Below are 95700 nucleotides of genomic sequence, written 5' to 3'. Positions count from 1 at the left end.
ACAAAAAATGCGGCATCAAGATCGAGGACATGGTCAAGAGCCGCTGGGTGTATCGCAAGCTGCGCAACTTCCGTGCCGGCATCGAAGCTGGCATCTCTTGCCTCAAACGCGCTTACGGCTTGGCACGCTGCACCTGGCGCGGACTTGACCACTTCAAGACCTACGTCTGGTCCTCGGTCGTGGCTTACAACCTCTTCACTCGCCTCCAACAAACCTGATCCCAACTCGGCATTGCTGCTGTCTCAGCCGGCAAACGCCGTCCGCGGTGGCCTGTGCTTGATCGTGCCGATGACACCATCCTGTCGACAATTAGTGCTCTTGATCCTGTCCTTGCCGTCAAAGGCGCCTTTCAGGTCCAGCACAAAATCTTGTAAACGCTGTGAAATACGCACGTTTATGGACGGAAACTAGTCTAGAAAACCCTCGGCAAACAGGCAGCGTACCAATCGGTTGAGCGCATTGCGCGATGCATCCTCCCAAAGCTGCGCCTCACGGGCCTGAGTTTCCGCCATTTGCCGCGGCAGGCATTCTCTTGTCCATTAGGCTTCCTCTCTGGCCAAGTGCTTTGCAAACACGCGGGGCGCTTTCTGCCACCCAATGCCGGCAGCTTCTGCTGCCTCGCTACAAGGAAGGTTCAAAAGTCGTGCCAACAAAGCAGAAGGAGCGTCAGAAAGAATGTTCCGCCTTATATTCAGAGACTTAAATGAGAGTGCATCAGCAACGAAGCCCACCGCCACCGTGTCGCGGACTCGACAAAAACGACAATTGGCGTCGGCGCCCAGCGTTTTCCCGGAACTAGATGCCGCTATTCCTCCTGTAGCCGGCGCGCTGCCGGAGGGATCAGTTGCCGCACGGTAGACGTTCCATTCGGAGATGAGCACGGTCAAACCGGCGCCCTCGCACCGCGTCAAAGGCATCATCGCGGTCCTCGGAAACCGGGCTGACGGTCAGGGCACACGACCCGGCGGCTATGGAAGCTGCGAAGGTGCTTTCGAGGGTCGGATGGTGCCGTCCGGCGCCTGCACCTCGCTGATATCGCCTGCCTTGGGCTTGAAGGCCACGCCGAGCACGGCGACGGTGCCCCCTGCCTCAACAGGTGCGACCGCATTCATCTTCGGACTACAGAACCCCGGAACCAGATGCAATCCTGTGGCCGGCTGCCCAACCCGGACCAGCTTCGCCAGCCACCCCAGCCGTAGGGCAAAGATCAAGCATGCACTAACGTTGAACATGGATCACTCGATGGGGGTCGGCCAGCCGATGGGCTGCTCACGGCGAAATCGTGCTCTTTGAAACAACAATGTCGCGCAGGTTTTACGATAACAACACACTCGATCGACTGTTTCTGGTCCAAACTCCGCTCGTGAAAGTGCGCCAAGCGGGAGTTTTGTGATGTTGCACGGCCGACCGCTTGCCTCGACGGAACTTCGCCTTAACCGGACCGGAAAACCCCTTTGTCCAGCTTTCGGCCGCGATCGGCATAAAAAAATAAAGTGAGCTATCAACAGCCCTAGAGCGAGGTAGGATAATGGACCCTGAGACCATCGGCTTTATGCCGGCCGTCGAGCTGGCACAGCTAATCCGCACCAAAGAGATTTCGCCGGTCGAGTACATGCGCGCCCTGCTGTCCCGCATTACCGAGCTGGAGCCCAAGGTGAACGCCTTCGCCTACCTTGCCGCAGATCGCGCGATGAATGATGCGAAAAAGGCGGAAACCGCCCTGATGAGCGGTGCGCGAATCGGACGGTTGCACGGCGTGCCCGTCACGATCAAAGATTCGATCACCAAGGACATGCCGACACGGAACGGCAGCAAGATAGTCGTCCGCGATCAGCCGATCGAGGATGCGCCGCTCGTGTTGCGTCTGCGAGACGAGGGCGCAATCGTCATCGGCAAAACCACCATGCCTGAGTTCGGCTGGACCGGTGTCTCGCGCAGCCCACTCACGGGCATCACCAGCAATCCGTGGAAGCTCGGCTACAACGCCGGCGGGTCCTCGGCCGGCGCAGGCGCCGCTGCAGCGGCGGGCTATGGGCCTCTGCACCAGGGCAGTGACGGCGCCGGATCGATCCGCATGCCCGCGCATTTCAGCGGTGTGTTTGGACTGAAGCCCAGTTTCGGGCGCGTGCCGAATTATTCACTGCCCGGAAGTGACATGACGAACCACAAAGGGCCGATGACACGCACCGTCGCTGACAGCGCACTGATGCTCGAGGTCATGGCCGGTCAGCATTTCCTCGACCACACTTCGCTCGAGGTCGGGCCCGCCAACTATCTCGCGCGGCTGCGCGACGGCGTGAAGGGCAGGCGCATCGCCTACAGCCCCGATCTGGGTGTCGCTCGCGTCGATCCGCAAGTCGCGGAGTTGGTGAAGGCCGCCGTCGCACGATTTACGGAACTTGGCGCAATTGTTGAGGAAGTACCCATCCCGTGGGCGAAGGACGGACCGGAACTGATCCGGTTCTTCTGGTCCGCCCACGCGACCGGCCTTGCACCGTACCTGCCGAGATGGGAGGCAGAGATGGACCCTGGGCTTGTCGCCTGCATCAAGCATTCAGAGAACGTCTCCGTCGCGCGCTATCAAGAGATGCGCGCGCGGAAGATGGTATACGTTGCCAACATCCACCGCTGGTTCCGCGATTGGGACTTTTTATTGACACCGTCCGCTTCAGTCGCCGCTTTCCCAGCCGAGAAGCTGATGCCCGATCATTGGCCAACGCATGCTTGGGACTGGATCATGTGGGCGGAGTTCTCCTACCCGTTCAACATGTCCTGGAACCCGGCTGCAAGCGTACCATGCGGCTTTACTCCGGCGGGGCTGCCAGTCGGACTGCAGATTGTCGGCAAACGCTTCGATGATCTCGGCGTGCTGCGGGCCTCGGCGGCATTCGAACAGTTGCAGCCATGGGCGAACAAGCGCCCGCGGCTCTGACTAGGCCCATCTGGTAGTGTCGTAATGGCGACATACCTCATGAAAGAAACTGGTGCGACCGATCTCGGAAGAGTTGCACCATAAGCGAGCGGCTTCGGTCGCCCTCATAGCCAAAGCCGGACGCGGTGAGCTGGCGACAGAGCAATATTCCTGCCAGAGGAGGGATCGGGAATTCAGCAATTCATGCATTATCGATGACGATGCGGAGAGAGGAGATGCTTCAGGCGGAGGAGGTGGCGGCGATGCTGCGGCTGCATGAGCTTGGCAGGGGAGCCAAGCGCCTGGCGAAGGCACTCGGGTGCGCGCGACACGGTGTTCTCGCAAACCCGTACGACGGACTGCATTTGACCGTTGGACGACTGGTCGGGGGGCGTTTCAGTCAGGGTTCAGAGGCTATGGGGCCTTTTTTAAAGGCCCGCGATCGCGCTGTCGAAGGCCTTATCGACCGGATTGCCGTACCATTTGGTGAGGATGCGGTTAGACCTTGCCAAAAAGCTTCGTTCCATGCGGATGTTGGCGCCGCGTCAACCAGGTCGGGATTCAGCTCCGAGGCATTGGTGACACCGACCATCCGGATACTGTGACGCCGACGCGCACGACGGCCTGGCCGATATGCTGCCGGACAAGAGCCATGGCATCATCAGGCGTGCTTGGCCGGGGAACAGCACGGCCCGATCGCCGGATCGAACGGTGACGGCAAGTGGATCGGGCGAACCTCGTGCTGGCGTTCTGGATGGCGACGATGGAGATCTCGGTGGTCCACCACCCATTGCCGACGGCGATTATGGCGTCGCCATCCGCCGCGCCGTGGTGACGGTTGCGAAGACAAGCCACAGCCTCGGCGGCAATGCGTAATGGTTCGACGGCGGCATGCTGGCGCCATGGTGCGAGCGTGAAAGCGCCGAGCAGCCGGTGCTGGATCTCGGACGCGACGCCGCCGACTGGTGGGATGCGGCGGTGCACGGAACGCTATTAAGGTTGTGTCGATCGGTGGGTAATATCACAAACCAGGTGGTCTTGCCTGATGTTCTTTCAAACACAATGCCAATCGCCGTCACCGAATACCAAAGATGAAATACAAGGTAGAGCTTGATCGACAGCGTGCCGCCCATGACCACGGTTCCCTCGTGCCTCGTTCCAAGCACGGATGAGCTGCGTCCCCCATCCCGCGGTCATCATGCTCGCGACCCGCTCGGTGGCGTGTCATGCAAGCCGGCCCAAGCGAATTGCCATCGAGATAGACCCGATTAGACATTCCGAATGAACCCGGTCACATTCGCGTTGGGCGGCAGTTAACAGCCGACCCCCGGTTTGCCGGGCAGCCCCCGAACGAACTTGGAGCGCATCGCCGGCGCGGCACGAACGTCGCAATCCGCCCAGCGTTAGCCGTTGCGAAAGGTGTAGCCGTACCCGCTGATCGCCGGCGCGCCGCCGAGATGCGCGTAGAGGATCCTCGTCCCCTCCGGAAAGAAGCCTTTCTGGACGAGGTCGATCATCCCTTGCATCGATTTGCCCTCGTAAACGGGATCGGTAATCATTCCCTCGAGCCGCGCACACAGGCGGATGGCCTCCTTGGTTCCCTCGGACGGAATGCCATAACGCGGGTACGCGTAGTCCTCGAGCAACAACACGTCATCCTCGACAAGTTCCGTTCCGAGCTCGACGAGCATGGCTGTATGTTGGGCAATGCTAAGCACCTGCGCCTTGGTTTGGGTGGGGGTGGCAGAGGCATCGATACCGATCACGTTGCGCTGTCGACCGTCCTTGGCAAATCCGACGAGCATGCCGGCGTGCGTGGAACCCGTGACCGTGCAAACGACGATGTAGTCGAAGGCAAACCCAAGCTGTTTCTCCTGGGCCCGCACCTCCTCCGCGAACCCGACATAGCCGAGACCGCCATTTTGGTGAACAGACGCCCCGGCTGGTATCGCATAAGGTTTGCCGCCCCTTGACTTGACTTCATCGAGCGCCTGTTCCCAACTGCGGCGGATGCCGATATCGAAGCCCTTGTCGACAACGCGCACTTCTGCTCCCATGATCCGGCTCAAGAGAATGTTGCCGACCCGGTCGTAGACGGCGTCCTCATGTGGTACCCAGCTCTCCTGAACCAGGAGACATTTCATGCCGATCTTGGCGGCGACCGCGGCGACCATCCGCGTGTGGTTGGACTGCACGCCGCCGATGGAGACAAGCGTATCGGCATTTGACGCGATCGCGTCGGGGATGATGTATTCGAGCTTGCGGAGCTTGTTTCCGCCGAACGCGAGACCGGAGTTGCAGTCCTCGCGTTTGGCGTAGATTTCCACCTTTCCCCCCAGATGCTTGCTGAGGCGGTCGAGCTTCTCGATGGGCGTGGGTCCAAAGGTGAGCGGGTAGCGTTCGAAATTTTGCAGCATGTTTTTCCAGCAACACGTGATCGAGTTGAATTGAGCTATGCACCCAGCCAGTCCAAGAGGCGTGTTTGATTTGACGACAGCTGCGCTATGAGATGTTGGAGAAGAGCCTCATCATCATTTCCAGCGCGTCGCACGGCGACGAAGCAGCCCGCATCCCGGCGTGCTGCGACGGCTCTCATGCCTACGGAGCCCAAATAGCTGCATCTCGCGCCATTAGACGTCCCGGAATGCGATCACCTCTGCCCATGTCAAGCACACCTATTCTTCAACGATCAGCCCAAGGTCCGTGGTTCATCGAAAGTGGCGGGAATCCGAGCTCTGATCTTGTCACGATCGCGCCTCAAGGGAGCAGCAGCGATATAGCTAGCATTTGATTTGGGAGCGAATCTGCCGAGTCACTCGTCACCTCATAGTGGTCTGGCGATTGGCATCCAACGTCCTCGCAACTGCCGAAATGCTCAGCCCTTTGCCCAGCTTCGCGAGCGAAACCCGACCGCCAGGTCAGAAAGAGCACGCTACCGAAATACGCCAGCTGAAGGAGCAGCGAACAAGCCAGCGTCGTGACGACTACTGTGCCGATGGAATGAGAAGCGAAGTAGACAGTCAGTGCGGTGCTGCACAGCACCAGCCCCAGGACGCGGCAAAACATTCTAAAGGCCAACGCCGTTCTCCTGGTTTGTCTCCTCAGATCATGCTGCGACCTGGTCGGCCGCAACATGGGTCTGGCAGTTCTTCGGGCAGACGCGGGCGCAGGCTCCGCAGCCAATGCAGCGGCCGGCATGATCGACGACCATGATCATGCGATTGAGCTCGCCATCGAAATCGTCATCCTCGTCGCAGGCGCCGAGGATTTCACCCGCGTCATCGACGCCGTAAAGATGCATGACCTCGCGCGAGCAGACTTTGAAACAGCGGCCGCAGCCGATGCAGGTCGCGCCGTCTATCGCCGTGAGATATTCCGGCATCCATCCGGAGCCGTCGCGGGTGGTGAATGTGCTCCTCATGGTAACTTCTTCATTGCAGCGAGCTCTCTCCTGGCACCATCCAACTCGGCAAAAACGGCCGACGCTCCCTCGGCAACTTCCTCTATCTCCGTCCATTTTCCCGGGAGATCCTCTGCAAGGTCGCGCAATTTCATCTTGGCAATTGCCGCGCGCAGTTGAAGCTTTCGGACTTTCGTTCCCATCTCATCCAGCTTTGACATAGATCCTTCCTCGAAATCGGTGTCTTCACGCCCGTGCCACGTCGCGATAGGCTTCGGTGGCTGCAGTCGCATCGTCGACCAGTTTCGTACCGGCCTCCGCGAGCTTCCTGAACGTCTCGAAGCCGAACCGGTGGATGTCTCGACAGAGCGACCAACCGCCCGCCAGTGAAGAGCAATCGCCCGAAGCCCCATGGGTCTCATCTCCATCGTTGGCGATGTCATCAGGCCGGAGCGCTCCTCGATCGTTGAGCCCGACGGCCGTGTAGAATATATCGACCTCCACAGCACGTCCGGATCGGGATCGCCGATAATGGGATCGCACGGCGCTGTTTTCTGGTGATGCTGAGGTCGCCCAGCAGTTCGGCGTCCGATTTGCCTTCCCGTGACGCGGAGGCAGCCTGAGCACGGATCAGCCGCACGAGGCATCTGACAAACGGGGTGGCAATGGCCCTCGTCCCCATTGACAGCAGGGCTGACCGCGGCTTCAGGCATTTCATATTCTCCTTATTTCAGTCCTCTTCCTCGAAGGACGATGTCTGTTTTCTGGGACGCCTACTTCGGGCACACTTGCGCAGCCGACGCATGGCTCGGCGCCGCTGATTCCACGCAATTGATGTCCCTCGGGCCGACCTTGAACACGTCCTCGACTGCGAAGTCTTCCACGCGAATTCGCGTCGAACATCGCTTCCGCCGCAATGCGGGAGGCCATGAAGATTCGAGCCTCGATCCTGCTGCAAACGATCGACCAAGTGCTGCATGGACCTCCTTGCTGCGGTCACGCCAGGGAAATGGACGAATTGGCCAGTAAGCAATTTCGACCAATTACCCTTTTTTATCTTTCTTCCTCGGCCGACCGCGCTTTGGCACCTTCGGGAAACTGTTTTGCGCAGCGGCAAAGAGAGCGCCGCAACAAGCCTTCGCACCCCTGTACTTGGCGAGGGCCTGCAGCAAATCCGGCAGATGCTGCTCTTTCAATTCGGCCGGGATAGGCTCCGGACCGTCCAGCGACGTCAGTGCCAGTTCGACCAACTCGATCGCGCGATCATTGTTGCCGTTCTCGTGATAGTACCGGGCGACCGCGGGATAGGATCCGAACTTAGGGCTGTCGCCTTGCGGGGGATTCAGCGCCAGGATCTGTTCGGACAGCTCCTTGCCCATCGCGAAGCGCTCAGCAGGGGGAAGGCGCGAATGGTCATTGGCCGGATGGAAAAGTTGGTCTAGCGCCGAAACTATCCAATCCTCGGAATTTTTGTCGATCGCGTCGCGAACCAACTGGCGCATCACGGGCAAGCCGGTCCACATGTCTTGAATTTTGTGAAGCAACAGATGTGCATGGGCTAGGCGGAAACTGAGGTCGTCCGGCATCAAGGCGATCCCCTCTTCGATCGCCCAGAGCGCCGTCTTCCAATCTTCCAGCTTCACCGCCGCCCAGAACCTGTCATCGATCGGCTTCTTCAGCGCTTGTTCGCGCGCCAGGGGTTCGCTTGTGGTGATCCGCTGCTGATCGGCGGCTTTCGCTTTGTTGCTGGTAGGCCAGCTGCCGTTGAACACTTTGGGCAAAACCTCACCGAGTTGGCTCGGATGACCGATAAAGGCGATGCAGCCGTCTCGGTCGACCACGAACGAAGTCGGAATCCCAACAGAAAAGCTGAGTTTCATCCAAAGCTTGTTCATTTCACCTGTGTGGTCGAACGCGATCCGATAGTTCAGATGCGAGCACTTTTCGGTCAACCAAGCTTTTAACTTGGTGCGAGCCTCAACGGCCGTTGGAGCGTCTTCATCAGCCACGACTGCGACGACCTCAAGTCCGCTGTCCCTGTATTTCTCCTGTAGCCGCATCAGATCGAGCATCTCCGCTGCACATAGTTCGGACCAAGTTGCCCAAAATTCGAGGATATAGACTTTGCCGGGCTGGAAGTTCGCAAGGGGCTCGCCACGCAGCCAGTCCTCCACTTTGATCGAAGGAGCCGGTGACCCCATCCGCAACATCATCTTGCCCTCCAAAGCTATTGCCAAAGGTTGCGTGACCTTATGCGCAAGCTTGTTCCCCTTTGAGACGGGGCACGAGGGTTCAACGAAGGGAGAGCATTGTTCGTCTTGCGCATCTGCGTGCAGTCAGCCTTCATTCAGTGTTGCTGAATATCAATTCGCAAAGGCCGTGCCAACGCGCAGCCGTGCGGTAAACGCTTGATCATGCTTAAAAAAGCTTCCAGGGCGCCCAGATAGCCGGTTGTATTAGTCGCGACATGTTTTCTGCCATTGTCAGGTCTTGGACACGCATCACATCACCCGCTTCGCGTCGGCACAGAAGCGTGGCCACGGACGTCTCGACATAGGGACGAACAGATGGACATCATGACTGCGTTGGCTAGCGCCAGCCACGTCATCATCGTCCGCCTCAAGGCTTGCTTGAGCTTCTTGCCGTTCCGGTCGCTCAGCGGAACGCCATTGCGATTGCAGGGGCCGCTCCCTCCGAGCATCGCCTCTGCCCTACCTCTTCCGCTTTGCGCTTGAATTCCTGGCCGCAACGCCAGAGTTTCACGATGAGGCCGGTCATGTCCGGCTGCGGGTCGCGAATAACGCCAGATTGACGTTGATTATCGTGGCTAAGAGGGCCAGGATGAGTGCCGGCCTGTGCCGGGCCGGTGAACTCTCCCAGCTTCCTGCTTTTGTTGTTCTGTATCCCTGTGCACAGGTCCTATAGGGACCGCCTGGTGCGAATGTGAGCGTGTGGGAATTGACCGGCCTCAAGGCCGCTCGGTCGCCACGCGGTGGGCCGGGCAGACTGAAAACGCCGAAGATGCGGCCGCCCTCGCCGCTGACCCGGCTACCATCCCAGACCATGGCAACGTGATTTATGCGATCGGTTCCCGCCGACCGCGGCAGGAGCCCGACCGTTCGACTCGAAGTTGAGGGCGTCGGCCACGGCACGGTCGTTGCGTTGTTAAGCTCCGGCCAGTAATGAGGAGATCATGATGGCGCGCATACGATGCCGCTACGGGTCCGAACTCGGCCTGCCGCGCTGAAACGACTCTCTTTCTCGACCTGACGCCGACCCGAGATCGGTGTTTTGAGCGCATTGAGGGCGCCTGGGCTTCTGCCCGGCCGTTTGTCTGGGTGTTACGTTGTCTCGGCGAGCAGACACCGAGCGCGTTAGAGGCGTCCGGGCAATGTTCTTCGCGACGGCGCTTGCAAGTTGCTTATGAGCTTCGCGAAACTTGCGCCTTTGCCGCGACCTTTCTCCGACTTGGCATCAGGATAGGTGACCCAGGGGAGTAGAGCTTCGAACAGCATCGGTGCTACTTCAAGCCCGTCAGCGAGCCAAAACAGCGGCAATGGCGGCTTCCGAACTATCCATCTCGTCACGCCACCGAAGAGCCGCTCGCGCAGCCGGCGGCTGCCATAAGCACCCATGACTATCATTTCTGCAGACGTGTTCGATTGCGTGCTGCGCGAGCACCGTGGCTGCCGATTTTCCGGCGCTCGCCAGCAGGTCAACGGACACCCGAGCACCGTGCCGAGTGAGATAGGCAGCGATGTCGGCTCTCGGCTCAGCGCCGTTTCCGGCGCAGGTCGTCTCCGGATCGACGAGTGCGACACGAACTTCCTCAGCACCGGCTAGCAGATTCAGCGCTTCCCGAACCGAACGGGACGCCTCCACTCGCGAATCCCAGCCGACCAGCACGCGCCGTGGAGACAGAGTTGCCTCAGCGCCCTCCGGCACGACAAGCACCGGCTTTCCGGTGTCGAACAGGCTGCCGTTGATAGCAAGGGGACCGACGTTAATGTCGTTGAGAAGTGCGGGGCCGACGATTGTCAGGTCGTTGCAGAGCGCCCGCGCTCGCACTGCGTTACCGACGCTGGCCTGATCGCAGTTGGCAACATCGACATCATAGCACCGCCACGTGGCTCTCAGCAGTTTGTGAATTTGCCTAGATGTTTTTTCCAGACTGGCCGCGTCCTGTGAAAATCTCTCAATTGGCCTGTACGGTTTTTCCCGTGCGGCAATGGCGTGTGCGCGTTGTCTAGGCCACTCGGGGATGCCATCGCCTAGCAGCGGAGGCGACACAACGAGCGGCGGAGGCGACATGATCAGGACGGACAAATGTGCGCCGACTTCGGCGCACAAGCTTGCAGCTGTTCTGACGGCACGATCGGAGTGGTCAGCTCCCGCTACACTGAGTAGGCTTTTGAAGGCCATCTGACTGCTCCCCCTGAGTATGTCGCGCCCGTAGCGCGTTTCGAAGCCGCAAGACTTGCGTTCCAACGAAGATGGACAGTGGCACACCATCCGTTCGCTATTCAGTCGTCCGGCTTCTCGAGCGAGTAGCCGGCAGACCTGACAGTACGAATGACGCTACCTGGCGAGGCCGCCTTCAGCGCCTTTCTGATCCGGCTGATATGGACGTCGACAGTGCGTTCACCGATATGGATATTGTCCGGCCAAGCCGCGTCGATCAGCTCGTCTCGGCTGAAGACCTTGCCGGGAGCCTCAAGAAATTGCCGCAGCAGGTTGAATTCGAGAGGTCCGAGATGGATGTCGTGGCCATTACCTCGAACCCGGTGAGCATCGAGCTTCATCTCAAGGCTGCCGCAACAGAGCCAGCTGCCGTTTTTTATCCCGTTTGAACCCGGCTGTGGCAGCGCCAGCTTCGTGCGTAGACAGTCAAGCAGCTTGGCCGGTGCGAAGGGCCGCACAAAGCTCTCGTCAATACCTGCCTTCAAGAGATCGAGGTGCTGGTTCTCGGCGCCGGGCGCGATCAACGCAATGACGGGCAGGCGGCCGGTCCGGGGCTCCCCCTTGAACCGGGCGCAGATTGTGGAGCCTGCCGCGCTTGATGGCCCGCAGTCCAGCACGACCGCCTGGAGCTCCCGTTGATCGGCCAATGCAAGTGCTTCCTTGACGCCGCCTGCCGGCTCACTCGTGAAGCCGTCCACCCCCAGAATGTGGCTGAGGAACAGATACAACTCCGCATCTTGCGAACAGATCAGTACCACTGGCTTCATCAGCGCTACCCCAAGAACCACATCGGCCTCGACCGCCTCGATTGAGAGGGCTGGCCATCGCATGTCCTCAAGACCTGACATGATCCCCGCGATCGAAAATCGGTTCCATCACGCCCGCGCCACCTCGGGATGAGCCTCAATGGCTGCGGTCGCATCGCCGGCCAGTTTGGTACCGGCCGCGGCCAGTTTCCAGAACGTCTCGAAGCCGAACCGGTGGACGTCGCGCAGGGTCTTTGACAGAACCACCAACCGCCCGGCCGTGAAGAGCACGCGCCCGAAGCCCTCATGGCTCATCTCCATCATCGGCGATGCCATCAGGCCCGTGCGCTCCTCAATCGCAAGCCCGACGGCGGTGTAGAACTTATCGAGCCTCCACAGCACGTCCGGATCGGGATCGCCGATGATTGGAATTGCACGGCGCTGTTTCCTGCTGATGATGAAGTCGCCCAGCAGCTCGGCGTCGGATTTGCCTTCCCATGACCCGTGGGAATCATTGGCACGGATCAGCCGCACGAGGCATTTGACGAACGGGGTGGCAAGGGCCGCCTCGTCCTCGGTGGCGGCAGGGCTAACCTCGGCGTCAGACATTTCGCCTTCTCCTCATTTCAGTCCTCGTCCTCGAAGGAGGCTTTCTGTTTAGCGACACCTGCCTGCGCCAGCACCTTGCGCAGCCAAGGGGGAGGACACGTCCTGAGCATCATCTGCGTGCGCAACAGCACCTCCTGGATGGTCTGGGGCTGCGGCACTTTGATCGGATGGATCTTTGCGGAAACAAGTTTGGCTGCCGAAGGTCCGCCGATCGCCAGACAAAACAGCAGATGACAGCCCTTCAGCGCCTCCACCTTCGGGGTGATGCGGTCATCGCCCTCAGTTCGGTGCTTCCCGCTCTCGTCGGAAACGTCATCGAAGGCCACGGCTTCGACGAGATTCCACTCCTCGCGCATCACGTCGTAGACAGCAAAGCGCCTGGCCGACCCGAAATGGGCGTTGAGGTTCTTCATGTCCTGCGTGGCGATTGCCACGCGCAATGCGCCGGCTTGGCGTTCCGGCTTCGGTGCGTGAACCTCGTCAGTGACGAGCGAGAGGCGACGAACGGAGCTCATCTGGCATTTCTCGCGTAAGGATTGGATCAAACGCCTCAGGCGTCGGCGCGCGCCGGTTGGCTTCAAAAATGTTGGCAACCTCGAAGATCAGGTCGCGGGTCCCCTGGTAGAGGATTGTGAGCTTGTTCTGGGCCCCGAGCCGGTCGAAGATCGGGAAGCCGACCCGCATGAGCGGAATGCCGAGACGCTGCGCCGCCTGGCGACCGTGGGAATGAGTAACGAGAAGATCAGCGCCGGCACCGAGAGCTTCCAAATCGCCGAGGTCGCCGATTTGAACCGACTGCGCCGGTACTTCCTCCAGAATTTTCGACATAGCGGCCGTTGTGACCGCCGCCGCGATTTCGGAGCCCATGGCGATGAAGAAGCTCGCGAGTTGGTAGAGTTGGTCTGGTTCAGCAGCGATCGCAATTTTCTTGCCTCCAAAGTGGAAATGTCCGTCGAGCAACGCGTCCTGCAACTGCGCCCGGCGACGGCGCACGCCAGCCGGCGCCGCCCTGCCCGAAACCGCGGACAGCAGCGAGACAAACCCGTCGGCGCCCTTCAATCCAGTCAGCGACTGGAACAGCACGTAAGGCACGCCGGTCAACCTCTGCAGCAGCTCGGCCGGGCGGCGCATATGCTCCCCGATCGCGACGCATTGCACAGCCGTGCCGAGTTCGCGGATGTCTTCGACGCTGGTGCCGCCATAGGTGGTCGTGACCCAGCGCTCGGGCACCGTTCCGTCGAGCGAGCCGGAGACGTCCGGCAGAATTACCGGCTTGAGCCCAAAGCTTTCAACCATCTCACGCAAATGCTCGATATCAGCCACAGTGAGGTTCCAGCCAGGCAGGATCACGATCTTCTTCGACTGCCGCGCCTGCTCGCCGGGCCGCGTAATCCTTTCGATCATCGCGGTGACAGCCTTGGCCCAGCCCTCTTCGATCGCGCCATCGAAATCCGGTGTGTTGGCTAGCACCACCTCCGTACCCGCGAGTTCTTCCCTGCGCTTCAGCCTGATATTGGCGATATCGCCTGCGCAGTCTTCGCCCCGGGTTTCCACCAGCGCCGTCGTGCAGACCCCGATCAGTGTGGGCTTTGTGCGGGCCTTCAGGTTGAGGATCGCCTCTTCCAGATGGTCTGCCCCGCCGAGGATCGTCGCCACCTCGTCCATCGCCGTTGTCTGCAGGGGGATGGCTTCCTTGAAATGCCGCACGAAGAGCACGAGCGCGAAACTGGTGCAGCCCTGGCTGCCGTGGAACAACGGCATCGCGCCGTCGACGCCAAGAAAGGCCAAGGCGGCACCCAAGGGCTGCGATGACTTCAGCGGATTGACCGCCGCCGCTTTGGTCTGGGGAAGGATGCGGACCATCGGCTCTCCTCAACACTCGCGGAAATCACCGGCCGTCGTGCCGGCGAATTCCTGGACAGCATGCAAGGTCGCGGTCTCGCTTTTCGTGCGCGGCAGTTCCTGCCTCACCGCAGGCTGGCAATCCCATGGTGCCGGTTCCCGCACCTGGCGCCAGATCGGGTTATGAATAGCGAGGTCGATCTGGCGTACGAGTTCCACCATGCCGTGATAGCCGGCGTACGGGTGTTGGCGCTCCTGGTTGATATCGAGCCAGGGTGTCTTGGCCTTCAGCGCGACGAATTGCGTACGCCCGCCTGATAGCAGGATATCGGCGTTGCGTTCGGAGAGCATGGCGTAAAGCTCGCGCGCTGCCATCTGCTCGAATATGTGGTTGTCGTCCTTGAGGATCTGCTTGATGCGCTCCTTGTCTTCGATGGTCGACTTCTTGACAGCGGTGCCGACGATCTCGATCCCGATCTCCATCAGTGCATGGACGACCGACCAGGACTTCACGCCGCCGGTGTTGAGCAGCACGCGCTTGCCTTCGAGCCTCGGCCGGTAGGCCGTGAGCTTCTTCCAAGCGATCGCCTCCTCCTCTGCAATCAATGCCTCGGTGCGGCCGAGGATCTCCGGATCGGCACCCTTCTTCACGAGCAGCTGAGAGATCTGTCGGAGCGCTTCCGAGGTGTCGCTGATGCCGTAGAAGGAGCCCTCGAAAAACGGGATGCCCCAGCGCTGCTCCATCTTGCGGGCGAGATTGATGAGCGCGGTCGAGCACACCATCATAGCCGCCCGGGCGCGGTGCGCGCCGCCAATGTCGACGTAACGTGCGTCACCCGGAATGCAGGCGCGCACCCGGATCCCGAGCCGATCCAGCAGCGGCTTCACCATCCAGAATTCGCCCGAGAGGTTGAATTCGCCAAGAATGTTGATGTCGTAAGGGCCGGCATCGTCGGGCTCGACCGTGCCGATGACATGCTCGAGCAACGCCTCGCCGGCAAGCTTGTTGCCGAGATTCTTGGAGCCGACGAAGCCCGGCGCATTGACCGGTACAACGGCCAAGCCGAACTTTTCCGCCGCGCGCTTGCAGACGGCCTCGATGTCGTCGCCGATCAGCGCCGTCACGCAGGTCGGATAGACGAAGATCGCCGGCGGCCCATACGCTTCCTTGATCTCGCGGATCGCTTTGAAAAGCTTCCGCTCGCCCTGGCCCATCACAACATCGAGTTCGGTGAGGTCGGTCGTGAAGCTTGTGCGCCACAGGGTTGGCCCGGACGAAGCCGCACCGCGGTTGTCCCAGGAATTGCCCTCGCAGGCGAGCGGCCCATGGACCAAGTGTGCGACATCGGTGATCGGCTGCAGCACGATCTTGGCGCCATCGAAGGCACAGCCGCCGGCCGCCGCGCCAGGGGTCAGTGGCTTCGAACAGCCCTTTTTGCGCGCCTTGGCATCCTTGCCGCGGTTTTTCTCGCAGGCAGGCTCGTTGAAGACATCCTGGATTTTGGCTCTGAGCAAGGACATTGCGTCGGTCTCCAAAGTCCCTCGGGAAGACGACCGGCCAAAGCCGACCGTCACGCTTAGCGGGTGAGGTCATACGAATAGTCCGTCACGCCCGTCTCGCTTGTCTCGCGATCGAGCTTGTCGAAGATCTTGTCGAGGATCGTCGTCAGTAGGCGCAACCCGCCTTGGTAGCCCATCAGCGCAAACCGATGGTGATGGTGGCGATCGAAGATCGGAAACGTCAGCCGGATCAGCGGCGTGCCCGTGTCGCGCTCCAGATACTTGCCATAGGAGTTGCCGATCAGCAGGTCCACCGGCTCGGTGAAGAGCAGCGAGCGCATCGCCCAGAGGTCCTTGCCCGCCCAGACTTGAGCATCCTTGCCGAAGGGCGATGATGCAAGCAGTTCCTTCAACTCCGCTTCCCATGCCGACGTGCCGTTGGTGGCGAGGCAATGGGTCGGCTCGCCGCCCGTCTCCATGATGAAGCGGGCCATGGCGTAGACAAAGTCCGGATCGCCGTAGATGGCGTATTTCTTACCGTGCAGCCAGGATTGGCTGTCGGCCATGGCGTCAACAAGTCGGCCGCGCTCCAGGCGGATTGCCTTGGGGATTTGCTTGCCGGAAATCGCGGAGACCTCCATCAGGAACTCGTCGGTCGCCTGAACTCCGAGCGGGTAATGGAACGAGGCCGTCGCCTGCCCCACCCCCTCGCAATACTCCAGTGTTTTTCGGGTGTTGTAATGCTGTAGCGACAGCGTCGCCTCGGCGTTGAGTGCCTTCCTCACGTCTGCGATCTTCGTGCCGCCGTCGTACATGCGGTATTCGCCGTCGGACGGCGTGTCGAACTGGTCAGAGGCGTCTTGGATGAAAGTATAGGACACGCCTATCAGATCGAGCAGGCGCTTGAGTTCCCGGTTGTTGCCAACACAGAAGCCGTCGAAACCCGGAATGACGTTGATGGTCCCCTCGGCTTCCGTTCGCTCCTCGCCTTTCCAGAAATGCTCCAAAATGCCCTTGACCGCAACGTCATAGCCGTCGACATGGCTGCCGACAAAGGCCGGCGTGTGGGCGAAGGGCACGTCGAAGTCGCGCGGGACCGAGCCTTCGTCCTTGGCGTTCTCGATGAAGCTGTGCAGGTCGTCGCCAATGACCTCCGCCATACAAGTGGTCGAGACGGCGATCATCTTCGGGTCGTAGAGTTGGTACGTGTTGGCGAGCCCGTCGACCATGTTCTTCAGGCCACCGAACACTGCCGCGTCCTCGGTCATCGAGGAGGAAACTGCCGAAGCAGGCTCCTTGAAATGGCGCGACAGGTGCGAGCGGTAATAGGCGACGCAGCCCTGGCTGCCGTGGACGAAGGACATGGTTCGCTCGAAGCCTGCGGCCGCGAACACCGCGCCGAGCGGCTGGCAGGCCTTGGCGGGGTTCACGACAAGCGCTTCGCGAGCAAGGTTCTTTTCGCGGTATTCCCACGTCTTGGTGAATTCGCCTTGGTCGGTAACGATCTGGTCCGGGTGAGGACATTCGAAATTCAGCCTCTTCTCGGCGAGCATCTGCCTGTATTCCGGCTCGCGGAACAGGGGCGCGTGGTCGAGAACTTTTTCAGCCGACTGCGGCATGGGTGGTTACCTCTTTTCCACCTGGCCCGCCATACGGCGGCACAGGGACGTCGAAACGTTTTCAGGTCTCCCGCGGACAAAGGCCACAGGGGTTCAACGGCCTCCCGGCTTCCGGGAGGCCAAGCTTCTCATTCGGCTGCGATCGCCGCCGACGGCTCGGCTTTTTTCTTCCAGGGGGCGTCGTAGAGGTTCCAGACCGGGTTGTTGATGGCCAGATCCATGTCGCGGGCGAAGATGGCGAAGCCGTCGTAGCCGTGATACGGGCCGGAATAATCCCAGGAATGCATTTGACGGAACGGTATGCCCATCTTCTGGACCGGGTACTTTTCTTTGATGCCGGAGCCCACGAGATCAGGACGGATCCCTTCGATGAACTTCTCCAGCTCGTAACCAGTCACGTCGTCATAGATCAGTGTGCCCTTCTTCACGTAGTGGCCGGTGCGCTGATAGTCGTCGTTATGGCCAAATTCGTAGCCAGTGCCGACGATCACCATGCCCAGGTCCTCATATGCCGTGACGACGTGACGGGGGCGCAGCCCGCCCACATAGAGCATCACCGTCCTGCCTTCGAGGCGCGGCCGGTACTTGGCTATGACCGCCTCGACCAGCGGCCGGTATTTGGCTATGACCGCCTCGGCCTTGGCCTCGATTTCCGGCCCGAAGTGCTTGGCTATCTTGCGCAGAGAGGCTTCGGTCTGGGAGGGGCCGAAGAAATTGTACTCCATCCAGGCGATGCCATACTTTTCCTCCATGTGCCGGCAGATGTAGTTCATCGACCTGTAGCAATGGATGAGATTGAGTTTCGCCTTTGGCGCTCGCTCTATTTCGGCCAGCGTAGCGTCGCCCGACCAGTTGCCGACCACGCGCAGACCCATCTCTTCGAGCAGGATGCGCGAAGCCCAGGCGTCGCCGCCGATATTGTAGTCGCCGACCACATTGACATCGTACGGGCCGGCCTCGAACTCGAGGTCCTTCTTCTCGAACACCCAGTCGCGGATCGCGTCGTTGGCGATGTGGTGGCCAAGGGATTGCGAGACGCCGCGGAAGCCCTCGCAGCGCACCGGCACGATTGTCTTTCCGTGCTCCTTGGCCTTGTTGCGGGACACAGCTTCGGTGTCGTCGCCAATCAGCCCGATCGGGCATTCGGATTGCACAGTCATGCCCTTGTTCAGCGGAAACAGTTCCTCGATCTCGTCGATGATCCGTTCCAGCTTCTTGTCGCCGCCGAAAACAATGTCCTTCTCCTGGAAATCGGAGGTGAACTGCATGGTGACGAACGTGTCGATGCCGGTCGTGCCGACGTAGTAGTTTCGGCGTTGAGACCAGGAATATTGCCCGCAGCCGACCGGGCCGTGCGAGATATGGACCATATCCTTGACCGGACCCCACACCACGCCTTTCGAGCCGGCATAGGCGCAGCCGCGAATCGTCATCACGCCGGGGATGGACTTGATGTTCGATTTGACCTCGCATTCGGAAAGGACCTCGCTTTCCTCGCCAGCCTCGTCGCCGCTCTTTGCCACGCTGAGGTGCTTTCTGCGCCGCTTCGCCGATTTGTCAGGATATTGCGACAGCACTTCCTCGATAAGCCTCGCATGGAGGCCACCGTCATTCTCGTATTCCAGGCTCATGGGACCCCCTTCAAGGTTCAGGGTGACGCCTCACCGACGAGGCGCCGTTCTTTGAAAGACGCACCAGGTCAGGCGGCGCCTCATGTCGGCAGTGGTCGCTACTGTGCGGCCGCCTTAGCCGCTTCCTTGACCTGAAGCTCGGCGAGCATCTGCTCGTCCGTTTTCATGATGCCGAAGTCGAGCAGCATGTCCTCGAGCTCCTCCATGGTGATCGGGGTCGGGATGGTGCCCTGGCCCGAATTCCCATGGATCTTCTCGGCCAGCGCCCTGTATTCGCCGGCCTGCTTGGAGTCCGGCGCATACTGGATCACAGACATCTTCCTGAGCTCGGCGTGCTGGACGATGTTGTCGCGCGGCACGAAGTGGATAAGTTTGGAATTGAGCCTGGAAGCAAGCGCCTCGGCGAGGTCGAGTTCGCGGTCAGTTTGGCGCTCGTTGCAGATCAGGCCTCCGAGCCGCACGCCGCCCGAATGGGCGTATTTCAGGATGCCCTTGGCGATGTTGTTGGCGGCATAGAGCGCCATCATCTCGCCGGACATGACGATATAGATTTCCTGCGCCTTGTTCTCGCGGATCGGCATCGCGAAACCGCCACACACCACGTCCCCGAGCACGTCGTAGGAGACATAGTCGACGTCGTCGTAGGCGCCGTTCTCCTCGAGGAAGTTGATCGAGGTGATCACGCCGCGGCCGGCGCAGCCGACACCCGGCTCGGGTCCGCCCGACTCCACGCATTTGATGCCTTTGTAGCCGACCTTGAGCACGTCCGCGAGTTCCAGGTCTTCCACCGAACCTTCCTCTGCTGCGAGATGCAGGACCGTATCCTGCGCCTTCGCGTTCAGGATCAGGCGGGTGGAGTCGGCTTTGGGGTCGCAGCCGACGATGAGGATTCTCTGCCCGAGGTCGACAAGGGCGGCGAGCGTATTTTGGGACGTGGTGGACTTGCCGATGCCGCCCTTGCCGTAAAAGGCGATCTGACGCAAACCTGACATGTAGCTTTCCTTCCTTCGTTCCATTCATCGCGGCTGCCGCGACATGAATGCCGGTCGGGCAGCTGTAGCCGCCTCGCACCTAAGGATCTCAAGACTCGTGCCAACTTGGCTGATCCAACCGAAGAATAGTTTCATGGTTGCTTTTCAGGGATTTAGCTTGAGGCCAAAGAAAGGATCGTCGGAACAAGCCGTGTAGCGGACCCGACAATGGCGACACAAAGCGTCGGATCGCGATCCTCAGCCACCGCATTCGTTCGAACCGCATCGTTGTGTTGAGGTGGGGGAACAGCATCTCGACCCTCTAGCGTTAATTGCGGGATGCGAACTCTTCTGTTTCGGCGAGCTGACGTGCTTGGTCTGGCGTGTCCTCATCGACACTGCGCGGAATCTTGCGCGCCACGCTGGCATACCATCGGATCCACGGCCATCTATCCGGGGCCACGGCGGATAATTCGGCCATATCACCAACCCAAGTGGACTCGGCTCACTTGTCGGCGCAGGAGTTCAGTATCGGCGTCATCGCCTTCACATGTTGGTCGATCCGCTCGAGCACTTTCGCTGCGACAACGTTGCGCTCAGGCAGATTCCACCAGTGCTCGTTGACGAGTTCGACGGTCTCGACCACGGCCTTCAGGACTGCCGGCTCCGGAAGCCTTGCACGGTTCGCAAATGCTTTCCATCGCGGTGCTGCTAGCGCCTTGAACGAGCGCTCCCCTCCAAGCGAAAGCGCCATGGCGTCGGCGGGAATATATGGCACGGTGGACAGGACGTCGTAGATTGGTGCGAGCGCCGGCTTGTCGCCGTTTCCGGGATAGATCAACGACCAGTTCTTCAGGTGCATGTCGCCATTGCCGGTGATGACGGTCAGTGCCAGGCGGCGGACGAATTCGAGAGCCGCCGTAGGGGAGACGGCCACGCCAAGGGCCGAGGCTATGTCGTGATAAGCGGCGCCCTCATATTTGCGCGAGGGATAGACGCCGAAGACCTGAGCGAAATCCTCGATGTGAATCCTCTCGCCCTCAGCGCCGCGATCGAAGCGTTTGACGAGAAGGACCTTGCCCTCTGACAGCGTGTTGAATTCTTCGGGAAAATCCTCAAAATCGGACTTCTCGACAAGTTCGCGTTCAGGAACCTCCATGCCGATTGCTGCTGCCAGCGCCAGGTTGGCGAATTCGTTCTCGGAAACGCCCGGAAACGCCGTCGAAGGGAACTTGGCGATGTACCGGCCCTGCTCGTCGTCCATCGGCAAGGTAAGGCCGCCGCCTTTTCCAGTGTTCTTCATGACCGACAGCTTCATCTGCACGCCGGCAAGTGAGAACCGTGCCTTGGGGTTATCCTTTGAAGCATCCTGCGAAACCGCTATCGCGCCGTCACTGGGCAACGCCCGTACGGCTCCCGGCGCGGCTGCGAAAGAAGGCGGCCAGAACCTTCGATTCCCTCTGCGAGGCGCTCGGCGATATCTGCCACCTGTTCGAGCCGGCCGAATGCCGAAACTTCTTCAAGGCTGCCGGATATGAGGCCAATTAATCGCGACGCGCTTTAGGCGCCCGCCGCCACGTGCGGGCGACCCCGGCCTCAACCGGCGGGCAGATGCGCCGAGGGCAACAAGCGCGCCTGACGCAACGCCGCCAGATCAGCCGAGCCGGTGCAGAAGCAGGCGACGGCCAACTGGCGAATGACGATCTCGAAATGCGCGACAACCGCCTCGGTGGATACCGTAGCCGCGCGCAGCACGCCGGCTGCCTGGCCGGCGATGTCCGCGCCCAGGCGGATGGCCTTGGCCACGTCGACGCCGTCGCGGATCCCGCCCGACGCGATCAGCTTCACCGCTGGCAGCGCCTGACGTACCGCTTGCACACTGGCCGGGGTCGCAATCCCCCAATCGGCGAACGCCATCGCCACTGCGCGGTCGGCGGCATCGGGGGCGCGCTCGCCCTCTACCGCGGCCCAACTGGTGCCGCCGGCGCCGGCGACATCGATCACCGCCACGCCCGCCTCGACGAGCGCACAGGCCACCGAGGCGGACAGGCCCGACCCGACTTCCTTGGCCACGATCGGCACGCCCACGCTGCGTGCGGCGCGAGCGATCTGCGCCAGGACGCCGCCCCAGTCGCGGTCGCCCTCCGGCTGTACCGCTTCCTGCAGCGGATTGAGATGGACGATGAGCCCATCGGCCTCCAGTGCATCCACCGCCCGGCGCGCGAGGTCCAGGCCCTCGGCCTCGCGCAGTTGCGCGGCGCCGATGTTGGCCAGCAAGGGAACGTCTGGGGCCAGGCGGCGCAGCGCGCGCGTCAGCCCCTGGGAGTTGCGGGATTGCAGGCTCACGCGCTGCGAACCGACGCACATGGCGATCCCCAAGGCTTGCGCTGCCTCGCTCAGGTGGCGGTTGATGGCCTCGGCGCGTGGCATGCCGCCGGTCATGGAGCTGATCAGCAGAGGCGCGCGCATGGTCTTGCCCAGCAGCGAGGCGCTGAGGTCGATCTGCGTCAGGTCCAACTCGGGCAATGCGCAGTGTTCGAAACGAATGCACTCCCAGCCGGCGGCCTTGGCCCACGCCGTTCGCCGATCCAGCACGATGTCCAGGTGGTCGTCCTTGCGCCGGCTCAGCTTGGTGTCGCTGATGCTCGCCCCATCCGCCGCATCGGGCGACGGCGTTGCGTCGGATCGGACCGACGGCAGCGCGCGCACGCCGCCGTTCGCGCGTTCAGGCCGGCGCACGCTCGCCTCCCCCCGCAGCGTCGCTGCGGTAGCGGCTGGTTGAGGTCTGGTAGTACTGCGCGCGGATGGCCGCCATGGCTTCCATCAACGGTCCCCACGGCGGTGGAAAGGGTTCTTGCGCCATCACCCGGTGCAGCATGCGCGTATGGCCGGCCAGCTCGTCGTTGAGGAACTCCACCACAGGCATAGCCGGATAGCGCTGCAGCAGCAGGATCGCCGCGTTAGCTCCCTCGCCGGCCGACTTATCCTTTTCGCGTCCATGCAGATCGTTCTGCAAGCGCCCTATCGCGGAGATGAGCCGCAGGACCTGGCGAAACGCCGGATGCGCGCGCAAGGTCGCCATGTCCAGCCCCCACAGCAAGGACAGGCAACAGAACACGTTCGTGTAGGCGATCGAATCCACGCCGTTCTGCAAGTACTCGGCGTAGGACCAGCGCTCTGCCCCTGCCGCCTGCGCATGTCCGGCACGCAGCGCCGCGCAGTAGCACCGGGTATGGTAGAGAAGCTGAGCATAGTCGCGACGATCGTAGGCGAGCGCGGCGAGCGAAGCGCGCAGCACAGCACAGCCCTCGAATCCGGGGAGCGCGCACGGCACGCCTTGCCCGAGCGCCTGCTCCACCGCGGCGAGCTGCTCCGGCGCGATCAGGCCAAGGTCGTTGCAATCGTCGAGCCAGAACAGCAGCGCCAGTTCGCGATAGAAGGCAACGATCAGCGTTTCGTCCAGCGGATCGCGGCCGGTGCGGGCGCTGGTGTCGCGCAGGCTCGGATGGATGCGCTGCAAGATGTACTGGCCGCCCCGGACTGCTTCCACGCCATGCTCGTCGGCGAACCCGGTCAGGGAACGCCCCCACTCCAGCACCTGCTGCAGCGCGCGATCGGTCGGGATCATGGCCCCCCTCCTGCTCCCTCGGCCGAGACGCGCCGCCCCCAACGAAGCGCCAGCCACAACCCGGCGAGTTCGGCCACGCGCACCACCCGGGTGGGGCAATACAGTTCCTTGCCGATCCACAGCGGCGTCTGGGGCAATACATGCGCCGCGTGGCGGGCGAGCATCCACTTCAGCGCACGCGCCACCGCCTGCGCGATGCGCCGGCGCCCTGCCGGCTCTTCGCTCCCGTCCATCACGTGCAACGCGAACAGCGCATAGGCGGTTTCCTCGAATGTGGACGCGCGACCGGCGCCCCAGCCGCCGTCGTCGCGCTGCGCCTGCAGCAGCGCTGCCAGCGCGCGCTCGTCGCGCCACTGGGGCTTGCCTTGCGCCAGCGCAGCGACCGCATGCGCGGTGGGATACAGCCACGAAACGTGCCATTTTTCGTTGTCCCATAGACCGTGCGGGTTGCGATTGGCCTCGACGTAGGCGCTGGTGCCGGCGGCGGGCTTTCCCAACATTCGCAACGCATGCAGGGCATGGATGTTCGTCGACACCGAGGCATTGCGCTCGCCCGGGAAGGTGACGAAGAGCTCGCCGGTTTCGAACTGGCGCAACGCGTCGGCCGCCGGGTCGCGCCCTGCAAGGCGAAGGACGCACAACGCAACGGCGGTGTCGTCCGCATCGGCCGCGAAGTGCAAGGCAGGGCCCAGACCGCGGACTCCGAGGCGGGCGTCGAGTTGCGCGATGATCACTTGCACCGCCTCGGCGAGCGCGGGATGCGCGAACAGACCGGCCAGATGCAGGGTGTACAGCGACCAGCATGGCTCGAACACATTGATTGGCCAGACGTTGGGAACGACACCTTCGATGCCGGTGCGCGTCGCCCGCGATGCCGCCTGCAGATACCCGTCGGTGCGCCAGACTTGCGCCGTTCTTCCCTGTGTCACGGCGTGCGCACGCCACGCGGCGGTGGCCGCTGGACTGATGCCGATGCTGCCGTCGTCGTCCGGGCATGCGGTGGCCGGCGACGTCCCCCAGGCTTCCCAGGAGTGCAGCAACGGATGGCCGCTCGGCAACGTCGCCACAGCCCCCAACTTGACCAGGCGTGCTTGCCGCAACGGCAACAGCGCCGGGTGGCGCGAAAACGCCAAGCCGCCCAGCAAGGATGCGGCCTCGTCGCACAACTGCGGCAGGATCAGCTCCGCGCCGATGGGCGCGTCTTCCAGCACCGCATGCGCGTAGGGATCGGGCTGGCGCTCGATGAACCGGGTTGCAGCGTGGACTGCGTCGGCAGCGCCAGGAAGAGGATCGGCACGCTGCAATGCCAGCAACGCCGCCCACGTGGGCGCATGGCGAAACAGCGGGAAGTCCGCACTTCCCCATCCGCCATCGGCCTGTTGCTGCGCGATGAGCCACGCGTATGCGTCCTGCCGACCGGTGACGTTGCCGTGGAACTGCAGAGCTCGCGCCGTGTCGTAGACGGACGGACCGACACTGCCGCCGTCGCTCATATCGCTCAGCAGGTGGCGCATTTCGGAAAGGATCTGTTCGGACAAGTTCACGCGGGATGTTCCTTCTGCAGAAGGCTAACGAGAACAGAAACGGGCAGACGCCGCGCACGTCGCCGCCGACACGGACACAGTGCAGCATGCAGCGCCCGCCGGCCGATCGCAGCAGCACAGGGGCGAGTCCTTACGGATGCGCGCGCTCATGCGTATGGCGCGGACAGATAGACGTTGGCCCGCTGCAGCATCTGCGCCAACCCTTCCGCACGCGGCCCCAGAGGGGCGATGGCCTCCCCGGCGTCGTGCAACAAGTACAGGGCGAACTGGCGCGCAGCCTGCAGCCCCATGATCGACGCGCAGGTCGGCTTCTGCGCCGCCGCGTCCTTACCGGGGGTCTTGCCAAGAGTCGCGGTATCCGCCGTCGCGTCGAGAATGTCGTCGGCCACCTGCAACGCCAGGCCGAAACAGGCGGTGTAGCGATCGAGCGCAGCATACAGCGCAGCGTGCGCGGCATCCTCCGCGATGGAGTATAGCGCGCCCATGCGAACCGACGCGCGCACTAGCGCTCCGGTTTTCATCCCATGCATCGCCAGGATCCTGTCCAGCCCGGCGTGCTTTCCGACCAACGACAGATCGATGGCCTGCCCGCCTGCGGCACCCTCGGCGGACACCGCCTGCGCCAGTTCGCGCACGAGCGCGATACGGTTGTCGCCCGGCGCATCCAGGCTCGCCAGGGTGAGGAAGGCGTGGGCCTGCAGCGCATCGCCGACCAGGATCGCAGTGGCTTCGCCGAACTTTACGTGCACGGTCGGAAGCCCGCGGCGAAGCACGTCGTCATCCATCGCGGGCAGGTCGTCGTGGACCAGGGTACAGGCGTGCATCATCTCGATGGCGGCGCCGACGTCGTCGAGCATGTGCGCCGGCGTGCCCGCCAGTGCGCCGGCAGCCAGACAGAGCAAGGCGCGGGTGCGCTTCCCGCCATGCAAGGTGGCGTAGCGCATGGCTGCCATCAGCTCTGTCTTACCGTCGTCTTCGGCGCAGAGCAGACGCCCCAGAGCCTGTTCGACCCGCTTTGCGCCGTCCTGCATCCAGATCTCCGGGAGCAGCCCGCCAGAGGCGCCGCGCGCCTGCGCGCCCAATCCCCCGAATGCGGAAACGCCAATTCGGTCGCGTGGAGTGGAACCGGTCTGCATGCTGTTGATGTCCTTGTAGCTGAGACGGCCACGGCGAGCGCAAGTCGTCACGGTGTTGCCGGCGTCACACGAGCGCGTGCGCTGAGTGCAGCAATGCCGCACCCCGCCGGGCCGCTGCCTTGCCACACAAGGCATGCGATGCCGCTCATGAGAAGCCTATTCGAATTTTCATTGACGGATGTGCGGTCGGGTAATAGCGCCGGCCTTTTGCGACGTCGCTCAGCAACTGCGGCCGCACCCCGGCCTTGTGCATGGTCAGCGCCAAGGCGATGCAGAACTGCACCATTTCCAGCCATACCAGGTGGTAGCCGATGCAGACGTGTGGGCCGGTACCGAACTGCAGCATGTCCACGGGCCGGATCGGCTCTGTGCGTAGCAGCCACCGCGCCAGGCGGAACTGATCAGGCGCCTCGTGCAGCAGCGCCGAGGTCGAGAAATGCAGCAGCGGGATGCATAGATGGGTGCCCGCGGGAATGCGCCGTTGGCCGAGTTGCAATTCCTGCAGCGCGCGACGCGGCAGGAGCGTGGTCGCCGGATGCAGGCGCAGTGTCTCGCGGAACAGCGCCTCGGCGACCGGACACTGCGCCAGGTCCGCGTGCCGGGTTGGCACCGCGCCCACGCGTTGCGCCTCCTTAACCAGGGCGTCCCACAGCACAGGCTGCCGCGCCAGCTCGATCACAATCCAGGCCATCGTCGAGGCAGTGGTGTCGTGACCGGCAAGCAGCAGCAAGCGAATATTTGCGACCAGGACGTCATCGGAGAGCGGACCGTCGCTGCTGTCAAAAGCGCTCACCATGTCGTTGATGAACCCGGTGCGCGCGGCATGCGCGCGCGCGTCGCGGACGAACCGGCGCAACTGCGCGTCGATCCAGTCGCGGGCGGCGCGGCCGCGCCGCAAAGGCAGTCCGGGCAGGTCGACCGGTGGCGCGACGATCAACTGCAGCAATTGCCGGTACTTGCGATGCCATCCCGGCAGGTCCTGCGCGGGGATTCCCATGAGGCTGAAGATGAGCTTCAGCATCAGGTCGCCGGTTTCGCGCAGGATGGTTACCTCGCCGCGGGCGCGCCACGCCTGCACCCGCGCCTGGATGACGGGCGCGAACAGGTCGCCGATCCCGGCCTGGGTCAACCCCTTGGGCAAGAACGCTGCCTTGATGGCATCGCGCGCCTGCCGGTGCGCGCCGCCGTCCAGGGCAACCAGCGTTCCGCCAAGCAATTCGGGCGCGATCTCTTCGATCAGCGCCGAGGACACGTCCTTGTGCCTGAGCAGTGAGAATGCGTCCGGATCCACACAGGTCATCAGATGTCCGGCAGGGCCGAAATCCAGCCAGAAGTGGCTGCCCAGCGTCCGTTCTGCGCGCTCCAGCAGGCGCGGCAGGTCGCAGACAATGGCGGGAAGATGCCCGACCAGGGGGAAAGCGCCAGGCATGACCGGGATGTCGCATCGCAGCCGGTGCCGACGGTTGAGTGGGTTGAGCAGCATGTCCATCAGCAGCGCGCCGCCGCCGCCGATTCGGTGTCGCCGGCAGGGCGCGCGGCGCAGCTGTTGCCACCGTCGGCGAATGTCGGCACATGCGCCAGCATGCCGCCATCGATGCACACGACCTGGCCGGTGATGAACGCAGCGTCGTCGGAGAGCAGGAACGCCACCAACGCGGCAACGTCCTCGGGGCGGCCGACGCGCGGCAGGAGCTGGTGCCGGCGCAGATGGCGTTGCATGCACTCGTCCAGCTTGGCGAGGAGACGCTCGGTCATGATAAGACCCGGGGCAACCGCGTTGCAGCGGATCTGCGAGTGACCGTACTGGGTAGCGAGCGAGGCCGACAGCATGTTCATCGCCGCCTTCGACGCGGCGTAGGACGTCTGCGCGGTATCACCGCTGAGCCCCTGGCACGACGACATGTTGACGATCGCGCCACCGCCGCGGGCGATCATCCGTGGGATGGCCTGCCGGCAGCAGAGCAGCGTGCCGCGCAGATTGGTCGCCATGGTCTGGTCCCATACTGCCAGGTCCAAGTCTAGGATGGCGCGGTCGCGCGGGGTCAGATGCATGGCGCTCGCATTGTTCACCAGCAGGTCGACTCCCCCGAAGTGCCGCTCCGCCGTCTCGAACAGCGCTGCCACCGCCTGCTCATCAGCGATATCCATGGCTATGGGCAGCGCGTGGCCTGCTTCGGCCGCGATCTGCGCGGTGCAGGCGATGGCCGCCGGGCCATCAATGTCGGCCACCACCACTCTGCCGCCTCCGCGCGCGATGGCGAGAGCGCATGCCTTGCCGATGCCGGTGCCAGCGCCGGTCACCACGGCCACCTTGCCTTCAAACCTTCCCATCGTGTCTCCTGAATTGCATTGGTCTTTCGCGGCATGCCGCTGGGCCTGCGTCGGAGAAGGCGCCGGGTCGGCGCTGGCGCACTCGTCATGGCCAGCGTCGCTTTCGATGACCCGAATGGCGGCGACCGGGCACTGGTTCGCCGCAAGCCGCACGGCGGCGTGCAGCGCCTGCGGGACCGTCGCAACGCACACTTCGGCCACGCCGTCCGGTTCGCGCTGGCGAAAGGTGCCCGGCAGCGTCAGCACGCACTGCCCGGTCGTTCCGCACAGATCCTGATCGACCAGGACGCGCATCTCAGCCCTCCTGCCCATGCAGCCGTACCGGCAGCGCGCGGAACGTCCTAAGGAACGCGGAGGGCTCCCGGGTCGGCTGCTCGGCCAATGCCAGCGTGGGGAAGCGCGCCTGGATCCGCGGCAGGCTCTCGGCCAACTGCATCCGGGCCAGTTGCGCACCAAGGCAGAAGTGGATGCCGTGGCCGAAGGTCAGCATGATCTTCCCGTCGATCGACATGCCAGGACTGGTGCCGTAGAACCGCACGGCATCGAAGCGATCGGGATCGGCGAAGGCGTCCGGGTCGCGATTGCCGGCCGCGATCAGCACGCGCACGTCCGCGTTCTTCGGGATCACCACGCCGCCCAGTTCGATGTCGCGCTGGGCGATACGCGGAATGGAGCTAAACATCGCGGGCGCGTCATAGCGCAGGGCTTCTTCGACGAAAGCCTTCACCCCCACGGCATCTCCCTTCAGCCAGTGCCGCTGTTCGGGATACGCCAGCATCGCCAGGACCGCATGGCCGATGGCCGCGGCAGTGGTGGCGAAGCCGCCCAGCAGCATGCCCCAAAGCATGCTGATCAATTCCGCATCCGACAGCGTCTCGGCATCGTCGTCGTGTGCGCCGACCAGCATTGACACGATGTCGTGGCGGGAATCGGTGCGCTTGCGCTGTATGAGGTCGCCGAAGTAGGCCTGCACCCTGGCGCTGGCCTCGTCCCCCGCGGCGAGCTGCGGATCGCTGGCGTGCGGGCTCAGGCCTTCCAGAATGGCGCTGATGCCGGTGACGAGCGCGAGAATCTCGTCCGGTGGCATGCCGAACAGTTCGCCGAAAACCAGCATGGGCAAGGCCAGCGCGAATTCCCGATGCAGGTCCACCGCCTCCCCGCGCTCCAGCGCGGGCGCCATGCCGTCCAGGCGCGCTGCGACGATGCGAGCGATGGTCGGCCTCAGCTTGTCGATCTGGCCGATGGTGAAATCGCGCGAGATCAGCCGGCGCAGGCGCGTATGCGTTGGAGGTTCCTTCATCGCCAAAGTGGACGCCAGCAGACTTAGCGACAGGCTGGTCGCCGCACGCGGGAAATAGCGCGCCAGTTCGCCTGGTGCCGGCCCCCGAAAAGCATCGCCAGTGGCTTTAAGCGCCCAGTAGATGTCGGCGTGGCGGCTCAACAGAAAGAGGCCCGACGCCGCGCGATGTACCGGATCGTGCTCGCGCAACCACCGCATGAATGGGTACGGGTCCTGAATGCACGCTGGCGACGCCAGTTCGGCGAAGGCGTCCTGGCATGCTGCCGTGGTTTCTTGCACGTCCATCTTGGTCACCTGTTGGCTGGCTGATCTGATCGGCGCGCGGAAGGCGCGCCGGCAACTCGAGAACATCGGGATTCCTGGTGGCGTCCGCGCATCACCAGAGCACCGGGAACTCCTCGAACCCGCCAGTGATGATCTCCCTGCGCAACTTCAGTTCTTCGGGCGCCACGGCCAGGCGCAGCGCGGGAAAGCGCTGGAAGATCGAACCGAACACCGCCTTGAGTTCCAGCCTGGCCAGCGCCAAGCCCACGCAGTTGTGGGACCCGTAGGAGAACGCCAGGTGCGGGTTTTCGTCACGTCCGATATCGAAGATTTCCGGGTCGTCGAAATGGCTCGGATCGAACGACGTCGCCGGCAGGCCGACCAGCACCTTGCTCTCCGCGCGAACATGCACGCCCGCGATGGTCACGTCGGTCCTCGGATAGCGCATGATGCCGTCCCAGCCGGCGCCCGGCGGGTACATGCGCAGGATTTCCTCCACCGCCTTGTCCACCAGGGATGGATCGCCGACCAGGCGTTCGCGCTGTTGCGGATGGCGGAACATGGCCAGCAGGCCGAATTCGATCTGCGCCACGGTGCTCTCGTGCCCCGCCACCAGCATGCCCGCCGCCAGGCCGATCGCCTCTTCCTCGGTCGCCTTGCCCTGGTCGACCGCCGCGAGCAGATCCGTCAGCACGTTGTCGCCCGGATCCTGGCGCTTGTCCCGCATCTTGCCGCGAATGTAGGCGCGGAGTTCTTCCCAGGCCAAGCGCGACGCGCTTCGCGGGCCGCTTTCATGCTGGTGCGTCATCACCTCGTCGGACAGCCCGGCGAAAAAGGCGTGATCCTCGTAGAGCACGCCCATCAGCGCGCCAATGACCATGGCGGGAAGCGGAAAGGAGAGGTGGCGCCGCAGATCTGCGGGCTGGGGCTGGGCCGCCAGTGTCTCGAACAGCTGCCCCGCGATCGCCTCGACCTGCTGCGCGAGCAGCTTCACCCTGCCGTTGCTGAAGGCTGGCGCCACGATCTTGCGTAACCGCGTATGTTCGCTCCCCTCGTGCGAGACCAGCCATCCTGGCGAACCGAGAATCACCGAATCCGGGGTGAATGCCGCCGGCGGCATTCCCGCGGGCCGGAACGCCGCGTCGGACAACACCGCCTTGGCCTCGTCATAGCCTGTCACCCACCAGCCTTCGTGCCCGGACGGGAAGCGCACGCGGTGGATTGGACCGTTGGCGCGTAGCGCCAACATCTCGGGCGAGGGCTCAATGTGATCGACGCGCCACGTCGGCAGCGTCGGCAAAGGTTGTTCGGACATGGGTGGCAACTTCACTCTATAGCGATGGAAGGGCGGAAGGTGACCGGCGGGCGCTGCGGTAGAGAAGACCTAAGACGGCATGTAGACGACGTCGTCGGAAGGCAGACCGATTATCAGGATCGGCTAACGCTTAACTGTCTAGGCAAACGCGCGGCGAGATGCAGAACGTTATCCTGTACCTTCGAGGTCAGGATAAAGTCGGTGTGGTGGGCCTTTGAGCCGCCGCCGGCCAAGATTTCCTGCGCAAGGGTCGACAAGGGCGGCGAGCTGTTGGGTAAGGCGGTTTCGCCGAGGGCCCCTGTCCATAGATGCTATCCGACGCGGATTTGACATTTTGCTTTTCTTTCTTCGTTCCATTCGTGTCATCCACGAAATGAAAGTCGGTCGGCGGCTCCCGGCCCGCAACGAAGGTGCTTCAAATCTCGTGCCAATTTGGCCGCAGCAGAAAAAAATTGTGGCAGCTTCTCAGCGGCTTAGCCTGAGGCCAGAGAAGAGCTAGGCGAAATAAGCCGGTGTCGCGGGCCAACAAAGGCGACGGAACAGTGTCGGACAGAACGCCTCGGGCGACCTTTAGGTCGGGCCTGCGACATTCTGGTCCAGTTTCGAACATAAGAGGGCGGTAAACAGACACGATTGGGGAATTCGATCCTCACGGCGCCAGGGCGCTTGCCCAAGACCGCGCGCTCATGTTGCTGCGACAGGCGCGTGTTCGCGATAGCCGTGCTGCGCACCCATGAACGCTAGCGGCACACGCTACGACTGGAGTGCCCGCAGCCTCAGGTAGTGCATCGGCTCGGCTTCCGGTTCTTCTTTGCCCAGCCGGGGCTGAAGCGCCGAATATCCGCACCATACAGCATCGTTGTTGCCTGTGTGACGAGGCGGCATAGCGCGCGCCCGATCTTCTAAGACACGGCCTCCGAGAAGAAGGTGCGGTCCAACAGCACCTCTATTTGAAATGGCACGCCGCTTGCTGCTCCTGGTTAGAGCACCATCAAATCACGATGAAAGCGACTTGCACCATGCCCGACGCGCGAAGCTCTAGACAGTGGCCTGAGGAGACGGTGCCCGTTCCCGCTGAACATCGGGACATCGTCTCCTCCGGAAGGCCGTTCTCGGTGGCCGCTTTGCGCATGGCTGGTCCGATGCCGGCACGCCAACACGGGCCGCTCGCGCAAATGCCGTTTACCGGTTCTGTTCAGCATGGGAGTGCCCAAGGGCCCCCTCAAAGGGTCACCCAAGCCAAGGCCGGCGGGTCACTGCCACATATCGACAACACGCTGAACCAGTCCAGTGACCCGAGTCTGCGTGAAGTGACATTTCAGGTCGCCACATGCTTGCGATATTGGCTACTGCCGGCCGCTATCCCTTTTCCCCGGGCACGATCGCGGGTGACCGATCCCGCTTCCGGCGCCATAGCCGTGGAAAGCAAGCGGCTCGACGGTCTCCAGCTCGCTCAGATCGATTGCGTTCGCGTGGCCAAGACCAGCCGCCAAGACGTTCCCATACGTCGGGATGGAAAAGGAAGTTGCGAGCCGCCGAGGCCCTCATTCCGTGCCCGAGCATACGAGCCTTTGCTCGGAATTGCGCCAGCCTATGCCAGAATTCAACGGCAGTTTTCTTCTTTAGGAGCAACTTGATGACAGTTCAAAAGAAAGTTCCCTTCGTCACCTTTCTCACGCGTGTTCACGATAAGTCGGTCGAGGGGCCAAATCCATATCGCTGGGAAGAAAAGACATCTGACGACTACTTTGCCGGCAAGCGCGTCATCCTGTTCTCGCTGCCTGGCGCCTTCACGCCGACCTGCTCGACCTACCAATTGCCCAAGTTCGAAGAGCTCTATGATGAGTTTGAGAAGGAGGGAATTGACGCGATTTACTGCCTCTCAGTCAACGACGCCTTCGTCATGAATGCGTGGGGGAAGTCCTTGGGCCTGAAGCAGGTCGAGCTCATCCCCGATGGCTCAGGCGAGTTCACACGCAAGATGGGCATGCTGGTTGCCAAGGACAATCTCGGATTCGGGATGCGCTCATGGCGTTACGCCGCCCTGATCAACAATGGCGTGGTGGAGCACTGGTTCGAGGAGGAAGGTTTCTCCGACAACTGCGAGGCCGACCCGTATGGCGTCTCATCCCCGCAAAACGTCCTTGAAACGCTGAAAGCCGCCGCATGACCTAGAAAACGTCTCACTGGCGCCATTGCAGGCCCCAAGAGGCTCCTCGACAGGATTATCGCACTCACCATGCAATCTTCAGCAAGCCTGTTTCAGCGCCAGAAGCAATCCATCGTCGCATCGCCTCAACTCATTGAGTCGATTCGCTTGCTGCAACTGGCGCATACCGAACTGCATCAGTTCGTGGAGGGGGAAATCGAGAAGAACCCGCTCTTGGAATCTGCGTCAAACGATGGCGGGCCTTTTGACGATGCTTCGATTTCGGGAGCGGATCAGCCTGTCGGCTTTGGGGCAAACGCCGTTGGAGGTCCGACCGGGGCAGGGTCGCCTGAACGGCTCGGGCAATGGAAATCACTTCGCAACACGACCAACAACCCGCCGGGCAATGGCCCTTCCCTCGACGAGTTTGCCACACTCGCCGAAACATTGCACGACCATGTCGCTCGTCAGATCGCCCTCACTGCGTTCACACCACAGGAGCGGCTGATCGCTGGCCAGCTTGCCGCCGATCTGGAAGACACTGGCTACCTTCGGGCAAACCTTTTGGAGCTGGCCGAGAGCCTAAATGTCCATGAGGCTGTTGTGGAACGGGTTCTCGGAACCTTGCAACAATTTGATCCACCGGGAGTTTTTGCGCGAAGTCTCAGAGAATGCCTCGAGATTCAGTTGCGCCAGCGAAACCGGCTCGACCCAGCAATGGCAGCTTTGGTTGCCCATCTTGAAATGCTTGCGCGACGCGATTTTGAGGCGCTGAAGCAGCATTGCGGCGTCGATGAAGAAGACCTTCTCGACATGATGCATGAGGTTCGTGCGCTCGATCCAAAGCCTGGGAACAGATTCGAATCCGGTGCCTCTGAATCAATCATACCCGACGTCTGGGTCACACCCTCGCCGCAAGGCGGGTGGCAGATCGAACTTGATCCCGCCACGCTGCCGAAGCTGCTGATCAACCAAACCTACTATGCCGAAGTCACGCGTCAGACTGCCCAAAATTCGAAAGATCAAGCATTTCTCGAAGAATGCTTGCAAAACGCGAACTGGCTAATCCGCAGCCTCGATCAGCGCGCCAAGACGATTGTTAAGGTTGCGGCTGAAATCGTGCGTCAGCAGGATGCCTTTTTGGAACATGGCGTCGCCCACCTGCGGCCTCTCAATCTTAGAACCGTCGCTGAAGCGATCGGCGTGCACGAGTCGACGGTAAGCCGGGTGACCTCGAACAAGTACATGCTTACCCCGCGCGGAGTTTTTGAACTGAAGTATTTTTTCACCGTCGCGATCGCGTCCTGCCAAGGCGGCGATGCGCACTCCGCCGAAGCTGTCCGGCATCGGATCAAAACGATCATTGCCGCAGAATCTCCCGGCGACGTGCTTTCCGACGAGGACATCGCTGTCCGGCTGAAGGAAACCGGCATTGATGTTGCGCGCCGCACCGTCACAAAGTATCGCGAAGCAATGAACATCCCCTCCTCCGTACAACGCCGCCGGGAAATGCGCTTGTGTTTTTAGATTTGGGTCAAGGCAGCCAACATCACGTTGCATTGCATCAAAGTGGAGACTTCGTTCATGACCCGATCCGCAGCAGGCGTTATGAACGCTGTTCTGCACGACCCAGAAAAGCCAGTCCCACCGTCTGGCCCGGCATGGGGTGCCGTCATTTCGCTTTCCTTGGGCACCTTCGGGCTGGTCACGGCAGAGTTTCTGCCTGTCAGCCTGCTCACGCCCCTCGCGCATGATCTCGGTATCAGCGAGGGAGCGGCTGGACAGGCGATGACGGCGACAGCTATCGTCGGGGCGATCTCGGCGCCGACGGTGGCCATCATCACAAAGCGCCTGGACCGCAGGACCGTCATGTGGACCATGACGGTCCTGCTGATCCTGTCGGACGTTCTGGCGGCCGGCGCGTGGTCGCTGGCGGTTCTCCTGACTGCACGCGTCGTGCTCGGCATAGCGCTCGGAGGCTTCTGGTCGATGTCGGCAGCACTGGCGATGCGGCTCGTTCCAAGCCACCTCCTGCCTCGCGCTATGTCGACCATCCTCACCGGCGTTTCCGTAGCTACCGTCTGCGCAGCTCCAATCGGCGCTTATGTCGGCGATATCTGGGGATGGCGAAGCGCCTTCATGCTCGCCGCAGCCGGCGGCGTCGCTACACTGCTCGTGCAGCTCATAACCATTCCGAGACTGCCTCCGATTGGAGTGACTAGCGTCCGCAGCCTGCTGGATGTGGCAAAGATTCCGATGGTCAAGGTTGCGCTTTTTGTCATCCTGCTGGTCGCTTCCGGCCACTTCGCCGGAATCACCTATATCCGCGCCTTCCTCGAAAAGATTCCCGCGCTTGACGTCGAGACGATCTCGCTTGTGTTGCTTGCTTTTGGCATCGGCGGATTCTTCGGCAATTTGGCCGGCGGGCTTCTGGCCGAGTACAGTCTCAAGGCAGTCGCGGCCCTTGCACCGCTGCTCATAGGGATAGCGGCTGTTTCGCTACTGACGGCGGGAGCATCGGCCTTCGCCTCGGGGATTGCGGTTGGCGCGTGGGGCTTTGCCTTCGGCGCGGTGCCGGTGGGATTACAGACGTGGATGGTGCGGCGGGCCGTTCCCGAGCAGGCCGAAAGCGCCGGTGTGCTGATGGTCGTAGCATTCCAAGTGGCAATCGCAGCCGGCGCGATTTTCGGCGGGCTATTGGTGGAGAATGCGGGGATCGCCAGCGCCATTGCCTACAGTGCTGTTGCCACGTTCGTCGCTGCCCTCATAGTTTTCCTGCTCGGCCCGAAGCGCGGAACCTAGACCGCCTGACAGGAGAGATCTCAGCAGCGCAGCGGGACGAGAGGTCCAATCGCATGCACGGCGCGGCGCGATCCTCCGCTTGCGGGCGATGCCCCGACGGGAGCGACTGGCTCGCCTTCGATAATGCCTTTACTCTCTTGACGAATGCTCTGGCGGATCGATCTGTCGTATCGTTCGCATACCATCAGCTTGCCTGGCCACTCCACCCTTTGACGCGGTGCCTATCCCTCCGGGGCAGCACGAATGCATTTTCGGCGAGCGTCCTAGCCCTGAACGACCTGATCTTATCCTTGTAGTGCTGGGCGGGTTACGCCCCTTGAACTGAACCCATATTGTGGGCGCACCTGCCGATCCAATTCGCCCTTAATCGTCTCGAAGCGACGTAAACGTACCCGTCGTTGGCTGCAACAAAGTTGCATTCTTCGGCGCAATAACCCTGCTTACTCGAAATGCCCCGCCACCGAGAGGCGGGCATCCGCGCTCCGCCCGGCGTAGTCGTTCATCCACGCAACATTGCAGAACAAAATAGGCATTTCTCAGCCTCTATGGGACGTCATGACGGATTCGATCGAAGGTTCCTATGTCAGACGAGTTGGTTAGTTGAACCGTTTTGACGCGAATTCTAATCGGGCCTAATCCAGCTGGTGAATGGTAGATTGTGGCACAACAGCCTTGGCGATTTCACATAGGTGCTTGTGGTGCGTGAGATAGATGACCTGACCTGTGTTCGCCATCTCCCCAAACAATCTAAAAACTTCCTCCGAGCGAATATGGTCAAAGGTTTCCATGATGTCGTCGGCGATGAAGGGAACCGAGGGCCGGAATTGGGCGAACTCGTAATAACCGGCGAGCCTCAGTGCTAGGTAGAGCTGAAAGCGCGCGCCCTTCGAAAGCGCTTCAGCGAGCTTGGATTGCCCGTCGCGCTGCACCGCGATGAGAACCTCCTCGCCTTTGACGGGCTGGGTTGTAAGGCCTGAATACTGCCCACGGGTCATTAGCTTGAATGCGTCTGATGCACGCGCCATCATCCCCGAACGGTGGTTCTCACGGTAGATCCGCAAAGCATTTCCAGCCGACATGATACCAAGTTTCAGCTCAATGTAGCGAACGGCCTTCTCCTCGATTTCCAACAGGGTTGTGCGCCGTTCGGCATCCAGGCGGGCAACCGCGCTGTCACCGCCGATGGCGTCCAACTTGTCTGCCGCGCGGGTCTGTCGGATCAGCTGTTGCTGGATAGTTTCATCGAACTGGCGAAGCCGCTGCTCGCCCTCAGCCTTCTCGACCGCGAGGCTGTCGAAATCGATCGCGTCCAGGATCGAGCGTGCCTGGTCGAATCCATCGACTGCGAGTTCCGCCACTATCCGCTCCTCAAGTTCGGCGACGGTAGTGCGCAAGCCATCGCGCTCACGCAGCAGCTCGTCGCGTTCGACTACCTCGGACAGAGTGGCGACGCCAAAGACGCCCAGCACTTCATTCTTGCGGCGTTCGTGTGCCGAAATCTCGGTGTCGAGGATTTCGCGCGCCTCCTTGAGGCGCTTCAGCTCGTTGCCGAGGCTTGCCTTCGTTTCACGTGTCCGCTCGGCACGCTCCAGGCGCTCGGCAAGGCGGGTGGCCAACTGCTCCGGCTCGCCATCCTTCGTCGGCTCGTCGGCTTCGACCGCAACGGCGATGACCTCGACCAGAAAATTGGCCCTGTCGGCCTCCATCTTGTCGATACGCAGCTGCAGATCCTCCCGTTCCTGCAGGCTTCTTGACAGTTCGGCCAATTGATCGAGCACAGCGCCAACGCCTGACGCGGACAGACCGCTTTCGAGCCACGTTCCCTTGAGCGCTTCGGTAATGCCGGCCAGCCATTCCTCCTCGCGACGCTCCGCCACCCCTACCGCAACCCGTCGGGCAGCTAGATCCTCTTCTTTGGAACTCACCATCCTGAGCGCCTCGGCATACTCGGCGTCCACCTTGCGCTGCCGGTCCAGAAACAGCTCCGCGATGGCCATGATTGCTTCGAGGGGGTCGCCGGGCTCTGATCCTATGCCGACACTTTCCAGCGCCGCTCTCATTTCCAAGTGTATCTGCTCGCCTGCGTCAGCGGCTCGCTCGGCTTTCAAGCGAGCAAGTTCGATCTGCTCCCAGGCAGCGAGCGCATCGCTGCGCGCCTCGATCTGATCCTCGATCCTTTCGATCAGGCGCTCAGACGAAGGTTCCAGGGCTTCTCCGAGGAGGTCGCTGGCGGCCACACGGATTTCCAACAATTGGGTATCCGCATCCTTGACGAGCTGTTGGCTGTGGATGCCGTTTCGTGACAGGTTGGCCGTGGCCTCGGCCAGGGCACGCGTCATTGCCCGGATCTCGGCCAGATCCGCCGCGCCGGCCAGCCGGCCTGCGCTGGCAACGTCATCGCGCGTCAGTGCCACGGCGAAATCGTCAGCGGTGTCACCAGTCAACACTGCGCGGTGCGTTGCCCACGCATCATCGCGGAGACGGCGGATGGCGGCAGCCGCTTCATCGTCGACAACGTCGACCGAGGCTCGAAGGGCATCCAATCGTGCGGCGAGCATTGCATGGTGGCCCTCGTATTCGGCGAGGCGTTCGGCAAGTACCGCGGTGTTCCTTGCCAGTACTGTCGCTACTGTCTTCCAGGCGGCAATCTGCCCCGCGCTCGGAACCGCAACGTTGACGAGAGCGAGGGCATCTCCGTTCCATGGACGCAAGCGAGCCAGCGATGCCTTCCATCGGATTGTTCCCGCATCTCCCGCCTCGCGAGCCGTCTTGATCTCTGCCTTGTGTCCGCTTGCTCGCGCTTTCGACAAAGCCGAGCCCAGCCTTGCCCTGGCGGGTTCGGGCACCGCCCTTTCCTCGCCGACCCGCTGCCTTGCCACCTGCAACGCATCGAGTGCTGCCGCCGCCTCGTCGCGGGCGGCGCGCGCGCCCGTAGCAATACCGGACCTCTGCTCGACCATAGCGCGAACGACGCCAACTGTGACGGCAGGCAGAAGCAGTGCGGCAGGATCCGGCTCGGAAGACCGGCCCAAGGCGGCAAGGCAGCTTGCCACGGTGTTGTTGAGGATTTGCAGCCCCATCCTGCGAGTGGGCAAGTCAAAGCCAGCCGCGGTATGGCGCACCTTGCCCTCCGCCAGGCTGCGAATGCGTTCGGAAATCGATAGGATCCGTTCGTCCTCGTCGACCGCAGTGACTTTTGCCGACAGCCGCTCGACCTCATCGATGTTTGCGGACAGTCGCGTTCTGAGGCTGGCATCGTCATCGATTAGTTCGGTGACACTTCCCGTCCATGTCCGGGCTGGGGAGGTGATGTCCGGCAGCTGATCCAGCCGGGCAATCTTGCGGCGCATATCCGCCAGCATCGGCGCAGCACGTACGTGACGAGCAATGGTATCCAGCCTGGCCACCAGCACCGCCCGATCGCTGATGGTTCGGCCGTACTGCTGCGATGCATCGAGACGTTCGGCCTCCAGCCCCTCATAGGTCGATGCAAGTGTGTCGATCGCATCCCTGCGCGACTTCACGTCAACAAGGCGCTTCTTCAGCAGCGCCAGTTCGGTGCCATGCGCCTGCTTCCGATACAGCGCGTCTGCTTCGGCCTCGAGGGCGTTCAACGTATCGCTTGCGTTCCCAAGACCGGCGCTGGCCGTGAAGAGGAGCTTGCCGAGGTCGCCCCGCGATTCCAGGATCGATTTTCCGCCGGCTTCCAGCGTCTCGTCATCGAGTGAAAACATAGTCGTGTAAGCGTCACGCGACAGTCCGGCGAGATGCGCCGTGATCGCCACCTCGCTCATCGATTGGCCCGTCGCGTTCAATAGCGAATTAGTACGCTGTTTCGTACGCGTGAACGTGTGCTCGGAGCCGGCCAGTTCCAGAACCCCACCGATGCGCATGGCGCTGTACTCATGCAGGAAGTTGTAGCGGCTCCGTTCCTCGATGCCGAACAGCAAATCTAGATAGGCGGAAAGCGCTGTCGATTTGCCGGCCTCATTCAGGCCAAACACGATATGCAGATCAGGTCCGGATTCCGGTTTGGGTCCGAAGTCGATCGTACCATCGGTGAACTTTCCATAGCGAATGAGGTCAAGGCGCTGCAGCCTCATGACGCTCCACCGGACTTAAGGCGGGAAGTCACCAAGTCTGCGCCCTTGGAAAGCACCTGATCGAGGAACCGTTCCAGCCCGGCTTCGTCCTTCCCAGCAAAATCCCGTCCGTCGGCCGGAAGGTCGGCGACCATCCTTTGGACGAACGCCCTCGCCTCGGCGCGGAAGGCATCCGAGGTGGCATCGGCGCGCATGGATTGCTCGAGTTCGAAAATCGGATCAGCAATATCCTCGGCCGTCTCCGCCCGAGGTGGCGCGAGGTCAAGCTCGAGCTTCTCCACCCACGTATGGCCTAGCTGTTCCGCAGCCTGTTCGGCTTCGGCAAGAAGGAGATCTCTGTCGCGGATCAGCGCCCATAACAATGGTGATGTTCCTGTTAGGCCAACGCGGGCCACAGCATGACGCGACCGGACGGCGGCCCGCATCTCTTCGAGTGCGTTTCGAACACGCGCGACGGCCTCGGACCACTCCACTGCTCCCGTAAGGTCGACGCTGACCCTTTCGAACTGCGCAACGCTGGTCAGCCTTTCCTCGATCTGCACCGAACGGTCGTCTCGCACCGTCACAAGGGTGACTGATTTCTCGCCGGCCTCGTTGATATCCCTCCCCTGCGGTATTCCCGGCATCACCACCGTGCTTGCGCCGGAATGGACTTGGCGAAGATGAATGTGGCCAAGCCCCCAATAGTCGAAACCGTGGGCGTGCAGGTCAGCGATGCTGCAGGGCGCGTAAACGTCGTGACCGGGCGATCCGGCCAGACTGGTATGCATGATGCCAATATTGACGGCTCCTTCGCGAGCAGCCGGATATTTGGGCAGCAGGCTGTCCGGCGCCTTAGGGTTCGCAAAGCTCAAACCATGGAAAACGACGTCCACACCGCCGGCTGTCTGCAATACCGACTGAGCACGACCGCCAAAAATGGGCACGGTGTCAGGAAACACCAGCTGTTTGGAAATCCGCGACAGGGCGTCATGATTGCCGCGGATCTTGAAAACCCTGATGCCGGCCTGGTGCAGGCGTGTCATCTGCGCTGCCAGGAACCGCGCCGTCTTCATCGAGGTTTGATCACCATCGTATAGGTCGCCGGCTATTACCAACGCATCCACGCGTTCCTCTAGGCAGAGATCCACTATCGAAACGAATGCCTGGCGGCTGGCGTCGCCCACGAGCCCGGCAAGATCGGGATTACGCATCGCGAGCGAACGCAGCGGCGAGTCGAGATGAATATCGGCCGTGTGTACGAATCGAAATGCCATTCGGCCTCCGCCAGCAAAAGAGGTGTTCCGAGCTTCAACAGAGATTGCAACGAGGGCTCTACAATGCCCGGTCACACTTCAGCTAATGCCTCGCTCGCGGACTCGCCGGCCACCAACAAACCGTCTTGGGGCCGCAGCAAGCCCTTGGCAATCAAATCGGCGACCCCAGCTGAAATCAACTGCCGCAATTGTGCACTTGTGGCTTTGAAGCCCAGCATTCTCGCAACGGTTATTGCGATTTCTTCCTCCGTCGCACCGAGGTTGGATTTCACGACTTCCATGGCGCCTTGGGCGACTTCGTCCTGCGCAATCATTTCGGGCTTGCGCAATCCAGCGGACACGACGCCGCTGCGATCCCTGAGACGAACAGGAGCACCTGGCTTGAAGCAGAAGCTGCCTCGACGGGCTACTGCACCACCTCTCTGCGCTAGGCCTACCCCTCGCTCGATTGCATCCTGAATCCTGCCACCGGCCCGCTGCAGACCCCACGCGCCCCGAATACGCGAAACTATTTCGTCGACATGGATTGGTGTTTCTATAGCCACCACCTGCTCGACCAGTCCGGCCATGATTCCGCTGGGCGTCTCGTGGAGTTCGAACGATCCCGGTCGGTTTAGTTCGGCCTCTTCGTAGGCTCGATTGGGTATCTCGGATCCCTTTGTGCTTTCGAGACCGATTTCCGTCACGTTGCCTCTGTCGACCGTAACAACCTGCACGGCTACAGCACGATTTCTCTGGACCCCCAATTCGGCCCGCTCATCGAGCTCTTTTCTCGCAGCCTCAATTGCTAATATGGTTCGCTCCAGCTGCTCGCGTGGCCTCTGAAACCAGTCAGCGTTCCAGATGCGATGGATTATCCAACCATGGTCTTCCAGAACAGACTGCCGTAGCCGGTCTCGATCTCGGGCCGAGCGCGATGAATGATATTCTGCGCCATCACATTCGATGCCAAGAATATAGCGGCCTGGCCTCTCCGGATCAGCAACCGCGAGATCGATGAAGAAGCCTGCAATGCCAACCTGAGCATGAACCTGGTAACCCTTTCCGATCAGCGCGTTGGCTACCTGCTCTTCAAAGATTGAATCCATTTCGCGAACCGTGGCCTGGGCAAGCGAAATTCGTCCTGTTCTCGCGTAGTGCAAGAAGAGCTTGAAGGCGAAGATGCCTTTCCCTTTGCCACGCTCCAGGTCGATGTCCTCGTCTGTGATGGACGCGAATACTTCGCAGCTGCGCTTGGCGCGGCTTATGAGGACGTTGAGCCGACGCTCGCCGCCTTCCGCACCAAGAGGGCCGAAACGCATGGCCATGTACCCCTGCGCATTCTTGGCATACCCCACTGAGATCATGATCACGTCGCGCTCATCGCCTTGAACATTTTCAAGGCTCTTGACGAAGAATGGCTCGCTGGGGTGCGCGTGAAAGAACTCCTCCGTATCGGGATTTAGTCGCCGCAGCCCTTCGAGTTCATCCTGGATCGCGCGGCGTTGGCTAACCGAAAATGTTGCAACGCCTAGAGTCTCTCGCGGGTTCACCTTCGCATGACGGATGATCGCTTCGGCTACTGCTCTCGCCTCTACCGGATTGGTTCCTGTGCCACCGGAATCGAAGACCCCCTCTGGCACATGATGAAACCGCAACCCCATGCCTGCCTCTTGGGTATAGGGGCTTGGCACGATGAAAAGCCGGTTCTCGTAGAACTGGCTGTTCGATACAGCGATCAGAGATTGGTGACGGCTACGGTAGTGCCAGCGGAGCATACGCTGCGGCAAGCCGCGGGCCGTGAACAGGCCGAGGATGCTTTCGATGTCGGCGACCTGCGCGCCCTCACCCTCGTCATCTTCAGACTGCGAGCCTGTCACCTTGGCGAAGAATGTCGTGGGTGGCAGTTGGCGTTCGTCGCCAACAACGACCACCTGATTGGCCCTGGCGATCGAGCCGAGCGCGTCCACAGGCTGTATCTGAGACGCCTCGTCCATCACAAGAAGATCGAAGGACATCCTGCCGGGCGACAGGAATTGGGCCACCGAAAGCGGGCTCATCATGAACACTGGCTTGAGTGCCTGGATGGCAGGCCCTGCCTTCTGCATCAACTGCCGGATAGGCATGTGGCCCCGTCTGCGCGCCATCTCAGAACGAAGCAGTCCGACTGGTCCAGCTCCGCCGTCTCTTGAAGGAATTTTTCGGTGATGAGCCGTCACAACTTCGATGGCACCGGCCTTGATCCTCTGTCGGTCCAGATCCGCGAAGTCACGTACAGCCCTGGAATGCAATTCCCCGTCGAACCTTGCCAGCTCCGGCTCATCGGTCGCCATCGCTAGAAACATTTGTTCGTAGTAGGCCATATCGAAGACTGATCGCGCCGATCCTGCTGTAATCTGGCCGTCGGCCAGGCCGTCTATCAACTGTCCCAGTCCAGCCTTTCGGGCTGTTTCGGATCGCTCTCCATAGGCAACCCATTTTGAGAGCTGTTCCTGATGATCAAGCCACCCCTCCAGTCGAGAAACAACCTCGACTATCGCGACGTCTGGAAAATCGTCTACTCCAAACAAGGAGGGAGCATCGGCTTTCAAATCCCCTGCAAGCGCCTTCAATTCCCGCGCTGCCGCTTGGGCCGCTTCACGCGCTGAACGCGCCAAGTTTGCGATCTCTTTTCTTTCAGGCAACCGCGCAGCCAAATGCCGGATTGAGCCATTTTCTCTCAGCCAAAGTTCGGCTTGCGCGAGAGCGGCCCAATCGGATCCTCGACCGAGCCACGACGAGCCGAATGCGAACTTGCCAAGGCTTTCCCCGTCCTCGATCTCTTGATCAAGCGCTTGTAGTCTGCCTAGTCGGCGTAGTATCTCCACCCGCTCACTGATCAGATCTGGAACGTCAGTCAGAACCTGTCGTGACGCGTCATCGGCTTGAGCTACAGTGCTTGCCTTCGCTTCCATCATTTGCAGCGAGGCCCGCTCGGCGGAAGCCACGTCACCTTGCAGGGATGACGCAAGGTGGCCTAAATCGTTCCAAAACCCCTCGATAATCGGCTGACCGATGTCGATCACCTTACGAACTCGGACCGCACGCGCGCCCGCTTCAGAGCGCTCCGCCATCCGCCCGGCTATAATTCGCGGTTCCGAGCCAAGTCCCCTCAGCGTGCGCATCCACTCCACTAGGGCCTGGAGTGGTGCCGAAGACGATCTCTCACCGCGCCAATCGGCTCCGAAGGCGGAACCGCCAAAGGCGTCGCCTTCGCGCACTTTTGCTGCGGCCGCTTGGCCCTTCATTAGAATGTCGAGGAGACCCACTATCTCCGCCGCAGGCGCGCTAGGGGCCACCAAAATAGTCCGCACAAGTGCAGTGGCACGACGGTAGTCGCCATTCAATGCTTTCAATATTCCCGTGTGCTCGGCGAGCGCTTGCCGCGCCGCGGCCACGTTGGTACTCCACGCGGCATCAACAACTTTGCCCTGAAGCTCGGCTCTAGCAGTCTCTAGCGTTGCTACGCTGTCGGCAAGGTCACCAGCCTGTTCCAGCCCGGAGTCCCAAACTGTGGCTGCGAATGCCTCAGGGCTCGCATCGGGGGCTGCCGCAACTCTCTCGCCGGTCATCACTAACCTGAGGAGTCCTGCAAGCGTGTCCGGTAAAACCGTAGACCCCAGTTCTTGATTTAGCCGCTCAGCTTCTTCTCTCAAGCGCGGGAGCAACACGGTTAGCTGGCGCGCACGAACGAAACCATCTTTCGGAAAGTCTGAAGGAAGCTTAGCAAGCTCTGTCTCGAGACCTTCAATTGGCGTGTCGATAGCCGTCGCCACCAACTGCTCCGACAGTTCCTCGGATTTGCGGTTGAAATCTGTTCCTGTCCAGAGAAGCGATGCAATGTCCTTTGGACGCTCATCCCAAACCGGCGAGACTAGCGCCTCGGCAGGAAGTCCAGGTGCGGACGCGAGAAGCTCAGCGCGATCTTCTACCTCGCCGCTGTCGCTGAGGATTTGCGGAGGCTTCGCCTCGATCCGCTCAGCAATATCGGCCAGTTTGGCGTGCAGAGCCTTTGCTTGATCCAGCGACGACGCAATGCGTGGGACGAGCCTCTCAATGGTCGTTGGTAGGACGACATCCAGGCCAACTCCCCGCCATGGGTGGTGGATCGGCAAGCCGATCTCGTTGATCCGCTGAGACACGTCATCGAGAAGTTTGCGACGTTGCGAGACACCGTCATTCGTCCAAGCGGTGGCATCCTCAAGTTCAATATCAACTGTCTTTTGCCCGTTCTGCCTTAGTCGGGTTAGCTGGCCAAGAACCTGGTATGGAGTGAGTTCGGACGTTCCAAATGGAACATGCATCCTTGTAGCATGTGCATTGAGTTTATCCCTAGCCTCCAGCAGGCGTTCAGTAAGGGAAGAAGCAAGCTGTCCGCGAGGCGATCCGAGTTGCCAGGTGCGCCGCAACTCCTCCAGCATCATGCGCTTGTTTGCCTTGTTGCTATGGAGCTCAAGGCAGGCGTCCCCCACCCCCGCAGTGTCAAGCCGTCGCTTTACGACCTCAAGTGCGGCCATTTTTTCCGCAACGAACAACACGGTCTTTCCATCGGCAACGGCCGACCCGATAATGTTTGCGATCGTCTGCGATTTTCCTGTCCCGGGAGGACCTTGGATAACGAGGTCGCGACCCTTTCTTGCATCATGGATCGCCAGCGTCTGAGAACTGTCACTGTCGACGATATGCAACATTTCGGCAGGCGCGATATGCGGATCAATCGCAATGTCGTCCGACATCAGCGGTTCGCGTGTTTCGAAACCATCTGAAAGAAGCGAGCGGATCTTCGGTTGTTCGATAATCTTTGCGCCATCCGGCCAGAGATCCGGATCCAGGTCACGGTACATCAAGAACTTAGCGAACGAGAAGAAGCCGAGCACCATATCATCGGCAAGAACCTGCCAACCCTCTTTGGTCGACACTGCTTCGGCAACGGCTTCGAGATAGGCCGAGACGTCGAAGTCGTCTCCTACTTCAAAACGCGGCAGGGCGAGCTTGTGAATGCGGTCGAGATAGAGTTCCAAGGAGAGGTTTGCGGTAAGATCTTCCGTACGAGCTCGCAGCCGAAACTTTTCTCCAGCGGCCCCTCGCTCCAGCCGTACCGGGACCAAAATGAGAGGAGCCTGACGGATGTTTTCTTTGTTGCTCGGGTCAATCCACTTCAGCATGCCAAGGGCCAGAAAGAGGATATTGACGCCCTGCTCTTCCTCAAGTGTGCGGGCATCGTGGTAGAGATCAAGGAGCCGGCGCTGCAGCCCCGTTGGGGTCATCCTCGTCTGAAGCTTGGTGTCAGAATGTCGCGCAGATACCCCTCTGTCGTCGAATCCTTCGTCCTCAGGCTGAGCAAGAGCAACGGGGGAATAGTCGATTTCCTCGTCTGGAGGGCTGCTTTCAACCTGGCCTGCCTTCGGCCGATCCGGCTTGCCGGCCAGGAAGGTAAAAGCCTTTCCTTCGCTCACCAGCAATCGATAGATCTCAGACGACCTCTCGTCGACAATATCGATCGTCTTCGCGCTCTTTGAAAACCGTGGCACATTCAAAAGTCGGTTGCGAGCAGAAAGGTCGAGCAATTCCATCCTGGCTCGCTCGAGCTTTTCCTTTAAAGGCAGATCGCTTTGGAAGACCGATTTTTCAACTTCCGACACTCACACCCCCCTGATAGGCTGGACACATAGAGCCTAGACAAGGGCTGTCCGCAACATAAAATGCTGGTTTTTCCAACCTCGAATGGCTGCCACCAACACTTCAATCGTTTAGTATTGTGAGCACTGCGGCTTGGTGGAAAAATTGCGGATGTTTGTTTAATGTTCCGGACACTTCGCATCCCCACCTTGATCTCGAGGTTCCCTTTCAGACAAAATGCCATCATACGTGTGGACGAGGTGTTGGCAGCTCTGGCATCCGCCTCGCCGGCCACGACCAACTGGCGCACAAGCCGACTTCTTTTTGAATCGGCCTCCTAATTTCATTCCGAGAAAACTTGTAGGCTCCAGCGCGGAAAGATGGTCGTGTTTACGGAAAAGGTAACTACAAAGTCGTGACTTCGGGCTGATCTGCGAAGGCACCATGGTGTTCAAAGCGCCGAACTACAAGGCAAACCAGCGCCAGCGAAAAAGGCGCCTATGAATGGTGCAGAGGCACGTTACAAATCATGCAGCTTGCGTTTCGCAAAGGATCGGAAATTGAATAACAATCGCTATTCTCATCGTCGCCGCGCGCGACCAAGGCGCGGCGCTGAACCAATCGTCCGCAGACGTTTCTCTACAGATGTGCGCTTGCCTCTGATCCTGGTGATCGTGGTGGCCTTGGCTGCTTACGCGACCCACTATTTTACAGGCTCGGGTGACCAGTTACGTGGTCTCGATATAGCAAACTCGGCCGGGTCGAGACGGGCGCCGATAGTAGGCATAGCATCGGTGATTGATGGAGACACGATAGAGATCCACGGGCAGCGCGTCCGCTTCAACGGCATCGATGCACCCGAAAGCCGCCAATACTGCAATGACGCTAGCGCACATCAATACCCCTGCGGGCGCCGGGCGGCCGAAGCATTGGCGAATTTCCTTGCGGCTTCGCAGCCTGTCCAATGCACATTTGTTTCATGGGATCGGTACCGTCGCTTCGTCGGTGATTGTCGGCGCGCGGACGGTGTCAGCGCCGCGTCCTGGATGGTCGAACATGGCCAAGCCTTGGACTGGCCCCGCTATAGCCACGGCGCCTATGCGCAACAGCAAACTAATGCTGAAACCGCAAAGGTTGGAATCTGGATTGGGACGTTTAACAACCCTTGGGATTGGCGCGAACAACATGCCGAATCTGCGAGCCCAACCAAAAGCCCCCTTGGGCTTGTCAGCCGTCGCCAAGTAGCACAGAGCTACTCATGCCAACCTCGCCGCTTGTGCACGCAGATTTCATCTTGCGAAGAAGCACGTTGGTATCTCGCCAACTGCTCATGGGGGAGCAAGTTGGATCGAGATAGCGACGGGATTCCGTGCGAAGGCGTTTGCTGACCTGGGCTCACGCTTTGAGCCCATCCCCAACCATCACTCCCTAGTGTGCGCATTTAGCGTTATGAATTGGCGGTCGGAGCTTCGATGCAATTGCGCGAGTGCCGATAGAGCCTGGCAAAAGGGCTGGCTGACGTTTGTCTTGGAAAATTCCACCAGCTCGTTAAGTCCGGACGGGCTAGAAAACCGCAACGCTTCGTAGCGGCATACAGGGATCTGCCGATTGTCTTTGAAGCGCTTGTCAGGCCCGCCGTTTTTGTTTGGGTGAGCCCAGGTGTAGCTCACGATCTCCGCATCAGATGGAACTTTGCCGGTCTCGATAAAATTACTCGGGGCGAATTGGGTCTGCAGATCGGCATATCCGACTGCGCCGTATCGGTTTCCGTCCTTCACCAGCACTAGGTCAGGCATGAAGAAGAGCACCTGCCGACCCACATGGATTGAAGGAGGAGTAACGTTGCTGCGTACAACCTTCGGCAAGGAGCTTGTAAGTGTCGTGGGCTTTTTGTCGACCAGCATGCTGGCCCCGGCATTTCGCTTCCAAGCAGTCAGATCCTCTATCTTGCCGCCGGCAGCGACATGCCATCTCCCTGCGCAGCCGGTGAGAGTTTCGAACGCGCCGACAAGTCGCCCGTAGGCGGCCTCCGCGTCTTTTTCCAGATCGTAATAGAGCACGCTCACCCGGCGGTAACTGTCAAACCATTTGCCAATGAGCATACCCGGCACAAAGGCACCGATGCCCAGCACCGGTGCGGCACCTCCGAGCTTGGTCCCCACAACGAAACCTGCAATCCCGAACAAAACCGCGAGTGCTACGGACAGCCGCGTCTGCGATTGCCTGGCATTGATTTCATCGAGCACATTGGCGAATGTCTCGTCACGCATTTCCACCACATCGCGGGACTCGATTTCTCTCATCACGACGCCGTCAGAGACGTATTCCGGGCGCGAGGATTGTGGACGGGGTTGCGGCGCAGATGGGGTCTGAGAGAGCTGAACTACCTTCTTCGCGCTGGCCTTGCCTAAAGTGCCACGATAGTAGAGCCCACCCACGCCGGCGTGGATGTAGTGACCTCTTGGCCCAGTGCCGATGCGGAGGCCCTTCACGCCAACGGAAGCGCCAACCCCACCGGACGAAAAGTTAAAGCGGAATGGTCCCGCACTGATCGATTTTCGAACGTAAAACCCCATAGCCCAATCCCCCCAACTCAACTGCCGTACCGACTAAGGCGCCAGTCTCTCGTCCCCATTCATGGCTTGGCGCCACCAACCGTCGCCAATTTTGATCGCTGCCTCACCCTAATCTCGATGCGCCTTCGAGCCCGTACATCGCCAATCTGCGCTCCGTCGGTGAGATGATCGCCGGGCAGGATGAGCTGACCACCAGACATCGGCAAAATCGTAAACCCCTTTAATGCGGGCATGTCACTGAGCACACTTGTAACTGAAATCGCGCGGGCCAGCCCAAGACCGGCATTGTCGGCGGGATGGAGTGAGCCGATTTCCACTTTCCCTGACAGGACCGGTTGGAGCCCCTTGTCCATGTTGGAGGATTCGCCCGCCATTGCCTGTTCGTCCGTGTGTCCAATTACCTCAATCACGTCGACACCGTACGAGGTCGCAGTCCCGGCGATGGTCTTCGCAAGATCGCGCAACTTTGTTTTGAAGGCATTCGAAAGCTCTGCGCTTCCGGTATCGAAATTATAGCCATCCAGTTCGCTGAGACTGATGATCGGCGGCCAATCGTGAGGTTTTGCTGCTTGCGTCGGCTCTGCAGCCTCCTTGAGCACATCAGCCAGATCCTGCAGCCCTTTGTCGGTGCCGGCGTAACCGAATTCTCTCAAGACCTTCGCCGCATCTATCATGGCCTTGGTCTGATCAATGCTTATGTCGTTGTCCGCAAGGACTTTCGCGACAGGGGCATTTCGCACGACCTCCTCCAGAGAAATACCTGCTTCCTTGACCGACTTAACAGCATCCTTGGCCAGGACCAGCTCGCGCCATTGTTCGTCGGGAACGGTTCCTCCCCTCGTGGGCTGAAACACCGCTTTTATCTGAGCCAGAAGCCGCTTGTTCTCGGCTTCGAGCCTCTGCACGTTTTCCTTGTTTGATTGAGTGGCTCGCAGTGCCTCATCGGTCTCTTTCTGCTTTTTCGTGATGATAGCACCGGCTGCTAGCAACAGGCAGAACACCAAAAGCAGCATCGTCTCGGCCATGGTCAGGCCCAGTATCAAACCGCGGCCAAAACCCTTGCGCTCGAAGGCGACCGAAGTCCCGCCAGCGTCACTCACCTGCCCCACCAACTGGTTCGCTTAGGCGGTTCCGTTCGTTCGGCGGGAGGCTCGCTTCCCAGAGTTTGGAAAGCGTCTGGTTGGGGCTCAGGCTCGACCCGAATTGGTGCGCTCTCGACGGTGTCATTTGCGGCCAGATCTGCCAGTGGCTGTTCAATCGCGATAGGAGCGTTGAGAGGGGGAACAGGCCTCGGCGCGTGAAGGGTTCTTCCTGCCAAGGTTGCGACAAGGTCTCCGGTGTCCTTGCTTTGCTTTTGCACCACTGCGGCAAGCGCCTGGGTCAAGCGTTGTTGCGCTTGGACGCTCTCCGCTGTTTGCTCTGCGGCTGCCACAGCCTTTTCCACACCTGCGGCCACTTTAGCCACAGCATCAACGATGCCCGCCATGCGGGCTTGCTGTTCCTGCGAAGCCGTCTCTGTTTTGACAGCATACTGAGCGACCGCGCTGCCAAGAAGTTTCAATCGGCGCCAGATCGTTCTTAAGGACCTCATCAGGGACGACAACCTTCTCCAACTTGGTGGCTACGCTTTCGGCCTGTTCACCCAGTCTGCCAACTGAAGAGGACATTGAGCTGTTGGCTTTGTCGAGCAGATCGGCTGCCGCCTCGACGCGCTGTGCGATCGACGAGAACTGACTTTCGATCTGCCCAAAATTGTGGCTCAAAGCATTGCTGAGCTTTCCCGAGGCCTCTTGAACTGGTCTGATCGATTCCATCGCGATTTTATCCAGGGCCGATCTTATGTGCTCTCCGTTCCGCTCCGCTTGAACGGCGATTTCGGCAAAACCCTCCTCCAACATCTGATTGCTTACGCGGCGAAAGTCAGCGAATTCCCTGGTTACACTTTCCATCTCGGCTCTTACACGCCGCGTCATATCCGCGAGTTCGTGCCTGACCGTCCGTTCGATGTCGGCAGGATCGCGGCGCATCTGATTGTAAAAGATCCGCAAAGCAATGCCCGTGATCGTCGACGTCACCGCGATACCAAAGTTCCTCACGATTGTGTCGGTGGATCCTTCGGAACCAAACTGAAACAGCGATACGCCGAGACTCGTCAACGTAAACAGGAAACCCATGTAGTAGAGATTGTCGCCTGTTTGCTCATCGTGGAGCCGTAGCTTGCCGGTGAAGACGGACGCGGCAAGATAGATGAGCATCAGGCACACCGGTGCGCTCGCCGCGATTATAGGGTCTACGCCCGACAGCTTGGCTATTGCGATGAACACGCAGCCACCCAGGGTTAGCGTCGCAAAGACGAAAAGGGGCAGGCTCGGATGTCCTAAGAACGACTCCCCTCGCTTCTTGGCCATTAGTTTAACCCCTCCAACCCTACCAGCTTCTCAAAATCACCATGATGGCTTTGAACCCACCGGGTCCAGAACTCTGCATGTTCGAAAGAGCCAAATGGCTTCTTCGCCCTATCGACGTAGAGTATCGTAAACCCGACGCCATCGAGCGATGTCCCGTAAGTCCTGTCAGCCGCGCTATCAAGGTACTTCTGATAATCGAGACCCGAACGATATTGTGAGTACAGCGCCGTATGTTCGATCATATCTGACGCGACTATTATTCGCTTAGCGGTCTTCTCTTTCGCCAAACTGCTATCGAATAGCGACAGTTTGATTTTCTGAATTCCGGCCATGATCGGAGATTGGCTCGCGGATTCTCCATTGGGAATCTGGTCGGGAAGGTTCGTCAAAGGGTCCTCGAACGCATCTTCCCATTTCTTCTGCCGCCGAGACGGATTGTTCGTCCAGCTGTCGACCGTCGAGCCGTCGCCCGGATTGCATCCATCAAACATCACAGTCAGGTCGCCGGGCCTCGCGCCCAGCGTCAATATCTTGAGATAGCCGCCAGGCTCGACGCGCCCAATGGTCTTGCGGAATTCATTCTTCAGATCCGCCATGGTTATCGGCGAAATCGGGTCGGTGGCGTCGATCAAGACCGCTGTCAGGCTCACAGGTCCGTTCAGTGGGCAATTCGTGCTGATGTCGATTTGGTCCTTCCCGGATCTCGACCACATCCAAACAAAACCGGCCAGCATCACAGCCGACAGCACGGCCAATCCGGCTGCTGCGACAATTGTGCCGCCACTGCCTTTCTTTCTTCTGCGACCCCGCCTAGCCATTCACGCTATCCGGATGAAGCTTGTCGAGATCTCGGTACTGTTCGATCCCGCGCTCGCATTCCAGCCCGATGAGCCGCACCTGAGCGTTGAGTTCTTCCTGCGCGTCACGAATTGAGGCGCCCAGGTCCTTCTCGCTCCATTCATCGTCGGACGATATCAGGGGTTTTATGCGCTCAAGTTTGTAGGGTGTGGCAAAATGTTTTGGCGCTGGCTCTGTGCGGGCCTGGAAATTGGCCTCCCTGTACTTTGAGAGAAGCTGGTTGCAGGCTCGCTCCAGCTGGTCTTGATGCTGCGCAAAGAGCGTCAGCAGCCTCGACCGATGGTCGATGATCGCTCGATGCTCCCTGCGTCTGCTCCCCAGCCGCTTGACGATGTCCTCCACCTTCTCGTTGTGCTCATCGCGCACCTCTTGCAGAGCCTCGATGAGCTCGCTCTTGCGCTCGATGTAGTCTTCCCGGCGAGCCACCAATCTGTTTTCGACACCCGCATAGCCCGGGTATGGGTCGAGAACGAACCAGCCGTCGATAAACGCAAAGATCGAAAACATGAGACCAATGCCGAACAGAAGCCAGGATTTCACGTCCATAAGGCCAGCCGGATTGGCGAGCATGCTGCGCACGACCTCGACGCCGGCTCCGTCCACAAAGGACCCGCTAACCTCGCGGTAATGCGCAAGCGCTAGGTTTATGGTCAATGCCAAGCCGATATAGGCCACTATCGACAGCGCGCCGATCAACTTCACAAAAAGCGATCTGTGAGTCACCAGGCGTGCACAGAATATTGCGAACAGCAGAGCGGCGCCGATGTTCAAAAACGAGAAAGCGGCGGCTTCGAGGAGCCCGCCAAAGAATCCCTGTTCATTTCCCTTTGCGAGGAAATTTCCGTTCATCGCCGTTTCAATGAGGAACAGGAAGATTAGCAGGGACACTCGGAAAACATGGGCCGCTCCGTGTTGAACCCTCACAGCCCGGACAAGCCCGTGCTTCTGTTTGAACCAGTCGTGTTCTTTCTCCGCATCGTTGAGCGATTTGCGCAATCCGTGAAGTTCGTCCAGGCCCACCGCGATCGAGGCCTTGAAATCGGAAACACTGGCGGCGTTCGCCTGACGGATCAGACCAAACTGCTCTTCAAAGTCGAGGCCAGCCAATCGGCCGGAGAGTAGCTGTAGGCTGTCTTCGAGTGTGTGATGTGCGGCCTTCTTTTCGTCCTCGACCCTCTCGATAACTGTGTGCTCTATATCGTCGAAATTCTTGGCCGTTTTCGGGGGCTGGTTAGCCTCGCCTCGCTGCGTTCCACGACCTTCAAGATCCATTTCGCGATCAATTTTCGCGACATCCAAGCTATTGAACAATTGGGTGCTGGCGCGGAAATCGTGATTTGCCTCTAGTAGAGACTCCCGCAGTTTATTTAGCTTTTCGAATTTTATTCCCACAGCACCGCACCCATTTTTGTACCTCTGCCCGCACAAATGGCTTCTATGCACAGTAGAAGCAAAGGGCAACTGCGTCTTCGCAACTTTGCGGTCCACTGCTCACGAGACGATCGTCTGATGTAAAAATGACAACGATAGCTGCCGTGGCAAGCGGACTTGGGCCAATGAATAGGCCAGGCAGCAAACTGCTTCTCCGCCGGGCTTTGTGGCGAAGGAACTGAAGATCACGCCAATGAGCTGCTAAAAATCGACTCCAGAGGCGTTCGCGCAGTAGCAGAAGCGCGCGCCCTCGGCGCGCACCACGCCACCAAAGTAAGCGCCGTCAATCTCGACCTCGCCTTCAAGGGTTTCGTTCTTGGTTTCAGCCGACAGGCTTCGCGCAGCTTGTGAGCCAGCACAAAGGCGGTCTTGTACTGCACGTCCAGATCGCGAGAGAACTGGACCGCCGACATGCCCTTCGCGCCGTTAACAAACAGGCAGATCGCGGCGAGCAGATCGACAAACGACAGCTTGCGCCAAGGCGAAGATCGTGCCCTCGTAACCGAGAACTGCGCCCCCGCAAGCGGCGCACTTGAACTTGCGACGGGTCGGAATGTCGTAGTGATCCAGGCACCCGCATTTCCGGCAAACAGGCTCGCCTTGAGTCGAAGCCCAGCGAAGGCGCTTGAACGCGTCGTAAGCCTTTTCCTCGCCACCCTTGTAAATCTCTTTCAGAGAAAGGGAGCGGCTTTCGGCGGAAAGGAGGAAGTGTTGGGCTATTGTCATCATATCCGGTTATATGCGGGGCTTGTATCGCCAAATACAGGGGCCTGTACCACCGACTGTGATGATATTTTTTTGAGGCGAGGCTATGGCAGGCAAGGACGACCCGCAGACCGTCGAATACCAGACGAAAGCCAAGAACCTTTTGAAGTCAGAGTTGAAGCGGAAGGGCGTTACCTATGCCCAACTCGCCGAAAACTTGGCGACTATGGAAATTCACGAAACCGAGCGTAATTTGAACAACAAAATAAGCCGGGGGGCTTTAGCGCTGCGTTCTTACTGCAATGCTTAGACGTTATCGGGGCATCCTCATTGCGGCTTTCGGAGTAGTTTTACTCGGGGCGGCTTTACCGCCAGACGAGCGCAAGAGCACTCAGCCCCAACATTCCGAACAGCATCAAGAGACCATAGGCAACCCTGTTGCGGCAAGCCCTCCGCCAGTCCAACAGGCAAATGAACCCCCAAGTTACACTAACCCGTGCCAAGCAGGTCACGATGATCGCAGTTCCGATCTGCGTGCCCAGTGGAACGCTGCCGACGCTGCCCAACAGTCGGCGAACTGGACCACCATTGGCGCTATCGTGGGTGCTTTCACGCTCGCCGCTGCTATGGCCGCTGCTTACTACGCCAAAGAGGCTGCTAGGCACACCCAGCGCAGCGCCGACATTGCCGAAAAGGCTTTGCTCGATATCGAGCGCCCGTATTTGTTCGTCACCGCCACCAAACCGTTGGTGGAGGTGACGCACGATTGGGCTGACAAGCCCGACAACAAAAGACCAATTCCGGAAGCGGCATACTCGATCAAGAATTTCGGACGCACTCCTGCCATCATAAACGAGATTCGGGCGAGCCTCCGGCTTTGCAACTTGCCGCCAACTCCGCATTACCATCCCGGAGAAATCAATGACGTTGAACGGGTGCTCGGGGCAGACGATGCTCTTAGCCCTGCAGCTTTTGATCGCGGCGGCCCTATCACAAACAATGTGCTGAATGAGCTTTTCCTGTCCGATACTCACATAGGGGCGGGTTCCGTTCCATATGTATCTGTATGGCGAGATCACTTATACGAGCGTCAACGGGACCACCGACCAATTCGGATTTATCTACCGCTACTCGCCTCCCGGCAATACGTTCCATTTGCAGGACATTCCCGGCTACACCTACCGCCACCGTGACGTGAAGAAACATAAGCAAAACCGATGACTTATCGGTCTTAGACTTGCTCCGAACGCGTAAAAGCGGCCTCGGGCGGTTGCAAGATCGCTACAATGTTTATTTTTGATATCCGCTCGGTAAGGCGCTTTTCGCTTAAGCAACTAGGCGTTCTCACATTTTTTGTTCAAGAACAAGGCGTTACACAACTTGCCTACGAGGCGAAAGCGCCTTAAGTGTCAACGTTTACATACGCGAAAGTGCCTAAACATCCTGCCTGCTGCGGATGGAAAAACGCTGACTGTAAAAGCCCGCCAACCTTTCGGCGGGCGGGCTTCCACTGCCGGAACTGGAGAGTGTCATGTCGACAGCCCCGACAGGTCGGAAAGGGGTCGCTGGTTAGCGGCGCGAGATCAGCAAGCAGAGCCGGCGCAGCTCACGATCATAGGTATCTTCGTTGCTAAGCACTCCGACGCAGCGCTTCTTCATCCGAGTGACCTGGGCGTTCGACATATCGCCGACAACGCTAGCCAGATTCGGGTTGCTCGAAGCGGTCGGGTTGCTGGGGTTGGCGGCTGGATTGGTTCCAACGCCGACATTTACGTCGGTACCGACCCCGGTGACGACACCGACATTGGCGCCGCCGGTGCCGATGGAAGCAGTCGCTCCGCCAGTGCCGCCGACGGAGGCTGCGGCATTTGCCCCAGAACCGCCTAGGGATACGCTAGCCGTAGCGCCGCTGTTGCCGCCCACATTAGCGCTGGCGCCTCCGCTGCCGACGGATACCCCGCCGACGCCTCCGACATTAATTCCAGCTGCAGTCGCTGGCATGCAAAGAATTACGAGAACAGATCCGGCAGTCAGACTGCCCGTAAGAATTTCAAAATTTCTTGCCATAGTACGCCTCCTTGTTGCCCTGCAAAGGATGGGACATTTTTTGGGACCTACGGACCCCATAGTGACGCACTAGAGTTGAAAAACAACTTAACGGCCCGCGAAAGATTCGTTCTTGGATCATTACTTGGTAATTCTCAGGAGACAGATATAATAAAATTTTACTTTGGCTCCTACGTGATTTTTCCATTTGTCAGATAATATCATTCCCTAAGCACTCCAGGTGCGGTGCAACAAGGTTCAGGGATGACCGTCCGGCGATCAGTAAGCGGCTACTACCGCCGATCGGACATACAACGCTATATTATCACCTTTTGACGAACCCGACCGGCGGGCCGAGCCAGAATCCCGTCAGCGCAAAACCTGCAAAATCGCTTCCGATGCTCGCCATTGACTAGCACGGAGGAAGTTCTGAGCGCCAAACACGGTGACCATCAACCTACGGCCGCTGGTAACTGTCGACGTCGAGCATTTCGCCTGGTTGAAAGCTATGTGGCGCCGAAGCGGAAGAAAACACTGCAGACCCCGTTTCCTAAAATCGTATCAGGGCATTAGCAGTGACGCCGAGCGGCCGCCGACCTATCGATTAACTCGGTCCGGAGCCAGAGCGTTATAAAGGAGCAAACACGCCAGAAGTGAGATGACGCTGCCTAGCAGTTGGTCTGCCGTCAGGCCGGAAAAATAAACGAGATCGAACGCCAGTACAGCCATCGCTCTAGCCACTCATGAATTGGAAAACCTAACGAGCTGGTCACCAAGTCCGGCCTGCTCAAGATCGCGCAACGTGTCCTTCAACTCCTTGCGCTTGTAGCGATTGATGATGCCGGCTTAGGTTGTGGCGGCATCTAACAAACATTCGACTCGCGCCTGCCATGACGACGACCCGCCGAAGCGAGCATCGCGAGCGCACAGTATTCAAATCCCCCAAGGCGTCCGTCGAGATTTGACAACAGACAGATGGCGCGGCGCGAGCTCTGACGCTGTACGACTGACGCAAGCGGCTCTCAATCCTGGGCGTTGTCCTTGGTCCGTGTGAGGCGGCTTTCGCCTTCCTCCGGGCCGAAGCAGCTTTCGAAATCATTGCAGTCCCGGCAACTGGGGGAGCTGCACAGCGAAAAGCCTTCGGCCTCGCAGAGCTTTCGGTAAAAGTATTTTTTCCATTTCATGTTTTGGGTGTTGCCGGCCGCCAGCGTCGGAAAATGCGAGGCGAGCAGGCGGCCGAGGTCGCTTCGACTAAAAAGGCCAAGGTCTTGCCAGAGGTGGTCATTGCGCATGGCACGCCGGGCGATGATCTTGGCGAAGCGGGCGCTTGCCTTGTCGTCGGGCCGGGCATGCGCCAGCAGCAGTCCGCGCAGAAGTTCTTCTTCCAGATCCGGCTCAGGCTCGCTCCCCTCTTCCAAGGCAAACGCGTTGATAGGAAAAGCAGGGAAACAGCGGGACAGGACATCGCGCAACTCGGCGCGCGAAAGTCCGGTTGCCTCCGTCGCCGTCGCCTCGCCGGCCTCTATCTCCTCGAGCGCACGTGAAAGCACACAGGCAAGCACATGCTGGTCGAACCTTCTCTCCAGCTGCGGCCATTGGCCGGTGCTGAGCCGGGCATAATGTTGGGCAAATATGGTGCGTTCTCCTGGTTTCGCCCTATCAAATCATGCAGAGACCCGGCCTGCCGCAAAATGGGTCGGGCAGTTCTTCGGTACGGCACTCCGGGTCGCCTCGCGTCGAGTAGTTCGGCAATTCTCGTCTGGTCCATCGGCTCTGGCGCAAATTCTGTGATTCGAAGAGGTTCGCGAACCCCGGCCCTGCCGTTTGCGCCTCACGGGGAACACTGGCGCCGGATTTTGCCCCGCAGAGTTGGACGTGAACCGTGCGGGACAGAGGTCGCGTGCTGAGTGCGGCCACATGGTTCAAGCCGCCAGACTCACGGTTGAATGCCGTCTCATCCAGAGCGTCAGCGAGTGAGTTCCAGCGCACGTTCAGGACAGGATCGCGCGCCTCGTGATGCAGGCAGTTCCTCCCCTTCCGCAACTTCAATGTCACCAGGCAGGATGTAACCGTCATTATCGAGTTTAAAGATGTCCGGCGCTTGCGCCGCGCATCGCGCGTGGCCCTGGCATTTGGCCTTTTGGACGATGATGCGCATGGCGCTGCCTCCATTGTCTGTGCCCGGGCTCGGGGCGGGCCTAAGACCAGTCCAGGATCAAATTTTCGATCCCGAACACATGGCCGCCAGAAGTTATCGGCGCCGTACCCTGCTTGATCCTGAAAGCCGGGATGCGCGCCAGCCACTCCTCCAGGCCAATGACAATCTCCCGCCGGGCAAGGTGTGAGCCAAGGCAACGGTGGGGACCATAGCCAAACGCTGCGTGGCGGTTGTCCTCCCGCTCCAAATCAATCGTGTTGGGGCATTCGAATTCCGCCGGGTCACGATTGGCAATCATCGTGGCGCAGGAAACATAGTCCCCCTTCCGGATCGGCGCGCCTTCGAAGTCGATATCTTTCGTGGCCACGCGGATCAACTGAATGGGCGGATAGGCCCGCAGCAATTCTTCGGTTGCGAGCGGGATGCGGTCCGGTTCGCTCCGCAGCAATTGCTGATCTTTGAGGTTGCGTGCGAGGTACGCCAAGTCAAAGCCTATAGCTGCTGCGACCGTGTCGAGCCCAGCGACGAAGACAAGCACGCCGATGCCGCGGACTTGGGTGTCAGTCAGCCGGCGGCCCTCGACCTGTGCCTGCACTATAAAGGTCATGAAATCGTCAACCGCCTCATCGCGGCGCATGGCTGCAAGTTCGTCGATGAATGCCACGATCGTCCGGGCAGCCACAGGTCGTTCCTTATCGTCGCCGTGGAGCAGCTCTTTCCCCCAGCCGACGAATGTATCGAGTCGGTCATCAGGCAACCCCAGAAAGCGAAGAAAGGTGCTCACCGCGAAAGGAAAGGCAAAATCCTTCATCACGTCGCAGCTTGTGCGCGACGCGGCGATCCTTTCGATCAGCTCGACCGCCCGTTCGCGGACAGCCGGTTCCAAAGCCAACACCCGCTTTGGCGAAAGCAGCGGATTAAGCAGTGAGCGAAAGACGCCATGGGCCGGTGGATCGAGCTCAAGCGGGATCGTCGGCCAGTTCTCACCCAGTATGGAGGAGAAGATGCTGCGATGGCTGGAAAAAGTCTCTGCGTCCTGCAGCACCTTCCGCTGGTCCGCGGCACGGGTGATGACCCAGGTACCCCGGCCATCTTGCGTGTTGTAGCGGGAGTAAAAGATCGGAGGCCCCTCATGTACGCAAGCGACAGCTGCGTGTGGATCCCCGTTGGGTGTTGGTGGCATCCCTGGCGATGTAAACAGGCTGAAGTCCCTCACCATTTCGGGCGGGACATGATCTGGAACGGGGTTGGTCGCCATTTTGTTTTCTCTACATTGGCGTTCATGGCTCAATTGAGATTGCACCGCTGTTCATAAAGTCGATTCCAGCATGGGCACGTCTCTTGTCGGGCGCCTTCTAGATCTGATACAGCCCACCTGCACCCGCGGATGAGATGGGTTGCGAAGTCGATCAGAGGGGCATCACCGCCGCGCTCCGGTCATGAAGCAAAGCGGCCGCTTATCCCCGTTAGGGTTGAGGGACTGGTCAATCACCTCTGCCCTGCTGATCAAATTGTCGAAGCAAGTCGCGTGCCGGATAGGGGTAGCCATGGCGCTGCACCAAGCAATGCCAGCCTGCGCTGGGCCCGCCGCTGATGATCACCTGTCCATCATTCTTGTGACAACGTCCGACAACCGACATCCGTGGTCGGTTTTGTCGAGCCCGCGACATCGGGCTGTTCGGCTTGGCTGTTGCTGCACAGCCTGCCGGTCGACGAGCGAGTAGATCGCCCGCACGGCCCGGATTGAGCAACGACGCGATCCAGCGCAAGGATCGGGTGCGGTCCGAGAAGACCCGACGGCGCTTGCGCGAGTATCAAAAAGGTCAAGCCGCGCTTCGGTTCGGCGCTGATGGCGTATGCGTTTTATCGCTCGCAGGCGCTGCAAGGCTTTTCCGGCAGACGGCGATGCACTCGTGCGCACCGGTGCCGACCCCGGCGACCAGCTTGACTGTATAGATGCGGTCCATTCCGGCGTGCATCACCTGACCATGCGCATGCGCTACGACGGCATCCTTTCCGCTCATGGACCTAGATTTGCTCGCGAGCTGCTGTCGGAACGTGGTGCTGAGTCCTATCGCGGCCAATTCAATCCGAGGACCTGTCGGCAGTCAACACACCCCTGGAGGTCGGACCGGGAACGCGTGGCAGACTCTCGGCCAGAAACCGCCAGTCGCTGCCCTCGCGTTCGCCTTCCTTGCGCGTGCCGAAGAACTGGATGATCATCTTGCCGTCCGCGCCATAGGCTTCAATGGACGTAACGTGACCATCCCTCGTCGGCTTGCGCACGGCCCAGACCTCGCGGATGCGATGGGTCCTAAGATGCAGATGGAAGGTCTCTTCGAGCACATTGATCCGCGGCCCGATCTGCTTGACCGACCTGATCGGGCCGGAATGGATCTGAATGCAACCACGATTGCCGACAAAGCACATGATCGGCATCTCGTCTTCGGCCGCCTGTTGGAACAGGGCGCCAATGGCATCATTGTCGAGTAGCCAGGCGTCATCCTCGTCGGCCATACGCATCGCCTGGCAGCGGCTGAGCTTCAGTGTCTTCAACATATGGTAGAACTGATGCACGTCGCTTAGCCGGCCCCAGTGCTCGCGTAGGTCGTCGACCGTGGTGGCGTGGTCTGGACTCACTGCGTTATCGCGCGCCCCGCTCGCCTCGAGCGATATGATCGGCTCCTGGTCGGGGGATACAAGCTCTGCCGTCAGATCCTGATAGGCCTGCAGGTTCGAGGCGGGCGTGAGATGAGCTTTGTGCATCGCCTCGCCGGTGGCATCAAAGAATTGCAGGCTGCGGCGGATCTCGGCCCCCTCGCGCTTCTCGACGGCGAAGCCATACGCCCACGCTTTCGGGAAGATGAGCAGGTCGATCTCGTCGCCGAGCAGTATGGCATGCTGGTTGCCGGTGACCACTTTGCCGTAGACGCCAATCTTTTGGTGCACGGCACTTTCGTTGCTGGTGACCGCCATCACCTCGCCGACCGCTTCGAGGCCGGTCAGCAGATCATCGACGCGCGGCTCGATGCGCACCGCGCCGTGACCACAATGCGCCGCGACCAACTCGGCTTCCGAAATGCCCAATCGAGCGGCGAGATCATGCTCCCGGATCTTCGGATTGTCTTTGCACGCCCGCCGGATTTCGTCGGGCGACGGTTTCTCGCGTTGGTCCATGCTTACCCCTGTTTCTACGACGTGTGAGGATCATCTGCCCTGCCCGGGAACCTTCAGCCGATAAGGCGCGCCGAAATGCTCGATCCTGATCTGCTGCTGGCCCATGAACAAGGTGTCGCTGGACAGCGTGCGCACGGCGTCGCACCAATGCGAAAACCGGCGAGCAGCCACATGCCGATGGCATCCCATCGAGCCGGTCGGCGGCTACTGGGCGGTGGTGAGCCAGTATGGATGTTGTCGCAATCGGCCAAGGGGGCATTCGGATGCCACGAGCGGCGCTGCTTTGCCAACAACGCGTATCTGACCACGGTCCTGACATGTTACTCCCTTGCTTCGCCCCATCCATCGCGATGGCACCCACGGCATGGTTGTGGATCGGCATGCTCTTGCCGCCTCGCCAAACGGAGCTTCAAAAACCGTGCCAATTGCGCCGAGGCAAGCTCAGAAGAAGTTCTGTCCTTGGTGATGTGAGTTCACCCAAGAACTCAGGCCAACATCCCTCGTGCCGGACCCGACAAACCCGACAGCACGTGTCGATTGGCCGACACCTTATCAGCAATCAAGAGGCACCAGTGCGAGAGATGCCGCGCTGTGTTGAAACGTTTTTTGGCTTTGGCACGGTGCATGCAACGTGATGGGCAAGCAGGTCGCGGACTGAGGAGAATGGAGCCATGATTACGCTCACCGACAACGCTGTTGCCGCCTTCAAGACTGCTCTTTGCCGTGCCAGCGAGCCGGCGGAAGGCTTTCGCATTATGGTCGAGGCCGGCGGCTGCGCAGGCTTCAAATACTTAATGGGCCTGGAGAGCGTGTCGCGCGAGGGCGACGCGATCACTGACACAGATGGGGTCAAGCTGTTCGTGGACGCGGGCTCCCAACCCCATGTAGCCGGCATGACCGTCGACTTCCTCACCGGGCTCCAATCTTCCGGTTTTGTCTTCGATAACCCCAATGCGCGCGAAAAGTGCGGCTGCGGCAAGTCCTTCAGTTAAACGCCCGAAGCGTCTGTGCGGCCGACAGAGTGATTTTGCGGCAGAGGAGACTTATATGGCCGGCACAACAGATGTCCCCGTCCTAAAAAACAAGACAAGGTCAAAGCCGATCTCGGGACCGCCATTCGCTCCCAGTAGGATTCAAAGAACGTCGCCTCCCGAAGCAGCTCGGTTCCTGGTGGCACCCGAGCTGCTTGCGGACAAATCGCGCCGCTGCGCCAAATTCGGCTCATCGGTAGCGTTATCGCGTTCGGGCGTCCTTACCTGCGGGCTGACCTACGGCCACTGCGAACATGTCCATATCGACGGAGATCCGGTTTACGTCAAACACTCCGGGCGCCTGCGCGCGCTGCCAGTTCAAATGATCATCAACGGCATGCGCCAGAGGCTCAACGAGTCGGTCTAGCGCTCGCGTCATTCTGTTTAACTGAGGATCGCACCTATGAAGCCTGTCTACCTCGACAACAACGCAACCACACGGGTCGATCCTGAGGTCGTGCAAGCGATGTTGCCGTTCTTTAGGGATCAATTCGGCAACCCTTCGTCGGCACACGCTCTTGGCGCCTCAGTCAGTGCGGCGGTGAGAAAGGCGCGGAGGCAGTTGCAAGCTCTGATCGGCGCGGAGTTCGAGGATGAGATCACTTTCACCTCGGGTGGGACAGAAAGCGACAATGCAGCGCTTCTTTCAGCGCTCGATGCGGCGCCCAACCGAACCGAGATCGTGACGTCCGCGGTCGAGCATCCCGCCGTGCTGACGCTCTGCGCGCATCTTGAGAAGACCCGCCGCCTCAAGGTGCACAGGATCCCGGTGGATTGCCGTGGTCGGCTCGATCTCGACGCCTATATGGCCGCCCTCACCCCACAGGTTGCAATCGTGTCAATAATGTGGGCGAACAACGAGACTGGTGTGATCTTCCCCGTGGCAAGGCTTTCCGAGTTGGCCAAGGAAGTGGGCGCCCTATTCCATACCGATGCTGTGCAGGCGGTCGGCAAGCTTCCGATGGACCTGAAGTCGACCGCAATCGACATGCTGTCGCTCTCCGGCCACAAGCTGCACGGGCCGAAAGGGATCGGTGCGCTTTTCGTAAAACGTGGCGTCGATTTCCATTCGCTGATCAAGGGGGGTCACCAAGAGCACAACCGGCGTGCTGGAACCGAGAATACGCCCGGCATAGCCGGGCTCGGCACGGCGGCCGAACTCGCCTTGAAATTCATGGACGACGAGACCACACGGGTAAAGTCGCTCCGCGATCGCCTGGAGGGCGGGATCCTCCAGCGCATCCCAAGCACCTGTGTCACTGGTGATCCCTTGCAACGGTTGCCCAACACCGCAAACATCTCCTTCGAACATGTCGAAAGTGATGGAATTCCACTTCTCCTCAGCCGCATTGGCATCGCGTGTTCCTCTGGCTCGGCCTGCACCTCCGGCTCTCTGGAACCAAGCCATGTCCTAAGCGCGATGAAAACGCCACACGCGGCAGTCCGCTTCTCCTTGGCGCGGGACAACAGCGAAGAGGACATCGACCGGGTGCTCGAGGTCATGCCGGGAATCGTGGGGAAGCTGCGCAGCTTTTCCGGTTCTGGGCCGGGTAGTCCGGTCTATGCGTGAGCCGCAGAAGAACAGGCTGCCTGTCATGACCGGTCATGTCTCCCTCAACGATACGACCTTGCGCGATGGCGAGCAGGCGCCGGGCGTCGCCTTCACCACGACGGAAAAGCTGGAGATCGCTGAGTCTCTTGCGGCGGCTGGCGTGACAGAGATCGAGATCGGCACGCCGGTCATGGGCGTCGACGAGATGGAAACAATTCGCGCCGTGGTAGCGCGGCGTCTTCCGGTTCGGCTCATGGCCTGGTGCCGGATGACGTCGTTGGATCTCGATGCAGCGATCGAGAGCGGCGTCCAAGCGGTCAATTTGTCGCTGCCTGCGTCGGACATCCAACTTGCCGCCAAGCTCGGCCTCGACAAGGCGGGAGCGCTCCAGGTCATCGATCATATGGTCAGGCGCGCCGCCGATGCCGGCTTCTTCGTCGCGGTGGGCTGCGAGGATGCCTCGCGGGCCAATCGGGATCATCTCGCCCGCGTCATCGAGACGGCCGCACGCGCCGGCGCAAGCCGCGTGAGGCTGGCCGACACAATCGGTGTTCTCGACCCGTTTTCGACCTTCGAACTTGTCGCCCAGCTCGTGGTGCAGTCTCCAATCGACCTTGAATTTCATGCGCACAACGATCTCGGACTTGCTGGCGCCAACACGCTGGCGGCGATCCGCGCAGGCGCGCGCCATGCCTCCGTCACCGTCCTGGGGCTCGGCGAGCGTGCGGGCAATGCCGCGCTGGAGGAGGTGGCCGCCGCAATGGCAGTCTTCGACGGCGCAGACACCGGCATTGAGCTGACCGCATTGCCCGGCCTCGCCGCCCAGGTGGCTTGGGCCGCCCGCCGGCAGACCGCAGCCACTAAGCCGGTCGTCGGCGCCCATGTTTTCACCCACGAATCCGGCATTCACGTCGCAGGGCTGCTGAAGGACTCGCGTACTTATCAGGGGCTCGATCCGACTCTCGTGGGCCGCTGCCGGCGGATCGTCATCGGCAAGCATTCCGGCGCCACTGCGATTGCCCATGTGCTGAGCGAAAGCGGTCGCGATCTCGACCCGGATCTGGCAGCCGCGATGGTGGCCCGCGTCCGACGCGAGGCGGCCGAGACCAAATCGACCGTCACTGCAACTCGACTGGTCGAGCTCTACGATGGAATGTGCAGCGAGGCATCCCTCATCGAGCTGTGCGGGTCCAAGTCAGCCGTGCGCGAGCGCACAGAGGCCACAGTTTTGCGACCAGGAAGAATGCAATGAATTGTTCCGCTGACAGCCGCCCCATGGATGTCACCGACATCCTCGCACGACTGAAGCGCTTGTCGGCTGCAGAGGAATTCTTCTCAGTCCTAGGCGTCGCCTATGACCCGAAGGTACTGAATGTCTCGCGGCTCCATATCATGAAGCGTGTGGGCCAATACCTCGCCGAAGAAGATTTCTCCGGTCTGCCCGACCAGGTGATTGCCGCGAGGGTGCGCGCGACGCTCGAACGAGCTTACGAGGACTTTGCGATTTCCTCGCCGCTCACGCATCGGATTTTCAAGGTGCTCAAGGACCACGATCCGAACAAACCTGCCGCGCCGGGTCACACCTTTGTTCCGTTCGACTCGGTACTGAAGCGGTTCGGACGGGAATGATCGGCGACAAGGGTGCGACGCGACAATGTCGAGCAGCCGCCAAATGCGGTCATCACCACAGCGCCGTCAGAAGCAACCAGCCGAAGTTGTAGGAAAGGGGGAGCGCAAGAGACTTGGCACGAATAATGCGGACAAAGGAGATAACCGCAATGCCGGACCCGGACAGGAGCCTAGAGAAACCGCCAATGCACATCGTAATCTGCATCAAGCAGGTGCCGGACTCGGCACAGATAAGGGTCCATCCGGTCACGAACACGATCATGCGCCAGGGTGTTCCGACCATCATCAACCCTTACGACCTGTTCGCCCTCGAAGAAGCGCTCAGACTGCGCGACGCACATGGCGGCGAAGTCACTGTGCTCACCATGGGTCCGCCCATGGCAGAGGACGCGCTGCGCAAGGCGCTCGGTTACGGCGCCGACCGAGCGGTGCTCTTGACCGACCGCTATTTTGCCGGCTCCGACACGCTGGCAACCTCGTTCGCCCTTTCCCAGGCAATCGCGAAGATTGGCGAGACGTTCGGCACGCCAGACCTCGTCTTCACCGGCAAGCAGACGATCGATGGCGACACCGCCCAGGTCGGGCCCGGCATCGCCAAGCGCCTCGGACTCCTGCAACTGACCTATGTCGCGAAGATCCCTTCTGTCGACCTTGCTGCACGCGAGATCAAGGTCGAGCGCCGTTCCGAAGGCGGCACACAGATGCTGAAGAGCAGGCTCCCTTGCCTCATCACCATGCTGGAAGGCACAAACGAGATCCGCCGGGGCTCGATCCAGGACGCCTTGTGCGCCGCGCGCAGCCAGGTCTTGAAATGGAGCGCGGCCGACGCCGGCATTGAGGATCTCACCAAATGCGGCCTGCGCGGTTCACCGACGGTCGTCAAACGTGTTTTCGCCCCTCCTGCTCGAGCTGAAAAGGCGGCACAAATCGACACCGCCGAGAAGGCCTTGCGCGATGTCGCTGACGAACTCATCACCGCAATCTTCACCCGCCAGCCGGCGCTGGAACATGAGCTCGCCTTTAACGGCGGCGCGTGACGGCAAGGAGCAAAACGATGTCGACCGCGAACGGAGAAACCCCTCGCCCTGCCGCCGGCCGCGCCGGCATAAAGAAGGAATTGCCCGCCCATTTCAAGGACTATCGGCACGTTTGGGTTTTCATCGAGCTCGAACGTGGCGAGGTCCATCCGGTATCATTCGAACTGCTCGGCGAAGGCCGCAACTTAGCAGACAAGCTTCAGGTCCAGCTTGCAGGCGTCGTGCTTGGACCGCCGGGAGAGGCCGTCGGGAACGCCGTTGCCGAAGCATTCGCGTATGGCGCTGACCTTGTCTACATCGCCGAGGCGCCCCTGCTCGCCGACTATCGGAATGAACCTTTCACCAAGGCGCTGACGGATCTGGTCGATACCCACAAACCCGAAATCCTTCTTCTCGGTGCCACCACACTGGGCAGGGATCTTGCCGGCTCCGTGGCGACGACCTTGCAGACGGGGCTCACGGCCGACTGCACCGAACTCGATGTGGATACCGACAGTTCGCTCGCCGCCACGCGTCCGACTTTCGGCGGTTCCTTGTTGTGCACGATCTATACGCTCAATTTCCGCCCGCAGATGGCGACCGTGCGGCCGAGGGTCATGCCCATGCCGCAGCGGACGGATAAACCGGTCGGGCGTGTCATCCGGCACAAGCTTTCGCTTGCCGAGGACGAGATCGCTACCAAAGTCCTCGGCTTCCTGCCGGACAATCAGTCGGCGAAGGCAAACCTTGCCTATGCCGACGTCGTGGTTGCGGGAGGCCTTGGTCTTGGCGCGGCGGAGAACCTGCAGCTTGTGAAGAACCTCGCACGAGCAATCGGCGCCGAGCACGGCTGTTCGCGTCCGTTGGTCCAGAAGAGCTGGATGCCAGCTGATCGGCAGATCGGCCAAACTGGCAAGACGATCCGGCCGAAGCTTTACATAGCGGCCGGGATTTCCGGCGCCGTCCAGCATCGGGTTGGCGTCGAGGGGGCGGATCTCATCGTGGCCATCAACACCGACCCGAACGCGCCGATTTTCGATTTCGCTCACCTCGGAATCGTCACCGACGCGATCCGCTTCCTGCCCGCACTGACGGAAGCCTTCACCCGGCGGCTGTCGCCCCACAGTCGCGATAAGCTTTCGAGCTAAGGGGATGGACATGATCGAGGAAAACTTCGACGCCATTGTTGTTGGGGCAGGCATGTCCGGAAACGCAGCTGCTTACACCATGGCCAGCCATGGCCTGAAGGTGCTGCAGTTGGAGCGGGGTGAATACCCGGGCTCCAAGAATGTCCAGGGTGCCATCATGTACGCGAACATGCTGGAGAAGATCATCCCGGATTTCCGGGATGATGCGCCTCTCGAGCGGCATTTGGTTGAACAGCGGCTTTGGGTGATGGACGACACATCCCATACCGGGATTCACTATAGGTCGGACGACTTCAATGAGGCGAAGCCCAACCGATACACGATCATCCGTGCCCAGTTCGATAAATGGTTTTCGCGTAAGGTGCGCGCGGCCGGCGCGACCGTTCTGTGCGAGACGACCGTGACGGAACTCATCCGTGATGCCAAGGACAGGGTGATCGGCGTCCGCACAGACCGGGCGGGCGGGGCCATCTACGCGGACGTGGTCGTTCTCGCAGAAGGTGTCTGCGGACTGCTTGGCACTCGAGCCGGCCTGCGCGAGATGCCAAAGCCGCAAACCGTGGCCCTCGCCGTCAAGGAAATGCATTTCTTGCCCGAAGAGGTCATTGAGCAGCGGTTCGGCGTAAAGGGCGATGAGGGCTGCGTGATCGAGGCGGTGGGCACGACCTCCCGCAGCATGGCCGGGCTCGGCTTCCTCTATACCAACAAGGAGTCCATCTCACTGGGCATTGGCTGCCTCGTCTCCGATTTTGCCGCGATGGTCGAGAGCCCCTACGTTCTCCTTGATGCCTTGAAGAGCCATCCTTCGATCCGGCCGCTGATCGCCGGCTCGGAAGTGAAAGAATATTCCGCACACCTCATTCCCGAAGGCGGCTACAAGGCTATTCCGCAGCTCTTTGGCGATGGTTGGGTCGTGGTCGGCGATGCCGCGCAACTGAACAACGCGATTCACCGCGAGGGTTCGAACCTCGCCATGACCTCCGGCCGCATTGCGGCTGAGGCAATCGTCGAGGTCAAGAGCCGCAACGGTCCGATGAACAAACGGAATCTCGCCCTTTACAAAGCCATGCTGGACAAGTCCTTCGTGGTCAAGGACCTGAGGAAATACAAAGACATGCCGGCCTTGCTCCACACCAATTCCAGCAATTATTTCACGACTTATCCGCGGTTGATGTCGCAAGCTGCGCAGAACTTCATGCGTGTCGACGGCACGCCGAAGATCGAGAAGGAAAAGGCGACCACGGCGGCCTTCATCAAGGCGCGCTCGCGCTGGGGGCTGGTCAGCGACGCGGTCCGCCTTGCATTGGCGTGGCGCTGAGGGGAGACGATATGACCAGCGCAGCGACGAAGTCACGTGTCGAGGACAAGCTTTACCAGAACCGCTACTTGGTGGATTCCGGCCGCCCGCACATCAAAGTGCGACCGCACCAGAAGCCGAGCGCGAATTTGCTCGCGCTGACCCACGTCTGCCCGGCGAAATGTTATGAGTTGAACGACAAGGGTCAAGTGGAGATCACTGCCGACGGCTGCATGGAGTGCGGCACCTGCCGGATTTTGTGCGAGACGAGTGGTGAGATCGAGTGGAACTATCCACGCGGCGGTTTCGGAATCCTCTTTAAATTCGGATGACCGGCGCACGCACACTTAAGGCGGCGATCATCCAGTACAGCTGAGTCTCGGCCATGCCATTTTTTGCTTTAATCGCCAATAAATGAAGAGAAATTGCACGAATACTGTTCTTGCATAATTCAGCCTCAGATAAAAAATGCAGGTTCACTCTGGACGACAACCGCTGAAGTCGTCTCTATGAGCCACCGGGCCGCAGATCGGGTCGACGAGGCCCTGAACCGCCCATCGAGCATGCCCTAAGCAGATACCCGCTCAGGGACTCTACGATATGTGAAGGTGCTGACCGCCCCGAGCGAGCTGGAGATTACGCTCGCCATACGCTGGCCAATTGTCGTGAACGACCTGCCGACGTTTCTGCAGACGGGTAATTGAGCGATCGTCGTCCTGGACGCTGAAGGAGAGCCGGAGATTGCCGCCACTGCCGGCAATACCCACGCACCTCAACAGGCACTCGCCGCCTCATATCACAGGCCGTAACAGATCAAGCGAATTGCGGCTGCCGGCCAGTCGCATCGGCGCCTCCGCAGCAAGGTATCTCCTCTTACGGCCGCATCCGAACCATGCCGCTTGTCGCCCGCATCTGACGGCACGCAACCGGCTGATCGACGCGATTGACTAGGCCGGTTGGGTTCTTCCAGGGCGGCTCGTATCCTCGGCCTCACGCCATGGCAAATCGGCTACGCCCTGGGCCGGCATGGTATCAAGGTGAAGAAATTCCAGACGTCGCGATGACGTCAAGCGTAAGCAGCCCGGAGTGGTCTCGCTCACACTATGCGCGCCCGAGGCTGCTAGCCTCGCGACCCTATTTGCTTGTCCACTGTCGTAAGCCCGACAAAGGTGTGTCGGAGCAATCCTAATGAATCTGACACGAGAAGCCTATTCGTGAACCGAAACAGCTCTTTGAGCTGGCATAGCTCTTGCGCTTTGAACTGCGACATCACGCAGCAACGGAGCCGTTCATGTCTGCACCGGCAATTTCGCTTGAGAGCCTCAGCACGACATTCGGTGACCAGTTGCTTGGCACCATGAAACCCGGTGGCTGCGCGTCTTCGTCCTGCGGCTCGTCGACAAAGCCCGACGACACGGATCCGGCTGTCTGGGAGAAGATCAAGGATCACCCCTGCTTTTCAGAAGAGGCGCATCACTATTTCGCGCGTATGCACGTCGCGGTCGCGCCGGGCTGCAACATCCAGTGCAACTACTGCAATCGCAAATATGACTGCGCCAACGAAAGCCGGCCTGGGGTAGCCTCTGAAAAGCTGACGCCCGATCAGGCGCTACGCAAGGTGATCGCGGTCGCCAACGAGGTGCCGCAGCTTTCCGTGCTCGGCATCGCCGGACCGGGCGACGCCTGCTACGACTGGAAGAAGACGAAGGCGACCTTCGCCAGGGTCGCCAGGGAAATCCCAGACATCAAGTTTTGCATATCCACGAATGGGCTGGCGCTGCCCGACCATGTCGATGAGCTTGCTGACATGAATGTCGATCACGTGACGATCACGATCAACATGGTCGACCCTGAGGTCGGCTCAAAGATCTATCCTTGGATCTTTCACGATCATCGCCGCTACATCGGCATTGAAGCCACCCGGATCCTGCACCAGCGGCAGATGTTGGGCCTGGAGATGCTGACCGCGCGGGGCATCCTCACCAAAATCAACTCGGTGGTGATCCCGGGCGTGAATGATGAGCATCTGATCGAGGTGAATAGATGGATTAAGGAGCGAGGCGCGTTCCTGCACAACCTTATGCCGCTGATTTCGGACCCGGCCCACGGCACGCACTACGGTCTGAGCGGGCAGCGCGGCCCAAACGCCATGGAGATGAAGGCTCTTCAGGATCGTGTCGAAAACGGCGCCCAGTTGATGCGCCACTGCCGGCAGTGCCGGGCAGATGCCGTGGGCCTGCTCGGAGAAGATCGTGGCCAGGAATTCACAGTCGACCGGATTCCCGGCGAGGTCACCTACGATGCCAGCAAACGCAAGGCCTATCGGGAGCTGGTCGCGGAGGAGCGCCGTGATCACGTCGAGGCTAGGAGAGAAGCGATCGGATTGGTCAAGGCAGCGAGCCCCGGCAAGTCCCTTCTCTTCGCGGTGGCGACCAAGGGCGGCGGCCGCGTCAATGAGCATTTCGGCCATGCGAAGGAATTCCAGGTTTATCAAGCCTCGCTGAAAGGGATCAGCTTCGTCGGGCATCGGAAGGTGGACAAGTATTGCCTTGGCGGCTGGGGCGCAGAAGCCGCCCTCGATGGCGTCATCGCAGCGCTTCAAGGCATAGATATCGTGCTGTGCGCCAAGATTGGAAATTGCCCGCAGGATCAGCTCGCGGAGGCTGGAATCAGAGCCACCGACGCCTGTGCCCATGACTATATCGAGACAGCAATCAGCGCGATTTACATCGCCGCATCTGGGACCCCCACACTCGCGGCGACGGCCTGAGCTGTCTCATTCATTCGGACCAGGAGTTAAAATGGCTTTCAAGATCATCGCATCCCAATGCACCCAATGCGGCGCCTGCGAATTCGAATGTCCTTCCGGCGCGATCAAGTTCAAAGGCGAGAGCTACGTGATCGAGTCACAGAAGTGTACCGAATGCGAGGGGGTCTTCGATGCGCAGCAATGTGCCTCGGTATGTCCGGTGCCGAAGACCTGCGTTCCTGCGTAACGGACATTGGACTGCCGACATGGTTGGGGGCTGCCTACGCAGGACGCCTGGAACGCCTTGTTCGCAATCTCAGCCGCAAGAGAAATCAGGGAACGGACATGTCGCTCGGACGCGAAGAGGAGATCGAAATCCGCAGGCCTCCACGATTCATGCCGGGAGAGCGGGTACGTGCCACTCGCCACATAAAGAATGACGGCACCTATCCTGGCAGGGAGATCGGCGAAAATCTCGTGCGGAAGGGGGACGAGGGATATGTGCGCGACATTGGCACCTTTCTCCAGCAGTTCTTCATCTATGCGGTCGAGTGGATCGACCGTGGCACCGTAGTCGGTATGCGAGCGCGTGAACTGATGAGCCTCGACGAGGCCGAGGCGCCCTGCAGTGCTGAAAGCAATACCAATGAAGGGACGGCCAGATGAAAGTCATGATCCGCAGGACCGATGCTGGTTTGTCAGCGTATGTCCCCAAAAAGGACCTCGAAGAGCCGATCATCAAACTCGAGAAGGAAGAGTTGTGGGGCGGAACGGTCACGCTCAGGAACGGGTGGCGGCTCCTCCTACCCGATCTCCCACATGATACGCGTCTGCCGATCACCGTCGAGGCAAGGAAGATTTCCGAAGAGGGCTGATGCTGCCCCTAGGTGCGTCGCGAGGAAACGAGATGAACACGATCCTGACATCGGGCCACCTCGTCATTGTGCGGGACAGTTTTGCTGAAAAGCTGCTTGACCTGGCGAAGGAAGCGCTCGCCGCCGATGAGGTGATCCCCTATCTCGGTCCGGGTCTTCTTGAGTTGAACTGTGTGGAACCGCCTGTGCCGCATACCCCGGAGGTTGTTGCCGCGGCACTCAATGCACGGGCTCCAGCCCCTTCCAGGATCCGCACCAATATGTGGTCGGTTGCACAGTTCATCGAACAGCGCCGGCATCGCCGGACGCTTCAAGCTTGGATGACCGACATATTCGCAGCGCCGGTGGGGCCGACCCCCTTCCACGCCTGGCTCGCAAGGCTGCCACTCTCCCTCATCATCGACAGCTGGTATGACAGCGCAATGCGCACGGCTCTGGTAGAGACCGGTCGAACGGACGTCCTTGAGATACAAGGCGTCACGCGCGCGAATGAAATCGGCAACATTTGGACGAAAACCTACGATTTGTCCGGGAGGGAGCTCGACCCCCGATTGGGGACCAAGACGGTTCTCTATTCACCTCACGGGAGTATTACGCCCGCGCAAAACTTTCTCGTCGCAGATTCCGACTACGTCGAAGTCCTGTCCGAAATTGATATCCAGACACCGATCCCAGACGCTGTGAAGGAACGGCGCATCACCCGTGGATTTTTCTTCGTTGGCTGCCGCTTCAACGATCAGATGCTGCGCACCTACGCCAGACAGATCATGAAGCGCTCCCGCGGTCCCTATTGCACCGTAATGGACGCGGAAACCCTGACCAGAAACGAAGCGCGTTTTCTTGCGGCAAGCGGAATCACGGTGATCGACATGCCACTAAGTCAAGCGGCGGCTCGGCTTGTGGGAACGGGCACGGCTGCAGGTTGAGGACGGGATTAACAATGGCGGATGCCTTTGATGATGTCTGCTTCGGCTTTCCTCGAAGGCGCAAAATGCAGTCGGGAATACACCCGTGAACAGTGAAGCTGTCAGCGGCGCAACGAACGCACTGAATTCGTTGGCCCATGTTGAAGCGGCGCGCTGGGGCCGGGATTTGAGTACGCTGTTGCGCATCACGCGTATGAATCTGCGCCATCCGTGGCAGGTTGCCCTCGCTATGGGCTCGACGATCATGGCGGCAATCCTCCAGTTGCTCATTCCCCAGCTTCTCGGCCGGGCTGTCGACCAGACCCAGACAGCTATCGGGGGCGGTGTCGCGGGGGCCGCGGCAGGACAAGCGCTCTGGGCCCCGGCTCTCCTGCTGCTCTCCGTCAGCGCGCTACGCGGCGTTTTCACGATGGCGCAGAACTATTTTGCCGAAGCCGTCGGGCATCATGTCGCGTACGAATTGCGGCTCGCCTACTACGACAAGATCCAGCGTCTCAGCTTTTCCTTTCACGACCGGGTCCATTCAGGCGATCTGATAACCGCCGGAATGCTCGATCTCGAAGGCGTGCGGATGTATTTTTCCACCGGGCTCATGCGGGTGCTCCTGCTGACGATGCTGATCGGGATTGGCGCTTACATGATGATCTCGACCGATCCGATGCTCGGCTTGGCCGCGCTCAGCTTCGTGCCTTTTGTCGCTTGGCGCTCATCGACCACACAGCTTAGGCTGCGCGCCATCTGGCTCGACCTCTATGAGCGCCTTTCGGTACTAAGCCGCGTGATGAAGGAAAATCTCGCAGGTATCCGTGTGGTCCGCGCTTTTGCGGCTCAATCCTATGAGATGCTGAAGTTCGACGGCGCTTCCAAGAACGCGCTCGACCTCGCCAACGATCTCGTTGACATCTACGTACCCAACACGTCGGCGATGACCTTGTCCTACTTTTTCGCAATGGGATTGGTGCTTGGGATCGGTGGCAACAAGCTCGTCGCTGGCGAGATCAGCGTCGGAACCATGGCGACCTTCCTGACCTTCATGACCATGCTGCAAATGCCAGTCCGCCAGATCGGTCTCATGGTCAATGCGTTTGCCCGCGCTTCTAGCTGCGGTTCGCGGCTTTTCGGTCTCCTCGATCAGGAGATCACCATCAGGGATGCTCTCGAGGCCAGACCGCTTGAGATAAGTGACGGCACTCTGCGCTTCCACAATGTCTCATTTGCCTACCCCAACGCCGAAAACCGCGCCATTCTGAAGAACCTCAGCTTTGAGGCCCGGAGAGGCGAGACGATCGCGATCGTCGGTCCGCCGGGTTCCGGCAAATCGACAATGGCTCATCTGGTCCCCCGCTTTTACGACGTGACCGGTGGCGCCATCACGTTGGACGGCCAGGACATACGCAATGTCACCCTCGAGAGCCTTCGCAAGGCGGTCGCGGTTGTACAGCAGGATGCGTTCCTATTCACCACAACGATCGAGAACAACATCGCTTATGGCGATCCCTGGGCGAAGAGACAGCGAATTGAACGCGCTGGAGAATTCGCCCAGCTCCACGACTACATCCTCGGGCTCCCGGCAGGGTATGAGACGGTCGTGGGCGAACGCGGCGTTTCTCTCTCTGGCGGCCAGCGCCAGCGTCTCACGATTGCTCGCACCATGATGCTGCGCCCCTCCGTCATCATTTTCGACGACTCGATGGCCGCGATCGATGCCGGCACCGAGCTGCGCATTCGCGCGGCGATGCGGCGCTTCGCAAAGGATCGGGTGACGATCATCATCGCGCACCGGCTGAGTGCGCTTAAGCATGCCGATCAAATCCTTTTTGTCGATAACGGCGAAATCGTAGAACGCGGCACGCATGAAGAGCTTCTGGCGAAGCGGGGACGCTACAGGGCCCTTTACGATCTCCAGACGCGCCCGGGTGATAGCATTATTAGCCAGGATGGGGGCGCCCGCTGATGGACCAGGGCCGCGGCGAACTCGAAGCCGAACGTGACGACGGGAGACGCCCTCCGCGCGCGGTCGTCGGCTCGCACCGGATCGAGGAGGAGATGTTCGGCCGGGCTTTCGACAAGAGCATCCTCCGTCGCATCTGGGGCTTCGTCCATCCCTACCGGGCAAAGGTAGTTGTCACGATTGTCGCGATGCTGATCTTCACCGGGACGCAGCTTCTCATCCCCTTGATCATCCGCTACGCGATCGACCTCGGCATGAACCCGGCAAGGCCCGATCGCTCAGCCCAGCTTGCGGCCGTCGGCGCGTTCCTTTCGGCGACTTTGGTCAATTTCGCCGCCGGCTACATGCAGGAAGCCTTGGATGGGAAAATGGCCGAAACTGTCCTGTTCGACATCCGCCGCGCCATGTTTGGCCATCTGCAAAAGGTTTCGCTCTCTTTCATGGACAAGACCGAGGTCGGACGCCTGATGTCGCGCCTGCAAGGCGACGTTAACTCCATACAGGAGTTCCTGGAAACCTCGGTATATTCCCTAGGCGATGTTGCGCTTCTCTTCGGCATCGTTTTCGTAATGCTGTGGCTCGACTTTCGCCTCGGCCTCCTGACGCTATCGGTTCTGCCGATCCTGGTGATCGTCCGCATTGTCTGGTTGCCGCGTGCCCGCGACGCCTTCATGGCTGCACACGAAACCAATTCCGTCGTCAATGGCGCGCTGGCCGAAGCCATTCACGGCGTGCGGACCATACAGTCAATGGACCGCCAGCAGGTGAATTTCAGTCTTTTTGACGATCGGGCCCATGCCAACCTCAGGACCCACCTGATCGCTGCCAGATATGCACTGGTCATGGTGCCCATCGTCGATGGCATCTCCGGCCTCGCCTTGGCCGCCGTTATTGTGGTCGGCGGCTCGATGGTCATGAATAGCCGTATAGATGTGGGCGTGTTGGTAGCCTACCTATTTTACATCCAGCGCTTCTTTGACCCGATCCGCTCACTCACCCTGCAATATTCGGTCATGCAGCGCGCCATGGCCTCAGGCAAGCGCCTGACCGATGTGCTCGACGTCAAGATCGATGTTAAGGACAAACCCAATGCCGAGGTGCTTTCGCCCGAAATGGACGGCTCGGTCGAGTTTAGGGACGTCACCTTCGGCTACGATCCGAACCGTTCGGTTCTGAAAAATGTCTCGTTCAAGGTCAATCCGGGCGAGACGGTCGCACTAGTCGGACCGAGCGGTTCAGGCAAATCGAGTGCGATGGCCCTGGTCCACCGCTTCTATGATGTTCAGCAGGGTCAGGTGCTGGTCGGCGGACATGATGTACGCGACCTCACCCAGGAATCGCTCGGCCGCCAGGTCGCCATGGTGCTGCAGGAGCCATTCCTGTTCACCGGGACGGTCTTCGAGAACATTCGATACCAGAAGACGGAAGCCACGCGCGACAAGGTGATCGAGGCGGCCAAGGCTGTCGGCGCGCATGACTTCGTCATGAGCCTCGCCGACGGGTATGAGACCCAACTTGGCGAACGCGGCGACAACTTATCTCTCGGCCAGCGCCAGCTTATCAGTTTCGCCCGCGCCCTCGTCGCTGACGCCAAGATCCTCGTGCTCGACGAAGCTACCGCCAATATCGACAGCTACACGGAATTGCAGATTCAGAAGGCTCTGATCAAGCTGCTTGAAGGGCGGACTGGCCTCGTCATCGCCCACCGTCTCGCCACGGTCCGGGGGGCCGACCGCATCATCGTGCTTCAGAATGGCCAAGTTATTGCGACTGGCAACCACGATGAGCTAATAGCCATGGGCGGCCTGTATTCCAAACTCTACTATCTCAACTACGCCTCCTTCGACGACCTTCCCGAACACGATACCACCGTCCAAGCTGGCTCTCAGACCTGACATCTTGGCGGCCTTGTGGTAGTGGCGTTGACTTTCGGGCGTGTCGGCAGACCACTCAGGCCACCGCATCCGGCCAGCAGCCAGCATTCAAGAACGAGCACTCCTCGCAATTCGTGAAGACCGGCTGCGAACGATTTCCTCCAGCATCGTATCCGACCGCGGTGCACCACCATCATCGGGCGAGCTCGCTGGAGGTGTTGGCTGGGCGTCGCAAAGCCGCTCGCGAGCGCGCCCTCAATAGCGCTGTAGCGAGTGACGGCTTTGCCACCGACGGGCCGCTGATGAAGCTGGATTAGTGGGCGCCGCACCGACGCCGCCCCGGGCGAGAAGAACCTCCTGCGGCTGGCTGGGCAACGACTAGCGCCAGCGCGACGAGCAGACGCGTGCCGGCATCGTGACGCGCTCGGCTACCCTCTCCTTAGGATCGTGGATGTTCACACGATGGCCCAGACGCCAGCCAACGCACAAGCTGGTATCCTGCCGCCTGCTCGTCGTCAGTTTGGCCTCCTCTCGATTGCCCGCCCCACCACGTGCACGCTCGATCACGTGAGTGTGAGAGCGCTGCACAACGATTTAACCTCAGACCGCGAATTTCATGGTCAGCCAAGTCGAGCCATGATTTCGGACTGAATCGTCCTCGCGGTGTAAAGGGAAGCATCTAGCGGCAGATTTCCAAATGCCATTTGACAAAGCAGGTAGTTGGCACCTGCCTCTTCCAACTGATCGAGCAGAGCTTTTCGCACAGACTCTGCTGATCCTACCACGCACAATTCACTCTCGACTGCCGCATCGAAGGTCAGCGGCAAGTTTGGTGGAGTGGGGATAGCGTTAAGCTCGTAAAGGAATTGGAAGCTCTTGAGCCAGCGTGCGTAAGCAGGTGCCGCGAGCGAATAGGCATGTGTGTCACAACGCCCAATCACGACCATGCGGAGCAATCCGACAAATCTCCCTTGATCCCCCCCGCCTGCGTTGTCCTCTCGATAGGCGCGGAACGCATCAGTAGTTTTGCGAACAGAAGAGGAAGGTCCTACACACGCGATATTTGTTCCATTCGCAGCGGCCCAAGCTGTGGACTCGGGTCGATTGGCAGCGACCCATGTGGGCGGATGTGGACGCTGATGAGGTCTTAGCGTCAAAGGAACGTCATTGAGATCAAAATGGCGGCCTTGATAGCATAGCGTGCCGACCTCCCTCGAATTAACAAGTATTTGCATAAGAATTTCGCTGGCTTCGGCATAACGGCCCGGCACCGCGTCCGCACCAATCCCGAAGTAGCCCAATTCGGTCGGGAGAGCACCGCGCCCTATGCCCAGTTCGAGCCTGCCACCGCTCAACTGGTCCAGCATACAGATCTCTTCGAACGCACGCAGCGGATGATAAAGCGCAAGCAGCATCACCAAGGGTCCGAGACGCAAGCGCCGGGTGCGCTGGGCGACGCTCGATAAGAACAGATTCGGCGATGGACCTCTCCCATGGGGAGTACAGTGGTGTTCTGCGAGGTGATAGGCATAGAACCCTAGCTGATCGCACGCCTCTGCTAATATCAGGCGATCTTCGTACTGCCGGCCTATATCGCGGCCATCCTCATCCAAATGATCGAAGATGCCGAAAGCCAGGTTTGAAGGAAAGACGTTTGTCACTCTTTAAGTCCCCGATTTTAAAAGCAGGCTGTTTTCTTGCTGGGATCACCCGCAAGTCGGAAGAGATGTGTGTGATCGCCGATTAGCGTCAGCGTAACGAAGAAGCAGAGCCTGACGCTTCCCTGCCCCTGGAGCTTGGCACCGTTAAGCTTCCAGCAATGTCGCCAGCGGCAGCAAGAAATTCATCCATCTGCTCTTTTGTGCCGATGCTGACGCGGATACAGTGTTCCAAGCCTTTGTCCGGAAAAAACGCGACAAGTATCTTTTGCCTCTCCAATGCTGCTTGCCACCATGAGCCGTCCTGTCCCGCGGGCACACGGGCCAGCAAGAAATTTGCGCGGGAGGGTGTTACGGAAAATCCGAGTTGCGATAGTGCAACTGTCACTCGCTCTCGTTCATCCTTGATGTGCTTGTGGTTGTCTGCGTAGGCGCCGCGATGCGCAAGCACGCTGATACCAACGGCATGCCCGATCACGTTCATGTTGAAGACGTTCTGGATGTTTCGCAGCCTTCCAATAATTTCAGGGTGACCGAAACCGAAACCGACGCGAATGCCGGCGGCGGCATAGCTTTTCGAGAATGACCTCAAGATCAGAAGGTTCGAATACCGGTTGATGAGGCGCAGTCCGTGATCGGGTGCAAAGTCGACGTATGCCTCATCAAGGACAATCAAGCGGTCCGATTGTGCTACGAGGCGTTCGATATCGCTGATCGGGAGGAATGTTCCGGTCGGATTGTTTGGATTGGCCAACATAATAAACTTGGCGTCTTTTGCCGGACCGGAAAGCAATTGCTCCATTGGCAGGGAATGAGCTTGACATCCGATTTCGAGGAACTCAGCGCCCTGAAGCATGGCAAGTTTGCGGTTGAACGAAAACCCTGGCGACATCATCGCAACCTTGTCGCCGGGTGCGAGGAAAGCTCTGTAGATCAGTCCGAGCAGTTCAGACGACCCGTTGCCAGCGATGACCTGATCCCTGGAAACGCCATAGGTGCTGGACGCTGCTTCCCTCAATCTGAAGTTATCGTCATCCGGATATAGATACTGGCGCTTGAGGGCCGCCACTGCACTTTGCATTATGATTGGCGGCAACGGAAACGGGTTCTCATTCGTATTCAGCTTGATAAAATTTGCGTCCGGCGCTGGTCCGTTGGACGGCAGAGCATCCAACTGTCGTGTCACTTGCGAAAGAGCCGAAAGCACAGTTTGCAGTTTTGCATCGGACATATTTAACTCCGTTTCAGTCACACAGGGGCATCCGTATGAGCTCGCAACGAGAGCAACATGGCGGACGGGATTGACGATGGCAGGGTTGCCTTTCACACAATGGTCGCAGCGCCGGCTGACATCGGAATTCAGCCAGGCTGTCCTCGGTCGAATCGAGTTGACGCGCACGCGGATCTGCATCGCTGCGCGGCGCCAAGGCGCTAAGCGGCTCAGCTCATGCCCAGGGTCATGCTTTCAAAGACGCTTGATCTCGACGCCGTATTTCCTCAGCACGTAGCCAATCTGTCGCGGGGTCAGCCCAAGCAAGCGCGCTGCCTTTGCCTGCACCCAGCCACATCTTTCCATGGCAGCAATGACGCGCTCTATATCGGGCGTCCTCGCGCCAATTGGGTGGGTTGCGCCGGCAAGCGGGTTAGTCGCGGCCGAACTGGCGGCCTCGTCCGGGGGCGTGGCCAAATTCGCTGACTCCGGCAGGATCGGCGGTGGTTGCAGCGCGGCCTTGCCCGATCTGCACTTCCACAGCGCCTCGGCAAAGCATTGGCCTTGGGAGCAGGCAAAGTCGTTTCTCCCGATTGACAGTCCCTCGGCTAGGATCGCTGTCCGGTGCACGCAATTTTCAAGCTCGCGAATGTTGCCGGGAAACTCACATTTCATCAGCACTTCAATCGCACGCGGATCGAAGGTGAGCGTACAGCCGTTCTCGTCGTTGAACTTCTTGAGAAACTCAGCTGCGAGGAGCGGAATATCGCTGCGCCTTTGGCGCAATGCTGGTACCAGCAAGGGAACCACGTTGATGCGGTAGTACAGGTCGGCGCGGAACTCATTCCTTGCAACCGCCTCTTCCAGGTTCCTGTTCGTGGCGGCAATCACGCGAACATCGACCTTGATGGTCTGATTGCTGCCGACGCGCTCAAACTCCTGCTCCTGCAGCACGCGCAGTAGCTTTGCCTGGAACGAGGCCGAGATCTCGCCAATCTCATCCAGAAACAACGTCCCCTTGTCAGCGAGCTCAAAGCGCCCCTTGCGGGAATTGAATGCGCTTGTGAAGGCACCCTTCTCATGACCGAACAATTCGGATTCCAGGACTGTCTCTGGGAGCGCTGCACAATTGAGTTTAACGAAGGGCCGCTTGGCGCGCGGCGACAACTCGTGAATTGCCTTGGCAGCCAGCTCCTTCCCGGTACCGGACTCACCTCGCAACAGAACTGTGGTTTTTGCCTTCGCTACGACCGCGATCTTCTCCAGCAGGGCGCTTATCGCCGGACTGTCACCAATCATCCCCTCGACGTGAACCTTTTTGCGCCGGGGTGCAGGGTGCTTAACATCAGAAAATTTCGTTTGCAGCCGATGTTCCAGCTCCGGCGCTCGCTCGCTGTCGGCCGCGGAGAAGCGATGCAACTTGACTGTCTGTCCCACCATGTTGGCAATCATGGTGAGCAGCCGGACATCATCGTCGAGCCCATAGCTTGACCTGCTTTCCAAAACCCGGTCCAAAGTCAGCGCGCCTATGGCGTTCCCATCAACACGAATGGGAACGCCGATGAACGACACGGTGTCGGAGGCCCCAAGCACCTCGATATCAGTGGCAGTGAAGGTCGGATGCATCGCTATGTCGTCGGCGACGAGCGGCGTGTCGGTCGTCACAATCTGATCGATGGCGTTGCGCGGCAGGCGCGACCGGGAGGGCTCATTGCCGTTCGTGCCGCAGCCGCTGGCCACTGTGATGTCCAGTCCGCCCTCGGCATCGCAGAGAGCGATGATGCCGTGCCGCATCTGCACAAACGAGTGCAGGAGGTCGACTACCTTGGCCAACTTGAGTTCGAGCCGGGCGGCATCGGCGAGTACTTTCGATATTTCGAAGATGCCGGTTAGCGCGCGCTCGTGCAATGCCACATTCGCAGGATTCGTGTCGGGCTTTGGACAACCCTTTATCGCATTCGGCAGCGATATGCCGCAGTCGCGGGCATTCTGTTCTGACTTGCTAATGTTGTGGTGCATGTGATCCTCGATCTCGCGCCATCAAATCTAGGCTGGCGGCATGTGCGCCCGCGACGTCGCGGGCACGCGCGAATATGCTCCGACGTGAACTCGTGCCGCCGCCGTGTGGTCGAGTGCAAAGCGGGTCTAGCCCTGACGCATCGCTTGGCTACTCCCTCCACGAAGCTTGGCCATGTTATTGGCTTGCCCCGGGCAAACACACGTTGTTTTCAAAAGACTGGAGCGAGGCGGCATAGTCAATCGAGCTTTCTTTCATCTGTGAAAGGAAACCTCGCGGCCTATGATAGGATTCATCAGTTCTATCTTTGCGTTGAAGCAGAAATACCTGGGCCGGCCATGCGTTGCCCGAGCGGCTGACCGCGCGGAGTGTAAATGCGGGGCCGTGCCATTCACCAGCGCCCGCGAAGGAGGGGCGGGAGCGAGAATAACCGCCAACGGCACTGGTCGGTTGCGGCGACCGCCATCTTTCTCGAGTTGATCAGGCGGCGGCGATGTCGGGTGTGAAGGCGCGAAGCTGGCGTCGAGTACGACTTCGTAGGCGGTGCTCGCAACTTCTGAATCGCATCGTCGTGGTCAGCACCATCACCAGCCTGGGGCCGAAATCGGCACACTCAATGAGCGTATCGAAAAGTCTGAACAGATTACGATGCGACCGCTTGAAAACGGCTGCCCCTGCTGCGGGCGTTGATTTGCAAAATGGGTCGTCCAAAGGACCGTCCGAATTTATTCTGTGCATTGCAGTGGCTGCACGGTCGTAGGCTGTCCAGAAACGAGCGCTTCCGAACAGGGGTAAGTTAGCCTGTCATCTGGACGGCCTTGAACAGGCGACACGATGGGGCCCGGTCCAAAGCCGGCTAACGAGGAACCCACCACGCTCTGTGCAGCAAACCGCTAGCCAGAGGGATCGACCGGCAGCACTCTGCCAGAGACCATCAAGGGCGTTCGGACCGCGACCTTGCCCGCTGGTCTGACACCGCATTCCTCCATCATTGGCGAGCCCACGTCAGTTCAGGTGATGCGGATTCATCTGGCATGGGTATTGCGGCGGCGTTGGTGCAGCGTTCGACCGGAGCGCCGCGATAGGGAGAAGCCCGGGAGAAGTCACGCCACCTCGATCCGGTCAGGGAGAGAGAAACAGTGTCAGCTGCACAAGTCCGCGGCGCGAGTCCCGCGCCCCGCAAACCCTTCTACACCAAGCTCTACGCCCAGGTGCTTGCCGCCATCGCGCTCGGCGTCGCAATTGGCTATTTTTATCCGGAGACCGGCGAGAGCCTGAAGCCGCTGGGTGATGCCTTCATCAAGCTGGTCAAGATGATCATCGCGCCTGTCATCTTCCTGACAATTGCGACCGGCATTGCTGGCATGAACGATCTTCATAAGGTCGGCCGGGTCGCCGGCAAGGCAATGGTTTATTTCCTCACCTTCTCAACGCTCGCGCTGATCGTCGGCCTCATCGTCGCCAATGTCGTCCAGCCTGGCGACGGCCTGAACATCGATCCGGCCTCGCTCGATGTCCAGGCCGTGAATACCTATGCCGCAAAAGCCAAAGCGCAGTCGGTCACCGGCTTCCTGATGAACATCATCCCGCCAACGATCGTCGGTGCCTTCGCGGAAGGCGACATCCTGCAGGTGCTGTTCTTCTCGGTTCTGTTCGGCATGGCGCTTGCGATGGCCGGAGAGACGGGCAAGCCTGTCGTTTCCTTCCTCCAGGCGCTCATTGTGCCTGTCTTCAAGCTCGTCGGAATTCTGATGAAGGCCGCGCCGATCGGCGCTTTTGGCGCGATGGCCTTCACCATCGGCAGATATGGCATCGGTTCGGTGGTCAACCTCGCGATGCTGGTCGCGACGTTCTATTTCACCGCCTTCCTCTTCGTGTTCGGGGTTCTCGGCGCAGTCTGCCGGTACAACGGCTTTTCGATTTGTTCTCTCATTCGTTACATCAAGGAAGAGCTGCTGCTTGTCCTCGCAACGTCCTCCTCGGAGGCGGCGCTCCCGTCGCTGATGGAGAAAATGGAGAAGGCGGGCGCCAGGCGTTCGGTTGTGGGTCTCGTCATCCCGGCCGGATATTCGTTCAATCTGGACGGCACGAATATCTACATGACGCTAGCGGCTCTCTTCATCGCACAGGCGACGAACACGGATCTGTCCATCGGCGATCAGGTGCTGCTGCTGCTCGTAGCAATGCTTTCCTCCAAGGGCGCTGCAGGTGTGACAGGTGCGGGCTTCATCACCCTGGCGGCTACGCTCGCGGTAGTTCCGAGTGTTCCCGTTGCTGGGATGGCACTGATACTCGGCATCGACCGATTCATGTCCGAATGCCGGGCGCTGACGAATTGCGTCGGCAACGCAGTGGCATCCCTCGTCGTCGCACGCTGGGAAGGAGAGTTGGACCGAGCACAGATGAAAGCTGCCTTCAGCGGTCATCAGCTTACCGAGGCATCAAACCGGCTACCCTCCTGCAAGTAAGGTGGGCGGCCCACGACCTGTCAAGTCGCTTAGCTGGTCACATAACTGAACGACCGACCCGCAGCCTCTAAACGGCTCCTCACGGACCATGTATCAGAAGCGCTAAATGTGTGAGTGCAAATCGTCACCGCCCTTTAAGCGAATGAGCCTTTCAGTATACCCGGCCGGTTTACGTCTGCAATGATGTTCGTCCAACACGTTGTGCCCATTCGTATGGGGACGTCTTCACTTTGCCACCCGAAACCGAAACGCGCTAGGCGGACAGAGAGCCGGCCCGCGTCAAAAACCAATCAGAATAGGACCTATGACCAAGCGCCCCACAATTGCCGATCTCGCCCGCGAAGCCCGAGTCAGCGTAGCAACGATCGATCGGGTTCTGAACGCCCGCCATCCGGTGCGCGAGGAGACCGCGCGGCGGGTCCACGACGCCGCCCAGGCGATCGGCTATCATGCTGCCGGGCTAATCAAGCAGCGGTTGCGGCGAGACCTACCGCACTACCGTCTGGGCTTCATCTTGAGAAAACCGGCCCAGCATTTCTACCAAGATTTAGCGCGCGAGGTCGAAGCATCGGTCAATTTGGCCCAGTCCTTCCACGGCATTCCGCTCGTCGAATTCGCCCCGTCACATATGCCGAGCGACCTGATCGCGCCGCTCAAGGAGTTGGGCGCACGCTGCCATGCAATCGCGATGGTGGCACCGGACCACCCGAAAATCACAGCAGCGGTTGAGGACCTCAAGGCCAAGGGCATTCCGGTTTTCTCGCTGCTTTCCGACTTCGCCGCCGGCGTGCGACAGGGGTATATCGGCCTTAACAACCGCAAGGTCGGGCGCACGGCCGCTTGGATGGTGTCCAAGGTCGCAAAACGGCCCGGCAAAGTGGCGGTGTTTGTCGGCAGCCATCGTTTCCAGGGGCACGAGCTCCGTGACGTCGGCTTTCGCTCCTATTGCCGTGAGAACGCGCCCACGTTCGAGGTGCTGGATCCGGTCATGAACCTCGAGAAACGGCAGATCACCTACGAGGCAACGCTTGATCTCATGCAGCGGGAGCCCGAGCTCGTCGGCTTCTATGTCGCCGGCGGCGGCATGGAGGGCGCGATCTCCGCGCTCCGAGAAGAGGGCAAAAGTCGGGATCTCGTCGCGATCGTGAATGAAATCACACCTGAGTCTCGGGCAGCGCTTGCAGATAACATCGTCACGATGGCGGTCGCCACGCCAATGCGCCGGCTTTGCCAGGAGCTGATAACGCTGATGACACGGGCTATTGAGACCGGCACCGCTGAAACACCCGGACAGACATTTCTGCCGTTCGACATCCATCTGCCGGAAAATATATGAAGGCGGAAGCGCGAGGTAGATTACCTAGATCCGCAGCGTCAACCTCCACCGGCTTCACTTGCCAACATGCCCCACGTTCTCGTGCAGGGGGTATGGTCAATGATCCCGCACGGCAAGAGCCGAGCGAGGCCAGCACAGTCCATTTGGGGTCGACCTCGTCGACCGCCATCTCCTCGCCTGGCTGCACGTGAAAAGCCGCGGCACAGCCGGCAAGGTAGGAATTTAACCGGGCTAACCATCTTCTGGGACTTCGCACGCAAATCGAGGCGGCAGTCAATTCAGTAGCAGCCCGGGCGTGTGTTCTGCTCGTTCCGGCCCCTCGCACTTAGCAAGGAACTGCGCCGCTCTGCCGGGCCAAGGCCCGACGCCCGAAGGGCAACCGCTCCTACGCGATCGCGTCCGCCTCCAGAAGCCGCCATCGAAAAGAATGCTCGCGTCGTCACCACCTACGGCCAAAGCGGGCAATCAAGGCAGCTGGCATCACTCTGCCACACACCCTCGACGAGCAACTCGCCTGAGATCAGCCCCAGAACGTAGGTAACACGCGCCGCGCCGGCGCTTGTCGAACATGCTGATCAGCCTGTCTTACAGGCGGTGATTAGGTGGGGCTCAACATCTTCCGGGACTTCGCACGCGATTTCGAGGTGGCAGTCGGTACCAAGAAACGAAAGGTCGGATCGGCGTGCCCGAGACGCTCAATGATTTCAGGCAAAGGCGCCAGGCGAGATGCCTCCTGCAACATCATTTCCCGCATCCACATGCTTGCCGGATCACTATTGTGAAGCTCAGGCCATTGGACGGCTTCCGTGAATGCAGGAGGAGGAAGTGGCGGCGGAAGTTGGACAATCCGCAGGGGTGTTGTTTTTGCGAAATGCTGCGCCAGCCGTAAGGGCATAGTCCCGATGCGGCTGGTGCCTGACAGGACGGGCGGGATCAGGCTAAAGCCCTGTACGACAACTTCGATACGTCTCTCGAAACCGTGCTCGAGCAAATACCATTCCTCCATGGTGGGCTGCCGGGTGTGCCTGAATTTGAGCACAACATGCCCCATGCACAAGTATCGCTCGAATGTAAGTGGCTCCGACAGCTGCTTGTTCGTGCCGCAGCCTACGCCTACGAGCTTATCTTCGAACAGGGCTGCCCGAGGATGTTTCGACATGAACACTTCCGGCATAATCAGAAAATCAACGTCGCCGCGCCGGAGAAGCTCCTCGGGGTCGTCGCAAATAGGCAGACATTCAAAGCGAACGGCGGGAGCTTCCCGCGCAGCGCGCTCTACTATCTTCCTAAAAAATACGAGCGTGATGTAATCGGAAAGCATGATTCGGAAGAGACGATCCGATTGGGCCGGGTTGAAGGCGTCGGGGGAAATAATCGATAGCTGGATGTGCAGCAATGCGTCCCGGACTGCTGGGGCGAGCCCGTCGGCGCGCGGCGTCAAAATGAGCTCGCGGCCGTTCATCGTAAATAGCTCATCGTTGAAATAGGCGCGTAGCCGAGCAACGGCGGCGCTCATGGCCGGCTGGCTCAGGTTGATACTGCGAGCCGCGGCAGTGACTTTACGCTCCCTCATCAGAGCGTCCAGCACAACGAGGAGATTTAGATCCAGCCCTTTGAAACGCATGTCATGTTCTATCCAACGTGTGGATGCGTATCATTCAAACAATCAATTTTACGAATTTACGAGCCATGCATTAGAGGAACGGAAAGTGAGCGACGTCAAGCTCAAATCGACGACACGGGCCGGAACTCGAGAGAGCGTCTGGCTCACCTTCGCCAACGACAACGGCTGAGTGCAGCCACCAACGCCGCTTTGGTCGAGTAATGCGGCCGCAAAAACCAATATGAAGAGAGGTCCTGAATGCGCCATCAGGTGCAGTGGAAGTTGTGCTGGGAAAACGAGTTGCAGCTCTCCGATCACGTTAAGCTCGCCGAGTTCTTTCGTGATACGTACGGGCCGACTGGGGCGTCCAACGCAGAACCGTTCGAAGGTAGTCGAAGCTGGGCCGGAGCCAGGCCTGAACTCCGCGTAATCGCCTATGATTCAAGCGGTGTAGCGGCTCACATGGGCATACTGCGCCGTTTCATCAAGGTCGACGCGGTCGACCTGTTGGTGGCTGAACTGGGCCTGTACGGGGTGCGTCCGGACCTTGAGGGTCTGGGAATCGCCCATTCAATCCATGTCATGCTTCCAATACTGCAGGAGCTTGGCGTTCCATTCGCTTTCGGAACGGTCAGGGACGCGATGCGGAATCATGTTGAGAGGTTCGGACGGCGATACAGCCCTATGGCCGTTTTGTCGGGAATTCGCGTGCGCTCCACCCGACCAGAGGCCCGCCTCGACCTGCCGCCCACACGCATCGATGACGCACTCACAATTGTTCTGCCAGTTGGACGGCCGATCAGCGAATGGCCCACGGGCACGATGATAGATCGGAACGGACCAGAGCTATGAGCCGGTCCGATTGCTTGTACGAAGTGCGCCGTGAGTGCTCTGACGGCACCGGCCGTCGAAGCGTTTATCTGACGTTTGACGACGGTCCCAATCCACTTTTCACACCGGAGATTCTCGACGTGCTGGCAGAGCAGCGGGTGCCAGCGACTTTCTTCGTCATCGGCGCCTACGCCTTAGAGCACCCATATCTAATCCAACGGATGATCGCAGAAGGGCACGAGGTAGGCAACCACACGATGTCTCATCCGGATCTGTACCAATGCGGTTTCGGCGAAGTGCAACGTGAGGTCTTTGAAGCGAACGACGCCATCATGAGAGCGTGCCCGCAGGCCTCGGTCCGCTTTGTTCGCGCGCCCTACGGCGCCTGGAGCGAAGAAGTCTGCACAGCATCACAGATCGCCGGGCTGGCGGCCCTTCATTGGTCCGTCGACCCTCGAGATTGGTCTCGCCCTGGAGTCGAGGCGATTATCGATAAAGTGCTCGCCTCCGTCCGGCCGGGCGCAATTGTACTCTTGCACGACGGATGCCCTCCCGGCGAGTTGAGCCAGGGCGCTCACGCCGGCATGCGCGACCAGACGGTCACGGCGCTGTCCCGGCTGATTCCAGCACTGCGTGAGCGCGGATTTGTAATCCGCTCACTTCCTCAACATCACTGAACAACGAGATCCCATGACTCTTCTTGGTACAACCAGCACTGTGGCCATTTCGCTTTATGCACTGCTCTCGACTGCCTATAAGAGCATGCAAGGGCTTTATGCTATGCCGACAAAGGATTCGTCGGCGTTGGAGGTTCTCGCCGGCTCCGACAAACTGCCCAGCGTCGATGTCATCGTCCCCTGCTTCAACGAGGATCCGCGCACGCTTTCAGAGTGCCTGGCTTCCATTGCAGACCAAGAATACGCCGGAAGACTTCGGGTCTATTTGGTTGATGACGGTTCTGGAAATCGCGAAGCCTTAGGAACTGTCCACGAAGACTACGCGCGCGACCCCAGGTTCGACATCATTTTGCTTCCCGAGAATGTTGGAAAGCGCAAGGCGCAGATCGCCGCGATACGACGCTCATCAGGGGATCTGGTGCTTAACGTTGATTCAGACACGGTACTCGCGCCCGACGTCATTTCCAAGCTTGTACCGAAGATGCGAGATTCAGCGGTCGGCGCAGTCATGGGTCAGTTGACGGCCAGTAACCGAACCGAGAGCTGGCTGACCAGGCTGATAGACATGGAGTACTGGCTGGCTTGCAACGAGGAGCGCGCGGCACAGGCTCGCTTCGGTGCCGTTATGTGCTGTTGCGGCCCATGTGCCATGTACCGCCGGTCTGCGCTCCTTTTGTTACTGGACCAGTACGAGTCGCAATTTTTTCGGGGCAAGCCAAGCGACTTCGGTGAGGATCGCCATCTCACTATCCTGATGCTGAAAGCAGGCTTTCGAACCGAATACGTTCCGAGCGCCATCGCGGCCACAGTCGTTCCGAACAGACTCGGACCGTATCTGCGCCAACAACTCCGTTGGGCACGAAGCACATTCCGGGACACACTGCTTGGGCTGCGCTTGCTGCCTAGCCTAAATAGCTATCTCACGTTGGACGTGGTCGGACAGAATCTCGGCGCGCTACTCCTCGCCCTATCGGTATTAACGGGCCTCGCACATTTCGCACTGACAGGCACTGTGCCTTGGTGGACAGGACTGATGATTGTGTCCATGACCATGCTCCGATGCAGCGTGGTAGCATTTCGTGCTCGACAATTTCGATTTCTTGGCTTTTCGCTGCACACGTTCATCAACGTCTTTCTCTTGCTTCCGTTGAAGGCCTACGCGCTGTGTACCTTGAGCAATAGCGATTGGCTGTCGCGAAGCTCTGCTGTCGCTACATCGAACACTGGGGGAAAACAGGCCCCCACCCAAGCTCCGATCACTGGTTCCAGCAGGGCAGAACTCTCGCCCCATTCGGCTCCGCTTCGCAGGCTCAGTCTTGCGCGGGATTCTTCGGAATTAGTCCTGTCGGACAACATTTGCGGCGACGATTGATCGCAAATACCTAATGGACGAGAGGTGCACGAGTTTGACCCAGAACGTGAATCATCAGTTGCTTGATCGGGAATTGGCCGCCGACGATCCGTGGGGCCTCGACGGCAATCCATTCGAGCGGAAGCGCCACACGCAAATGCTCCAGCTGGCGCTTGCCCAAGGCTCCATTACAAATGCCCTCGAAGTCGGGTGCGCTGCCGGCGCATTCACGGAAAAACTAGCCCCCTACTGCCAAGGGCTCACCGTCATCGATGTCGTGGCGCAAGCGATTGCTCGAGCACGTCAACGGATAAAGGAGCCGTCGCGCATCAACTGGATAGTCTGCGATGTTCAACAGTTTTCGACCGACGAGTTGTTTGACGTGATCGTTGTGGCGGAGGTCCTCTACTACCTCGGAGACATAGCCGAGATGCGCGCGGCCGTCAAAAACCTGGTGCGGGTGCTTGCGCCAGGCGGGCATCTGATCTTCGGATCGGCAAGGGATGCTAATTGCCGTCGCTGGGGTCACGCCGCTGGTGCTGAGCCGGTCATCGCCATGCTGAACGAAACGTTGATCGAGGTAGAGCGGCTTGAGTGTCGGGGCGAGTCGGTCAACGAAGACTGCTTGCTCGTCCGTTTCCGGAATCCGATTTCCGCTTCCTGATGAATCTCGAATCTATCGCCGTTAACGTGGAGACACTATGCGCATCTGTGGTACCAAGCTGACCCATGATGGGGCGATCGCCCTGGTCCAGGATGGACGGCTCGTCTTCTGCGATGACCAGGAAAAGCGGCACAACGATCCGCGATACCAATCCATCGATAATCTCGACGCAATTGTCGCCGCTTTAGCGGAGCAGCGGCTAGATCCTTGTGATGTCGATCAGTTCGTTATCGACGGCGGGGATGACGAAGACGAGTCACAGTTTCAGGTCGGCAGGGAACCAAGCAACCGCCAGTTTTGTCGTCCCTCTCGGTAAAATGAACCCATGTCCATGATAGCGATCGACCTTACTGACGTAAGCAAAACTTATGACAAGCTCGTTGTCGACAGGCTGTCGTTCCGCGTTGCGGCGGGGGAATGCTTCGGGCTCTTGGGACCGAACGGCGCGGGCAAAAGCACGATTGCGCGTATGGTCCTCGGCATGACATCGCCTGATGCGGGGAAGATTACTGTGCTCGGCGCTCCAGTGCCGGCGCGCGCGCGTTTGGCACGTATGCGCATCGGCGTGGTCCCGCAGTTCGACAATCTTGATGCCGCGTTCACTGTACGCGAGAACCTGTTGGTGTTCGGGCGCTACTTCCGGATGAGCAGACGCCAGATCGATGCGGTCATACCATCGCTGCTTGAGTTCGCCCGCCTCGAGAACAAAGCGGATGCGCGCGTCGCCGAACTGTCCGGCGGCATGAAGCGGCGCCTGACGCTCGCGCGTGCGCTCATCAATGACCCGCACTTGCTGGTGATGGACGAGCCGACCACCGGCCTCGATCCGCAGGCCCGCCACCTGATCTGGGATCGGCTGCGATCGCTGCTGGCGCGGGGCAAGACTATTCTTTTGACTACCCATTTCATGGAAGAGGCCGAGCGGCTGTGCGATCGGCTGTGCGTTATGGAGGAGGGGCGCAAGATCGCCGAAGGTCGCCCGTCCGAACTCATTGACGAGCAGATCGGCTGTGACGTGGTGGAGGTCTACGGCGGCAATCCGCATGAACTGGGTGCGCTGATCCGGCCGTACGCACAGCGCATCGAGGTGAGCGGTGAGACGCTTTTTTGCTATGCACCCGATCCGGAGCAGGTGCTGGCGCAGCTACGCGGGCGCACGGGTCTACGCCTTCTGCAGCGTCCCCCCAATCTCGAGGATGTGTTTTTGCGGTTAACCGGGCGCGAGATGGAGGACTGAACAATGGGCGAACGTTATGCGGCGGGCATGCCCGCCAATGCGTGGAATTGGGTCGCGGTTTGGCGCCGCAACTATCTTGGATGGAAGAAAATCGGGCTTGCATCGGTTCTCGGCAACCTCGCCGATCCGATGATCTATCTGTTCGGTCTCGGCTTTGGCATCGGAACAATGATAGGTCCTGTAGAGGGCACTTCGTACATTGCGTTTCTCGCGGCTGGCATGGTTGCCACAAGCGTGATGGCATCGGCGACCGCTGAAACGGTCTACGGGAGTTTCGGCCGCATGGGCGACCAGCGCACCTGGGAAGGAATGCTATGCACTCAGCTGACGCTCGGCGATATCTTACTCGGCGAATTGGCCTGGGCAGCCACGAAGGCCCTCATGGCGGGCACAGCAATCACTATTGTTGCCACCACGCTCGGCTACGCATCGTGGCCATCCATCCTCTGCTTGCTGCCAGTCATCGCTCTCAATGGCCTCGCCTTCGCGAGTCTAGCGATGGTCGTCACGGCGCTTGCGCCCAGTTATGAATATTTCATATTTTATAATACGCTTGTTATTACACCCATGCTGTTCCTTTGCGGCGCGATGTTTCCGATCAACCAATTGCCCGGCGCTTTTCAGTATGCTGCCTCCTTATTACCGCTCGCACATGCAATCGACCTCATTCGTCCAGCGATGCTTGGCCGTCCGATTGACAAAATGGGCCTGCATATCGGCGCGCTTTGCATATACACAGTTTTGCCCTTCTTCTTTTCGATTGCTCTTTTTCGTCGAAGGCTGATGCGTTGACGCTACTCACCATTCGAATTGAATGTTTGGTCGCAACCCATTCACACGCCGCCTAGATCAAGACATGCGTTTTAAGGGACTCGATCTGAATCTCCTCGTTGTGTTGGACGCTCTGGTCAGGGAACGTAAAGTCACCGCGGCGGCCCGCAGTATTAACCTGAGCCAGCCGGCAATGAGCGCCGCCGTTGCTCGGTTACGCGCCTATTTCAGCGATGAGCTATTTACGATGAGCGGCCGCGAGCTCATTTTGACACCTCGCGCTGAGGGGCTCGCCCCAGCAGTCAGGGAGGCATTGCTGCACATCCAGCTATCGATTATTTCCTGGGACGCCTTCAACCCAGCCCAATCGGATCGTCGCTTCCGGATTATCCTTTCCGATTACATCACGCTCGTATTTTTTAAGAAGATCGTAGAACGTGCTGCGCGGGAAGCTCCCGCCGTCCGCTTTGAATGTCTCCCTATTTCCGACGACCCCGAGGAGCTTCTCCGGCGCGGCGACGTTGATTTTCTAATTATGCCGGAAGTATTCATGTCGAAACATCCTCGCGCAGCCCTGTTCGAAGATATGCTCGTGTGCGTAGGCTGCGGCACGAACAAGCAGCTGTCAGAGCCACTTACATTGGAGCGATACTTATCGATGGGGCAGGTTGTGTTCAAATTCGGGGACACCCGGCAGCTCTCCATGGAGGAATGGTATTTGCTCGAGCACGGTTTCGAGAGACGCATCGAAGTTGTCGTACACGGCTTTAGCCTGATCCCGCCCGTTGTATCAGGCACCAGCCGCATCGGGACCATGCCCTTACGGCTGGCGCAGCATTTCGCAAAAACAACACCCCTGCGGATTGTCAAACTTCCGCCGCCACTTCCTCCCGCATTCACGGAGGCCGTTCAATGGCCTGCGCTCCACAATAGTGATCCGGCAAGCCTGTGGATGCGGGAAATGATGTTGCAGGAGGGATCTCGTATGATTCCTCTGCCTAAGAGCACCGGACGTCTGAGTTGTCCCCAAATTGAGAAACTGCCCCCCCCTCGACTATGAGAGGAGGCATGGATGGCGATCCCCCGCCGCCTGCGACCCCGCAACTGCTCAGCAGAAGGGCGAAGCGCACGAGAGTGCATCCATTTCGTAAATGTGTGCCTATCCAAGCAATCGATTTCTGCAACTGTCCGATGACGAATATGAACGCGCCTGAAGGTGTGGAGGCGGAAGCCTGTTCGGGCCCTTGCGGCCGACCACGATGAATCCCTTCCAAACTTTCAGCCGGACGGTGTTGTTGACCCGCTCCATTAAATG

Annotated in this window: 77 protein-coding genes and 6 pseudogenes; 34 read left to right on the top strand and 49 right to left on the bottom strand. The window is 60.0% G+C overall.

Annotated elements, in window-relative coordinates; all coding sequences use genetic code 11:
• The coding region (locus NKJ77_RS26795; protein WP_352535987.1) for a transposase at positions 1–218 on the top strand (218 nt) is incomplete at its 5' end.
• Positions 219–968: 750 nt separating this feature from the next.
• Here the strand turns inward: NKJ77_RS26795 and NKJ77_RS26790 are convergent.
• Entirely contained in the window at positions 969–1112 is a 144-nt protein-coding gene (locus tag NKJ77_RS26790; RefSeq protein ID WP_352535991.1) for a hypothetical protein, read from the bottom strand.
• A gap of 416 nt (positions 1113–1528) precedes the next feature.
• Here NKJ77_RS26790 and NKJ77_RS26780 point away from each other — a divergent pair, with 416 nt between their 5' ends.
• The gene (locus NKJ77_RS26780; protein WP_352535986.1) at positions 1529–2932 is read left to right on the top strand and encodes an amidase family protein; all 1404 of its coding nucleotides are present in this window, start codon (positions 1529–1531) and stop codon (positions 2930–2932) included.
• A gap of 407 nt (positions 2933–3339) precedes the next feature.
• Here the strand turns inward: NKJ77_RS26780 and NKJ77_RS26775 are convergent, their stop codons facing one another.
• Positions 3340–3438 (bottom strand): hypothetical protein, encoded by a 99-nt coding sequence (locus NKJ77_RS26775; RefSeq protein ID WP_352535985.1) that lies wholly within the window; start codon positions 3436–3438, stop codon positions 3340–3342.
• Between the two features lie 34 nt (positions 3439–3472).
• Positions 3473–3565, bottom strand: coding sequence for a hypothetical protein (locus tag NKJ77_RS26770; protein ID WP_352535984.1), 93 nt, complete (start codon positions 3563–3565; stop codon positions 3473–3475).
• Positions 3566–3727: 162 nt separating this feature from the next.
• Between NKJ77_RS26770 and NKJ77_RS26765 the strand changes: the two are divergent.
• Positions 3728–3910: pseudogene (locus NKJ77_RS26765) on the top strand (glycine oxidase); the annotation flags it as partial.
• Positions 3911–4314: 404 nt separating this feature from the next.
• On the opposite strand, the gene NKJ77_RS26760 reads toward NKJ77_RS26765, so the two are convergent.
• From NKJ77_RS26760 to NKJ77_RS26635, 25 genes and pseudogenes are all read right to left on the bottom strand, one after another.
• The gene (locus tag NKJ77_RS26760; RefSeq protein WP_352535983.1) at positions 4315–5328 is read right to left on the bottom strand and encodes a 1-aminocyclopropane-1-carboxylate deaminase; all 1014 of its coding nucleotides are present in this window, start codon (positions 5326–5328) and stop codon (positions 4315–4317) included.
• 340 nt (positions 5329–5668) lie between these two features.
• A complete protein-coding gene (locus NKJ77_RS26755; RefSeq protein WP_352535990.1) occupies positions 5669–5977 on the bottom strand; it encodes an exopolysaccharide production repressor protein in 309 nt (102 codons plus the stop codon).
• Positions 5978–6017: 40 nt separating this feature from the next.
• Positions 6018–6332: a ferredoxin III, nif-specific gene (gene fdxB, locus NKJ77_RS26750; RefSeq protein ID WP_352535982.1), complete on the bottom strand. Its 315-nt coding sequence runs from the start codon at positions 6330–6332 to the stop codon at positions 6018–6020.
• Positions 6329–6532: a CCE_0567 family metalloprotein gene (locus tag NKJ77_RS26745; RefSeq protein WP_023750068.1), complete on the bottom strand. Its 204-nt coding sequence runs from the start codon at positions 6530–6532 to the stop codon at positions 6329–6331. Before NKJ77_RS26745 ends, fdxB begins: the two co-directional genes overlap by 4 nt.
• Before the next feature lie 25 nt (positions 6533–6557).
• A pseudogene (locus NKJ77_RS26740) lies at positions 6558–7024 on the bottom strand (NifX-associated nitrogen fixation protein).
• A 330-nt stretch (positions 7025–7354) separates the two neighbouring features.
• Positions 7355–8524, bottom strand: coding sequence for a TlpA disulfide reductase family protein (locus tag NKJ77_RS26735; protein ID WP_352535981.1), 1170 nt, complete (start codon positions 8522–8524; stop codon positions 7355–7357).
• Positions 8525–9845: 1321 nt separating this feature from the next.
• A complete protein-coding gene (locus NKJ77_RS26730; protein ID WP_352535980.1) occupies positions 9846–10733 on the bottom strand; it encodes a universal stress protein in 888 nt (295 codons plus the stop codon).
• Between the two features lie 101 nt (positions 10734–10834).
• The gene (locus tag NKJ77_RS26725) at positions 10835–11620 is read right to left on the bottom strand and encodes a winged helix-turn-helix transcriptional regulator (RefSeq protein ID WP_352535979.1); all 786 of its coding nucleotides are present in this window, start codon (positions 11618–11620) and stop codon (positions 10835–10837) included.
• A gap of 27 nt (positions 11621–11647) precedes the next feature.
• Positions 11648–12127 carry a NifX-associated nitrogen fixation protein gene (locus NKJ77_RS26720; protein WP_352535978.1) on the bottom strand — a complete coding sequence of 160 codons (480 nt, stop codon included), beginning with the start codon at positions 12125–12127 and terminating at the stop codon, positions 11648–11650.
• Between the two features lie 17 nt (positions 12128–12144).
• Complete coding sequence (gene nifX, locus NKJ77_RS26715) at positions 12145–12642, bottom strand: nitrogen fixation protein NifX (RefSeq protein ID WP_352535977.1); 498 nt, start codon at positions 12640–12642, stop codon at positions 12145–12147.
• Positions 12608–13990 carry a nitrogenase iron-molybdenum cofactor biosynthesis protein NifN gene (nifN, locus tag NKJ77_RS26710; protein WP_352535976.1) on the bottom strand — a complete coding sequence of 461 codons (1383 nt, stop codon included), beginning with the start codon at positions 13988–13990 and terminating at the stop codon, positions 12608–12610. Before nifN ends, nifX begins: the two co-directional genes overlap by 35 nt.
• Before the next feature lie 9 nt (positions 13991–13999).
• Entirely contained in the window at positions 14000–15490 is a 1491-nt protein-coding gene (gene nifE, locus NKJ77_RS26705) for a nitrogenase iron-molybdenum cofactor biosynthesis protein NifE (RefSeq protein WP_352535975.1), read from the bottom strand.
• Between the two features lie 56 nt (positions 15491–15546).
• Positions 15547–17088 carry a nitrogenase molybdenum-iron protein subunit beta gene (nifK, locus tag NKJ77_RS26700; protein ID WP_352535974.1) on the bottom strand — a complete coding sequence of 514 codons (1542 nt, stop codon included), beginning with the start codon at positions 17086–17088 and terminating at the stop codon, positions 15547–15549.
• A gap of 128 nt (positions 17089–17216) precedes the next feature.
• Positions 17217–18719: a nitrogenase molybdenum-iron protein alpha chain gene (nifD, locus tag NKJ77_RS26695; protein ID WP_352535973.1), complete on the bottom strand. Its 1503-nt coding sequence runs from the start codon at positions 18717–18719 to the stop codon at positions 17217–17219.
• 98 nt (positions 18720–18817) lie between these two features.
• Entirely contained in the window at positions 18818–19711 is an 894-nt protein-coding gene (nifH, locus tag NKJ77_RS26690; RefSeq protein ID WP_023706403.1) for a nitrogenase iron protein, read from the bottom strand.
• A gap of 484 nt (positions 19712–20195) precedes the next feature.
• Positions 20196–21110, bottom strand: a pseudogene (locus NKJ77_RS26685) (type II toxin-antitoxin system HipA family toxin); the annotation flags it as partial.
• A gap of 176 nt (positions 21111–21286) precedes the next feature.
• A complete protein-coding gene (gene fni / locus NKJ77_RS26675) occupies positions 21287–22390 on the bottom strand; it encodes a type 2 isopentenyl-diphosphate Delta-isomerase (protein WP_502902118.1) in 1104 nt (367 codons plus the stop codon).
• Positions 22391–22415: 25 nt separating this feature from the next.
• On the bottom strand, positions 22416–23318 hold the full coding sequence (locus tag NKJ77_RS26670; protein ID WP_352535972.1) for a terpene synthase family protein: 903 nt from the start codon (positions 23316–23318) through the stop codon (positions 22416–22418).
• Complete coding sequence (locus NKJ77_RS26665; RefSeq protein ID WP_502902117.1) at positions 23315–24832, bottom strand: hypothetical protein; 1518 nt, start codon at positions 24830–24832, stop codon at positions 23315–23317. Before NKJ77_RS26665 ends, NKJ77_RS26670 begins: the two co-directional genes overlap by 4 nt.
• 176 nt (positions 24833–25008) lie before the next feature.
• Positions 25009–25998 carry a polyprenyl synthetase family protein gene (locus NKJ77_RS26660; RefSeq protein ID WP_352446510.1) on the bottom strand — a complete coding sequence of 330 codons (990 nt, stop codon included), beginning with the start codon at positions 25996–25998 and terminating at the stop codon, positions 25009–25011.
• Between the two features lie 145 nt (positions 25999–26143).
• Positions 26144–27487 carry a cytochrome P450 gene (locus NKJ77_RS26655; RefSeq protein WP_352535970.1) on the bottom strand — a complete coding sequence of 448 codons (1344 nt, stop codon included), beginning with the start codon at positions 27485–27487 and terminating at the stop codon, positions 26144–26146.
• Complete coding sequence (locus NKJ77_RS26650; protein WP_352535988.1) at positions 27487–28329, bottom strand: SDR family oxidoreductase; 843 nt, start codon at positions 28327–28329, stop codon at positions 27487–27489. The genes NKJ77_RS26655 and NKJ77_RS26650 overlap by 1 nt, the downstream gene beginning before the upstream one ends.
• 168 nt (positions 28330–28497) lie before the next feature.
• A pseudogene (locus NKJ77_RS32430) lies at positions 28498–28623 on the bottom strand (ferredoxin); the annotation flags it as partial.
• Position 28624: 1 nt separating this feature from the next.
• Positions 28625–29914, bottom strand: coding sequence for a cytochrome P450 (locus tag NKJ77_RS26640; RefSeq protein WP_352535969.1), 1290 nt, complete (start codon positions 29912–29914; stop codon positions 28625–28627).
• A 91-nt stretch (positions 29915–30005) separates the two neighbouring features.
• On the bottom strand, positions 30006–31208 hold the full coding sequence (locus tag NKJ77_RS26635) for a cytochrome P450 (RefSeq protein ID WP_352535968.1): 1203 nt from the start codon (positions 31206–31208) through the stop codon (positions 30006–30008).
• A gap of 1636 nt (positions 31209–32844) precedes the next feature.
• Here NKJ77_RS26635 and NKJ77_RS26630 point away from each other — a divergent pair.
• From NKJ77_RS26630 to NKJ77_RS26620, 3 genes are all read left to right on the top strand, one after another.
• Complete coding sequence (locus NKJ77_RS26630) at positions 32845–33378, top strand: peroxiredoxin (protein ID WP_023698264.1); 534 nt, start codon at positions 32845–32847, stop codon at positions 33376–33378.
• 69 nt (positions 33379–33447) lie between these two features.
• The gene (gene rpoN / locus NKJ77_RS26625) at positions 33448–34884 is read left to right on the top strand and encodes an RNA polymerase factor sigma-54 (protein ID WP_352535967.1); all 1437 of its coding nucleotides are present in this window, start codon (positions 33448–33450) and stop codon (positions 34882–34884) included.
• Positions 34885–34941: 57 nt separating this feature from the next.
• Entirely contained in the window at positions 34942–36159 is a 1218-nt protein-coding gene (locus NKJ77_RS26620; RefSeq protein WP_352535966.1) for an MFS transporter, read from the top strand.
• Positions 36160–36791: 632 nt separating this feature from the next.
• On the opposite strand, the gene NKJ77_RS26615 is transcribed toward NKJ77_RS26620, so the two are convergent.
• The 3 genes from NKJ77_RS26615 to NKJ77_RS26605 all read right to left on the bottom strand — a co-directional run bounded on the left by NKJ77_RS26615 (position 36792) and on the right by NKJ77_RS26605 (position 47178).
• Positions 36792–40262 carry an AAA family ATPase gene (locus NKJ77_RS26615; protein WP_352535965.1) on the bottom strand — a complete coding sequence of 1157 codons (3471 nt, stop codon included), beginning with the start codon at positions 40260–40262 and terminating at the stop codon, positions 36792–36794.
• Positions 40259–41518, bottom strand: coding sequence for a metallophosphoesterase family protein (locus NKJ77_RS26610; RefSeq protein ID WP_352535964.1), 1260 nt, complete (start codon positions 41516–41518; stop codon positions 40259–40261). The genes NKJ77_RS26615 and NKJ77_RS26610 overlap by 4 nt, the downstream gene beginning before the upstream one ends.
• A 71-nt stretch (positions 41519–41589) precedes the next feature.
• Entirely contained in the window at positions 41590–47178 is a 5589-nt protein-coding gene (locus NKJ77_RS26605) for a DUF3320 domain-containing protein (RefSeq protein WP_031204719.1), read from the bottom strand.
• Between the two features lie 477 nt (positions 47179–47655).
• On the opposite strand from NKJ77_RS26605, the gene NKJ77_RS26600 reads away from it, so the two are divergent.
• Entirely contained in the window at positions 47656–48543 is an 888-nt protein-coding gene (locus NKJ77_RS26600; RefSeq protein ID WP_352535963.1) for a thermonuclease family protein, read from the top strand.
• Positions 48544–48576: 33 nt separating this feature from the next.
• Here NKJ77_RS26600 and NKJ77_RS26595 read toward each other — a convergent pair whose 3' ends face one another.
• The 6 genes and pseudogenes from NKJ77_RS26595 to NKJ77_RS26570 form a co-directional block, all read right to left on the bottom strand.
• Positions 48577–49731, bottom strand: coding sequence for a DUF4236 domain-containing protein (locus tag NKJ77_RS26595; RefSeq protein WP_352535962.1), 1155 nt, complete (start codon positions 49729–49731; stop codon positions 48577–48579).
• A gap of 59 nt (positions 49732–49790) precedes the next feature.
• A complete protein-coding gene (locus NKJ77_RS26590) occupies positions 49791–50831 on the bottom strand; it encodes an OmpA family protein (RefSeq protein ID WP_031196851.1) in 1041 nt (346 codons plus the stop codon).
• A gap of 369 nt (positions 50832–51200) precedes the next feature.
• Positions 51201–52139 carry a hypothetical protein gene (locus NKJ77_RS26585; RefSeq protein WP_352535961.1) on the bottom strand — a complete coding sequence of 313 codons (939 nt, stop codon included), beginning with the start codon at positions 52137–52139 and terminating at the stop codon, positions 51201–51203.
• Positions 52139–52957 (bottom strand): hypothetical protein, encoded by an 819-nt coding sequence (locus tag NKJ77_RS26580; protein WP_023687338.1) that lies wholly within the window; start codon positions 52955–52957, stop codon positions 52139–52141. Before NKJ77_RS26580 ends, NKJ77_RS26585 begins: the two co-directional genes overlap by 1 nt.
• The gene (locus tag NKJ77_RS26575; RefSeq protein WP_023706372.1) at positions 52950–54383 is read right to left on the bottom strand and encodes a hypothetical protein; all 1434 of its coding nucleotides are present in this window, start codon (positions 54381–54383) and stop codon (positions 52950–52952) included. Before NKJ77_RS26575 ends, NKJ77_RS26580 begins: the two co-directional genes overlap by 8 nt.
• 285 nt (positions 54384–54668) lie before the next feature.
• Positions 54669–55148, bottom strand: a pseudogene (locus tag NKJ77_RS26570) (transposase); the annotation flags it as partial.
• 91 nt (positions 55149–55239) lie between these two features.
• On the opposite strand from NKJ77_RS26570, the gene NKJ77_RS26565 reads away from it, so the two are divergent.
• On the top strand, positions 55240–55443 hold the full coding sequence (locus NKJ77_RS26565) for a DUF6471 domain-containing protein (protein WP_352535960.1): 204 nt from the start codon (positions 55240–55242) through the stop codon (positions 55441–55443).
• Positions 55444–55498: 55 nt separating this feature from the next.
• On the opposite strand, the gene NKJ77_RS26560 is transcribed toward NKJ77_RS26565, so the two are convergent.
• The 8 genes from NKJ77_RS26560 to hemP form a co-directional block, all read right to left on the bottom strand.
• Positions 55499–56167, bottom strand: a complete 669-nt coding sequence (locus NKJ77_RS26560; protein WP_352535959.1) for a hypothetical protein — start codon at positions 56165–56167, stop codon at positions 55499–55501.
• 535 nt (positions 56168–56702) lie between these two features.
• Positions 56703–57200 (bottom strand): hypothetical protein, encoded by a 498-nt coding sequence (locus tag NKJ77_RS26555; protein WP_352535958.1) that lies wholly within the window; start codon positions 57198–57200, stop codon positions 56703–56705.
• A 1001-nt stretch (positions 57201–58201) separates the two neighbouring features.
• Positions 58202–58813, bottom strand: a complete 612-nt coding sequence (locus NKJ77_RS26550; RefSeq protein ID WP_023687343.1) for a nitrogen fixation protein NifQ — start codon at positions 58811–58813, stop codon at positions 58202–58204.
• Between the two features lie 332 nt (positions 58814–59145).
• Positions 59146–59337: a ferredoxin gene (locus NKJ77_RS26545; RefSeq protein ID WP_081725572.1), complete on the bottom strand. Its 192-nt coding sequence runs from the start codon at positions 59335–59337 to the stop codon at positions 59146–59148.
• Positions 59338–59377: 40 nt separating this feature from the next.
• On the bottom strand, positions 59378–60595 hold the full coding sequence (locus NKJ77_RS26540) for a cytochrome P450 (RefSeq protein ID WP_352535957.1): 1218 nt from the start codon (positions 60593–60595) through the stop codon (positions 59378–59380).
• A 565-nt stretch (positions 60596–61160) separates the two neighbouring features.
• Positions 61161–61361: a hypothetical protein gene (locus NKJ77_RS32425; RefSeq protein ID WP_502902115.1), complete on the bottom strand. Its 201-nt coding sequence runs from the start codon at positions 61359–61361 to the stop codon at positions 61161–61163.
• Between the two features lie 61 nt (positions 61362–61422).
• Positions 61423–62514, bottom strand: coding sequence for a hemin-degrading factor (locus NKJ77_RS26530; protein ID WP_352535956.1), 1092 nt, complete (start codon positions 62512–62514; stop codon positions 61423–61425).
• Positions 62515–62544: 30 nt separating this feature from the next.
• Positions 62545–62685 (bottom strand): hemin uptake protein HemP, encoded by a 141-nt coding sequence (gene hemP / locus NKJ77_RS26525; RefSeq protein WP_023687345.1) that lies wholly within the window; start codon positions 62683–62685, stop codon positions 62545–62547.
• A gap of 500 nt (positions 62686–63185) precedes the next feature.
• Here hemP and NKJ77_RS26520 point away from each other — a divergent pair, with 500 nt between their 5' ends.
• The 16 genes from NKJ77_RS26520 (at position 63186) to NKJ77_RS26445 (ending at position 78583) form a co-directional block, all read left to right on the top strand.
• Positions 63186–63506 (top strand): HesB/IscA family protein, encoded by a 321-nt coding sequence (locus NKJ77_RS26520; protein WP_023672207.1) that lies wholly within the window; start codon positions 63186–63188, stop codon positions 63504–63506.
• A 55-nt stretch (positions 63507–63561) separates the two neighbouring features.
• Complete coding sequence (locus tag NKJ77_RS26515) at positions 63562–63912, top strand: hypothetical protein (RefSeq protein WP_155921674.1); 351 nt, start codon at positions 63562–63564, stop codon at positions 63910–63912.
• Positions 63913–63948: 36 nt separating this feature from the next.
• Positions 63949–65115, top strand: coding sequence for a cysteine desulfurase NifS (nifS, locus tag NKJ77_RS26510; protein ID WP_352535955.1), 1167 nt, complete (start codon positions 63949–63951; stop codon positions 65113–65115).
• 25 nt (positions 65116–65140) lie between these two features.
• The gene (gene nifV, locus NKJ77_RS26505) at positions 65141–66349 is read left to right on the top strand and encodes a homocitrate synthase (RefSeq protein ID WP_352535954.1); all 1209 of its coding nucleotides are present in this window, start codon (positions 65141–65143) and stop codon (positions 66347–66349) included.
• Complete coding sequence (gene nifW / locus NKJ77_RS26500) at positions 66346–66726, top strand: nitrogenase stabilizing/protective protein NifW (protein ID WP_023687348.1); 381 nt, start codon at positions 66346–66348, stop codon at positions 66724–66726. The genes nifV and nifW overlap by 4 nt, the downstream gene beginning before the upstream one ends.
• A gap of 185 nt (positions 66727–66911) precedes the next feature.
• Positions 66912–67763 (top strand): electron transfer flavoprotein subunit beta/FixA family protein, encoded by an 852-nt coding sequence (locus tag NKJ77_RS26495; RefSeq protein ID WP_023672212.1) that lies wholly within the window; start codon positions 66912–66914, stop codon positions 67761–67763.
• Positions 67764–67780: 17 nt separating this feature from the next.
• A complete protein-coding gene (locus tag NKJ77_RS26490; protein WP_023685019.1) occupies positions 67781–68890 on the top strand; it encodes an electron transfer flavoprotein subunit alpha/FixB family protein in 1110 nt (369 codons plus the stop codon).
• A 10-nt stretch (positions 68891–68900) separates the two neighbouring features.
• A complete protein-coding gene (locus NKJ77_RS26485) occupies positions 68901–70208 on the top strand; it encodes an FAD-binding protein (protein WP_023687350.1) in 1308 nt (435 codons plus the stop codon).
• 11 nt (positions 70209–70219) lie between these two features.
• Entirely contained in the window at positions 70220–70519 is a 300-nt protein-coding gene (locus NKJ77_RS26480) for a ferredoxin family protein (RefSeq protein ID WP_023687351.1), read from the top strand.
• Between the two features lie 959 nt (positions 70520–71478).
• Positions 71479–72957, top strand: coding sequence for a nitrogenase cofactor biosynthesis protein NifB (gene nifB, locus NKJ77_RS26475; protein ID WP_352535953.1), 1479 nt, complete (start codon positions 71479–71481; stop codon positions 72955–72957).
• Positions 72958–72988: 31 nt separating this feature from the next.
• Complete coding sequence (locus tag NKJ77_RS26470; RefSeq protein WP_023672218.1) at positions 72989–73183, top strand: 4Fe-4S dicluster domain-containing protein; 195 nt, start codon at positions 72989–72991, stop codon at positions 73181–73183.
• A gap of 98 nt (positions 73184–73281) precedes the next feature.
• A complete protein-coding gene (locus NKJ77_RS26465) occupies positions 73282–73602 on the top strand; it encodes a nitrogen fixation protein NifZ (protein WP_023672219.1) in 321 nt (106 codons plus the stop codon).
• A complete protein-coding gene (nifT, locus tag NKJ77_RS26460; protein ID WP_023672220.1) occupies positions 73599–73811 on the top strand; it encodes a putative nitrogen fixation protein NifT in 213 nt (70 codons plus the stop codon). Before NKJ77_RS26465 ends, nifT begins: the two co-directional genes overlap by 4 nt.
• A 32-nt stretch (positions 73812–73843) precedes the next feature.
• Positions 73844–74737, top strand: a complete 894-nt coding sequence (locus NKJ77_RS26455; protein WP_352535952.1) for an SIR2 family NAD-dependent protein deacylase — start codon at positions 73844–73846, stop codon at positions 74735–74737.
• 85 nt (positions 74738–74822) lie between these two features.
• Positions 74823–76691 carry an ABC transporter ATP-binding protein gene (locus tag NKJ77_RS26450; RefSeq protein ID WP_352535951.1) on the top strand — a complete coding sequence of 623 codons (1869 nt, stop codon included), beginning with the start codon at positions 74823–74825 and terminating at the stop codon, positions 76689–76691.
• Positions 76691–78583, top strand: coding sequence for an ABC transporter ATP-binding protein (locus NKJ77_RS26445; protein WP_352535950.1), 1893 nt, complete (start codon positions 76691–76693; stop codon positions 78581–78583). Before NKJ77_RS26450 ends, NKJ77_RS26445 begins: the two co-directional genes overlap by 1 nt.
• Positions 78584–79182: 599 nt before the next feature.
• On the opposite strand, the gene NKJ77_RS26440 is transcribed toward NKJ77_RS26445, so the two are convergent.
• From NKJ77_RS26440 to nifA, 3 genes are all read right to left on the bottom strand, one after another.
• A complete protein-coding gene (locus NKJ77_RS26440) occupies positions 79183–80223 on the bottom strand; it encodes an LLM class flavin-dependent oxidoreductase (RefSeq protein ID WP_031194208.1) in 1041 nt (346 codons plus the stop codon).
• Between the two features lie 88 nt (positions 80224–80311).
• A complete protein-coding gene (gene hisC / locus NKJ77_RS26435; RefSeq protein ID WP_031239385.1) occupies positions 80312–81451 on the bottom strand; it encodes a histidinol-phosphate transaminase in 1140 nt (379 codons plus the stop codon).
• Between the two features lie 234 nt (positions 81452–81685).
• Positions 81686–83449: a nif-specific transcriptional activator NifA gene (gene nifA, locus NKJ77_RS26430; protein WP_023731294.1), complete on the bottom strand. Its 1764-nt coding sequence runs from the start codon at positions 83447–83449 to the stop codon at positions 81686–81688.
• 1137 nt (positions 83450–84586) lie between these two features.
• On the opposite strand from nifA, the gene NKJ77_RS26425 reads away from it, so the two are divergent.
• Together NKJ77_RS26425 and NKJ77_RS26420 are read left to right on the top strand one after the other, a co-directional pair.
• On the top strand, positions 84587–85915 hold the full coding sequence (locus NKJ77_RS26425) for a dicarboxylate/amino acid:cation symporter (RefSeq protein WP_023706359.1): 1329 nt from the start codon (positions 84587–84589) through the stop codon (positions 85913–85915).
• A 304-nt stretch (positions 85916–86219) separates the two neighbouring features.
• On the top strand, positions 86220–87251 hold the full coding sequence (locus tag NKJ77_RS26420) for a LacI family DNA-binding transcriptional regulator (protein ID WP_023703127.1): 1032 nt from the start codon (positions 86220–86222) through the stop codon (positions 87249–87251).
• Between the two features lie 598 nt (positions 87252–87849).
• Here the strand turns inward: NKJ77_RS26420 and NKJ77_RS26415 are convergent.
• Positions 87850–88875, bottom strand: a complete 1026-nt coding sequence (locus tag NKJ77_RS26415; protein ID WP_023712679.1) for a LysR family transcriptional regulator — start codon at positions 88873–88875, stop codon at positions 87850–87852.
• Between the two features lie 237 nt (positions 88876–89112).
• Here NKJ77_RS26415 and NKJ77_RS26410 point away from each other — a divergent pair, with 237 nt between their 5' ends.
• From NKJ77_RS26410 to NKJ77_RS26375, 8 genes and pseudogenes are all read left to right on the top strand, one after another.
• A complete protein-coding gene (locus NKJ77_RS26410) occupies positions 89113–89706 on the top strand; it encodes a NodA family N-acyltransferase (RefSeq protein ID WP_023685029.1) in 594 nt (197 codons plus the stop codon).
• Positions 89703–90362, top strand: a complete 660-nt coding sequence (gene nodB, locus NKJ77_RS26405; RefSeq protein ID WP_023672235.1) for a chitooligosaccharide deacetylase NodB — start codon at positions 89703–89705, stop codon at positions 90360–90362. Before NKJ77_RS26410 ends, nodB begins: the two co-directional genes overlap by 4 nt.
• A 13-nt stretch (positions 90363–90375) precedes the next feature.
• Entirely contained in the window at positions 90376–91734 is a 1359-nt protein-coding gene (nodC, locus tag NKJ77_RS26400; RefSeq protein ID WP_023687361.1) for a chitooligosaccharide synthase NodC, read from the top strand.
• Between the two features lie 13 nt (positions 91735–91747).
• The gene (nodS, locus tag NKJ77_RS26395; RefSeq protein WP_023685032.1) at positions 91748–92377 is read left to right on the top strand and encodes a nodulation methyltransferase NodS; all 630 of its coding nucleotides are present in this window, start codon (positions 91748–91750) and stop codon (positions 92375–92377) included.
• Positions 92378–92414: 37 nt separating this feature from the next.
• Positions 92415–92648: pseudogene (locus NKJ77_RS26390) on the top strand (carbamoyltransferase N-terminal domain-containing protein); the annotation flags it as partial.
• Between the two features lie 54 nt (positions 92649–92702).
• On the top strand, positions 92703–93614 hold the full coding sequence (gene nodI / locus NKJ77_RS26385) for a nodulation factor ABC transporter ATP-binding protein NodI (RefSeq protein ID WP_023685034.1): 912 nt from the start codon (positions 92703–92705) through the stop codon (positions 93612–93614).
• 3 nt (positions 93615–93617) lie between these two features.
• A complete protein-coding gene (locus NKJ77_RS26380) occupies positions 93618–94406 on the top strand; it encodes an ABC transporter permease (RefSeq protein WP_023698293.1) in 789 nt (262 codons plus the stop codon).
• A 64-nt stretch (positions 94407–94470) separates the two neighbouring features.
• Positions 94471–95445, top strand: coding sequence for a LysR family transcriptional regulator (locus tag NKJ77_RS26375; protein WP_023685036.1), 975 nt, complete (start codon positions 94471–94473; stop codon positions 95443–95445).
• Positions 95446–95700 lie beyond the last annotated feature (255 nt).

It is taken from the genome of Mesorhizobium sp. M0052, from assembly GCF_040323255.1.
Lineage (GTDB): Bacteria > Pseudomonadota > Alphaproteobacteria > Rhizobiales > Rhizobiaceae > Mesorhizobium.
This window is presented reverse-complemented; position numbering and strand designations above follow the sequence as displayed.

Bases quoted from the DNA above. Each gene is read 5' to 3' on its own strand.
- NKJ77_RS26790 (WP_352535991.1), bottom strand. From the start codon at position 1,112: ATGAATGCGGTCGCACCTGTTGAGGCAGGGGGCACCGTCGCCGTGCTC.
- NKJ77_RS26780 (WP_352535986.1), top strand. From the start codon at position 1,529: ATGGACCCTGAGACCATCGGCTTTATGCCGGCCGTCGAGCTGGCACAG.
- NKJ77_RS26775 (WP_352535985.1), bottom strand. From the start codon at position 3,438: ATGGAACGAAGCTTTTTGGCAAGGTCTAACCGCATCCTCACCAAATGG.
- NKJ77_RS26770 (WP_352535984.1), bottom strand. From the start codon at position 3,565: ATGGCTCTTGTCCGGCAGCATATCGGCCAGGCCGTCGTGCGCGTCGGC.
- NKJ77_RS26760 (WP_352535983.1), bottom strand. From the start codon at position 5,328: ATGCTGCAAAATTTCGAACGCTACCCGCTCACCTTTGGACCCACGCCC.
- NKJ77_RS26755 (WP_352535990.1), bottom strand. From the start codon at position 5,977: ATGTTTTGCCGCGTCCTGGGGCTGGTGCTGTGCAGCACCGCACTGACT.
- fdxB (WP_352535982.1), bottom strand. From the start codon at position 6,332: ATGAGGAGCACATTCACCACCCGCGACGGCTCCGGATGGATGCCGGAA.
- NKJ77_RS26745 (WP_023750068.1), bottom strand. From the start codon at position 6,532: ATGTCAAAGCTGGATGAGATGGGAACGAAAGTCCGAAAGCTTCAACTG.
- NKJ77_RS26735 (WP_352535981.1), bottom strand. From the start codon at position 8,524: ATGATGTTGCGGATGGGGTCACCGGCTCCTTCGATCAAAGTGGAGGAC.
- NKJ77_RS26730 (WP_352535980.1), bottom strand. From the start codon at position 10,733: ATGGCCTTCAAAAGCCTACTCAGTGTAGCGGGAGCTGACCACTCCGAT.
- NKJ77_RS26725 (WP_352535979.1), bottom strand. From the start codon at position 11,620: ATGTCAGGTCTTGAGGACATGCGATGGCCAGCCCTCTCAATCGAGGCG.
- NKJ77_RS26720 (WP_352535978.1), bottom strand. From the start codon at position 12,127: ATGTCTGACGCCGAGGTTAGCCCTGCCGCCACCGAGGACGAGGCGGCC.
- nifX (WP_352535977.1), bottom strand. From the start codon at position 12,642: ATGAGCTCCGTTCGTCGCCTCTCGCTCGTCACTGACGAGGTTCACGCA.
- nifN (WP_352535976.1), bottom strand. From the start codon at position 13,990: ATGGTCCGCATCCTTCCCCAGACCAAAGCGGCGGCGGTCAATCCGCTG.
- nifE (WP_352535975.1), bottom strand. From the start codon at position 15,490: ATGTCCTTGCTCAGAGCCAAAATCCAGGATGTCTTCAACGAGCCTGCC.
- nifK (WP_352535974.1), bottom strand. From the start codon at position 17,088: ATGCCGCAGTCGGCTGAAAAAGTTCTCGACCACGCGCCCCTGTTCCGC.
- nifD (WP_352535973.1), bottom strand. From the start codon at position 18,719: ATGAGCCTGGAATACGAGAATGACGGTGGCCTCCATGCGAGGCTTATC.
- nifH (WP_023706403.1), bottom strand. From the start codon at position 19,711: ATGTCAGGTTTGCGTCAGATCGCCTTTTACGGCAAGGGCGGCATCGGC.
- NKJ77_RS26670 (WP_352535972.1), bottom strand. From the start codon at position 23,318: ATGATCCCGACCGATCGCGCGCTGCAGCAGGTGCTGGAGTGGGGGCGT.
- NKJ77_RS26665 (WP_502902117.1), bottom strand. From the start codon at position 24,832: ATGCGCCACCTGCTGAGCGATATGAGCGACGGCGGCAGTGTCGGTCCG.
- NKJ77_RS26660 (WP_352446510.1), bottom strand. From the start codon at position 25,998: ATGCAGACCGGTTCCACTCCACGCGACCGAATTGGCGTTTCCGCATTC.
- NKJ77_RS26655 (WP_352535970.1), bottom strand. From the start codon at position 27,487: ATGGACATGCTGCTCAACCCACTCAACCGTCGGCACCGGCTGCGATGC.
- NKJ77_RS26650 (WP_352535988.1), bottom strand. From the start codon at position 28,329: ATGGGAAGGTTTGAAGGCAAGGTGGCCGTGGTGACCGGCGCTGGCACC.
- NKJ77_RS26640 (WP_352535969.1), bottom strand. From the start codon at position 29,914: ATGGACGTGCAAGAAACCACGGCAGCATGCCAGGACGCCTTCGCCGAA.
- NKJ77_RS26635 (WP_352535968.1), bottom strand. From the start codon at position 31,208: ATGTCCGAACAACCTTTGCCGACGCTGCCGACGTGGCGCGTCGATCAC.
- NKJ77_RS26630 (WP_023698264.1), top strand. From the start codon at position 32,845: ATGACAGTTCAAAAGAAAGTTCCCTTCGTCACCTTTCTCACGCGTGTT.
- rpoN (WP_352535967.1), top strand. From the start codon at position 33,448: ATGCAATCTTCAGCAAGCCTGTTTCAGCGCCAGAAGCAATCCATCGTC.
- NKJ77_RS26620 (WP_352535966.1), top strand. From the start codon at position 34,942: ATGACCCGATCCGCAGCAGGCGTTATGAACGCTGTTCTGCACGACCCA.
- NKJ77_RS26615 (WP_352535965.1), bottom strand. From the start codon at position 40,262: ATGAGGCTGCAGCGCCTTGACCTCATTCGCTATGGAAAGTTCACCGAT.
- NKJ77_RS26610 (WP_352535964.1), bottom strand. From the start codon at position 41,518: ATGGCATTTCGATTCGTACACACGGCCGATATTCATCTCGACTCGCCG.
- NKJ77_RS26600 (WP_352535963.1), top strand. From the start codon at position 47,656: ATGAATGGTGCAGAGGCACGTTACAAATCATGCAGCTTGCGTTTCGCA.
- NKJ77_RS26595 (WP_352535962.1), bottom strand. From the start codon at position 49,731: ATGGGGTTTTACGTTCGAAAATCGATCAGTGCGGGACCATTCCGCTTT.
- NKJ77_RS26585 (WP_352535961.1), bottom strand. From the start codon at position 52,139: ATGGCCAAGAAGCGAGGGGAGTCGTTCTTAGGACATCCGAGCCTGCCC.
- NKJ77_RS26580 (WP_023687338.1), bottom strand. From the start codon at position 52,957: ATGGCTAGGCGGGGTCGCAGAAGAAAGAAAGGCAGTGGCGGCACAATT.
- NKJ77_RS26565 (WP_352535960.1), top strand. From the start codon at position 55,240: ATGGCAGGCAAGGACGACCCGCAGACCGTCGAATACCAGACGAAAGCC.
- NKJ77_RS26555 (WP_352535958.1), bottom strand. From the start codon at position 57,200: ATGGCAAGAAATTTTGAAATTCTTACGGGCAGTCTGACTGCCGGATCT.
- NKJ77_RS26545 (WP_081725572.1), bottom strand. From the start codon at position 59,337: ATGCGCATCATCGTCCAAAAGGCCAAATGCCAGGGCCACGCGCGATGC.
- NKJ77_RS26540 (WP_352535957.1), bottom strand. From the start codon at position 60,595: ATGGCGACCAACCCCGTTCCAGATCATGTCCCGCCCGAAATGGTGAGG.
- NKJ77_RS32425 (WP_502902115.1), bottom strand. From the start codon at position 61,361: ATGAGCGGAAAGGATGCCGTCGTAGCGCATGCGCATGGTCAGGTGATG.
- NKJ77_RS26530 (WP_352535956.1), bottom strand. From the start codon at position 62,514: ATGGACCAACGCGAGAAACCGTCGCCCGACGAAATCCGGCGGGCGTGC.
- NKJ77_RS26520 (WP_023672207.1), top strand. From the start codon at position 63,186: ATGATTACGCTCACCGACAACGCTGTTGCCGCCTTCAAGACTGCTCTT.
- NKJ77_RS26515 (WP_155921674.1), top strand. From the start codon at position 63,562: ATGGCCGGCACAACAGATGTCCCCGTCCTAAAAAACAAGACAAGGTCA.
- nifS (WP_352535955.1), top strand. From the start codon at position 63,949: ATGAAGCCTGTCTACCTCGACAACAACGCAACCACACGGGTCGATCCT.
- nifV (WP_352535954.1), top strand. From the start codon at position 65,141: ATGACCGGTCATGTCTCCCTCAACGATACGACCTTGCGCGATGGCGAG.
- nifW (WP_023687348.1), top strand. From the start codon at position 66,346: ATGAATTGTTCCGCTGACAGCCGCCCCATGGATGTCACCGACATCCTC.
- NKJ77_RS26495 (WP_023672212.1), top strand. From the start codon at position 66,912: ATGCACATCGTAATCTGCATCAAGCAGGTGCCGGACTCGGCACAGATA.
- NKJ77_RS26490 (WP_023685019.1), top strand. From the start codon at position 67,781: ATGTCGACCGCGAACGGAGAAACCCCTCGCCCTGCCGCCGGCCGCGCC.
- NKJ77_RS26485 (WP_023687350.1), top strand. From the start codon at position 68,901: ATGATCGAGGAAAACTTCGACGCCATTGTTGTTGGGGCAGGCATGTCC.
- NKJ77_RS26480 (WP_023687351.1), top strand. From the start codon at position 70,220: ATGACCAGCGCAGCGACGAAGTCACGTGTCGAGGACAAGCTTTACCAG.
- nifB (WP_352535953.1), top strand. From the start codon at position 71,479: ATGTCTGCACCGGCAATTTCGCTTGAGAGCCTCAGCACGACATTCGGT.
- NKJ77_RS26470 (WP_023672218.1), top strand. From the start codon at position 72,989: ATGGCTTTCAAGATCATCGCATCCCAATGCACCCAATGCGGCGCCTGC.
- NKJ77_RS26465 (WP_023672219.1), top strand. From the start codon at position 73,282: ATGTCGCTCGGACGCGAAGAGGAGATCGAAATCCGCAGGCCTCCACGA.
- nifT (WP_023672220.1), top strand. From the start codon at position 73,599: ATGAAAGTCATGATCCGCAGGACCGATGCTGGTTTGTCAGCGTATGTC.
- NKJ77_RS26455 (WP_352535952.1), top strand. From the start codon at position 73,844: ATGAACACGATCCTGACATCGGGCCACCTCGTCATTGTGCGGGACAGT.
- NKJ77_RS26445 (WP_352535950.1), top strand. From the start codon at position 76,691: ATGGACCAGGGCCGCGGCGAACTCGAAGCCGAACGTGACGACGGGAGA.
- hisC (WP_031239385.1), bottom strand. From the start codon at position 81,451: ATGTCCGATGCAAAACTGCAAACTGTGCTTTCGGCTCTTTCGCAAGTG.
- nifA (WP_023731294.1), bottom strand. From the start codon at position 83,449: ATGCACCACAACATTAGCAAGTCAGAACAGAATGCCCGCGACTGCGGC.
- NKJ77_RS26420 (WP_023703127.1), top strand. From the start codon at position 86,220: ATGACCAAGCGCCCCACAATTGCCGATCTCGCCCGCGAAGCCCGAGTC.
- NKJ77_RS26415 (WP_023712679.1), bottom strand. From the start codon at position 88,875: ATGCGTTTCAAAGGGCTGGATCTAAATCTCCTCGTTGTGCTGGACGCT.
- NKJ77_RS26410 (WP_023685029.1), top strand. From the start codon at position 89,113: ATGCGCCATCAGGTGCAGTGGAAGTTGTGCTGGGAAAACGAGTTGCAG.
- nodB (WP_023672235.1), top strand. From the start codon at position 89,703: ATGAGCCGGTCCGATTGCTTGTACGAAGTGCGCCGTGAGTGCTCTGAC.
- nodC (WP_023687361.1), top strand. From the start codon at position 90,376: ATGACTCTTCTTGGTACAACCAGCACTGTGGCCATTTCGCTTTATGCA.
- nodS (WP_023685032.1), top strand. From the start codon at position 91,748: ATGGACGAGAGGTGCACGAGTTTGACCCAGAACGTGAATCATCAGTTG.
- nodI (WP_023685034.1), top strand. From the start codon at position 92,703: ATGTCCATGATAGCGATCGACCTTACTGACGTAAGCAAAACTTATGAC.
- NKJ77_RS26380 (WP_023698293.1), top strand. From the start codon at position 93,618: ATGGGCGAACGTTATGCGGCGGGCATGCCCGCCAATGCGTGGAATTGG.
- NKJ77_RS26375 (WP_023685036.1), top strand. From the start codon at position 94,471: ATGCGTTTTAAGGGACTCGATCTGAATCTCCTCGTTGTGTTGGACGCT.